Source organism: Nostoc sp. UIC 10607, assembly GCF_047228265.1.
Lineage (GTDB): Bacteria > Cyanobacteriota > Cyanobacteriia > Cyanobacteriales > Nostocaceae > Nostoc > Nostoc foliaceum_A.
In genome coordinates, this window is the sequence record NZ_JBIQNW010000009.1 from 42,723 (window position 1) to 158,065 (window position 115,343).

Below are 115,343 nucleotides of genomic sequence, written 5' to 3' on the forward strand. Positions count from 1 at the left end.
TTCCAAGACAATCGAACGACGACACTATTCTGCGTCCTCCATCTGCATACAATCAAGGTTCAAATCACGAAACTATTCCAAGACAATCGAACGACGACACTATTCTGCGTCCTCCATCTGCATACAATCAAGGTTCAAATCACGAAACTGTTCCGAGACAATCGAACGACGACACTATTGTGCGTCCTCCATCTGCATACAATCAAGGTTCAAATCACGAAACTGTTCCGAGACCATTTCAACCAGTTGAGCAAAGCCAATCTGAGGAAACCGTTCCTCCCCTTCAGGCTGGATACAACCAAGGTTCAAATCATGAAACCGTTCCGAGACCATTTAACCCAGTTGAGCAAAGTCAACCAAGTCCTGTGAATAATCCAAATGCCAGCAAACCGGACGTGACATTATATCAACCACGACCTGCGTCTAATCAAGGCGGGCAACAAGCGCCACCAGATAAGACCTTGTTTCAACCAAGACCTGGAGCTAATCAGGGTGGGCAACAAGTGCCACCAGATAAAACATTGTTTCAACCGCGACCTGGAGCTAATCAGAGTGGGCAACAAGTGCCACCAGATAAGACCTTGTTTCAACCAAGACCTGGGTCTAATCAGAGTGGGCAACAAGTGCCACCAGATAAGACCTTGTATCAACCGCGACCTGCATCCAATCAAGGCAGACCACAAGTGCCGCCAGATGTGACGTTGTATCAACCGCGACCTGCATCCAATCAAGGCAGACCACAAGTAGCAACAGATGACACTATTTACCAACCAAAGCTAAATGGGCAGCTAGCTACGAGAATTTCTCCCAATTTCTTGCGAATCCTGGGAGTGGTCTTTGCAATTGGGCTGACTTTAGCATTAGTAACGTATATATATACTCAATTTCAATCTCGTAAAGAGCCAAATAACCAACAAAGTTTACCTAATAGCAGCATTCAAAACTAATCAGCTAATGAGCGTTAGGCAAGAGCGTAGATTATGTACATAATCTACGCCCCTAAGCCGATTCATGTGTTGCAAACGACATTCATTAACTATATTCATCCCAAACTACAGGAAAGGAATAATTTGAAACCGCCGATAAATCATGATTTTCACTGCGGGTTTCTTCATCAAGAACTTTCACAACTTTGTTATAAATGTCTTGTGCTTGTTGCGGGGAATCACCGATGCTGGTTAATCCCAACTTGCCAAACTGCGAAAGGCAACCCATAAGATGAAACACTGTACCCGTTTCAGTACCACTGTCAAAGTGCAGTCTGTGGTGAGCGATGATATCCATCAAATCATTAGGTAATAATCCCTGATAGCGCTCTTTTTGCAGATTATCAGTGGCAATGTAATATTTTGGACGACCTTGCTGACTATAAAATAAACCCGTGGAAAGGTCATAACGCCCGTTCGTTAATAATTTCAAGGTCATGAATGGATGAGTTGTACCGCCTTTACGCAGGTTAATTTCGATCGCCTGAATATCCCACTCTCCATTACCCTTATCAACGGTGATAAAATCTACGCCAAATCGCTCTAAAGTGCCTTTCTCTGCTAGCTTTCTGCCGACTTGTAACCCCAATTGCTGTAATTGTAACCGATAGCTTTCATCAGCCGGAAAGCGACAACCAAGATAAATCTGACCGTCTGGGCCTCCGAGAATTTGGTCGTGGGTTGAAAGGATTTCCACTTCGCCAGTGGGAGTGATTCGTCCTTGGACGCTGGGCGATCGCTTAATTTCCCCTTCCACAAATGCTTCGGTAATTGCCCCCAATTCAGGGATTCTTCCCGAAAAATTATCCCAAGTCTCTTGTTTTGCTTGAAAGCGCATTGTTGAGAAGCGATCGCTAATTGCTGCGACTCTTTGGGCATGAGTCCCTTTACCGGGTGCTAGATTCTCAATTGGTCTAAGATCAAGCAATGCATTTCCCTCTCCAGAAATGCCTTCGTTGAGTTTTACTACAACCCGTTTTAATGTCGGTTGTCGTTCCCACAAATCACTGGTAGCTTCTGCTAAATCTGTATGGTTCCAAATTTTTTCGCTGCCATCTGGATGCGGTACTCCGCTTTCGGCGAAGATTTGCCGACTGCCACTTTTTGTCCCCCAAATCTGTAAATCTGGTGCGGCAGCATACAGCGGTACACCCAATTTTACAGACAATTCGCCTTCCCAGTGCGAAGAGTTGTAGCAAATCATAAATGATTTATCTAGCCTCAAAGCTTGATGAATCCGTTTTAGCAGGCGGGGGCGTTCTAAAATCTTTTGGCTGAGAGGCTTAAGCGAGGAATCGTAAGTAGAAAGTAGCAGCAAGCGATTGCGAGCATGAGAAAAGGGAATTCCTGGCAACAGTTGCAGATAATAATCAATGATACTAGGGTGCAGAGGTACTGATGTTACATAAACCAGTCGAGTCCGGGGATTCTGCAACCGAATCAAGGAAAATAGTAATCTTTCTTCATAATGTTCGCAGCCTTCGATCTTTTGGAGTTCGCGCTGATCGAGACTCAGGGAGGGAATAATTAAAATATCCGCTTCATTATTGTCAAATGACTCGCTCGTTTTCCAGCGATCGCTCAGGGTTAATTGTAAGTGGTGAAACTTTTCAACCTGCTCTAACTCAGAAATATTTAGTATTGCCATAACCCCTACCCTCTAATAATCTCAATGTAGCGCACCATGTAGGCTTTTGGGCTATTATGCGGACTAGTCGTCAGATACTTGTGCAAGAAATTTAGTCTACAAAAAGTCAACTATGCAGATATCAGCCTAAATAAATATTAACATTAACGAAAATCGATGGTGTAAAAGTAAGTATTTTTGCAACTACGAAGTTAGAAAGTAGAAATCTTGATTTTTATTTAGCGAAAATGGCTCAATTGTTGAGGCACAATCAATGATTGTAGACTAATTCAGTAACTCTCATTTATTGGATTTATTTTACGTCTTAAGGTTGAGCAAATGTCAGCTTGTTTTACCTCTATGGAGCGATAAAGTAAAGCAACATAATAGTTAACTTAAAAGCAGATGAGAAGGAGAAATCCTTCATCGCATGAGAGTTGTATACTTGTTTTTCGTGGTCAGGTGAATAGCGTGTGTCAGGTGTGAGGATAAATAATGTAAGCCGCGTACAATTGCCAGCAAGAAGTACGTTTGGTAAGCATCCGGGGTATAAACGCCTAAAATTGCAAATGGCTAGTGAGAGCCAAAGCAAAAAATAAACCTTGGGTTGAATTTTCGATCCAAGGTTTATTTTTCAAATGGGGACTAGAGACTGAAGAAGGCTTTTACCAACATCCAATTACATTCAATATTACCGAAACAAAAACTATGGCTAAATCAAAAGAGCAAAAAGAGCAAAAAGAGCAAAAAGAGCAAAAATTACAACCGCCACAGCAACAACAACCACCTGGTGTTGAATCAGAAATGACGCCAAAACCCAAAGCAGATGATGAGCAGTATCGGGGTAGTGGCAAATTACAAGATAAAGTAGCATTGATTACGGGTGCAGATAGTGGTATTGGTCGTGCTGTAGCGATCGCATTTGCTAAAGAAGGTGCAGATGTGGCGATTCTTTACCTCAATGAACACGACGATGCCAAAGAAACAAAACATTTGGTAGAAAAACAAGGGCGTCGTGCAGTAACCATTGCAGGCGATATCGGCGATGAAACCTTTTGTCAGCAAGCTATCCAACAGACAGTTGGGGAGTTTGGCAAACTCGATATTCTCATCAACAACGCCGCCGAACAACATCCTAAAGAAAGTATCGAAGAAATCACCAAAGAACAACTAGAGCGAACTTTCCGCACTAATATATTCTCAATGTTTTTCATGACTAAGGCTGCACTCAAGCATTTACAAGCAGGCAGTTCTATTATCAATACCACATCAGTAACAGCTTATAAAGGTAGCCCACAACTACTAGATTATTCTTCTACGAAAGGTGCGATCGTTGCTTTTACTCGTTCCTTATCACAAAATTTGGTGCCTAAAGGAATTCGTGTTAATGCTGTTGCACCAGGGCCAATTTGGACACCTTTAATTCCATCAACTTTTCCTGAAGAGAAAGTTGAAACTTTTGGTAAACAAGTACCAATGCAACGAGCCGGACAACCAGAAGAAGTTGCTCCTAGCTACGTATTTTTAGCCTCTGATGATGCTTCTTATGTCTCTGGACAAGTATTACATGTCAATGGCGGAGAAGTTGTTAATGGATAAGTAAAAAAGTTGGTCATTAGTTATTAGTCATTGGCCATAGGTTATTTATTTTGGACAAAGGACTAATAACTAATGACAAAGAAATAATTACTTATAACTCTACCCTAATGGTCTTCCATTGGAGGGATGAGTCAATATTGAAATATTGATAATCTATCTAGCAGCAAACATTTAAGAAATAATAAGTACGTCTATGGCATCTCCTACACCACTGCATGGCACGGAACTAGTAGATTGTGCTAGAGCAAATGCCAAGCAAGGAATTGAAACTGCTGCTTATCAATGTGGCTATGGTCAAGACCTCAACAAATTTGCACGAGAACTCAGACAAGCTTGTGAAGAAATGAATTTACAAGTGAAGGAACTCAGCGGATTGATTACTGACCAGGACATGATACTGGAATTGGGTACTGGCGAAATTGTTGCTCCAGATACGGCATCAGAATTGTAAAATTAGTCATTTGTCATTTGTACTTTGTTCTTCACTAATGACCAATGACTAATGACTAATGACTCTTTCATAACTTTAAAATTACCCGTGCCAAATTGAAGTAAATCAAAACGCCTACTACATCAACTGCTGTGGTAATGAATGGTGCTGACATTAATGCCGGATCTAAACGGAGGTAGCGAAATAGAAACGGCAGTGCCGAACCGGAGATAGAAGCTAAAAGAGAAATAGCTACCAAACTAGTGCCTACAGCGATCGCTACTTCTAATCGTCCTTGCAGAAAATAAGCCCAGACAGTAGCGATCGTGCCTAACATTCCTCCTAATAATGCTCCTGCGATCGCTTCCCGGCCAATTACCTGCAATGCGCCAAGCGATCGGATTTCGTCAGTATTCATCCCGCGAATCACCACTGTGGAAGATTGAGCACCCACGTTACCACCAGTACCAGTCAGCAAAGGGATAAACGCTGTCAGTGTTACCACTTTTGCTAAAAGGTCTTCTTGCGACTTAATAATTGTTCCTGTGATCGTATTGGTTACAAGTAAAACCAACAACCATACAACCCGCTTCCGAGCAATTTCCAGTAAATTCATCTGAAAATAGTTGTCGCCTCCCGACTGCACACCACCACCTAAGGCATAGATATCTTCGGTGGTTTCTTGTTGCAGAATATCAATCACATCATCGACGGTGATAATACCTACTAGACGCTGTTCTCGATCTACGACAGGCACAGCCAAAAAGTCATATCTTTGGATTAATCTCGCAACTTCTTCCTGGTCTGTATCAGTGTGGACAAACACCACATCACGGGTCATAATTTCGCCAATGATTTGCTCAGGCTGAGAAGTTACCAACTCCCGTAACGATACAATCCCTGTTAAGCGCCTTGCTGCATCCATGACATAAAGATAATAAATCATCTCACTGGCATTAGCTAAATTGCGAATTCGCTCTAGGGCTTGAGATACTGTAAAGTTTTCTTTCAGCGAGATTAGCTCTAGCGTCATGATTCGCCCAGCAGTATCAGCTTCATAACCCAATAGTTGGGCTGTAGCCTGGCGTTCTGCTGGACTCAGTTGTTCTAGCAGGCGATTAACGACTTTTGCCGGTAATTCATCAAATAACCTAGCTCGGTCATCCGACGACATTTGATCGACAATATCGCGGACTTCCTGACTTTTAAGTTCCTCGATTAACCGTTCTTGAACACTGTAGTCGAGATATTCATAAACCTCAATAGCCTCATCTTTAGAAAGCAGGCGAAAAGCCAAAGCGTGCATCGCTTCCGGTAAGCCCTCAATCGCCTCGGCAATATCCGCAGGCTGCACAGGTACGAGAATAGCTTTTGCTCCCTGCAAGTCTCCCGCTTCTAGGAGCATTTGCAGCTGAGTCCGCACTAAATCTCGCAATTCCCTGCGTGAGACATTCTGGATGGTAGAGTTTAAATTGTTTGTCTCAGTCAAAGTCCACTTTCCTCAGCCAGTTTGAACAAGGTTGCTGCCCTTAGTCTAGGGGAAAGTGGGAACTGCAACGTCAAACTTGTAATTTTTCCGACTTTGAGTAAATTGAAAAGTTTTGTAAATTAACAAAATAGGGTTTCGGAAGCTAATAATTCTAGCAGATTGTATTCGCTAGCTTAAATTTCTGACTGATAAGGCTTTTGCAAAACTTTTCGCTCCACTGACTTTAGATTAATACTGTATCTCTGCTGGTTTTTGTAACAAAAATATGAATTTCCATCCAATATCAAGTATAGATAAATAGTTCTTGTTCAAATCTTTAAATGTTGAAATTTTCTTTACAGAATTTTTATATAAATAATAACTATGCGGTTAAAAAACATGAGATCATCCGGTAGATTGGGAATTTTTATTTAAAAATAATTAAAACTTTGATATTCCTTTAAAAAGGTATAGATCAATGTGAATATTTAAACAAAGTTCCACAACAAAGATAGACATAACACGGTGATCTATTGTCAAATATATAATTGATTCATCCAAAAACAATCCCTAAACTTAAAAATGTAAATTCTTACTTTTAATTACCTAAGTATATATCTACCCCGCTTGGGTATTGCTTCGCCTCAACTTCATGCACCTGCACATTAGTGAGATTAGAAGCTCTGAAAAAAGAGAATTTATGAATTTTGATGCATGTAAATTCAGTTTGGCAAATTTACATGCATCAAAAACTCAGAAATTGGTCGGAAGGAAACTAAAGATTCATAAGGGGTAATACACTCTTTGAGTAATCTCTAATATTTATTGGCATACACGTTTTTATATATACCTGCTTTTAGGGAAAATATAGCAAGGTATATTACTTCATCCTATTTTTATGTTGAGCCAAATAGATAGCAGAGTGGGAAAAATCAGCAAAGGAGCATACATAAAATAAAATAATTATATCAGCAATTCACTGAAAGAGAATCAGCATTAATAAATATATCAATAGGCAAAGGATTAGCCTATAAATATATTTAAGCTAAAATAATTCCGAATTTTTTGTTGAAAATATTCAATATAAAACTAATCCGAAAGCATTGATTATGGAATTAGTTTTAGCACTATTGTGAGGCATATATCTCAATGAATGATTTACAGAAGCAAGGTCTTAACCAACAGCTGTCAACATCTCCAAGTCCAATAGATAGTAATAAATCATCTCTACAAACGATTGATCCGGCACAATCTAATATTTCGGCTCGGGCTAGCGCCAGTATGCTATCTCAGGGAGATGGACTCAAAGCAGAGTACTACGACAACATCGACTTCACCAACCTGAAGCTAACTCGCACAGATTCGACGGTGAACTTTAACTGGGGCGGTGGTACTCCAGATCCGTCCATCGGTGCAGATACCTTCTCAGCGCGTTGGACAGGTCAGGTAGAAGCCAAGTACAGCGAGACTTACAATTTCTACACCACTGCTGATGATGGGGTGCGACTGTGGGTGAATGGTCAGCAAATCATCAATAAGTTTGTCAATCAATCCGCCACAGAATACAGCGGCGCGATCGCACTGGTTGCAGGTCAGAAGTACGAGATTAAACTCGAATACTACGAAGATCAGTACGCCGCTGTCTCCCAACTGGCTTGGTCAAGCTCCTCTCAGACCAAAGAAATTATTCCCCAGTCGCAACTGTATAGTAATGTCAACACACCTACACCTACACTTGGTAATGGCAACGGACTCAAAGGAGAGTACTACGACAACATTGACTTCACCAACCTAAAGCAAACTCGCACAGATTCGACGGTGAACTTTAACTGGGGCGGTGGTTCTCCAGATCCGTCCATCGGTGCAGATACCTTCTCAGTGCGTTGGACAGGTCAGGTGCAAGCCAAGTACAGCGAGACTTACAATTTCTACACCACTGCTGATGATGGTGTGCGATTGTGGGTGAATGGTCAACAAATCATCAATAAGTTTGTCAATCAATCCGCCACAGAATACAGCGGCGCGATCGCACTGGTTGCAGGTCAGAAGTACGAGATTAAACTCGAATACTACGAAGATCAGTACGCCGCTGTCTCCCAACTGGCTTGGTCAAGCTCCTCTCAGACCAAAGAAATTATTCCCCAGTCGCAACTGTATAGTAATGTCAACACACCTACACCTACACCTACACTTGGTAATGGCACCGGACTCAAAGGAGAGTACTACGACAACATTGACTTCACCAACCTAAAGCAAACTCGCACAGATTCGACGGTGAACTTTAACTGGGGCGGTGGTTCTCCAGATCCGTCCATCGGTGCAGATACCTTCTCAGTGCGTTGGACAGGTCAGGTGCAAGCCAAGTACAGCGAGACTTACAATTTCTACACCACTAGTGATGATGGTGTGCGACTGTGGGTGAATGGTCAACAAATCATCAATAAGTTTGTCAATCAATCCGCCACAGAATACAGCGGCGCGATCGCACTGGTTGCAGGTCAGAAGTACGAGATTAAACTCGAATACTACGAAAATCAGTACGCTGCTGTCTCCCAACTGGCTTGGTCAAGCTCCTCTCAGACCAAAGAAATTATTCCTCAGTCCCAACTGTATTCACCAGTTCTTCAGCCCACCATTACATTAGGATCATCTTCCACGACTGTGAACGAAGGCGACGGGACTGTAACCTTGACTGTGCTGCGAAGTGGTGATCTAAGCGGTACATCTTCAATTAAGTATGCCACTCAAAGTGGTACTGCAAAAGTAGGGGATGACTACGGCAATGGAGGCGAGGAAGTCGAGGGGACACTCACCTTTGCACCAGGAGAAACTAGCAAACAGGTAGCAATTCGGATCGTTAACGATAACATCATAGAAACAGATAAAGCCTTTAGTTTCCTCATTGATCAGCCAGAGGGAGCAACACTAGGAACCCAAAGAACTTTGGGAATTACGATTCAAGACAATGATGGTCAAAGTCTGAGTTTTACTCAGCCACAAGTTAATGAAAATGTCGGTAATGCCACGATAAAAGTTACACGGGCTAACGGTTCGGGGGCTGCAAGTGTCAACTATACAACCGTTGATGGAACAGCTAAAGCTGGCTCTGACTACCAGGCTATATCTGGAACCTTGACCTTTGCAATAGGAGAAACCAGCAAGAACATTTTGATTGCCATCAAGGATGACACCATTCAGGAAGCAGATGAAGCATTTACTTTGAAGTTTAGTAATGCTGTTGGGATGGTATTGCCTAGTAATCCGGCGGCAACTATAACTATCTTCGGTAATGACTCCAGTTTTAATAAAAACACTTTGGTTTCGGGGTTAGATCAACCCACAGAGTTTGACTGGTCAGCTGACAATAAGCTCATGTTCATTGCCCAAAAAGATGGGATAGTAAAGGTGTTTAACACCGTCACCAACACCTTAGAAGCAAAACCATTTATCGATATTTCTTCAGAGGTAAATAATATAAGCGATCGCGGTTTGTTAGGCATGGCCGTACATCCAGATTTTGGCAAGAGTGCGAACGGCAACAACTACGTTTATCTGTTATTTACCTACGATCCAGTAGAAACCAATGTCAACAATCCCAAGAACAATCCTAATAGCAACTTAGACAATCCCGATAGCGGAGGTAACCGTGCAGCAAGGTTAGTTCGGGTGAAAGCTGACCCAAATACTGGTTACAAAACTGCGATCGCTGGCAGTCAAGTGATATTATTAGGCAAAAATAGCACTTGGGACAACATCAGTCGCCCAGACACTGACAGCACATCAGTTAATCTTACTGACGAAACAAAGAACGCTGGGCCATCAGGTATTAAAAACAAAACAACTGGGCAGCTATTTGCCAATGTCCAGGATTATCTCAACGCTATCAAAAACAACAACATTACCAACGTCCAGGATTTTATCGCCACCGACAGTTCAACTCACTCTGTTGGTAGCGTGCGCTTTGGTAACGATGGGACTCTGTTTGTAAGCCTTGGTGATGCTACTTCCTATAACCGAGCCGACCCCCGAGCAGTTCGCGTCCAGGATATTGATAATCTGTCCGGCAAGATCCTGAACATTGATGCCATTACTGGTCAAGGTTTATCAACTAATCCTTACTACAACGGTGATCCCAATAGTAATCGTTCTAAAGTCTATAACTCAGGTGTGCGTAATGCCTTCCGCATCGCCATAAATCAAGAAAGCAATATTCCCTTTATCGGCGATGTGGGCTGGTACTCTTGGGAAGAGGTGAATACTGGTGGACCAGGCAAAAACTTTGGCTGGCCATACTTTGAGGGTGGATATGATTCAAATGGCAATCTCGTCAACCTCAAACAATTTGTTTATTCTCAACTAGATTCAGCGGCAGAATTCTACAATACTGCTGGCAAAACCGCTACACCACCAATTTACGCCTATGATCATTCAAACGGCGCGACTTCGATCATTGTCGGTGATTTTTACACGGGCGGTGGCTTTAACAATGCTTTGTTTATCGGTAATCCCACTAAAGGAACTATCACTGCTTTAACCTTGGACAATCAGGGGAAAGTTGCCTCAACTACACAGTTTGCTTCTACTGGAGGGGCACCTGTGGATATTAGGGCTGGAGATGATGGCAAGCTTTACTACGTAGACTTGGCATTAGGTAAGATTGATAGCTGGGAACCTGTTTAAAGTTCAAAATTAAATAGGAGTCCCATAGGATCATTTTCCTCAAGATAACTTTGTCAAAAATCCCAACAATTTTTTGGTATTTGATGTCAAAAGTGTACGACGATAAGCATCAGCAGCTTTTTTAATCGCTTCGGCTTGAGTGGGATAAGGATGAATCACACTGCTTAACTTACTCAAGCCGATCTTATTCACCATTGCCGTAGTTATAACTGATATCATTTCACCCGCATGACTAGCGACAATAGTTGCACCGATAATTTCATCAGACCCCTTTTTATGATGGATTTTGACAAATCCTGATTCTTCACCATCTGCGATCGCTCGGTCTACACTACTAAAAGGTATGTTGATTGTCGTCACCTGAATACCCAATTTCTGCGCCTCGTGTTCATACAACCCAACATGGGCAATTTCTGGGTCAGTGTAAGTTACCCACGGCATTACCAGACTACTGAGTTTGGAGCGTCCTAAGCCAAAGGGAGAAAACAGCGTATTCTTAATCACAATCCGCGCCGCAGCATCAGCAGCATGGGTAAACTTCCAGTTCATACAGATATCGCCAGCCGCATAAATTTTGGGATTGGTCGTCTGGAGATAATCATTTACCTTCACACCTTGGCGCTTGTCGTATTCCACCCCCACTGATTCTAAATTCAAACCTTCCACATTTGGCGATCGCCCCGCACCAACTAAAATTTCATCTACTGTCACCGAATCTCGATGACCATTGGAGGAAAAGTAAAGCCGTTTTCCCTCTGTGACAGTTACAACTTCTTCCAACTTGGAATTCAGCACCACGCGAATTCCTTCGTTAATCAAAACCTTTTGCAGAATTTTGGCAGCCTCAGCATCTTCTTTATTCAAAAGATGAGAACCGCTATGGAAAAGTACCACCTCAGAACCCAAGCGCCGGAAAGCTTGCGCCAATTCGCAACCAATGGGGCCGCCACCAATCACCGCTAAACGTTCCGGTCGTTGAATCAGCGAAAAAACCGTCTCATTAGTTAGATAACCCGCCTTTTCAATTCCCGGAATCGACAATTGTGCGGCTCTCGCGCCAGTCGCAATCACAGCTTTTTTAAATCGGAGGGTTTTGTCGCCAACTTCTACGGTATTTTTACTCGCAAATCGACCGCTACCCAAAAAGACATCGACACCCAAGTTTTTAAACCGCTCCGCCGAGTCGTTATGGCTAATATCAGCCCTTATTCGTCGCATCCTTGCCATAACTTTGGGAAAATCAACATCAATATTATGTTTGGGAATATTAACTCCCAAGTTTTGAGCATCCCAAATTTCGCCAACAACGCGAGCAGACCGAATAATAGTTTTAGATGGTACGCAACCAAAATTTAAGCAATCTCCACCCATGAGATGCTTTTCAATTAACGCCACTTTTAAACCCAAATCCAGACCCGCCGCCCCCGCAGCCACCACTAAACCCGCCGTACCAGCCCCAATTACTACCAAATCGTAGACATCTGCCGGTTCAGGATTAACCCAATTTGGCGGATGAACGTAAGACACCAACTTTTGGTTATACTCATCTGTTGGGCGAACCGTAACTCTCTCTAAATCTGAATTGGTCATTGGCTAAACCCCTCTTAAGAATTGAAAATACTAAAGTCAGCTGCCTTTTAAGGAAATTCAAAATTCAAAATTCAAAATTCCAGTAAACTTAGGCGGCTCAGTCTTTTATTTTTTATGCTTGTTTAACAACGAATACAGCCTTTAAATTGTTTTGTCCGTTTGGTAATTGACAGATACGATTGAAGCTTTCCTGTATAAACATTTCAACAATCGATAATTTACAGCAATTTGCAGTTCAATAGACGGCAGTAAGGGCGTACAATTCTTACGCCCTTACAATTCATTTTCTAAAGCTTTGCGGGCAATCCGGGTGACATAAACTGTCACGGCGACTGTAGCAATCAAACCCAAAATCCTAATTGCCCATTGCAAAGTTGGGTTGGTAGGTTGAGCTTCAGTACCAATCATGGCAAGATTACCTGCAAGGGAACCAATATAAACGTACATAATGGTTCCAGGAACCATGCCTACAGAGCCGATAAAGTAATCTTTAAGTGAGACTCCTGTGATGCCAAAGGCATAATTTAATAAATTGAAAGGAAATATCGGGGACAATCGCGTTAACAGGACAATTTTTAATCCTTCTCTACTAACCGCTTGGTCAATGGCGGCAAATTTTTTGTTATCTGCGATTTTTCGAGCAACCCAGCCCCTTGCTAAATAACGTCCCACAAGAAAAGCAGCAGTAGCGCCAAGGGTTGCACCGATAAACACGTAGAGAGAACCCCAAACTGCACCAAAAATCACACCCGCTCCCAAGGTGAGAATAGAACCTGGGAAAAAAGCGACGGTAGCGATAATGTAAAGAGCAATAAAAGCTATGGCTCCTAATGCACCCAGGCTATCAATCCATTGCAACGAGTCCCGTAAAATAGCTTGGGGATTAAAAGAATTTGGATTTGCAGATTCTTGTGCCAAAGCCGGGTCTGTGTTTAATGCGAAAGCGATCGCCAATAGCAGTAATATTAATCCACTTAAGCTAGAAAACTTCTGCAAGTTTTTGGCATCAATATTTTTAAATATCTGAATGATTGTTAGTTTTGTCATGGGTTGTTATTTCTTCTAATGCCACACTTTGAGCTAAAGCTTTTTGAGCAACTTTTGTGATATATACAGTCACGGCAACGGTAGCAATCAACCCAACTACTCGCATTATCCATTGCCAGACTTGAGTTTCTGGAGTAATTGGTTGATGAGCCGTGTCAATCATGGCAAGATTACCAGCTAACGAACCAATATAAACGTACATCAAAGTACCGGGAATGATCCCAAAGGAACCTAATATATAGTCTTTGAGGGAAACCTGTGTTACTCCAAAAGCATAATTCAATAAATTGAAAGGAAAAACGGGACAGAGACGAGTCAACAAAACAATTTTCCATCCCTCTTTGGCAACTGCCAAATCAATCGCTTTAAATTTAGGATGCTTGTCCATTTGTCGGGAAACCCAATCCCGCGAAAGGTAGCGTCCAATGATAAAAGCCAAGGTTGCTCCGATTATTGCAGCAATTAGCACATATATTGACCCCCAAAATACTCCAAACAAACAACCGCCTTTGAGCGTTAGGAGGGAACCGGGTATAAATAGTAATGTTGCCAAGTTGTAAATGACTATATAGGCGATAGGCCCTAAAACGCCAAGACTCTCAACCCAAATGACTGAGGTTTGTAAAAGTCCCTGAAAGTTGAATTGTTTAGCGACGATTATGAGAGTAGCAATTAGGCAACTTAAGAGTAGTAGTTTGAGTTTGGGATTTAATACAGGCTTCCTCATTTTTATAAGTTTTACATTTAGAACCTGAAACTTCGTGTTCAGAACTTGAAATTTCGTGTTCAGAACTTGAAATTTCGTGTTCAGAACCTGAAGCTTCGTGTTCAGAACCTGAAGCTTCGTGTTCAGAACTTGAAAGTTCGTGTTCAGAACTTGAAATTTCGTGTTCAGAACCTGAAAGTTTGTGTTCAGAACCTGAAAGTTCGTGTTCAGAACTTGAAAGTTCGTGTTCAGAACCTGAAACTTCGTGTTTAGAACCTGAAGCTTCGTGTTATGACCCTTAACACTTCAAATCCAATGCCCTTAAGATATACTACTGACATGAGAAACAGTTTAAATTCTCTTAAATTTTTCTCGGCGATACCAGCGACGAATTCGCTCAGGGGAAACGCCGATTAAATAAGCAGTAATTACTATTTGATTAAGCAGCGTAGTTTTGAGCACTCCCTTTTGTAACCATCTACGAGCTGAAGTAATAACTGGTGTGGGGATAATTACAATCTGTCCTATGCGTTTTAACCGACGCATAAGTTCAAAGTCTTCCATGATAGGCAATTCAGGAAAACCGCCAATTTCCTGAAATATTGCTTTTGTTAAAAAAATTGCTTGGTCGCCATAGGGCATTTGAAAAAAATGCGATCGCACATTTATTCCCCACTCCACCCATCGTAAACTTAAAAGTGATGCATCAATCCGCAATTTAAACGCACCAGCCACAGTCCCAGGCTGTTGTAACGCTGTGCGAACCATGTCATCAAACTCAATTGGTAAACAGGTATCTGCATGGAGAAAGAGCAGAATCTCCCCGGTAGCAGCTACAGCACCCGTATTCATTTGAGCAGCACGACCTGGAGACGATGAGATAACTTTGACACCTAAAGACTCAGCTATTTCTATAGTGTCATCTTTGGAGCCACCATCTACGATGATTACTTCTATATTTGTATTGGGTTGAGTAGTTGCAATTGCTTCTTTGATATTCCCTGCTTCATTAAGAGTCGGAATAATAATAGAAATTCTAGCTGCGTCAATATTCTGACTCATAATTGCTTACAATTTAGCTAAAGTTGATGTCATCCTCAAGATAATCCCCATGACAGCTATCACCGTCAACTTGAACCCCATCATTCAACTTACCGACAACCAATTTTATCAACTCTGTCGGGAAAATCCTGAAGTCAAATTTGAACGGAATGCAGAGGGAAAACTACTAATAATGCCACCCACAGGCGGAGAAACAGGAAATCGCAACTCAGAAATTTCGGCAGATTTTGTGATTTGGAATCGCCAAACTAAACTAGGAATTTGCTTTGATTCTTCTACCTGCTTTAAACTTCCCAATGGTGCAAACCGTTCTCCTGATGTAGCTTGGATAAGAAAAGAGAGATGGAATGCACTCACACCTGAAGAACAAGAAAAATTCCCGCCCATTGCTCCAGATTTTGTTTTAGAGTTAATTTCACCAAGTGATAGTTTGCGAGAAACGCAAGCCAAAATGCAGGAATATATCGATAACGGAGTTAAATTAGGCTGGTTAATTAATCCGAAAATGCGTCAGGTAGAAATCTATCGTATTGGTAAACCAATAGAAACACTAGCATCTCCCCAAGAATTATCGGGAGAAGATGTTTTACCAGGATTTATTTTAAATTTACAAATAATCTGGGGATAAATATTTGCGATCGCACTCGCACCTGCGAAATGTGGGTTACAGCGTTGTTCGTAGCATTGACATCGTAATGCTTATGGAAACCACCAGTGACTTCTATTGTTGTAAAACTGAAACCGTCCAAAGCCGAGAAATTGTCCATGGGATTTCCCACCCACCGGGAACGCTGTCACACCCAGTAAGTAGACACCAGAAAAGCTGGGATTTTTCACAGGGCGGAGGGCAATTGTAACTGTCTGTCCCGGAGTTAAAGGCGGTTCAAAGTTCACAGTAACTGTGCGCGTCTCGCGTTCCCTGGTGACTGGGCCTAGTGTTAGCCGAGATTCTTTGCGCTCGCTCGTTCCGACAAAGGCGCGGGTATCATCAAGATCATAGCGGATGTTTTCTGCTCCTTCTTTTTGTGCGATCGTTACTTTCTGGAGGGATTCTCCAGCATTCTCCGGCACGTTAATCGTGAAATAGTAAGTTGCGCCCCAAACATTCACATCTTTATAAGTAGTCGTCGCCTCAACAAGTTTCGGCGGTTGGACAAAGTAGACAGTGCCATCTCTAAGCTGCACCGCTTGAGTCACCGGAACGGTTACTCCCCCAATACCAATTGCTAACGAGAGTGTTATTCCAAACAAAGTTGCAACACGCATGATTCAGATATAAAAAACGCACTCATTTCAATTTTAGTTCTTTAGGAATGAGTGACTTGGGAATAATAGAAGCTTGTTTTTCCCAATCAGAAGATTTCGTGTACCACCAAGCCCAAGCAATTAAAACTGCTTGAAAGGGAAGTCTGAATACGTGTAGCCAAGGTGAATTTGGTATATGTTCAATCTTAATAAGATTAACCGCCATATTAATATTGGCAGGGTAAACAGCAATAAAAAGAGCAAGAAGTCCCCAAGCCGCAGCTTGACTTACAGGCGGGACTAATAAGCCGATACCACCCAAAATTTCATAAAAGCCACTCAGATAAACTAATCCTAAAGGGTAAGGTAGTTGCGGCGGCACAATTTTGGCATATTCTTCTGGAACAAGGAAGTGTGTCACTCCAACCACAATGATGCATATAGCAAGAATTACTCGTAATACTTCCTTATACTTATTCATGATTTTGACTCATTATATACTTGTGTCTATTACTTAAGTTTGACTCACAGATGTTAACCTGACTTGAGTCAATAGGAGGAAAAATTGACAAAATTTTCTAAAATCCCACTTAATTAAGATATTTATCTAATTGCCGATCACATCTTACAAGTAAGTGACTGATTCTTTAATCCAATTATTCATAAAAATATGAGCGATGCCTTTAACCGACTTGCACCCTTCATTCAAGAATATATTTATCATCACCAGTGGACTGAATTACGGCCAGTTCAAATTGCTGCTTGTCAAGTTATATTTGACACCGATGCTCATTTGCTCGTTACTGCTGCAACTGCTGCGGGTAAAACAGAAGCAGCCTTTCTCCCAGTTTTGACTCTGTTACATGCCAACCCTGCTGCAACTATAGGGGCATTATATATTAGTCCAATCAAAGCTTTAATTAACGATCAATTTGAGCGCCTCAACGACTTACTTAAAGAAGCAGATATTCCCGTTTGGCACTGGCACGGGGATGTTCCTCAAAGTCGCAAAAACAAGCTTTTAAATAATCCTCAAGGCATTCTCCAAATTACACCAGAATCTCTAGAAAGTTTGTTAATTAACAAAAATAACGACCTCATTCGCTTATTTGGTGACTTAAGATTTGTCATCATTGATGAAATTCACGCCTTTATGGGTTCAGAACGCGGTTGTCAAATTATTTGCCAATTACAACGTTTAGCAACCTTGACGCAAAAGCAACCGCGCCGTATTGGTTTGTCGGCAACTCTTGGTGATTACTCACTAGCTGAAGAATGGTTGTGTTCAGGAACACATAAGCCAGTCATTACACCGAAAACTGACGGGATAAAACGCCAAATTAAACTGGCTGTAGAACATTTTTATATTACTGATGAAGTAGATGAATCAGAAGCAACAGATTATGAAAAATATATTTTCAACCTCAGCAAATCTCGTAAATGCCTAATATTTGCTAATAATCGGACGCGTACCGAATCTGTAATCGCATCTTTGCGACAAATTGCCACAGAACAAGGGCTACCAGATATATATCATGTGCATCATGGGAGTATATCTGCTAGCTTGCGACAAGCTGCTGAAAACGTGATGCGCGAACCCAACAATCCAGCAGTTACCGCCGCCACTCTCACTTTAGAATTAGGCATAGATATTGGTCATTTAGAGCGAGTTATTCAGTTAGAATCACCCTTATCTGTAGCTAGCTTTTTACAACGCTTAGGACGTAGTGGCAGAAGAGGTGAAGCTGCCGATATGCGCTTTATCTGTGCCGAAGATAAACCATTATCAGAAGCTTCTCTACCAGAGCAAATACCCTGGCAACTTTTGCAGTCTATCGCTATTATTCAACTTTATTTAGAGGAGCAATGGATTGAACCAATCAGACCGATTAAATATCCTTTGAGTTTGCTTTATCACCAAACAATGAGTATTTTAACAGCAATGGGGGAAATTTCACCTAATGCACTAGCTAAACAAGTTTTTAGCCTGCCGCCTTTTACTGCTATTTCCAAAGAGGATTTCCAATTATTACTACGCTATTTAATTGATATTGGTCATATTCAGCATACTGAACAAGGTAAGTTAATCTTGGGTTTAGTAGGAGAAAAGATTGTAAGAAAATTCCAATTTTATGCTGTCTTTGCTGAACAGCAAGAATATATTGTTAAGCAAGGTGCAACGCAAATTGGCAGTATTGTCACGCCGCCTGCTGTTGGGAATCAATTTGCTTTAGCTGGGAGAACTTGGGAAGTCGTAGAAATTGACTTTAAAAAGAAGGCTATTTTTGTTAAACAAGCCGAGGGGAAAGCTAGTATTTATTGGCGTGGTGGTAGTGGTACTATTCACACCAAAGTTTTGCAACGAATGCAACAGGTTCTATTTGATAATGTCGAGTATAGTTATTTGCAAAAAAATGCTTTGCAACGTTTACGTCAAGTCCGCCAAATGGTGCAGCAAGTTGGATTAGATAAACAAAATATCTTGCTATTGGAAAAAGGTAAATGCTGTATCTTTCCGTGGATGGGTACGGTTGCTTACCGCACCCTAGAAAGATTACTCAACTCCTACTGTCGAGAATCGTTAGAAATTACAAGTATTGGCGGAGTAAATCCCTATTATTTAACAATTAAATTAGGCAAGGATAAATTTAAATATCTTTATCATGAAATTGCTTCATTGTGTGAGCAAAGAATTACCTCAGAAGATTTACTTAGTACTTCAGAAGCACCAGAAATTCAAAAGTATGATCAATTTATTCCTCATCCACTTTTACGAAAAGCTTTTGCTAGCGATTATTTAGATATGAGAGAACTCAAACAGCAAGTGGCTTCATGGAGAGAATAAACAACAGTAAAATCCTTTAATTCCCTGAAAATTGCTAAAATTCCTAAAAATTATTAGTAGGTAATCCAGTAACATCAGTTTCGAGAGCAAACAAATCACCAGCGTAGAAACTTTTTTCGATCTCTGCTTGGCTCAGTCCAACTGAAGCAGTGGTAATGTAAAGTGTTTGCAAATCCTCGCCTCCAAAAGTACAACTGGTTGGCAATTGTACAGGTAGCTTTACCCGTAATATCTCTTCACCTTTGGGGGTGAAACGAATCACACACCATCCATCCCACATAGCTGACCAAATATGTCCTTCACTATCTATTGCCAACCCATCTGGGTAGAAGGGTTCATTAGTTAAATCAACAAAGATCCGACGATTAGTAATGTTTCCTGTTAGTGAATTAAAGTCGTAAGCGTATATTTTTTGCTGAGGAGAATCTGTTAAGTAAAATGTCTTTTGATCGGGACTCCAGCCCAGACCATTAGAGATAGTCAATTCCGTTTCCATCACATGCAATGAACCGTCTTGATCATAGCGATAGAGGCTAGCTTGGGGTTTTGCCAAAGTACACATTGAGCCGAACCAAAAACGACCTTGAGGGTCACATTTACCATCATTGAGACGGTTATCCGGTAGATTTTCTTCAATTTCCAAAATGGTATTAACTTCACCTGTCTGGGTGTTGAAAAATGCCAGGTGATGGCGCAGTGCGATAATTAATCTATCTACACCTGCTGTTGCGATCGCACCTACGACATCTCCGACATCAAAAAAGCAGTTTTTCCCTGTGGCAGGATGAAACTGATGCACCCGATGGTTAAAAATATCGACCCAGTACAGTAGGTTTTGGCTATAGTCCCACATGGGGCCTTCACCTAAGCGGGCACGGGCTTCTAGAACATTATGGAGTGGATATTGCAACTTGTTCATTTTATTAACCAACAACACCATTTACAGAAAGTAATTTCAGTGAAATTGACGCAATGCGTTCAAAAACGTTTGCTTACTTATAGACAACAGGCAAAAATATTATTTATATTCAAGTAAAAACTAAAGACGTGATGAATTGCGTCTTTCCCAGGTAAAAGAAAAACTAATCCTTTTGACTAATGCTCAGATTCCCAACTTTTTAAAGGATGTCTGAGAAGTATCAAATATTTCTTGATCACCCGTAACCCCTTAATAAGTGGGGAATAACAGTCTTAAAGTCCCCCTTAAAAAGGAGGAGTTAGGGGGATCTCTAAGGGTTAGGCCTATACAAAAGAACTTTTCAGACATCCTCTTAGATAAGTCGGAAATCTTCTTCTTAAACAGCTTGTAAAATCTCCTCATCTACAGAGAAATCAACATCAGCTTTGTCTTTCGCATTAGCCAAATAATCATTTTCCAGAGAGTCTTGTAACCCAGAAATTAAATCATATTCAGGTTGCCAGTTTAATTCTGTTTGCGCTTTGTTCACCGAAGCAAAGAAATGCTGCACCCGCATCGGAAAAGCTTTGCGCTTGCCAAAATCAAACTTTTTCGGGTCGTAATGGACGATTTTAACAGCATCGGGTGATTTCCCAGCCGCGATCGCACTAGCACGGGCTAAACCATCAAAAGTGACAAAGCGATCGCCAGAGATATTATAAATCTGTCCTATGGCTTGTTCATTACCCAAAACCTGAGTCATTGCCTGTGCTAAGTCTTTTACATGACCTAGCTGCGTGATATGCAAGCCATTTCCGGGGATTGGAATGGGGCGATCGCGCACAATTCTGTCAAAAAACCAGCCTTCCAACTCATTATAATTACGAGGCCCGTAAATATAAGTAGGACGAATAGAGGTAAAAGGCAATCCCAATTGAGTCAAGTAAGCTTCTGTTTCATGTTTACCCTTATGGCGACTTTTAGGATCTACTGGATCACCTTCTACATGGGGCAATTGGTCAGATTTGAGATATACTCCCGCAGAACTCATATACACAAAATGTTGCACTCGACCTTGAAAAATTTCTGCTAGTGGTTGAGTATCAGTAAGTTCCCGCCCGTTATTGTCAAAAATGACATCAAAGTTTTCTTGTGATAACTTTGCTTTTAATTGAGTAGCATCAGTGCGATCGCCTATAATTTGTCCTACTCCCTGTAAAGAAGGTGCTGGTCTATTTCCACGATTGAACAGCACCACCTCATGTCCTTGTTCCACTAGTAGTTGAGTCAAATAGACACCAATGAACCGAGTACCACCCATAATTAAAATTCGCATAAATTCACCATTTCTATATCAGTTGTCGTCAAAGGATTGGGAACTGGAGACTGGCGACTAGGGAAGAGGCTAAGAGGCAGGAGAATAATCAAAATGCCTAATGCCCAATGTCCCATGCCCAATCCCCAAGCCGCAATGCCCAATCTGAGATTATCAGGTTGCAGCATCCATCTGGAACCTCTGAGGGAAAGATTGCGTCTTATGTGCTAATCTGGGGCGCTTCCCGTTAATTAATCACAAGGGGAAACTTTTCAGTTAACGTCATCAAGTTGGCTTTTGTATTTTCCATTTATTCAAGTTAGCTGTGCCCTTGAAATATGCTCTGGTTCATGAGTGGCTGACACCCAAAGCCACCGGTGGTTCAGAACTCGTTGTACGAGAAATTTTGAATCACATTGATGCTGATTTGTATGCTCTCATCGATTTTGAATCCAGCAATCCTGAAAGTTATTTATATAAGCGTCAGATTGGTAAGACGTTTCTTCAGGACTTTCCCTATGCCCGCAACGGTATACAAAAATACTTGCCTTTGTGGCCTTTGGCAATTGAACAACTTGATTTACGGCATTATGACGTAATTCTGTCTTCATCTCACGCTGTTGCTAAAGGAATCCTTACCACTCCCGAACAGATGCATATTTGCTATTGCCACAGTCCTATGCGCTATGCCTGGGACTTGACCTTTGATTATCTGCGTCACAGCAAAATGGGTCGTGGTTTCGCTGGATGGGTGACACGATATTTATTACATCGTTTGCGCCAGTGGGATGTATTGAGTGCCAATCGCGTTGATTACTTCATTGCCAACTCGCAACACACGGCTCGGCGGATTTGGCGTTGCTATCGGCGAGAAGCAACAGTCATTTACCCACCAGTGAATATTGCAGAATTTCCGTTTCTGTCTGAGAAAGAGGACTTTTACCTGACAGTTTCCCGGTTAGTGAGCTACAAGCAAGTATCGTTGATTGTCAACGCTTTTAATCAACTAAAACGACCATTAGTAGTCATTGGTACAGGAGATGAAATGAACAAGATTCGCGAGATGGCAAACTCCAATATCCAAATATTGGGATGGCAACCCGATAATGTGGTAAAAAAATATATGTCTAGGGCTAAGGCGTTTGTGTATGCAGCTTGTGAAGATTTTGGTATTGCCCTAGTGGAAGCACAGGCCTGTGGCACGCCAGTGATTGCCTACGGTGCAGGGGGTGCTTTAGAAACAGTGCGAGATATTCGCTCTGATGCGGATACAGGGACAGGTATATTCTTCAAGACGCAAACAGAGGCGGCTTTGGTGGAGGCAGTAGAAAAGTTTGAAGTGTATGAGGGTTCGTTCAGTTCCGAGTATATGCGATCGCACGCCGCGCAGTTTTCACCGGAAATTTTTGCAGATCGTTATCTAGATTTTGTAAACAAGTGTAACGAGAAAAGACCGTTTTTGGAATGATGGTCTTGGTTAATGTCTGATTTTTTTTAGGCTTTTGGCAATTTCCCCCCAGAAGCACATCATTTTGGCTTTAATATTGGGACTATGTGTGGTGTGGATTATTAAGGAGTATGATGACTGCCCAGAGCTCACTCCTCTCCGGCAAGCGAGGCGTACGGCAAGACACTAGAGCGTCTACGCGTACTTTCTTAAAACGCGGTCAAAAAACAAAGACGCCAAAAGTTAAACCCAAAGGTTTATCTTTTCAGGGTTTAAACGGAGAGTTTGCCAAACGACTGTTCGACATAGTATTTTCGCTGTCGGTGTTAATTTTGTTCTTCCCCGTCTACTTAATTTTGACCTTGCTGATTGCTTTCAGCTCAGAAGGGCCAATTTTTTATATCCAGGAACGGGTAGGGAAAAATTACAAAGCGTTTAATTGTATTAAATTCCGAACAATGGTAAGCAATGCGGATGAAATCCTCATGCAAATGATGGAAACATCGCCCGAGTTGCGACAAGAATTTGAAAGCAGTTTTAAGCTGAAACAAGACCCCCGGATTACCAAAATTGGTCGATTTTTGCGAATTACTAGCTTAGACGAATTTCCCCAGTTCTGGAACGTCTTAAAAGGGGACATGAGTGTAGTCGGCCCCCGACCTTTAGTAGCGGAAGAACTGCCAAAATACGGTTGTCACATTGATGAGATTTTAACAATCCGTCCAGGAATTACTGGTTTGTGGCAGGTGTCTGGGCGTAATGATATTCCCTACCCTCGGCGAGTCCAAATAGACCTGCATTATGCTCGATTTAGGAATTTCTGGCTTGATTTATGGATCATCTTGAAAACTGTTGATGTGGTCATTCTGCCCAAAAATAACGGGGCATACTGAGTCACTACTTAGGGTAGATTCTGTGGGGCAATTAATGCCCCTAAATACCAATTCTTGCCGTAAGACTGAACCACTGTTCATCTTTGTTTATATAGTTGTTATATATATTCCTTTCTAGCTAGCTCAGGCTTTTCTAAGTGTGAATACACACTTTGCTTTGCTCTGATTCGGATTTTTGCCCAAAAAAGTCTAATTTAAAATATTTATTTTATTCAGTCTTCACAAAACTAGAGATATATAAAGTTTTGACCAAACAATAACGTACACAAAAATAATCTTGATCTATCTAGTACAAGAAATATACATAATTAAACAATCTTGATCTATCTAAGGTTGATCTTACGTGTTAAATTACTTTTTATTAAGTATATCTATTTACCGAAAAAGTATCCTAACAATAATAACTCGTAGGTTTCCCATTATGCAATTCAGCAATTAGCTGCTAGGTTGTATCAGATTGGCTGTAACTTTTTAATCAAGGACAATAAGGGATAATTGAGCATGACGCAACAGAAGCGAGCGTTGATTACTGGTATTACTGGTCAAGATGGTTCATATCTAAGTGAGTTTTTGTTGGAACAAGGTTATGAGGTTCATGGCATCATTCGCCGGACTTCTACCTTTAACACAGATCGCATCGATCACATTTATGAAGACCCGCACAAAGAGGGAGTACGGTTGTTTCTTCACTATGGTGACTTGACAGACGGTACAACGTTGCGGCGCATTTTAGAAGAAGTCAAACCAGTAGAGATTTACAACCTGGGTGCTCAATCTCATGTCAGAGTCAGCTTTGATTCACCAGAATACACGGTGGATGCTGTAGGAATGGGGACGTTGCGTCTGTTGGAAGCAATTCGGGACTATCAACACCGTACCGGAATTCAGGTGCGATTTTACCAGGCGGGTTCTTCAGAAATGTACGGTCTAGTACAAGCAATACCGCAAACTGAGACAACGCCCTTTTATCCCCGCAGTCCCTATGCCTGTGCGAAAGTTTACGCCCACTGGCAAACTGTAAATTATCGTGAGTCTTATGATTTGTTTGCTTGTAATGGCATACTTTTTAACCACGAGTCACCACGGCGGGGTGAAACCTTTGTAACCCGCAAAATTACTAGAGCAGTGGCTGGTATCGTTGCTGGTAAGCAGAAAAAGATTTACATGGGTAATCTAGACGCCAAGCGAGATTGGGGTTATGCGAAGGATTACGTTAAAGCAATGTGGTTGATGTTGCAGAAAGACCAGCCAGATGATTATGTAATTGCTACAGGTGAAACCCACTCAGTGAAGGAGTTTTTAGAACTGGCATTTAGTTATGTGAATCTCAATTGGCAAAATTATGTAGAGTTTGATGAGCGTTACCTCCGCCCATCTGAGGTAGAGTTGTTAATTGGCGATTCTACCAAAGCACGGCAGAAGTTGGGCTGGACACCATCAGTAACTTTTGAAGAACTAGTTTCTCTAATGGTAGAAGCAGACTTACAAGCATTGGGTCACACTTCACCCAATGGAAAAGGTTCGCAATTTCCACATGATATTGCGACTATTCGTCAAGAACTGGGCGCTTTGCACTTCTGATTCGCACCACAGAGGATAATAAATATGACCGCCTTAGAACTAAAAAATAAACGCATTCTCGTCACTGGTGGGTCGGGGTTTCTAGGTCGTCAGGTGATAGATCAACTGTGTAAAGCAGGGGCTGATCGTGAGAAGATTACAATCACGCGATCGCGCGATTGTGATTTGCGTATCTGGGAAAATAGCCAACGTGCAGTTGACCAGCAAGACATAATTATCCACCTAGCAGCTCATGTCGGTGGCATCGGTCTGAACCTTGAAAAACCCGCTGAGTTGTTCTACGATAACTTGATCATGGGAACTCAGCTAATTCACGCTGCCTATCAAGCTGGAGTAGAAAAATTCGTTTGTGTTGGCACAATCTGCGCCTATCCTAAATTCACCCCAGTGCCATTCAAAGAAGATGATCTTTGGAATGGCTACCCAGAAGAAACCAACGCCCCCTACGGAATTGCTAAAAAAGCGCTTTTAGTCCAATTGCAATCTTACCGCCAGCAGTACGGTTTTAATGGGGTTTATTTACTGCCAGTTAATTTATATGGCCCAGAAGATAACTTTGACACAGGAAGTTCCCACGTTATTCCAGCGTTAATTCGTAAAGTTCACGAAGCCCAAATTAAAGCAGAAAAGCAACTCCCAGTTTGGGGTGATGGCAGTCCCACTCGCGAGTTTCTGTATTCAGAAGATGCAGCGCGAGGGATTGTTATGGGAACTCAGTTTTATAACGAATCGGAACCAGTTAACTTGGGAACGGGTTATGAAATCTCCATCCTTGATTTAGTAACTCTAATCTGCAAATTGATGGAGTTTAAGGGTGAAATTGTTTGGCAAACTGACAAGCCTAATGGTCAACCCCGCCGTTGTTTAGATACTGAACGGGCAAAGCTTGCCTTTAATTTCACGGCTCAAGTGAGCTTTGAAGAAGGGTTAAAGAATACCATTGAGTGGTATCGTCAACACGCTGCATAACTATGTACTAGTGAATTAGGGTGGTATAAGCTGGGCGATGCCCAGCTTATTTGTTTGATGCTATAAATTTTTATGGACAAAGTTAATCATCAACTAAATAAAGCAGAACTACGCCGCACTCTACTCAAAACACGTCAATCAATGTCTGTTCGAGAGTGGAGAGAAAAAAGCGATCGCATTTGCTCTCATTTACAAAACTCTATTTTATTTACCCAAGCAAAAACAATACTTGCTTATTTCAGTTTTCGTCAAGAACCTGACCTCAGTCCACTATTTACAAACACCAAATACCGATGGGGATTTCCTCGCTGCGTTGATAAATCCCTATGTTGGCATATTTGGGCACCTAACGATTCTGTTCAAAGCGGTGCTTATGGCATTACTGAACCACACCCCGATGCTCCAATCTTAGATCCGGCTGAAGTAGATTTGATTCTCGTCCCCAGTGTCGCTTGCGACTATCAAGGATATCGCCTAGGTTATGGTGGCGGGTATTATGATCGCTTGCTCAGTTTGCCGCAATGGAAGACAAAGCCGACTATCGGAGTTGTCTTTGAGTTTGCCTATTTGTCCCAAATACCTATTGAACTTTGGGATAAACCATTACAAACAGTTTCTACAGAAACCGGATTGACTCAAAAAGGCTGAGGATTCAGGATGATGAAGACACATCATCAAATGTTTTATGACTAACCCAACGTCATCTACCACTGAGCAGGAAGCAATAATTGACGAGATTATAGCAACTAGTCTCCAAGCTCAACAAAAAACCGGCCCAGACCTCCGCCAAATTCATAGCAAAAGTCATGGACTCCTTTGGGGAGAGTTTATTATTGAACCCAATCTTCCTGAAGAACTGAGAGTAGGTTTGTTCAAAACTTCCCAAACTTATCCTGCGTGGATTCGTTTCTCTAGTGGTGGTTCACCTCAAAAGCGTGGGAAATTCCACTCCGATGGCCAGCCTGATGTTCGTGGTATCGCCATCAAGGTGATGAATGTGGACGGGCAAAAAGTGCTGGATGATGAGGAAAAAACTCAAGATTTTATACTCAACAATTATCCTACTTTCTTAACCAAAGACGTTCGTGATTACGCTGATCTTTCCAGAGCAGGTAGTGGAGAACTTACTCCAGAGCGGATGCAGGAACTTGCTTACGCCTTTGCTATCTTGCAAAAAATTGGCAGCCAGAAGGTAGGAAATCCACTTTTGATTCAATATTGGAGCATGGCTCCGTTTAAGTTTGGCGTTAGCGAAGCGGTAGCGACGTTAGGAGCTTCTCGCATTGTAAAATTGTCCGTCAAATCTCAACAACCTGAACAACCACCCGAAACACTTCCAGAATCAGAAAATTACCTCCGAGAAGCGATGGTCAAATATTTGACTGAAGAAGGTCGAGAAGCATCTTTTGACTTTTTCATTCAGTTTTATGTAGACGATCAAAAAACACCAATTGAAGACCACGTTCATGAATGGCAAGAAGCAGATTCACCGTTTATTAAAGTTGCGACTGTCCGCATTCCCAGTCAAAAATTTGACTTTGAAGAACGGAAACGCTTGGATGAGGGTATATTGTTTTCCCCTTGGCATACACTGCTAGAGCATGAGCCTGTTGGAAGTGTGAATCTTTCTCGCAAGAGGCTTTACAGCGAACTTGCAAAGTATCGACGAGAACAAATTGCCCAACGATCGCGTGAACCAAAACCTTATGTAGAGGTTGAAGATTAACCACTATAATTTGGTTTAAAACTGGAGGATGATAGGCTGCCAACTTGATTAGATACGATTTTCTAGTGTTGCTGATTTGATGTGTGAAATTTATTAGTTATGCAGCCAAAACTTTGTAGAGATGTAAAATTTTACGTCTCTACATCTATATATCAGAGTGCGTTACACTTCGTACCTAACCCCTCGCCGCTTGTGGTGAGAGATAATTTAATTTTAAGAAAAGATAATTTCCCTTATTAATCAAATGCTGAACTGGAAAAAATCACGATCGCAAATTCTGCTAATGTATATGCTTTTGGGAGCGATCGCACTGGTGATGCTCTTTCCTTTACTGTGGCTAATTAGTACAGCCTTAAAATCGCCCACGGAAAATATTTTTCAGTCACCGCCACAATTATTGCCTAGTCAACCAACGCTAAATAACTTCTTTAGTGTGTGGAACTCTCTACCTTTTGGGCAATACCTGTATAACAGTACTTTGGTGTCAGTGCTGACTGTGGGCTTAAATCTGCTGTTTTGCGCTTTAGCTGCCTATCCGTTGGCAAGATTGTCATTTGTAGGGCGAGACTGGATTTTTGTGGCGATCGTCTCTACGATTATGATTCCCTTCCAAATCGTGATGATTCCCCTCTATATTTTGACAGTCCAGTTGGGTTTGAGAAATACTTATTTAGGAATGATTTTTCCGAGTTTGGCTTCTGCCTTTGGCATTTTTCTGTTGCGCCAAGCTTTCATGAGTGTCCCCAAAGAGATAGAAGAAGCCGCCAGAATGGATGGAAGTTCGGAGTTAGGTTTGTGGTGGCATGTGATGTTACCAGCAGTTCGCCCAGCATTGGTAACTTTAGCTATTTTTGTATTCATTGGTGCCTGGAGTGACTTTTTGTGGCCTTTAATTATCATCCAAGACGAAAATTTATACACTCTTCCTTTGGGAGTCGCAAAGCTGGCAGGGACATTTTCCCTTGACTGGCGGTTAGTAGCTGCTGGTTCAGTGATTGTGATCGCCCCAGTATTATTACTATTTTTATTTTTACAACGTTATATCGTACCTACGGAAACTGGTAGCGGTGTCAAAGGTTAAACGATATTAAAAATAGACACCCATGCCTCTTTAGCTACAACGAGAACATAAAAATCTCTCTCCCCATACCCAATGCCTCAATTCAATAAGCACCAGTTTTTTTAAATACAACCCAGATAGTTTTAATAATCAGACTCAGGTCATAAGTTACAGACCACTTACGTTGATATTCCATATCCATCTTGACAATGGTTTCAAAGTCTGTAATGCTGGAGCGTCCATTAGCCTGCCATTCTCCGGTAATGCCTGGTTTAACTCGCAATCTATCCCAATGATGTGGATCGTAATGGCTGACTTCATCAGGAGTGGGTGGACGAGTACCAACTAAACTCATGTCCCCTACCAGAACATTCCAAAATTGGGGAAATTCGTCCAAGCTAGTGCGCCGCAAAAATTTACCTACAGGAGTAATGCGAGGATCGTCAACAGATTTAAAGATATGACCTTTAGCTTGGTTTTCAACCAAATGCTTGAGTTTATCAGCATCGACGATCATGGAACGGAATTTCCATATGCGGAAAGTTTTTCCGTTCAAACCACAGCGAATTTGGGAATAAAATATTGGATTTGGCTCATGAACAAAGGTAGCAATTGCTACAGGAATTGCTACCATGAATGTAATTATCAGCCCTACAATGGCTCCAACAATGTCAATTAATCGTTTTCTCACGCTTAAAGTTGACGGGTGGAAAGGCTGTTGTGAGCAATTAACTGAATAAAGATAAAGATGATTCACAAGGACTAACTTATCTACAACATGGCTTTTTGCATCAGTAGTGTAGACCTGACTATAATTTTTAGGCAATTTTTACTGCTTTTGTCACTACTACTGAGTGTTAATATACACAAATTTTCAAAAATAGAAAAACCGAAAACCCAAAGTTTACAGAATCTTTTAATTAAAATGATAGTTCGTAAATTTACATTATTTTCTCCCATCAGATAAAAATATATTGTAAGGGGTACACATCCAAAAAATTACTGTCCTGAAGTACTAGTAGTACTTTGCAAAATTCAAAATGCTTATGACGTAATACCAATTCTTTGTGAAACTGCACAAAATCAAGCTTGGTGAAACAAAGGGCTTAAGCCCTTTGTTCTGGAGCAACCTTAGATGTAATCGGTATAAGCATTTTGAATTTTGAATAGTATCCTTATTTTTAGTATGATGCACCAATCTCAATGATGAACCTCTAAGGCGAAATTCACCGTATATGGTTCCTCTAGTGATTGCTGATTACTAGCTTTGATCGCATCTAGATAGCGACGCAAAGACAACAGTTGTTGGGAATTAGGACGATAAGTAAGACTCCCTTGTTTTTCAAAAAGTGGTGCAGCGGCGATCGCCTGATAGTCAGAATTTTCTTGCGAACTCTGGGTGAGCCAGGTTGAGTCTGTAGCTGAAGGTATCAAACCGGAAGGCAGTTCACCTTCCAAAAAAGCTAGGAGGCGTTGCTGACAAGTGCGAGTATTGATCCCACGACCCTCAAATAGCTGGATAACTTCACCAAAAGATAAGGATCGGTCTGGTAGCAGCCGCAGCAATTCTGTAAATAAGAAATAATCAGTGTATTGTTGCCTGGGTATATCTAATATTTGGGGATGTAGAGGCAGCATCGCCAAACCATAAGCAACCCGACTACAATTGGGAGCACCGTTTTCGCCGAGATATAAATCTTGAATAATCTTAGCGCTGGGGAGTTTTTGCCGTAGCCAGCGGTTCACCGTCCCAACACAAGCCACCCCACCAGTCAGGATAGCTTGATTAATGGATTCTGTGGGGATGCCACGAGCTACCAACAACTTGTTGAGTTCTCGGTTCAGGCGGCGCACAAACGGGATAAATACCTGACTTTCTAAATCTCGTCGTTGCAAAATCCACTGCTGATCGGCCAACTCCAGGGTAAAAGAGTCTTGGTGTTGCAAAATCAGTTTTAGGGCTAGTGCGGCATCTAATACCGCCTGTCCCAGCAGAGAACTTTCTAGACGCTGCTGGAGGCGAATCCGAGCGGTGATATCTGGTTCTCCGACTCTGGGTAGTTCTAATTCTTCCAACCCTAAACTCTGCCAACGCATTTGGTCTAAACCGGGAATTGACGGTTGCCATTGCCAAGGATTACTGGTGATAGTTTTGCGTTGGCGTAGCCCGCCGCAGGCATCGCTTGGTGTTTCTGGGCGTGTTTGCCGAGATTTAGGTGGCAATAGCAACTGACAGATAATATCTTGTTCAATTCCTTTGCCAGCATAGGCAAAACTGTGGAGCATGAAATCATTGTATGTCAATTGCAGCAATGTTTCTGGGACATCTACCAGCAACATTTCTGTGGCAGTTGTCCCAATGTTAATCACAAGGGTGTTGCCAACAATGGAATGTTCACTGGTTTTTGCAGGATGAGAACCCTGACGTTCGCTTAATTTTACTTGCTCACCGTTAGCAGCATCGAGTTCTGGGAGTAAACTAGCGATCGCTTCTTCTACAAAAAAGACTTGCTGCGGATGTTGGATGAGTTTGCTGGTGAGTAAAGCTTCCCGCACGTTGAAGCGATATTGTTCCGACCAGCTAGATGGACAGGTGCAAATGACACCAGCAATATTATTGATAATCTTGGGGAAATCTTGTTCGCTGATCCCCATAGCAGCAGCCATTAAACTAGGGGTAGTACAAGTTTTTTCGGATTTGAGGGTTAACAGTAGCTTAGAGAGCGATCGCACAACCCAAATCAAAGGGCCTGCCGAAAATTCATTTAATTGCAAAACAGGTTCCCATTTTTGCCGTTCGCTCTTGTAGGGAATGGCTACTTGTAAATAGGGCTTCAACTGCGCCGAGTAGAGATTGTTTATTGTCGAATCTGCTGTTGATCTCGGTGTTGCAGGGGTTGTAGCTGAATGCTCAGGTACTTTATCTTGGGCAACAGCCGCAGGTGCAGTCTGTTCATGTGCTTCGATACTTTCGTTTTCACCGTGGGGAACAGAAGCTGTAGGCAGATAAACCTCTGTTGGTAAACGAAATGATTGCTGGAAGGAAGTTGTTCCCGGAGGATTTTCTGCTGACCAATAGATAGGATGTACAACAAAAGTCGAGCGATTTAATAATGCGGCAGAAATTCCTGTTGTACCTAAATCAATTCCTAAATACCAGACTGATTCTAGAACATTGAGCGAAGCTTCTGGATTGTTGATGGAATTGGAAATTGAAGGTAAAGAACCTTCTTGAACAGGAATTGTGACTTCCTTTTTTTGTTCAGCTTCTACCTGGGGAATTGTCAAACTGGAGAAAGCAGCAGTTGAGGTATTTTCTGTTATTTGGAGATTTTCTGTTTGCGGCTCAGGGGGAATTGTGGGGATTATATCTTGATTTTTAGTAACCAGCACCTGAGAAATATCCAAGTTAGTAGCTGGCTGCAACTCAGAATTTAGCTGCCGATCAAAATTAGCCAAATCCCGATCTAATTGCTGCAACTGTTCTTCATCTAAAGAAATATCAGGTACGGCTGGAGCCTGATTTGACTCAACAGAAAGCAAGTTTTCCTGGGGGGAAGCAGCAATGTAGTTATCTAAAAACGGTTCTGGCTGATCAGCAATTAATACTTCCGGTGTGGTGATACCTTCTGGTGCATCTGCTACGCGTAGCTTGCTTCCCTGTAGGGGTACGGTAGGTTTTGCCAACGCAATTTCTGCTACTTCTGCTACTTCTGCTACTTCTGGAGTAACTGGTGCTGTAGTTGTGGCATCCTCCACAGAGGTTAATACTTCCAGCAGTTCCTGATCATTACCTGCATTAGGCAATAGGTCAGTTAGGGTATTAATTGTATCAACACTAGCTGGCTGAGTGTCGACTTGTGCGGGAAAACTGTCTGTTTGTGGCAGAGAGTTGCTAAGAAGCGACCCTGTATCAGTATCCTCTTCAAAAAATAGTTCTTCCTGTGGTTCTGATGATGAATCTGTAGTTTCTACTAAAGTATCTTGGGATGAAAGACCTATATCTGCCCCTCCAACCGCAGAATCCACGGTTTTAGGGACAGATGGACTCTCGGCGATTATGGAAGCAGATAAGTCATTTGTGGCAACATCGAGGCTTGGATTATTCACATCACCAGTACCAAACAAACTGGCGTAAAGTTGGTCTACTTCATCGCCAATTAACGCAGAAATATCTTGCGATAATTCGGTCTGGGTTTCAGAAGATTCTGACGAGTCTAAGCCAAGCTGCAACAGCACTGCATCTAGATCCTCTGTGAGGGTAGTCTCCTGTTGCTCAGAATTAATTGTGAGTGAAGATGAAGTTTCTGGCTGTATAGGCTCGAAAGGTTGGGGCGCAACTCCAGCAGTTATCTCGGCTCGGTCAGTCAATGATTGTGGTGTCTCAGATTCTACCTCCAACAAAGATGATTGAGAACTAGGGGATTCTGGCTGCAAATGCTGGGTCAAATTATTGAGAAAGCTGGCCATCAACTGTTCGCCTTGCATTCCCTTGCTATGCATTCTTGCCAGTGCTTGCGACAGGGATTCGTAATAAGTATTAATGTTTCGCTGTAGTGCCTCAAAGACTACATTTACTGTCCCATCTAGTGATAATAAACGTTGATCCAACTCCTTGGCCAGATGTGTTAACCTCTCTACACGATCTGGTGATTCTAACAAAGGTTGAGTTGCAGAGGTTGTTGGTTCTGAGTTTGCGTGATTAATTCCTTCTGAAGAACTGGCAGAATTTTCCCAAGTTTGTGCTGCAAGTGGCGTTAAAGTTGGCACAAGGCGACTCATGAGTACCTGTAAAAACTCGGAAATCATTTGATCCTGGTTTGTCAACTGCTGCGCTAAGGAGTAGTTTTGCAATCGCCTTTGCTCTAGCTGCCGAATTTCCTGTATAAGAGTCGCTCGTTCTTGCAAAAGCAATTCTAATTCCGATCGCAATGGCTGGATCAAGCTCGAAAATTCACTTTTTAATTGTCCTGCCCCAACAGTGCTCTGTTCCTGATAGGGTTCGAGCTGCGGTAATGGATACTGGTTATTACCTTGATCAATAAATTTTGTTAATAAAGGCGTTCGCGGTTCTTCAGAAGGCTGATTTGGGATGCCTTTCTGTAATGCTTCTTTTTCTTGTAGCCTGACCAAGAAGTTGCGAATTCGTTCTAAAACTTCTTTAGGCTCTTGCGCCTGACCAGACAGAAATCTAGACACGCGTTTGCCACCGCTGGCAAGTAAGTTGTCAATGTCTGCAATCAGCTTTTGAATTTCGTCTGCACTGGAAGTCACTTTTATCACCTTACCTAAAATCGTATGTCAACTAATGTGACAATTACTTTACAATCACCGTACCCCTATGAGGATCTTACATAGGAGAAGTTTTGAGTGGCAAAAGCCGCTGCTTGGACTTGTGACTGTCATTATGTTATGGATTACTGGGAGTCGTGGCAATCTTCAGTCAGTGTTTGTGTGAGAAGCTTAGTTTTGCAGCTAATTTAATTGCCTATTTTTGAAAATCGCTAAAATACCTGAGCAATAATTTACTCCCTTTAGTATCATTGATGTTGTTCGCCTATATTCTGAACTAATCAAGTTTGCAGTGCAGCTAGCCCCTAAGCAATACAACCGCCGGCTATAAACTACTTTTTGCAAAACTTTTATCCCGTTTAAACTTATAGGTAAAAATTGTCTAGAAAAACGTTATTGTCGCTTTCTTATGTAGCATAGTTAAGTTTTCTCTTTGAAAGGGAGCTGTGCCTTGATGGCTTAGGCTGAAACTGGCGCTCTTGTTTGTTGTGTGTATATAGCAGCTTGAATAAAAATGTTGTAATGGAAGACCGATATAGCTTGCAAGCACAGGCTAATCCTTGGATGATCACCTCGGCTCCCTTTTTTCAAGGGTTGCCAGAAACTGCTGTGGAATCAGCCCTGATCCATCTTGTTACCCGCACTCATCCAGCCAATCAGGTGATTTTGCTAGAAAATGACTGGGGCGGTTCTGTGTATTTTATTCTGGACGGATGGGTAAAAATTCGCACCTACAATCTGGAAGGAAAAGAGGTAACGCTGAATATTCTTGGCAAAGGGGAATTGTTTGGTGAAATGGCGGCCCTAGATGAAGTACCTCGATCCACAGATGTGATTACCTTGGCCCCGACGGTAATTGGTAGTATGCCTGCTCAAGATTTTGTCAAGTTACTTCAGATAGAACCCTTGGCAGGAGTTCGATTGGCGCAACTCATGGCACGACGTTTGCGGCAAGTAAATCGCCGATTGCGGTTGCGGGAATCTGATAGCCAGTCACGGGTAGCAGATACGTTGTTATTTTTGGCAGAAGGACAGGGAAAAAAAGGGCAAACCGGAACCGAAATCCCCAATTTACCCCATCGGGAATTGAGTAGTTTGAGCGGACTGGCCCGAGAAACAGTGACACGAGTGTTGACAAGGCTAGAAAAAAAAGGCTTGATTAAACGGGATCAAGACACTATTTGTATTCCTGATTTGTCAGCCTTAGAAAGAATGATCGTTTAAGAACTTGTCAGATATGAGTATTTTAGATTCTCTGCCAGATGAGCCGGAGGAAGATCCATCCCCTGAATCTCCAACTCCCCACAATCATTGGTTAGACAAAGAACAGCAGTTAATGCCTCCTCAACTCAAGGCTGAGGCACCCTTGAGGATGGTGGAAACGGCGTTTTTAGCCAGTACCGCTAGCTTAATTTGGTTTATTAATTTTTACTTTCCCTTGGGGCCTGTTTTGCGGATATTTTTTCCGGTGCCCATCGCTCTAGTTTATCTGCGTTGGGGCAAACGCGCGGCATGGATGGCAGCACTCACCTCCGGGTTACTGCTAACGGTACTGATGGGGCCAGCCCGCAGTTTGCTGTTTGTCATGCCCTACGGGTTTATGGGCGTGCTTTTAGGAGCAACGTGGTATCGTCGTCGTGTTCCCTGGATTGTTTCTATCACCTTGGGTACGATGTTGGGTACTTTGGGAGTATTTTTTCGGCTGTGGTTGCTGTCTGTTTTGTCAGGTGAAGACTTGTGGATTTATGTAATTACCCAGGTGACTGAGTTCATAGAGTGGGTATTTTTGAAGCTGAGTTTGTTAGCGAGTCCCAGTGTATTTTTGATTCAAGTGGGAGCGATCGCTCTAATTGTACTAAACAACTTTATCTATCTTTTTATCGTACATCTGGCATCATGGTTGCTTTTTGACCGCCTGGGTAACCCCATTCCCCGGCCACCACGCTGGGTACAAGTCCTCATGGATTATGAAGGATAGTCAGGAGTTGTGAGTTAATAGTTATGAATTAAACTCCTAACTCCTAATTCCTAACTTTTAACTTTCCAAATGATTAGTATTTATACCCAAAAAGAACAGAGTGAAGAATGGCTTCGACAGTATCGTGGCTGTCTACCCGTATTTGCATGTGTTTTAGGATTTACTGAAACTGGTTTAATTCCAGGGATTTCAGCAGCCGGTCGTACTCCAGAGGATCGGAAATATACTGCTTGTGCCGATGCCGAGTTTTTGTATTACGGGCCAGAACATAAAGCTCAATATCCCTTACCACCATTAGCAGCCGGGGCTTCACCTGTGCTGATTTCTCGCGCTGTTTTTGAGTCACTAAAGATACCAGTTCATTTGTTTAATGCTGGTTTACCCCAGCCTCCTGCTGTTCCAGTAATTGATTTGGATGGCGCTCCTGCTCAGTGCTTAAGTGGTGGTGCTGCTATGGAAATTACAACGGTACACCATTTGTTTAAACAAGGGCTACTTTGGGGAGAACGCCTTGCTGCCAATATCCAACATAAGTATGTGATTCTTGGTGAGTGCGTCGTTGGAGGCACTACAACTGCCCTGGCAATCTTAACTGGTTTGGGTATAGATGCTGCCGGAAAAGTTAACAGTAGCCACCCTATATGTAACCATGCACAAAAGTGGGCACTAGTGGAAGCGGGGCTGGAGAAGATGAGGGGGTCAAGTAGAGACACTGAGAAAACTCTTCCCGCGTCTCTACTTGACCCCCTACAACTCGTCGCATCTGTGGGTGATCCCATGCAAGTGGTGGTAGCTGGCATGGCGATCGCTGCTAGTCGTAGTTGTGGTGTAATGCTTGCTGGTGGAACACAAATGCTGGCGGTTTATGCTCTGATAAGTGCGATCGCTCAAGCTTATGCTTTATCATGGCAACCAGAAGCAGTCGTTGTAGGCACAACTCGCTGGGTGGCAGAAGACCCTACTGGCGCTACAGTTGACCTAGCTCTCAGCTTAGGAAAAGGCAACTTAACTCAGAGTGGAGGAACCCCTGCCTTATTAGCAACTGATCTGAGCTTTGCTGATTCTCGTTATCCCCAACTGAGAGCTTATGAACAGGGCTTTGTGAAAGAAGGTATGGGTGCTGGAGCCGCTTGCATAGCCGCTCATCTTAGCCAAGATTGGCAGCAAAACCAACTTTTGGCAGCCATTGAAGCCCAACTTGAACGGCTAAGTACAGCATTTAATTAAGGAAGTAGCCAATTAAATTTGGTAGGACTCTACGTCCCTCTGCGCTTTATTAAAAACTTCCACCCAGGATTGTCATCAAGTGCTAGCAAGAAATTTATCAATTTGATAGCTGGATTAATTGCTTATACTTAATATATTCTTACAAAGCCATCACTCGACATTGAACCTAAAGGCTTACCTTCGCTACCTCCAGCCATTTTTTTATTCGTTTAACTCAGGTTAAATTTAATGAATTCTCTCTCTGAGTAATTGTTCTTCTAAGGCAGCAATGCGATTGTATGCTGCCGTTAGTTGCGCTGTCAGTCGTTGTATTTGAATTTCTGGTGTTATGTTATCTCCACTTTGACGATGCATGTCTAGATACATGCCATCTGTCAATACATCCTTGTGCTCCATTTCTGGATTGAAATTGTTACGTCCTTTGAACTGGTAGCCTCCAGCCGCACCATTTTCCTGATAATTATGCTTTGCTTGTGTATTCGCTAAAGAACACTCTGAGAAAGCTTGAGCAACTTTACCATCAAGCTGCTCAATCACTTGGCAGAGCGCATCCAGTTTTTCGCTTAAATTCAGGATTTGCTTCTGTAATGGCTCCATTTAATACCCTCATCCGTACATTCTCTTTATGTTATTCAATTGACTCTCAATGTTAACTATACTTAGGGATTATTTAAGTATTGATAATTTTTGGTGCAAAAGTGAAATTTAAATCATTACTTCTAAATATAAGTAAAGTTTGACCATAAGTACTAATGAGGAAAATTATGGAGAAAAAACTAACTTGAGGCAATTAATTGCCGAAAAAATCATTAATTTGACTCAAATAGTCAAAATTAGCGATATTACCAAGAAAAAATACTAATAACTCCCCAACTACACTTTTTCAGTTAGTCAGCCTCTGGTGAATATCTGCTTAATATTAGGTATAGTCAAAAATCTCAAATCCAAAATCAATGGATCGACGGTCTTTTTTGCTAGGTACAAGTACATTGGCACTTTCACAAGTGCTTTTTGGTTGTGGTGGAAACAACCAGACGCAACTAAAAGTAAAGTTATTAAAAGGTTCTATACCTGGCCAGATAGTTAATCAATTCCACAAAGGTTTGCAGCAACAGGTGCAATTAAAGTTTGCTCCAGTTGAGCAGATACAGGATTTATTTCAGCAATTACAGAATTGGCAGCAGAAACCAAAAAGCACTGATGAGCAGGGATGGAGTCGCTTTATACCTTTTATGCAAGGTCAACAAACGGCTGATGCAGACCTAGTGACATTGGGAGATTACTGGTTAAAAGCAGCTATTGAGCAAAAATTGATTCAACCACTCCAAGAGGTACAGGGAAACCAATTAAAGCAGTGGTCTGCTTTAGATGAAAGGTGGAAGAAATTAGTAACGCGCAACGACCAAGGTAACTTGGATACTCAAGGGAAGGTCTGGGGTGCACCTTACAGGTGGGGTAGCACGGTGATTGTTTATAACCGTGACAAGTTGCGAAAATTAGGATGGATGCCCAAAGATTGGAGTGATTTGTGGCGGGATGAAGTGCAGCAGCGCATTTCCCTACTTAATCAACCACGAGAAGTTATTGGTCTGGTCTTAAAGAAGCTAGGAAAATCTTACAATACAGAGAATCTTGACCAAGTACCAGACTTGGAAAAGGAATTACAGACATTAAACCGACAGGTTAAGTTATACAGTTCCAATAACTACTTGGAACCTCTAATTATGGGAGATACTTGGCTAGCGGTTGGTTGGTCAAGCGATGTACTGCCAGTTTTGGCAGCTTATCCGCAACTTGGCGCAGTTATTCCCCAATCAGGAACAGCAATCTGGGCAGACTTGTGGGTACGTCCCGCAGGTATTCCTAGGGTTACTTTATCAGATCAATGGATTGATTTTTGTTGGCAACCAAGCACAGCTAAACAAATTTCTGTGCTGACCAAAAGTAATTCACCAATTTCTACAAATATTGCCGCTTCCGATATCCCAAAACCATTATTGAGCTTATTACAGAGCGATGGCGAAGTTTTTGATAAAAGTGAATTTTTGCTTCCTTTACCTCCATCAGCAATAAAACAATACGAGTCTTTATTCGCCAAAATTAAAGTTTAATTGGGCATTGGGTAGAGGAGAGGAATTTTCCCCTTGCTCCCAATTCCCCATCCTCTAACTCCTGACTAGAGTAAACGTTGTAACCCTATCTTGTTTTTGATATTTGTTTGGATACTGCATAAAGCTGGACTTGTACTAAAGTTGCAAGTGTAGGTTGCTAAGGGTTCTTTTTGATAGTTAAATACCCGGACGTTGTAACCAAAGTTCCGTGCAGTGCTACCCAAGCGATTCACGAAGTCGTAGCGCTCTACATACTCTAGTAGGCTCCAAATTTGCTGATTCACGATCAAGTCTACTCGTGCAGGTTCTTGTTCAGAAGCTGGATATGCTATCCAATTATCTAATAGCTTTCTCTCAGAGTTTTGTTGTGCCCACCATAAACTGGGAACGGTTAATCGTTCTGGGTTTATGGTATTAGCTGTGATTACATAATCTTTTGGCTTAGTCAATAAGTCTAGTTCTAAAGGCGCATCAGAAGGCGACGGTATTGAGGGGGTTTGCGCTAACGAGGGCGGCGCTAGTAAAGTCGCGAGGCTAATGGTTAGGAGTAATGAAAATGATGTCTGGCGTTGGCGCAGCCCGCCGCAGGCATCGCACAATTTAGGTATATGCATAGCTGATACTAATTCGTAATTAAGGCATAAGTAAAATTCGCGCAATTTTAAAGTTTTATGGCAACTATACGAATTCTTCGATAGTCTGCCGTCCAAGTTCCTTGTTGATAAAGCGTCGGCTTGAGATATTCCTCCACGACGCGAATTAGTTGTATTTGTTGCTCACCAGAAAGTCCTGCTAAAAAGGCACTGGCGAACATCTGAATCCAGTTTGCCATACCTGCTTCTCCCTCTGCTAAGGGAGTTGGACGAGCAAAAAGGATGGCATGAATGACATCAAAGCCTTGCTGTTCTAGTAAGGTGGCGTACTCGCCAATACTAGGGAAATACCAAGGATTTAGGGCTTTTGCAGGAATATTAATTGCTTCTAAGGCGCTTTCCAAAGCTGTGGCGATCGCTTGCACATTTCCCTTACCACCAAATTCTGCTACAAAACGGCCTCCAGGTTTTAGGGATTGATGTATGCAAGTGATCACACTATCTGCTTCTTTCACCCAATGTAGTACAGCGTTGGAAAATACAGCATCCAATAATTCATCTACTTGAAAGTTTCTGGCATCAGCTACATCAAAGCGGATATGGGGATAGTTTTGCCTAGCCTTTTCTATCATCGCGGGTGCATGATCAACTCCCCTTACTTCAGCACCAGCTTGGGCAATTTTTTCTGTAAGTTGTCCAGTACCACAGCCAAGATCCAAAATCGATTCTCCTGGTTTAGGGTTGAGGAAGTTTAGTAAGTCCTCACCATACTGCCAAACAAAAGCGTGTTTATCTTGGTAAAGGGCAGTATTCCAATCATTATTGGGTAAAGAGATATTAGTCATAATTAATAATGGTGGTTCTTAATTGAATGCATAATATTTTTTTATTGTGTAAGTGACTCTTTAGCTCATACTACTTCGGCGTGAGCGCTACTTCTCTACAAGAGCCTGCGCCCTAAGCGTAGCTATGCCGCAGGCTTTACGACAACGCTCAGTACAAGTCAGTCGAACGCTGCGTACCCCACAATATACGTATTCAGATCATGGCAGAAGAGAGTTTGTTTTTTCGTATCATTTTGTAACTCTAATACCTATTGAAAATATTTTTTCTAGAAAGCGATCGCTTATTTGAACATAAATTTGGCTTATTATAATAAGAGTAATTGCTTGATTAGATAAATCTTTTGTTTCGGCGATATATTTCTAGCTCTTGCTAATGGTAATTAATAGTTTTTTATTTTTCATCTAATTGCGTATACTGTTCTACAATATGTTGGTTTGACTCGTGTCAAACCAAGCAAATTTGCTTGTTTACCAACAATTATGCTTGAAAACTATTGCCTCATCGTCTTTAAACATTAACAGCAAAAAAGTTTATGAACACCGAGCAAGACAATGGAAATCCGATTAAAAAAGCTATAGAATCCCCGCTGGCAAAGTTAAAAGCTAAGAAAAAGTCCGCGAAAAAATTCAAAAAACACACAACTGAAGGTGAAGGAAGTTCTAAACTATCCAGTCGGCTCTACGAAAAAAAAATAGCCAAGCTGCAATTAGAATTGGTGAAAATGCAGTATTGGGTGAAGTTTACAGGTGCCCGCATCGTAATTCTTTTTGAAGGACGGGACGCCGCAGGTAAGGGGGGTACAATTAAACGGATTGCGGAGCCATTGAATCCGCGTGGCAGCCGGATCGTCGCTTTAGGCACGCCCAGCGATCGCGAAAAGACCCAATGGTATTTCCAACGCTATGTGGCTCATCTGCCAGCTGCGGGTGAAATTGTTTTGTTTGACCGCAGCTGGTATAACCGGGCTGGGGTAGAACATGTGATGGGTTTTTGCACAGAAGAACAGTACAAGAATTTTATCCAAGATTGTCCAGAATTTGAACGGATGTTGGTGCGTGAGGGCATCATTCTACTGAAGTATTGGTTTTCTGTCAGCGATGATGAGCAAGAACGGCGCTTTCAATCCCGAACCACTGATCCAGCAAGGCGGTGGAAACTGAGTCCGATGGATCTCGAATCGCGCGATCGCTGGGTGGAATACTCTAAAGCCAAGGATGTCATGTTTGCCCACACGAATATTCCTGAAGCACCCTGGTTCACCGTCGAAGCAGACGACAAAAAACGTGCTCGCCTGAATTGTATTTACCACATCCTCAGCAAAATTCCCTACGTGGATATGACCCCCCAACCTCTAGAACTGTCCCCCAGGAAGCCTGCTGATAGCTATGTCAGACCACCCCTGAATGAACAGTTCTTTGTACCACAGATTTATTAGGTGGTTGCTTTTTGGTGTCGATTCATCCCCTTAAGTGGGTTCGGGGCGCAAGTAGCATATTGAGAATTCTTCGGAATGCAGCTTTGAAACTCAGAAGACAGACCAATTTGTAAAAAATACCGCCCCAAAATCAACACAGGAGACTCATCAAAGCCAATAACTTCTGAGCGATGCGGCTACCCGAAGGGGGAACGCTATGGGGGTAAGTTTCTGCGAGATGGAAACCCCCAAAGAATCCTTGATAACGTACCTGTAATTTATAGCCAATACTTTCAACTGCTGTAATTAGTGGTGAAAATCAGGAAACAGTAACCAAGTACGAGAAACTAACAGATGTTGAGAGATTTCAGCAGTAATCTAAAATATCAATTTGATAGCCTGCTATATTCCTAATGTATTTTTTACCACCGAGTTGCAGTTAATTATGCTCAGGGAGATTGACAAAAATATTTGGGTTGCTGAACAACCATTGAGATATTTTGGACTTAGCGTAGGCACAAGAATGACAGTTATTAGCCTTGCAAATAGTGAACTGGTCGTTATCTCTCCAATCCAGGTTGATGAGGCAACCATCGATCAACTTAATAAAATTGGAAATGTGAGGCATATTGTGGCCCCTAATCTTTATCACTATCTGTTCGCCTCCAAATTCAAGCATTTTTACCCAAAAGCGACGTTTTGGGCTGCACCTGGACTAAATTCAAAAAAGCCTGAACTTCCAATTGATAAAATCATCAAAGCAGATGAAAATAATTTTTTGGATGAAATTCAATATTTGTTATTTGATGGTTTTAGAACCTTCGGTTTAAGTGGGCCTGATTTGCTGAATGAATGTGTTTTCTTTCATCCAGAAAGTCGGACTTTAGTCTTAACAGATACTGCTTATCATTTTGATGAAAGCTTTCCACTAATAACACAATTAGCGGCTAGGGTAATTGGGACATATAAAACCCTTAGTCCGTCTTGGCTAGAGCGATTATCTACACAAGAAAAAGAAAAGGTAAGGCAATCAGTTAAAAATATACTCGCTTGGGACTTCGAGCGAGTTATTGTGGCTCATGGTAGCATCATTGAAAACAATGGTAAGCAAAGATTTAGGGAAGGATATGAATGGTTTTTAGGACTCTCCTTAAACGTCGCATAACTTATCAGAACATTGCTAATCACTCTATCCATTTCACCCAATCGGGTGCTGATACTATCACAGACTAGTGATGAGGAGTGATGAGGGGCTATTTTTATAACCAAGATACAAAATATTTTCAAGTCGCAGCCCCCCGTGATCGCAAAATGAATTATGACCGCAGTGCAGACACTCCCAATGGGCCACGAGTTACGCCCAATTGATTTTGCAGCTTCAACTCGCGCCAGAGTTGGGAACCTGTAATTTCACCTTGCACTAGTTGACGATAGCGATGTATTATTTTAGTCACTTGGTCTGGTGTCTCATTCACGAACTCGATGCGAAAGTGACGTAATCCCAGTTCTATAAGGCGCTGTACGTACTCGGCTCCAGTTTGAGCAGTGCCATTAAATACAGTGTTGCGGCAACCTACATCTGCTTTAAGAACGTGTTCGCTGCCTACACGGTCTTTTAATTTCACTTCCTGCTTTTCACAAGGTCGTCCACAGTTGGTATGGTCTGTACCCGTCGATAGAAAGGCACAAAATACACAATGCTCCATGTGGAACATCGGTATATGTTGATGGATTGTCACCTCAAACCACTGGGGTGGACAACTGGTGAGCAGGTCTTGCAGTTGGGTAATATTCAGGTCATAGGATGCCGTCAGCCTTTCTAAACCAAAGCGTTGCTGAAAGTAGTCTGCTGTTAAGGCATTAGCAACGTTGAGTGAGAAATCTCCGATACAACGGTCTTGAGCAAAAAATTGCAGTTGATCATAGTTCCGCACCAAATAGCCATCTGCTTCACAAGCACGTACTTGCTGCAAAATCCAGTTTTCTCCAGGTTTGGTAATTCGGGGTGGTGCAACCCAAATTGTGGGCAGTGGGGATTGTTGCCCTTGTTGGCGTACTAGCTGCACGGCTTCTCGGTAGGCGCGGGGGTCTTCAAATTCACAGTACAGTGTTTCAATACCAGCTTTGAGGGCGGCGTGGAGTTGCTTGAGGTTTCGTACCAAGACGATGAGTGCAGGAGATGTAGCTTTAGCTTCCCGCAGGGTAGGTGATGAGGGTAATGAAGAGGGGAGTAAGTCTTGGAAAGAGACATCAGAACATAATTGCCAGCGTTTGGTTTGACTTCGCAATTCTTCCAACTGCGTCACAATTTCCCGCCGCATCCGGTTTAACTCACTTACGGGCAGCATAATAGCACCGCTGAGATGGTTGGTTAGCGTTCCCAAACAGAAAGGTGTGTTACCGAGACGACCGAATTGTTCTTGTAAACGGTCTGTATCTAGGGGTTTGGTATGCGCTTCAACTAGTGAAATTGCAGACTCCACTTGTACAATATTACCGAGTTGATCACGAGCGATCGCAATCAATGGCTGACCAACTTCTCCATAAACCTCTAAGTCAATCGGACGTTGAAATTGGGGATTTTCGCCAGCAAAACTTTGACGCAGTTGCTTATCGAGTTCTGGATCACTGGTTTTCCAAATGCGATCGCCTATATGCACCCGGCGCAGGTTCAAGTCATTTCGACCAAAGGACAGCATGGTTTCATTACCTTTGGATACCACAGCATAAACCCGGCCGCCTTCTTCCTTCGCCTCTGGATGACCGCAGTCAAACACAATTCCATCCCCTGGTTTTACAGGCGCTTCTAGTTTGACTGTTACCTGTTCGTTGTGAATGCGGCTGACTTCACCTAAATAAACCCCACGTTTTTTACCAAACCGGGCGTGAACTAGTTCCTGATTATTAATCCCACCAAACCAACCCGTGTAGAGTCCGCGAGAAAATGCCATCTCTAAGTTGTAGTGTTCTTGATCTGTTTGACCTCTCCCCCAGCCTCTCTCCGTTTCGGAGAGGGGAGCTTTTATTCCCCCTTCCCTACAAGGGAAGGGGGTTAGGGGGTTAGGTCTTTCCAATTCCTGCATCACCCGATCCAAAGCTTGGCGATAAACACGGGTGACATTGGCAACATACTCTGGAGCTTTCAAACGACCTTCAATCTTGAGACAAGTTACTCCTGATTTCACCAAATCTGGCAAAACATCTAATCCTGCTAGGTCTTGAGGACTGAGTAAATATTTGCGTTCTTTTAAATTTACAACTTCCCCGTCAGCGATTAAATCGTAGGGCATCCGACAAGCTTGGGCACATTCACCTCGATTGGCAGAACGTCCGCCTAAAGCCTCACTAGTCAAACACTGACCGGAATACGCCACACACAAAGCACCGTGAACAAAAACTTCCAAAGGCAGCGAAGTTTCCTGTAGGGCGATCTGCTGCTGAATTTTATTGATTTCCTGAAGAGAACATTCACGCGCCAGCACCACTAATTGACAGCCGAGGGACTTGGCAAATTCCACCCCAGCCGCGCTGGTGATGGTCATTTGGGTGGAAGCATGAATAGGAAAATCAGGGGAAAGGTGACGGATGAGACGGCATATACCAATATCTTGGACAATCACCGCATCCACACCTGCTGCAATAATTGTGCGGAGATATTGCTGTGCTTCTGCTAGTTCTTTGGGAAATATTAGTGTGTTGACAGTGACATAACCTTTTACGCCGCGCTGATGCAGAAATGTCATCAATTGAGGTAAGTCCGCCTCAGTAAAATTTTCTGCCCGCATTCTGGCGTTGAAGCGATCCAAACCGAAATAAATCGCATCTGCCCCATTTTCCACAGCAGCTTTAGCACATTCCCAGTTACCTGCTGGTGCGAGTAGTTCGGGACGTTGAAGGGAGAGTTGGGAAGGGGAGCGATCGCTTTTCATCAGATTTGGGGTTAAGTAGCACCATAGTGATTTTATCTAAGTTGGTGGGGAAATGAGGGGAAGGGTGCGATCGCTAGCTCCTCCGTAGCAATTTAATTTTTCTTTAGAGAGGGCAAAACAGGATGTGATGCTCAAAATAAATATTGTGTATACATTGCCCACTAAGAATAACTACGCTGAAGGCGGAAATTAACTATGTTGAAAGAATCTAAAAGTTTAGTGCTATGCGATCGTGACAGAGATTTATTTATGTCAGTAATGCAAAATTCCCCAGAACTGGAAGGAAAACTCAAATCTGCTATTTACAAATATAGACAGAAATATGACAAGGGATTGAAGGCTGGTAAAACCTAGACATATAAGTTAGGCGATCGCTCCTTTGTATAGAACGAGTGATACACCAAGAATCTTGCTGGGAATACTGAGATTAAGTCTATTTTGCAACAACTATGATTAATCCATTTACTCAGCGACCAGAACCACATTTGTTTAAGGGAGGAAATGCCTCCGATTACGAGGTATTCACTGGTGAAGCAGGTACTTGGTGTACCCGTCATAGTGTGAGTGGAGAGACAATTCAATCCGTTAAACCAGCTATTGATATGTTTAACATTGCTAATCTTGGAGTCAATATTCTTAACCTGGGTGTAGGCATTTACAATTCTGTTCAACTTCACAAGGTCAAAAAGAAATTAGATCGCAATCAAGAGCAGCTTCAATCATGCGTTGAGAAGTTAGACATAAATCATGAACAAGTTCAAGCCTTATCAGATAAATTAGAGAGAAATCATAAGCAGATTCAGACTTGTTTCAACAGTATTCAAAATGCTCTAACTGTTCAACACCGCACTCTTGAGTTATTAGTTTGTAATCAATGTAACTTAGCACAGCAAATGAATATTCTCCGTGAGGAGATGCGTACAGGTTTTCAAAATGTTGTAGAAGAAGTTAAAGATTTAGAAGCTCGTAGGTGTAGAGAAGAATTTCAGGCTCGAACTTTTCTACTACTAAAAACCTATGAACGATTTATCTATATATTACCTGAATTACTAGAAGCCGATCAACTTATTCAAAGAGCCGAGGATTTAGAAGCTTGGCTGCGAACTCAACTGAATCGTATTGAGATAGGCAAACCGGAAAGATTACCACTAATGGTAGCTCTTGCCTTTAGTGTCAGAGCAAAAGCTGATGCCTTTGAAGCTAAAGGAGGAGATTACACAAATTTTGCTAATAAAGATATTGGTCTACTAATAAATCAACTTCGTGATGAGGCTAGTGCATTCTGTGAGGGACGCAGTTTATATACTCTTGGAGTAGAAATGCCCGAAATACTCTACCAGTATACCTTTTTGAATCGAAGTCTTTGCAAAGGATATGAATTTCAGAAAAAAGTTAAGCAAGTTGATTCTGAATTTATTTTTTCAAAGGAGGAGTTGAATTGGGATGATGGAATGGAGGAATTAAGAGAATTATTTCAACCTAATATTGAACATACTGAATTTTTGGGTGGAAACCAAGATATTAAGCTAAATACTATGGCAGACTACGATTGGTACATAGGTTTTGCAAATCAAGATAGATTAACTTTCAACGTTCATTCTCATCCCTCGATAAAACTTTCTCATATTCTGCAAAGGATAGGTCATCCAGAACCTCAGACTGGGGGGATTGGAAAAACTAAACTCAACACTCTTATGGTTTTTGCTCTGCCTGAAACAATAGATAAGATTTCTCAGCTTATAAAAAAGGAGTTTGAGTTAGAAAGTTTACCTAAACTTCGTGGGTTAAAAAATTTAGATATACAAAAATAATGAACGATCGCTACAGTATGGTAATTCAATGGTCAGATGAAGACAATTGCTACTTAGTACACTTACCGGAATTCCCTTGGCAGCAATTTCACACTCATGGTAAGAGTTATGAAGAAGCTGCTAAACACGGGCAAGAGGTAATTGAATCTCTGATTGAATGGTATGAAGAGCAAGGAAAACCTTTGCCAGAGCCAATTACTTTTCCTCAAAAATCGTTAAAAGTGGCTTAAATCTTTTTAAGATACAGGGCATCGCACCTTACCCCAATTCCTCAACATCAGCACTTTCGCCTTCCGACTCAACAGGCTCAAACTTCACCTTGTTGTACAAATCTTGTAAAGAAATCTCAAATGGTACTGTTACAAGTGCGATCGCTTCATCTTCTTCATCATATTCACGAAGCGTCCATTGCTTTTTCCCAATTTTAGAAAATTGATCTACATGAATCCGAGTTTGGTCAATTAATAGATATTCTTGGAAAGTGGAAATCGTTCGGTAAGCCTGAAATTTATCTTCGCGATCATAGTTTTTAGTAGATTTAGACAAAACCTCAACAATAACTTGGGGATTTGTAATAATATCTGTACGGTTGTTGAAAAATTCTGGTTCACCCGCTATTACTGTCACATCTGGATACGTGTAGATACGCTTTTGGTGTATCCACAGACGCATATCGCTATTAAACACTTCGTATTCTTGTTGTCTGAACGCGAAGTTTAACACAGCATAGAAATTACCAGCGATACGATTATGATTTATTGTTCCACCCGCCATAGGAATTATTTGCCCGTCAATGTATTCACTTTTGTATTCAGCAGCTTCTTCTAGCTCTAAATATTCCTCTGGAGTATAGTATCGCTGTTTTGTTATTTGCATAATTTATCAGGTAGCAATGTTTAACGATACGGAGTGTCTAGTGACCCATGTTTACTGAACAGTTTAACGTGGTTAGATAGAGATGTTATGTGCTTTCTACACAGTGAGCGTAGGCGCAGCCCACCGTAGGCATCGCTATCTAAATCCACACAATAGCTCACATCCTATTGATAACCGGCTGCTTGTAACAGAAACAACTTGGCATAACTTCCTCTTAGCTGTAACAACTCTTCGTGAGTTCCCTGTTCTATAACTTCGCCGTTTTCTATAACTACGATTTTGTCAGCCATTCTTACCGTTGAGAAACGATGGGAAATCAAAAGTACCATCTGATTTTGAGTAATAGCGCGAAAATGATTGAAAATCTCAAACTCAGCTTGGGCATCTATTGCTGATGTTGGTTCATCTAACACCAAGATATCTGCTTGCGATCGCATAAAAGCACGAGACAAAGCAATTTTCTGCCACTGTCCCCCAGAAAGTTCCTGTCCTCCCTTAAACCAACGACCAAGTTGAGTCTGAAAGCTTTGGGGTAATTGGTCGATAAAAGATTGGGACATGCCTTTTTCAGCAGCAGTTTGCCAACGAGTTTTATTTTCGAGATGTTCTACATCGCCCACGCCAATATTCTCACCCACAGTGAACTGATAGCGGACAAAGTTCTGAAAAATCACCCCAATGCGACGACGCAGCACATCCACATCCCATTCCTGCAAATCCAAGCCATCTAAGAAAATTCGCCCAGAGTCTGGCGTGTATAGTCGGGTAAGTAGTTTGATTAAGGTAGTTTTACCGGAACCGTTTTCACCCACAATTGCCAGTTTCTCTCTGGGTTTTAAATGCAGCGAAATGTTTGTCAACGCTGGTTTAGAACTTCCTGGATAAGTAAATGATACGTTCTCAAAACGGATACCATCTTGAGGATTTAAACCAATGGTTGCATTACCCCAAGACTTTGGTACTTCTTCTTCCAGGAAATCATAGAGATTTGATAGATATAGGTTGTCTTCATAGATTCCTCCAATAGAAGTGAGGGCATTGGAGAAAGTAGACTGTCCTTGGCGAAACACAGTGAGATACATAGTCATATCTCCCAAGGAAATCCTACCTAGCACTGTTTCTAGCACAATCCAAGCATAAGCTAGGTAAAAAGCACCTGTACTCACTAAACTCAAGAGATATCCCCACAATCCTCGCCGGAGAGTTAAATCACGGTCTTCGCCATAGAGTTGATTAAACAGGCTGCGGTAACGTCCTAGCAACATCTCTCCCAGCTGGTAGAGTTTGACTTCTGTGACAAAATCTTCTCTTGCTATGAGATTTTCTAAGTAATGCTGTTGGCGGGTTTCTGCCGCACGCCAACTAAACAAACGAAAGGCTTCCCCAGCAAATTTCGTTTCTGCAATAAATACAGGCATGGCTGCCAAAACCAGTACCACCACCGCCCAAACTGAGAAATTTACTAGCAAAATCCCGTAGGTAATCAGGGAAAGGGCATTTTGTACCAACCCAAAGGTGCGGCTTACTAAGGAAAGGGGACGAACCGATGCTTCTCGTCGGGCATTGGTCAATTTGTCATAAAATTCTGAGTCTTCAAACTGCCTCAAATCCAGTGTTAGCGCCTTTTCTAAGATGAGTACATTTACTCGTTGACCCATTAGCGCCCGTAATAAAGACTGACAAATGAGGATTCCCCTTTGACTGCCTGCTAGTAAAATTACAGCGATCGCTTCCAACCCTACATAAAATAGGGAGGGATAGATATTGACAAAATCATTGCTGTCTGAATTAACTTGAGATGCAAATACCACTGCATCAACAATTAACTTGCTTATGTAAGATATCGCCGCCGGTAAAAGACCAGCCACTAAAGTTAAACTCGCCAAAAAAATAGTAAGCGATCGACTAGTAGTCCATACTAAGCTGACAGCCCGTCCACTGTAGCGGAAAACCGTCAGTGATTGACGTAGGATATTTCTTTTTTTTTAATTTTCATCTTTACTTTCCGCGAGATACCCCAGGTTCAGCGGATCTTCCTAACTTTATTTAATCTTTATAAATTTTACCAAGAAAGAACTCAGAATTCGGAAGCCAGAATAACGAGTGTGTGACTGGATGGTGACTTCTATGCTTCAGAATACTGAATACTGACTTCTGTTTACATTTTTATCCCCACAATCTCCTACCTGCTTTCCCACTTAATTGTTGGTGAGTATCTTCCAATAAGGCTGGAATATCTAAATTTTCTGGGCACCGAGGCAAACAGTCACCGCATTCTGTACAGCGGTTGCCTTTCATTCCAGGGAACCAATGACCAGCATTTTCAAACATTCCGTAACGATATTGCCCGTAGTCTTTCATGTCGTATGCCACTGTGAGATTTCGTAACCGCAATATCTCTGGAATATTGATATTTTCTGGACAGGGCAAACAAGCATAACACTGGCTACAATTATCAGTTTCCAAAGCAAGTTTTTGGTGATTTTCTAAACGCCAGAAAGCAGAAATTTCTGCTGATGTTAACTCTCCATCATGGTCAGCAACTTGCAAAGGTTCCCTTAATTCTTCTGGGTTTGCTGGCCCTATACTCAAAGTAGTAATACGGTGATCAGCAAGTAAAAATCGATAATTCAATTCTAGGGGTGAATACGGCTGACACAGGTCTTTTAAGATTTGGGGTGGCGTGTACAGGCGTCCTCCCTTGTCAGCAGGGGAAATAATGAAAATGCCCATATCCTTTTCGGCAGCTAGTTGAATCGCTGCTGCGTGCCGTTGAAAAAAATAGTAATAATGCAGATTGACAAATTCAAATAAATCTGTATTGATTGCTGCCTGAATTACCTCTAGTGGCCCGTGGGTAGAAAAACCAACGTGTCGCACTCGACCATCAGCAACAGCTTCTTCCACAGCTTGCATACAGCCATTTTTGGCTTGTACCCACTCCAAATGTTGCCAAGTGTTCAAGCCATGAACGCCTAAGCAATCTAAATAATCTAGCTGTAATCGTTCTAGGGATTCGTCGATACACCGACGCATGGTGTCAGCATCTGCTGTGGCTGAGATTTTAGTAGTGACATAAAGGCTCGTCCGGGGTACTGACAACCCAGCTTTTAGCGCCCTACCAAGATACTCCTCACTTTTGCCGTAACCTCTGGCGGTTTCTAGATGATTAATTCCTAGCGCTAAGGCTTGTTCGATCGTCTGGTGAGCATTTTCAAAATCAGCCAAGTAGCGCATTGTTCCCAAAGAAAAAACCGAGAGGCGCAGATTCGTTTTCCCAAAGCGTCGGTATTGCATTTTTAACAAAGAGTTAGGAGTTAGGAGTTATAAGTTAGGAGTTGAAGGAAGTAAATCATAGCTCTTAACTCCTAACTTTTTTGCTTACAAGTTAGGAGTTGAAGCAAAATCACTCATAACTAATAACTCCTAACTCATAACTTTCCTAGCTGTCGCCATTACCAAAGCGCTTAATCAAATCTTCAGGACGGAGATTGGAAATAAATTCACGGAAAGCTTGCTGTTCGGCTTCATCGGCATCACGGTCAACAGGGATAGAAGCATCGGCAATTACTTCTTCCATTACCCAAATGGGGGTATTTGTACGGAGGGCAATGGCGATCGCATCGCTAGGACGCGCATCAATTTCCTTTTTGACTTCGCCTTGCTGGACAATTAAAGCTGCATAAAAAGTATCCTTTTGCAGGGAATGAATAATTACCTTTTCTAGAGTCATGTTCCAAGCCTCTAGAATATTCACAATCAGGTCGTGAGTTAAGGGTCTGGGAGGCTTCTGATTCTCCAGCGCACCCATAATTGCCCTAGCCTGTTCCTGACCAATGTAAATTGGCAAAGCCCGCCGATCTGAAGAATCTTTCAAAAGCACGATCGGGCTGCGAGTTATGGCATCTAATGCTATGCCAGCGACTTTCATTTCAATCATTGGCTAGGCCTCTACAATGCTTTGAGAACCTTGGATGCTGTGTAACAAATAGTACCCCTTTTGGGGTGGTTTGGCGACAGTAATAAACATAAGCATTCGTTCTCTATAATTGCTTCTATTAAACTCCGAACTTGTGGTGAAAACCAGAGTAAGTCAAATTGGTCTTCTTAGACAATAACCTTCTTACCCAAGTATGCCTTGTGAAGGATGCTAATGTGTTAATATCCCTATAATAAAAAAAGTCAGAAAATATACTTGAATGTTCGAAATTTCTGTGACAATTACCAATTGATTTCAGCCAAAATTAGGCAATAAATAGAGTTAGTTTGACAAAAAAGCCGTGTTTACAGGATTAATTCAGGCATTAGGAACGATGGAACCCTTAGGGGGCGATTCTTGGCAAATTACTTGCAAAAGCCAGTCCGGTGAAGTAATTATGCAAGATTTAGCTTATGGTGACAGTGTTGCTGTAGATGGTGTTTGCCTGACAGTGGAAAAAGTTTTAAAAGATGGGTTTATTGCCACCGCTTCACCGGAAACTCTACGCCGCACAACGTTGGGAGGTGAGCAAACGCAACAGAGATATGTCAATTTAGAAGCGTCGCTAAGGGTGGGCAGCAAAGTTGGCGGTCATTTTGTGATGGGTCATGTAGATGGCATCGGTCGATTGCAAGTGGCAGAACAAACGGCTAGTTCTTGGGAAATGACCTTTATTGCTTCCGTTGCGATCGCACGCTACATTGTCCCCAAAGGAAGCATAGCTGTCAATGGCATCAGCCTCACAGTAGCCGCTTATGAGCCAGAACTCTCGCAATTCAAAGTGGCGGTAATTCCCCTCACATACGCCGAGACAAATCTTCGCTATTTGGTTCCTGGAAGTTTGGTAAATCTAGAAGGGGATATTCTCGGCAAATACGTCGAAAAATTCCTTTACTCTGGTAATCCACACACCAGAACCACTGATGAAACTAGTATGGATGGCATTACACCCGCATTCTTAGCAGAACACGGGTATTTGTAACTAAAAGAGTTTGGAGTTTGGAGTTTGGAGTTTTAAATTCATAACTCCTCACTCCTCACTCCTAACTTTCTTCTAGCTGCCTGGTTTCTGGCTTACCTGAGTAGTTTGTAAGCCTAGTACTAACTGACTGAGGCCGCTTTGTAAATGCACGCCTGGGTCAGTAGCAACCCACCCATTTGGTGACAGATGACGGACTTCAAAGTGCAGGTGAGGGCCTGTGGAGTTTCCGGTGCTGCCAACTCGCCCAATCACAGTTCCAGGTTCTACCCACTGACCGGGTTGAACAAATATTTCTGACATGTGACCGTAAAGAGTTTGTTGAGCCGATTTGTGATTCAGGGTAACGGTTAAACCATAACCGCCTAACCAGTTAGCAGTTTCCACTTGACCAGCAGCTGCTGCCAAAACTGGCGTACCTGTAGGCGCACCTATGTCTGTACCAGCATGGAAGCGTTGATTACCTGTGATTGGATGAACTCGCCAACCAAATACAGAAGTGATAGAAGCGGGTATAGACAGGGGATATATCATTCCCGTACCACTATATGCAACTCTCCCTGTGTAGGGGATTTGCGGCAATACTGATGCTAGTGAGAAGTCGTAAGCTACGTTGCTGGGGCGGGGTGCAATATTGCCATCTGCCATTGGTGGAGGTAAAGTTCCGCCACTCGGTGCGATGGGAGTTGCACTAACTCTTGTGGGGCTGAACTCGCCGGGACTGGGGATAAACCGATTAGGGCGAAATGCGCTCTTGGTGACACCACTAGAACCACTTTGAGCAGCACGCCATCTGCTGGTATTGCCAGTAGTTGCAACTTCCCGCACGGGTGGAACTACTGGTAATTGGGCGTTTTGACTTCTTTTGAGCCAATTAGGTGCTGGTTTACCATTAGAATCAGCTACACTCCTTTGGGGTACTTTGGCGCAAACGCCGCCTAATACGCTTTGCCCTGAAGGCAAAATGGCTCGACAACCACTGGAACGTTCTGTGAGAATTACGGAATTTGGTGCTTGATAAGTACCTGTGGCACCACTGTCATAACTATTAGGATCAATATAGGCGTTATTATAATCCTTGGTTTTCCCCGCCGTTGCCCTGACAGTACTGTTCGAGTTATTTGATGGTTGAGCAACTTCTGGGAGTTTTTCAGGTAAAGAGCGGGCAGGGGTATTGGGTTTTTCCTGTCTCACCCGTGCAGGTGCAACCTGGGAGGCTTCTACCTTGGGTTTTTCCTGTCTCACCCGTACAGGTGTAATCTGGGAAGCTTCTACCTTGGGTTTTGACTGTCTGATAATCACAACAGATTCAGCAGCTTCGATTTTGGGTGTAGACTGCCTAACTGGCTCTTTTGATTGAGCAACCTCTGGCTTGCGTAATCTTTGTTTGAGTCTGGCTCGCCGTTGGGAAAATTCCGGTTGCGCTGGCGCGGCTTGGGGCGCAACAGCCTGTTTTTTAACTGGATTTGTAAATGCTGTTGGTTGGGAACTTTCAACAGTGGGAACGATGTTGTCTATTTGTGTTTCCGTTTGGGCAAACACAAAGCCGCCGCTAAGGAGGCTGACGCTACTCAGCCAACAGAGGCTCTGAGCTGGTAGCGTGGAGGCAAAACGTTTTTTTGTCAGACCTTGTTGCCATAAGTAATGCAAACGATGAGGGGCAGAATTTTTGCGCTGCGTCATTTGTTCTCTCAGTTGTGTGTAATTAGCCTAAAGAGATGATGCTAGTGGTTTGTCTTGCCCAAAGAGCGAAATTTTGAACAAACCTCAAATTTAAACGGAAGATTTATGGTACCCCAAACTGATTGTACCGGGTTCAATATAAATTTCCGGTGTAATTAGTTCCTTTGTATCATCTGTTCCTAAATCAACTCGTAAATTTCCTTGAGGAGTTACCCCAACTACTGTACCTGAAAGATTATTGACGTAGACCCGATCGCCCATGTTTATAAGCAAATCTAGATAGCGAGACAAGAGTATGGTTATTCCTTCTTGGCAAAGGCACTCCATACCGGATTCTATTCCCAGTAAGACTGTAGAGGTTAGCATTTCCAGACAAGAAATTGGTCTGAAATCTTGGGAAGCTTGCCACGATTCCAGATTGATTCCCGTTTCTGGTACTGAATTTGTCCAGTTAATACCAACACCAATTACTGCTTGAGTGATTTGTCCTTTGTTGACTTTGGTTTCTGTCAAAATGCCGCCTAGTTTGCGACTATTTAAAATTAAATCATTGGGCCATTTTATCCCAACATTCACGCCACGTTCGCGCAATTTAGATGCAATTCCCCAAGCAGTAGCAAAAGTTAGTTGGTAACTGTCAGTAGCCTCTATTTTGTGGTCAAAAGAAATCGCCACGGAAACATATAATCCCCCAACCGGAGAAATCCACTCGCGTCCCCATTGTCCCCGCCCAGCAGATTGCCTAGTTGCAATTACTACTGTTCCTGAAATAGCCCCTTGGTTGAGTAAGTTCCAGAGGGTTTGGTTTGTTGAGGAGACGCTTTCAAAAAAGTGAAGGAAAAATGGTAAATATGTATAGTTACGCCCTGCTTTCAAGGCTGCTTCCAAGTTTTGCAGATTAAATCCCACAGCAGTTAACCCAAATTCCGTTGTTCAAGTTAGCATTGATTGGCTGATGAGTGATTTCTGTTTAGGTTTGGTTGAAGATGCACACTTGGCACTGGCGCAATTGGGAAGGACTGCCTTATCTAACTTGTAGTATTCTGGAACATTGGCATCACGGCTTCTTTACCCAGCAGTTTTGGCCGCGATCGCCACAAGTTATCACAGAAGTATTGCAACCAGAGGCATCAGTCTATCGCTTAAAGCAGGTTCATGGCAATACTGTTCTCACCCCCCAAGAAGTTGAAAGCTTCTTAAGCTCTGTTGGGGAGGATTTAGCTTCGGCAGATGGTTTAATGAGTGAGCAGCCTCTACAGGCAGTTTGGGTAGCTAGTGCAGATTGTACACCCGTGTTGATTGGGGATGTGAAAACTGGACGAGTGGCAGCATTACACGCAGGCTGGCGGGGGACTGCCAAGAAGATTGTTCCCTTAACGATCGCTCGATTACAATCTCAAGGCAGCAAACTCGATGATTTGAGAATTGCGATGGGCCCAGCGATCGCTGGGGAGGTTTATCAAGTCTCTATCGAAGTGGCTGCCGAAATTGGGGCTAGTATTATACCACATGAGGACGAAGAAAAAATTGTAACTGCATTACATGAGCTACCAAATTCACCTTTACTAGAAGACCCCAATCCTGGCAAGGTAAGGTTGGATGTCCGGCGAGTGAATACCTTACAACTGGAAAATATGGGGATTAGTGCGGAACAAATTGCGATCGCACCTTATTGTACTTTCCAAACTCCAGAGCATTTCTTTTCTTACCGTCGGGAGAAAGAGAAAAAAGTTCAATGGTCAGGAATTGTTAGCGGAAAAAGGTAAAACTAGTTTTCAGCTTTAGAGGATGTTTTAAAAGTATTATTGCTAACACTAAAATCTCCCAAATCTAACCTACCTCTCCCTAACTTTTTCCTAAAAGGAAAAGGTTAGGTTTCTGAGGTTTTGGCCTGAATTATTTACAAAAAAGCTTGGCTCAATAACTCACGGTGTATTAATGCCCTATCTACTAAAGATTTTATTTGCTCTGGTGATAAAGGATCACCATTGGCATAATGCTCCATCCAAGTCAGACTAATCAAATTGGGGTCATCTGGTAAACTCGCCAAATCCCACCCTGGCATTTCCAAGTCTTCCATGAGACGATTTACTTTGGGGTCATAACTGAGAGCAAAGCAGCGACAACCTTCAGCCGCAGCCATAATCAAGCTGTGCAGCCGCATCCCAATCGCCATTTCCACGCCGCGAAACACACCTTTTAAAAGTTGCGGATCTTCTAGACATAAAATCTTGCTGACATCTTTCAGGTGTGGTTGAATAGCTTCGGCAATACTTAAATCTTCACTTTTTTGAAATGGCAATAATAAAATAAAAGTCTGCGTAGCTTTTTGAAAATCCACCAAAGCACGAGTCAAGTTTGCCAGACGTGTTTCTGTAAGTTGGGGATGCGATCGCAACGTTACCGCAACTCTCGGCGCAGGTAAATCCCAAAGTCCTGGAACAGGTTTAGACTCCAACGCCCAAACCGGGTCTGGAGCTATGATACAAGGAATTTGCCAATCAGATAATAAAGCAGCACTGGCGCGATCGCGGACACTAACTTTAGTACAATTACCAAAGGTTTGCCGTGCCAACCAACGAGTTTGCGGACGCACTAACGGGCCAATACCCTGCGCCCAAGCAAAAGTTTTCAAACCCATTTTCTGCGCCAATGCCATCAGTCCCCCATAATAAAATGGGCTGATAGTACTGGTAACATCTTGAATGAGACTGCCGCCACCCCAAATCAAGGCATCACTTGAGCGCAAAGCTTGCAGTACAGGTAAGGGAGCCATGCGATCGTAGGTTTCTACATTGTAGCGATCGCGTGTTTCCTCTGGATTACCAGAAAGCACCACAGGCGTTACGTGAGATGGTAACATTTGCAAAAGCGTTGCCAACAAAGCTTCGTCACCACCATTACCTTTACCGTAATACCCAGACAATAACGCCCGCATCTTGACCATTTTAGATTTTGGATTTTAGATTATCAGCTTTTTTAAATAAATATCTGTTGCTATTACTGTATGCACGCCCTATCGATTCCCACCTGGATTATTCATATTTCTAGCGTTATTGAGTGGATTGTCGCCATTTGGTTAATTTGGACTTACGGCGAACTCACTGGTAATCGCAATTGGTGGGGATTATCCCTTGCCATGTTACCAGCTTTAGTTAGCGCCATGTGTGCTTGTACCTGGCATTATTTCGACAACGCCGAATCTCTGGAATGGCTGGTAACGCTTCAAGCTACCATGACCTTAGTTGGTAATTTTACGCTTTGGGCAGCGGCGTTTTTGATTTGGCGTTCTACCAAGTCTACTAACACTATTGAACCAAAACCTATCAAATCAGAGCAATGATTTCTAAAGAAACCCTGTTTGCACTTTCACTGTTTCCCTATTTGGGTTTCTTGTGGTTTATCAGCCGAAGTCCACAAATGCCGCGTTTAGCACTGTATGGATTTTACGGCACTCTTGTCTTTGTTGCCATCACCATCCCGGCAGGAATTTACGCCCAATTGCATTATGGCGAGTCTTTGGCCAATGTAGATTGGTTGCACGGTGGTGCAGAAGTATTTTTGACCCTTTCTAATATCTTGCTTGTGATGGGTTTTGGACAAGGGATAAGGCAATTAAAAATCAAAAATCAAAAATAGGAACCCCAGCTATAGCTAGCGTTTTAATTGCAATGAGGAAAAAGTAAATGGATGTAATTCCAGCAATTGATTTACTCGAAGGTCGCTGTGTGCGACTGTATCAAGGAGATTACGATCGCTCGCAAGTTTTTAGCGAAAATCCTGCTGATGTTGCCAAACAGTGGGTAGATGAAGGTGCTACTAGATTGCATATAGTTGATTTAGATGGTGCCAAAGCAGGTAAAGTAGTAAACTTGGGAGCAATTGAAGCGATCGCTCATGCAGTGTCAGTTCCGATTGAAATTGGTGGAGGATTGCGCGATCGCACCAGTGTGCAACAAGTATTCAATCTAGGCATACAGTGGGCAATTCTCGGCACCATCGCCGTAGAACAACCCCAGCTAGTAAAAGAACTGTGTGAAGAATTTCCCGAACAAATTATTATCGGTATTGATGCCCGTAATGGCCGCGTAGCAACTCGCGGTTGGTTAGAAACCTCAGAAGTTTTAGCAACCCAACTAGCTGTACAAATGCAAGAATTGGGTGCAGCCGCCATCATTTACACAGATATCCACCGGGACGGTACACTTATCGGCCCCAATTTAGAAGCTTTGCGAGAACTTGCAGCAGTAATTTCTATCCCAATAATTGCTTCTGGCGGGGTAAGTTCTGTCACCGATTTGTTGAGTTTGTTGGCATTAGAACCTCAAGGCGTGACTGGCGTGATTGTCGGACGTGCCTTGTATACTGGGGATATTTTACTCAAAGAAGCATTACGAGCGATCGGGCCAGGGCGGATTCAGGATATTCCACCGAATCTAGATTTTTCTACCTTTGCTTGATCTTTTCTGTCTTTGGTGGAACACTTCACACACTGTACTCGGAGTAATGAGTACAGTAGTGGCTCTCTTAAGCAGTCCGGCTATTTGTTTTAGCTAAAGAGTGAACGGTACGGAGGATGAAATGGTTGTAACACTGCAACTGCGCCAGATCGACCTTCAACCAGGGCAGTGCTTGACATTGCACGAGATCAGTTGGGCAGAGTTTGAAGCAATTCTAGAGGAAGTTGGAGAACATCGCGCTGCACGAGTTGCTTACTATCAAGGGCTGTTAGAGATTCGGATGCCTTCACCAGAACATGAAGTTGACAAAGAATTAATCGGCGACATGGTTAAAATTTTACTTGATGAGTTAGGACTTGGCTATCGCAAATGGCAGCAGGTGTAGAACCGGATACCTGTTTTTATATCCAAAATGCTCGCCAAATGATCGGCAAGCGACGGTTAGATTTGTCACTTGATCCACCACCAGATTTAGCAATTGAAATCGATGTTACCTCAAAGACCCAGCTTAGTGCTTACGTGGCGTTGGGTGTACCTGAACTTTGGTGTTACGGAGGCGGTAAGTTGCAAGTATTTGTCTTAAATCAAGCAGAATACATTGAGATGCAAACTAGCCCAACATTTGGGAATTTGCCTGTGATTGAAGGAATATTGCAGTTTTTGCAATTCAGCCTCACAGAAGGATCTAGTACAGCGCGACGAGCATTTAGGCAGTGGGTGCGTGAGGCATTAGCGCAGTTATTGATAAATGTAGATTGGGTAGCCTATTTTGCCCAGCCACCAAGCGATCGCTGACTCATATATTAAGATTTATAATTATCCGGTTTTATCCAGTTAAAAGTTAAGGTTTTTCCCAATGTAACATTATTTACTAACTTTTTCTAGTTAAACTTAAATTTTCTATGATATATTTCTGTAATCAACCATACCCGTGATGTAGATAATAGTGTAGTAGATTTTAAAATTTAGTATTATGTCTAGTCAAGAACAAAATTCCAATCAAGCATTTAAACAAACACAGGCTAGCGCAACAAAGAAGAAGAAACTACAACCTCCCCCAGACATCAAAAAACCAAAAAAAACCGAATAAAAATCGTTATACTTCCTTGTAGAGACTTAATTTAAGTCTCTACAATTCTCATTAATAAAGAAATCAACTTATTTATTTTTTACTTGAGTCTTTGCTTGTTCTAAAGCTATTTCTTTTATTGCTTGGTATGAATTCACATTTGAAGTACCTTCAATAGCTTTAACTGCCAAATCCTGAACTTGTTTCAGAGCAGATTCAAGTTGTTTAGAAAGATTTTGAATCCGCATCTCTTGATTAGTAATAGTTTGTTCTAAAGATTGTAGTCTTTGTTCATAGAAACGCTTTTGACCTTCTACTTCTTTAGAATATAAATCTGATTTTATTTTAGCTTGGTAGTGGGCAATGCCTTTGCCTTCTTCTGTAGCTTTTTTAATGGCTGCTTCTTTATCTTTTGGAAAAGCTTCTACCTTGGCTTTTAATTCTTCAAATTGTTTCTCTCTCTCAGAAATTGCTTTCTCTCTCTCAGCCCACTGCTTTTCTGTTTCTTGTAGTAATTCTTCCAGTTGCTTATATAGCGCTTTCTGCTCTTGTTCGTATTCGTCACTTTGCAGTTGCCGCTGGAGTTCTAAATTATACTTATACTCTGCCGCATCGCGTTGCCGAGTTTTATTCAAGTTTTCATTCCGTTCTTTTATCACCCGTTGCTGTTCCTCTTGTTCTTTACACCAAGTATTCCTTTGCTCTAGTATTTCTTGGAATAACACTTCAGAACGCTGGCTATATTCTTCGTGATAAGCTTTAGTATTATCTTCATAAGCTTGGATAAGAGTATCCAAGATATCATCAGAAATTTCTAAATTGTGCAACTGTGTTAATTGTTGGATTTCTTCTTCTAAAGTTCGCCTGATTTCTTCTAATTTAGAGGCTTTTGTGGTTAGCTGTTCCGATAATTCATTTGCAGCGCTGCCAAAACCTAATTGAGTTTTCACTAAGCTTTCAATTGTATTGTTCATTTTTTGTTGGACACTAGAAAGCTGATTCATAGGTGTTTTTTGTTCTAATTTAGGCTGTTCTTTAGTTCCAGACTGGTTTTCTTGGGCAACTTGTTCGAGTTGCGATTTCAGCGCTGCTTTTTCTTTAGCCAACTCCTCATACGCCTGAAGAATTTCTACTTTAGTATTCTTATCAGTCGGTTTTTTTACCACCACAACAAACCTCCTCTTCAGGAATTAAAAATGATTAAGATGCTACAGACTCACAACTATTTAGGATTAGAACTACCGAAAGCTCTCATAGCTAAGTCTTGTGCTTGTTTTAATGCAGTTTGCAATTGAGCAGATATACCTTCTATTTGCTCAGACTGTTTCTTAATTGTTTCTTCTAGAGATTGAATTTTTAGTTCATAGCTCTGTTTATTAGATTCCCATTCTTTCTCAAATAAATCAGCCTCGATTTTAGCTTTTTGGCTTGTTTCTTTAATTGCTTCTTCCCTTGCTTTCTTAACGGCTTCTTCCAGTTCGTTAGGAAATTTAGTTACCTTTTGTTCATAATCTGCAAAGAGTGGTTGACGTTCAGCGAATATCTTTTCTCGTTCTGCCCAATCTTTCTGTTTCTTTTGAGAATTTTCTTGAATTTCCCTTTGTTGTTGGCGTTTTATCGCTTCGTAGCTGTCTGTATTGAGTTTACGAGTAGTTTCTAACTTATACTGAGATTCTTCTTGTTCTTGCTGGCGATCTTTAGCTAATAAATCGTTATATGCTTGGAGTTTCTCTTCATACTCTGCTTGCTCTTTTTGCCATTCTCTCCGCCTGATTGTGATTTCTCTCTCTAGTGTTTCCCTTTTGCTGATAGTGTCTTGTTCTAGGGTTTTTAATTTTTCTTGGTGTTCTTGACTTAAAATGTCTAGAGTATCCGCTACAACTCTGATTTGTTGAAGCTCTTGTAAGCGTTGAGTTTCAATTTCTATAGCTCGGTTCAATTCATCTAACTTGGAATTTTCCTGAGCTAGTTTTTCAGATAATCCATTGAGAATACTACCAAACTCCAGTTGTAAATCAGCTAAACCTTTGACAATACTATCAACCGTATATGCAGAAGCTGCTTGCAGAATTTCTTGACTTTTTGCCTTTTCTGCTTCCTCTTGTTTGGTTGCTATTTTAGATTCCAGCTTTTTTCTTTGGATAATAATTTGTTGAAATGCTTGCATTAGTTGTTGTTTGCTGTCCTTGACTCCAACTGTAGTCATCTTCCAACTCCCTTCAATAGGCAAATGATTTATTGGGTAGCAAGCCATACCAAGGACTACCCTATGCAGACATCAGAGTAGCCTCTAAATCAACATTTTTAACGCAGTGGAAATACGGAAATCATCACCATAGGACACTTAGGTAGTACGAATTTTCCACATATATGTCCTTATGGTTTTCAGTTATAGTTTTCCCTTTGGTTTTTAGTACTTTTGTACTAAGGTGAATATACCCAACTTAATCTGCTTTTGTCAAGACAACCCTTCATGTAATTGCGTGATTTATGATTTAGGAGGGTGCTGTGGCATATGTTACTTTTTGTAAAGAAAATCTAAAAGAATTAACCCTAGTAGAAGCGCGGTTGCAGTAAGGCGAGATAATAGATTCAATCATCCTAATTGATACAAGCACAGTCCCAGACTTTTGTGATATCAATGTATACCAGTGAATCGACCAAATATTCTGCTAGAACGGACATTGGGCAAACCAGCCGTATTCTAGTAGTAGAAGATGAAGAATTAATCCAGGAAATGCTAGCTGTAGCCCTGGAAGAAGAAGGTTATGGGGTGACAACTGCACCCGATGGGCGGTCTGCTATAGAGTATCTCAAAAGTTTTGAAACCAACTCAGGGGAACTTCCCTTTGATCTGCTCATTCTTGATTTGATGCTGCCTCAAATCAATGGGCTAGATATTTGCCGTTTGCTGCGTCATCAAGGAAACCCAGTACCTATTTTAATGCTCAGTGCTAAGGGTAGTGAAACTGACCGCGTTTTGGGGTTAGAGGTGGGAGCAGATGACTACCTGACCAAACCCTTTAGTATGCGTGAGTTAGTGGCTCGTTGTCGCGCTTTACTCCGCCGCCAACGCTTAAGTAATTTGCCACAACTACCTGTATTAAAATTCAAGGATGTCACCTTGAATCCTCAAGAATGTCGCGTGCTGGTTCGTGGTCAAGAGGTGAGTCTTTCTCCTAAAGAGTTCCGCTTGCTGGAACTCTTTATGAGTTACGCCCGCCGGGTATGGTCGCGGGAACAATTGCTAGATCAGGTTTGGGGGCCAGATTTCGTCGGTGATAGTAAAACCGTAGACGTTCACATTCGATGGTTGCGCGAAAAATTAGAGCAAGACCCCAGTCATCCTGAATATATTGTGACTGTACGAGGTTTTGGCTATAGGTTTGGATAATTAGTTTAGATAGTTGTTAGTTTTTAGTAGTCACAAAGAAACTAACAACTCAAATGCTTTTATTGGGATTTTGTCTGGGTTTAGCGGTAGGCATTGGGTTTTGGGTTTGGCAACAGGTTCAACTTAACCGCTACCTGGGGCGCTTACTCCGACCGTTAACCTCGCATTCTTACAAGATGGGACTGCTGTTGATACCTGGTTTGCGGCAGGAAATAGCGATGGTGAAACAGCAACGGCAAGATTTGCAGCAGTCGTTGCAAACTTACCAAGACCTACTAGATTTTGCACCAGTGGCATATTTGCAGGTGGATGAGGAAAATCAACTGCTGTGGTGCAATCGGCAGGCACAGGAAATTTTGTATCTGCAAAGTTGGCAACCAGAACAGGTGCGCTTGTTGCTAGAGTTGGTCAGGTCTTACGAACTTGACCATTTAATTGAGCAAACTCGTGATCGGCAAAAACCACAGACGGGAGAATGGGTATTTCATCCATCTTGTGATGATGCGGCAGAGATGCCAACACTAAAATCTCTGGCCTTGCGGGCATCTAGCTTGCCTTTGCCCAATGGACAAGTGGGAGTCTTTTTAGAAAATCGTCAACCCCTATTAGATATAAATCAAGTACGCGATCGCTCTTTTTCTGATCTAGCACACGAACTCAGAACGCCCTTGACTTCGATTCGCTTGGTTGCGGAAACTTTACAAACCCGCTTGGAACCACCTTTAAATCGCTGGGTTAATCGCCTAATGCAAGAAGTTGATCGGCTGATTAACTTAGTGCAAAGCTGGCTAGACCTCACCCAAATGGAAGCAAACCCAACCATGCAATTGCAAACCAAAGTTGTAGAATTGCGATCGCTCATTGCATCTGTTTGGGAAACACTAGAACCCTTGGCACAGCGCCAACATCTATCTTTTTCTTATTCTGGCCCAGAAAATCTTTGGATTAAGGCAGATCAAGCTCGTATTTATCAGGTTTTTCTCAACTTGCTAGACAATAGCATTAAGTACAGTCCTCCTTGTACAAGTATTCATGTTGAAGCGAAAATCTTATCAACAAAGGATAATGATGCTGCTTCCCCAATTCTGGAAATAAATCTTATTGATTCTGGAGTCGGGTTTTCTGAGGCAGATTTACCCCACGTTTTTGAGCGATTTTATCGGGGAGATAAGGCGCGAACCCATTCCCCACAAGATAGTAACTCCATAGGGGCGATCGTTGGCAATGGTTTAGGTTTAGCGATCGTTGAGCAAATTCTTCTTGCCCACGGTGGTTCAATCAAAGCTATGAACCATCCAGAAACTGGTGGTGCGTGGATGCAACTCCAATTTTGTGAAGTTATGGCAAACTCCTTAAGCCAAGACTATAGTTAATAATATCTTCACGTTTGAGATCACAAGTGTGAAAGCTGCCCATTACAGTCCCAATCCTCAAAGACCCCAACTTGCACGCGCCATTAGGCGCTTAGAACGGGATGTATTACGCATGGGTGCTTTGGTAGAACAATCATTTCGCCTCAGCCACCAAGCCTTATTCGCTCGTAACTTAACAGCAGCTGAGGAACTTCCCCGCTTAGATAAAAAGATCGATCGCTTTTATAGACAAATCGAATCAGACTGTACGGCGATTATGACGCTGCAAGCGCCTACGGCTCAAGATTTGCGCTGCTTGAGTGCCTTTATGCAACTGGTGCGCGACTTAGAGCGCATTGGCGATTATGCTGAGGATTTAGCTGAGATTGCGATTAAAATTTTTCCTTACGCGCCTCATACGTCTTTGCCAGATATTGAAGCTATGTCCCTTCATGCGCAAGCAATGCTAGCAACTAGCTTGAAGGCTTTGGGAGATTTCGATGAAGCCGGTGGACGCCGTTTAAAGCATTTAGATGATACTGTAGACGATGCCTACGATCGCGTTTATGAGACTTTAGCCCAACAACGTGATGTGCCAGGCGTAGTCGAGCCAATTGTGTTACTAGCACTGGCAATTCGTTGCCTGGAACGCATGGCAGATCACGCCACTAATATCGGTCAAAGGGTAGCATACATTGTTACCGGTCAACGCTCTTAATTGACGGTTTAAATTCAGTCTACAAGCTAAAGCCATTACCTCTACAAACACAAACAAAAGCTGAGGACTCAAGTCACTTAGTACTACTTTGCATAAAACTTTAGGGTGTCTTAGGCGCATATTTCGATATAATTTGTCATGAAAAATATGACATGAGTGTCTAACGCACCATGTTACATAGTGGTGAGTTAGGCTAAAGCCGTAATACATTATTTGTGCCTACTTGCTGACTCTTGTAGCATTCTCACGTGAATGAGGTACATGGGTAGGGACACGCTAATGCCGTACCCTGACTAATATCTGTGCTTATCCGTGGTTAATTATTTTTTCCTGTCCCTTGTTAATGCGGGAACCACTACAAGAAAATACTAAATAATTAAAAATAAGTTAACTAAATATTTTACTAAAAGCTTACCTGTTCTTAAACTTACACAATTAAAGTAACAGAGAAACAACTGGAAAATTCTGGACTATCTTTATGATAGAGAACTCCAATCATAATATTGTTTACATGAGAAAATTTTGAGTTAGTTTCTAGCCCTAGTTGAGCAAAATACACTTCAGATATATAGGTAAATTTTATACAACTTATTAGAGTTTCTTAATCATTTTAAATAGCGAGATTCCCTGATAATTATGTAGTTACAGTTAATGATGTATTCCACAACTCCTACTTCAAACTCTTTTGCCGTGTCAAATAGCTCTGCTTTGGGTGGGCAATTACCCCAGCAGATATTTACCCGTAGGGAAGTAATCCCACTTCAAAATGATGTACTTTGGCGGATTGAGCACGGTGCAGTTCGTACCTTAACATGGAGTGAAAATGGAACATTCATCACTCTCGGTTATTGGGGATTGGGCGATCTGATTGGTCATCCTTTGTCTAGAGTCAAGCCTTACCAGATTGAATGTCTCACAGGCGTGGAAGTAAGCATTGTTCCACCTCATTTGTGGCATCAAGATATTAATGCTTTGTTGTCTCATATTCAACAGGCAGAGGATCTACTAAGTATTGTGCATCGAAAACCAATTTCGCTACGCTTATGGCAATTTTTAGTGTGGTTAAGTAAAAAATTTGGACGTGATGTAGATAAGGGCAAGCTAATTGATTTAAATATTACCCATCAAGATATTGCTGAAGTGTTAAATACCACGCGAGTAACAGTTACCCGAATCCTACAACAGTTTGAGGAAGAAGGAACAGTTTTTCGTCACAAACGCCGGATTATTTTGCGGTTACCAAATAAATTAATTAAAAACTATGCTTCAGCAGGATGTTAACTAACTTGCTTGTAATAATCACAGGATATAAGGTATAATCATCGCTGTGATTGTGTGTGAAATCCGCAAAAGTAAAGTGTTTTAAGCATTTTACTATGACTGGATTATGTAGGTGTGAGTGAGAGTAAAAACATGACAAAACGATTCTGGAATCTTTTTAAGGTTAGTCCGGTTGTTGTAGCTGCTGCATTTTTTGTTGCTAATAGCGCCTTAGCTGCTGAAGTCAACGAAGAAGTAACAAATGTTGCCCAGTTATCTGAAGCTCAGGACTCTAACAACATGAGTCAGGTAACATCAGTTTCACAATTTTCGGATGTGCAGCCCACAGATTGGGCATTCCAAGCTTTACAATCTCTAGTTGAGCGCTACGGCTGTATTGCAGGTTATCCCAACAGTACTTATCGTGGTAACCGTGCTTTGACCCGTTATGAATTTGCCGCAGGTTTGAATGCTTGTTTAGATCGGGTTAATGAACTGATTGCTACAGCCACTGCCGATTTGGTCAGCAAGCAAGACCTAGCTACTTTACAGCGATTACAAGAAGAATTTTCTGCTGAACTAGCAACTCTGCGCGGTCGTGTTGATGCCGTAGAAGCCCGCACTGCTGAGTTAGAAGCTAATCAGTTCTCTACTACCACCAAGCTGGTAGGGGAAGCGATTTTCAACGTGTCTGATGCTTTTGGTGGAAATGATGATGATGATCCTACCAATCTTCCCAACCTAGAGAGCAACACAGTTTTCTCCAACCGCGTTCGTTTGAACTTGTACAGCAGCTTCACTGGTACAGACCGATTGCAAATCCGGTTGAATGCTGGAAATATCGTTTCCAATTCTACTGTAACTGGCACCAATATGACCCGCTTGGGTTTTGATGGAAATAGCGGCAACAGCGTTGAAATCGATAAAGTTAACTACGCTTTCGACTTTGGTAATGCAGCACGTGTAAAAGTTGATGTTACTGGTGCTGAAGTATACGAGAATATCAACAATTTCAACCCTGACTTTGCTAGTTCTGGTAGCGGCGCTATTTCTCGCTATGGACGTTTCAGCCCAATTTACCGACCTGGTTCTGGTGGTGCTGGCTTGACTGTTACCCTCAATCCTAAAGGTGCTATCAGCTTGTCTGCTGCTTATCTATCCAACGATGCTAACAGTCCTACTACCAGTGGTCTCGATCCTGATCTGAATAACGGACTATTCAATGGTGATAGTACTATTTTAGGTCAATTAGCTTTCCAGCCTAGTCAAGCCTTGAACGTTGGTCTGACCTATGCTCGCAGTTACCAAGAAGATCCCAACGTCTTCGGAAGTACAGGTAGTTCCCTAGCCAATGATCCATTTGGAGGTGGTCGTACTGATTCCAATCATTACGGTGTACAGGCTAACTTTAGACCTAGCTCTAAGTTAACTATTGGCGGTTGGGCAGGCTTCAGTAATGTGGAAGCTAGAACTGGTGCTGCTGCCGGACAGAGTGCAGATGTGTTTTACTGGGCTGCTACTCTTGGTCTAAAAGACTTTGGCAGAGAAGGCAGCTTGCTTGGCTTGATCTTTGGACAATCACCGAGAGTAACTAGCAGTGAATTCGCTCCCGGTGGTGTAGAGCAAGAGGATCTAGACACCTCTTATCATGCAGAAGCTCTTTATCGCCTAAAGGTCAGCGATAATATTGCCATTACCCCTGGTTTATTGGTGATTTTCAATCCTGAACACAACGATGCAAACGATACCGTCTATGTCGGTACTCTGCGTACTACTTTCTCCTTCTAAAATTGGTGATGGGAAATAACGCTCAGAATTAGATAAACAAAAGCCCACCTTGAGGTGGGCTTTTGTTTAGATTTTTCAATCTATCGAAACCGACGTAATATCTTTTGGGGGGCGATCGCTACTCCAAGCCCACCACACAGAACCACAGTGACAGTAGTAAAACTCTTGCCATTTGCGACGACGGTTTTCTGTAAGTACAGGCGATCGCCGATTTAGCCAAACTTTCTCAGCTTCTCGGCTACTTGAGTGGCAGTTAGGACAGCAAAATTCATAGGCATGTGTTGCCTTATTCGTCCATTCAGGCGGAAGGGTAGCAAAAGCGTCCATGTGATTATAAGTGTAGTAGCAATGGTTATCCAAAACTTTGAGGTTTTGAATTTAGCGGCAAACGGATACTATAAAATCCCGCCACACTATCAAACTGCTTAAATCAATATTCTTATGGCTTGATTTGAATCTATTCACAAATCGCCATTTACTAATAAAACAACCATTTAGAAAGACTGCCAGAGCATGTCACAAATCAAAGGTTAACACGAATGATAACTAAAATAATTACTATGCACATTATGGCTAATAATTAAATTTATGGAGCCAAATGCTGAAATTCGTCGTTTGTTAGATGTGATGCCTGCTTCTGGTCGGATGACGACAAAAATCGTTAGTAAGCCAGAGCAGGCAAAAGTGATTGACGCGTCCTTTCCCCAACCCTGGAATCAGGCGCGACCGATATATATTAATTTTGATTTGTGGCGTCGCTTGCCAAAACCGCAACGAGATTTGCTGCTGTTGCAGATGGTTAGCTGGTTAACGGGCGTGAAGTGGTTTAAACCCGACATTTATCAAGGTGTGGTGCTGGCGGGGCTGTTAGGCGGATTATTAGAAGCAGCACAGTCAGATGTGGTAGGTGTAGCCGTAGCCGGGGGATTAAGTGCGATCGCTGCTTTTCGGATCTGGCGCACTAATAAATCTCAAGAGTCAGAGCTAAATGCCGATGCAGCAGCAATTCGCGTAGCACAACGGCGTGGTTATTCAGAAGCTGAAGCAGCGCAGCACCTGTTATCTGCAATTGAAGCGGTAGCCAAAATTGAAGGGCGTTCCAGTTTAAATTTTACCGAGTTGATTCGTTGCCAAAACTTACGAGCGATCGCAGGTTTATCACCGGTGGGTATGCCAGAAAGTTATAAGTAGGAATGAGGAATACTTCATTAGTCAGAATAGTTAAAGAATCAGGAGAAAATTTGATAAATGAATAAGTTTTCCCTCAGATTGTGATAGCATCTGTGGCAATATTTTTGATCAAAGAAATTTAATTTTTCAATAACAATGTTAAACAAACAAATCATCAAATATACTTCGATATTCCCTTTTAATTCTCCTTGGTTTATTATTATTCTTTTTTCTGTTCTTGGGTTAATAGGTATTCTCAACCATTCGATGTGGCGAGATGAATTAAATCCCTGGCTTATTGTCAGAGATAGTGAATCTTTGGGGGATTTAATTGCAAATATTCGTTATGAAGGTCATCCTCTTTTATGGTATTTTTCTCTGGGTATTTTGAGAAGAATAGTCGATAATCCTATTATTATGCAAATTTTTCATTTGGCAATTACTGTTGTTTCGGTTACTCTTTTTTGCCTATATAGTCCTTTTAACTATCAACAAAAGTTTCTGTTTTCGTTTGGTTTCTTTCCTTTTTACGAATATCTTTTAATTTCTCGAAACTATGCCTTTAGTATGTTGTTTGTTTTTGCCTTTTGTACTATTTTTTCATCTAGAAAAATAACTTATGCTTATTTGGCAATTTTATTAGGTTTACTAGCAAATAGTAGTGCCTATGGTTTATTGGTATCGTTTTCTTTATCATTGACTTTGCTAGCTGAATTTTGTTTTGATAGTGAACATCGGCAGCAGTATTTTAGTCAAAGCCAAAAATACGACATATTTTTAAGTATTGTAGTTATCATTTTTTCTTTTATTTTATCTATTTGCATTATTACTCCTCCAACAGATAGTTATCTTCATGGTGGGTTAAATAATGGTTGGCTAATACAATTAGATGTTCATCATTTGTTGAGAAGTATAGGTAGAGTATTCGGTAGTTATTTATTAATTATTCCTGCACACACAAGATGGCTGGATTTAATCGTTTGTGCGATAATTGCTCTATTTATTGTAATTTTAACCTTAATTAAATTATCTGAAAAGCCAGTTGCTTTCTTTTTCTATATTATAGGTAATTGTGTCATATTTACATTTACATACTTGAGATTTATAGGTATGCCCCGTCATTATGGACATTTTTATTTAGTTCTAATAGCGGCTTTATGGTTGGGAAGTTATTATCAAAAGTCAATAGTTTTACTCAATAAGTTTTCTGTTCATCCAAATTCAATTACATTTGTTCAAAAATGGCATTATATCGCTTTAATGCTAATTCTTTATGCCCAATTTGGTGGAGGTATTTATAGTTTTTCAAGAGATTTAGTTGTACCATTTTCTGCCAGTCGGGAAACAGTCCAATATATTCAAAAAGCTGGTTTAGATAATGAGTTTATTGTTGCCAGTCGAGATGCAAATATGGCTCCTTTATCGGGTTACCTCAATCGAAAGTTTTACTATCCTGAGCTTCAAAAAATGGGAAGCTTTACTCTATTTAAAAAAGGTCGTCAAGATGTCGAACAAACTGAGATTTTAAGCCAAATTAATTCTCTATTCAAAAATCAAGATGAGCAAAAGAAAATTTTGCTTATTTTAAATAAAAAGCTGAATGCCAACCGAAATGATTTGAAAATTGTTCCGATTAAAGATTTTCAGAGAGGTTGGGTGGATAGTGAACGATATTATCTTTATTGGATAGATGAAGCATAAGGATAATGGGCCACATAATTTTGCAGTTTTCAGGCAGATTGCAGTTAATCTTCGAGGTAAAGAGAAGTACAAAATTTCATTTAGAAATATGGGATAGGCTTTTTTGTACTGGAAAAATCAGTATTTACACTTGAATAAATATATTACTATGAATACTTAATTTATCCAGTGGCAATCGATAGCACAAGATATTTCCTTAAAGCTACAACAAGGAACTAATCCTGCTTTATTAGGCATTTATAGCGCTGTTTTGCCGTTAGAAACTAAAGGCTTGATAATTATACAAGCAAGATGTATCGCCAAAACACACCATAAATAAGGCTTTTACGTCCTTTGACCTAGCTTGCCACCATTGATAACTAGCTGCAATGCGTGAGGCTAATCTACACTGGAATAAGAGAATGTGTGTTTAAATAACTTAGATGTTCGAGACTAAAGAGTTTAGTCATACCTTCTCGGTGTTGGGTTATGAAGTGCTTACCTCGTGTGGTAAAACTTAACTTAAATTCTGTCAGTTACTAACGGAGTTGATAGGAATGGGTAACTTTATTATTTTTGCCTTGATAGTAGTTTACGGAGGCGGCGTTTGGAAGTTTTGGAATGGGTTTGGACGGACTAATTTTAATCCAACTTTGACCAATCGCATTGGTTTATCTTTGCTATGGCCAGCTTTGTTTATTACAAATCAATCCTATCGTCGAAACTTTAGAAAGGCGTTGAAGGGCTAGAGTTTACTATTAAGTTTAAAGTCATCTGAACCTGAAGGTGACATATATTCCAATATAAATCTAACCCACCAACCCCCTTTCTCTAGTAGGGAAAGGGGGTTGTGTTTACTCATCCTAGAAGGAGAGGAATTAGGGGAGGGATAAGTTCGTAGTGTTTACAAATGCAATCGATTAGCGGTTGGAAAGTATTTCAGCTGATAAATTGCGAATTATTTGCCATTGGTCAGCAGATGGATTGCTGCACCTACCGCTGCGCCATCAACAGCATTTCCAAGGGTATCTTTGCTATCGCCAGTAATTACGCCAGTTACTGCGCTAGCGCCTGCACCGACTCCGACATCTTGAACAACGTTCCGGTTACGGCGATTGCGAGTGTTTCTCAGACCATTTGCACCATTGACAGCTGCACCAGTGACACCACCTTTAACAGCATTGTTTAATACACTACCATTTCCCCTAACTGCTCCGGTTACTACATTGGTAACAGCCCCAATACCTGCATCTCTTAATACTTGGTCATCAGCAGCAGCTGGTTTAGCGGGAATTATAGTTACGCCAGCTAAACTTGCAGCCATGAGGCTGGGTAGAAGTGTGCGCTTTAGGATATTATTCATTGTGTTACCTTCTCAAAACATCAAACAATTGGATAAAGCCTAAGTTACTGGAGTCAGAAGAAATCATATTTTTTTATTCGGACAACAGCAACTATTTATTGTTTGAGGACATGTATATGATCGCATTTATAAAGACATAACTGCATCTACTGAAAGCATGAACATAGATTAAGTCCTGAGAAGGCCTTGCTGATTTATTAGGCGATGCTGGATATTACACATTGACAAAATAATCCAAAAGTGAGTCGTTCTAAATTTTAGTATGAAAGTTTTATTTTTTCGTTACTAGTAAGCGATTTCCGATGATAATTTTATTTTTTCGTTACTAGTAAGCGATTTCCGATGATAAATTGTGTACCGTTGACCGTATCTATCTAAAGATAGTTGACAAGATTCTGAAATGAGTGACTTATAATCTGCACTTTTTAGAGTTGGCTGAAATGTGGGTGCTAGGGTGCGATCGGATTTGTATCTGTCGAGTTGAAAATTGTGCTTAAAATAATACACTCAGCTTTTATTTAAATTAAGAAAGTGATTTTACAAAAATAAACTATACTTCATGCATTGCCTACGTTGAAAAAATCATATCAATATGGCATTTTATTTAGGAAACTTATGCAATTTACTGATGATTATCTCTCACATAATACTAAAGAATTGGCGGAATTTTCTCTCAGTAGATGTTGAATTAGGTGACAGAGTTTTTGTAGTCGGGCCTAATGCCTGTGGTAAATCTAACTTTCTTGATGTATTCCGCTTTTTGCGAGATATTGCCAAACCAGGAGGCGGTTTACAGACAGCTGTCAGAGATCGTGGAGGCGTATCCAAGATTCGCTGTCTTTCAGCACGGCAAAATCCAAAGATTGAGATTGAGGTACATCTTTCAGACTACTCTAGTCATGAACCTATATGGAAATATGCTATTGGAATCACACAACAGACTAGAGGTTACCGTCAACCTATTTTGGCTTACGAGCGTGTATGGAAGGAAAATGTTAAGTTAATCGACCGTCCAGATAAAAATGATGAAAAAGACGAGTTAAGACGAACACAGACGCACCTAGAGCAAATCAGTGCCAATGCAGATTTCAGAGAAATTACTAAATTTTTTGAATCTGTTCTATATTTACACCTTGTACCTCAGTTACTCCGTTATCCAGATGCCTTTTCTGGACCAGGCGTTTCCGAAGATCCTTTTGGGCGAAGTTTTCTTGAGCGAATTACCAAGACTCCTGAAAAGACTCGTAAATCGCGTTTAACAAAGATTGAAAATGCTTTACGTACAGCTGTTCCCCAACTGAAACGTCTAACTGATACAAAAGATGAGATGGGTGTTCCACATTTGGAGGCAGTATATGAGCATTGGCGTCCTAAAGCAGGTAAACAAAGAGAGGATCAATTTTCAGATGGGACATTACGCTTGATAGGTTTACTTTGGTCATTATTAGAAACCGACTCACTACTACTTCTTGAAGAACCAGAGTTATCATTGAACGCAGCTATAGTTAAGAAATTGCCCTCATTGATGTATAGAATTCAACGTCAGAAGAAAAGACAAATAATTCTCACTACACATAGCGCTGATTTGCTGGAAGATGAGGGAATTGGGCTTGAAGAGATCCTGCTTTTAACACCAAGTCCAGAAGGAACTAATGTAATTCAGGCATCTTCGCTTGATAATGTGCGCGATCTGCTAGACGGAGGCTTCAACGTAGCTGAAGCTGTCTTGCCATTAACTAAACCATCTGAAATTAATAAATTGGAGCTTCAGTTATAGTGGACTTTATCCCTATTAACCTAGCTGTTGAAGATTCGCTAAGTGAGGCAGTGTTACAGGCAATTTTACTCCAATCTAAACTTCCTTATCAAGTAGGCACATGTTATTGTAAGGGCGGCTTTGGCTACCTTAAAAATAAAATTAAGGGCTTCAATAATGCTGCCAAAGGAACGCCTTACATAGTTTTAACAGACCTTGACACAATGGAGTGTCCATTGAAAGTAATTCAAGAATGGCTACCATCCCCAAAACACCCTAATCTTTTATTCCGTATCGCTGTTAGGGAAGTGGAAGCATGGCTTTTAGCTGATAGTGAAGCTTTTGCCAATTTTCTGGGAGTGCAGCAAACATCAATTCCTCAAGACGTTGATAAAATTAGTGATCCTAAACAAACACTGATTAATATTGCTAGAAAAGCCAAAAAACGTGAATTGCGTGAAGCTATTGTCCCACAACCTAATAGTACTGCAAAGGTAGGCCGAGACTATAACGGACAGTTGATTTACTTTGTTGAAAAGTTCTGGCGAGTGGACGTAGCTAAAAACTATTCTCCAAGTCTGGAACGGGCTGTAAATGCTATAACTGCATTTGAGCCTACATGGTAGAATTATGTGAAAAAAGTCAGTGCAATTACTTCCATAATTACTCATCAATAACGAGCATTTCTCAGGGCGATCGCTTTCTCCTCATAATTTCTAACTCAAGGTTCTATTCTTGCCCAGTTCTCCAAGCTCAGTCCTTCGACTCGCAGCAAGTCAGAATCATTAGAAACCAGAATTAATCCGCGTGCGATCGCTGTAGCCGCAATCAATATATCTTGCTCTTGGATAGTAAACCCCCTGCGTTGTAAGTCACATATATTTCACACGCTAGTTCAATAATCTCTAAATCATCGATTAATAAAATTTTATATATTTGACAAAATTTATTAAAATCAGCTAACTGTCTAGTTACATTGATAGCTAAAAGGCCTCGTTTGACTTCATAGTAAGTATGTAACTAATAAACACATCTTGTTTCAGACGACGGACTTACCGAAACTTATGGTCTACAATTACATTTCTCTTCAAAATATAACTAACAATATTTGAATCTAGTAAATAACTCACCTTATTGATCTTCCTTCTACTGCTGCATCAAAAATAGCTATTTGCTCCGGTGTTAAATCATTTAACGTACCTGAAACTGCCTCTAAAATTAAAATACTATCAATTCTGTCTGTCAAATCATCATCTTTAATTTCCCTCATTTCTTCTGGTGAAAATTGCCCAAATAGTTCAACTAACATGTGGATCATTTCCCGTGGTTTTAACTTTACTTGATATAAACTATTACCTTTAAATAAATTTTCCACAATTGGCGAGATCCGATTGATAAGTTCCTGATGATAGCTAGAAACTTCTTGCATAACTTCCTACCAATATTTAACTAATTACCTCAATTATAAACAATCCTCTTCAGCGCCCCTGTGTGTAAAAAAAAGGCGGGCAAGATGCCCACCTCACAAAATTTTGAGAATATTCTGTTGCTATTAACCCAACAATTGTTTAGCCTTAGCTAACACATTATCAACGCTAAAACCAAATTTCTCTAGACAAATATTGCCTGGAGCCGAAGCACCAAAGCGATCGATACTAACGCAATCGCCTTCAGTACCCACGTATTTGTGCCAACCGAAACTGCTACCAGCTTCTACAGACAAACGCTTGGTAACAGCTTTTGGCAGAACGGACTCTTTATAAGCCGCATCCTGTGCTTCAAAAAGTTCCCATGAAGGTAGCGAGACAACACGGACTTTCTTGCCTTCAGCCGTGAGTTTTTCGGCTGCGGTGACAGCGAGGCTCAATTCTGAACCAGTAGCAATCAAGATAATTTCAGGTGTACCTTGGCTATCCACAACGGTGTATCCACCTTTCGCTACGCCCTCAATTGATGTACCTGCCAAGTTGGGGACGTTTTGACGGGTGAACGCCAACAAAGACGGAGCGTTTTGCTTCGCTTTTTCAATCGCTACTTTATAAGCACCAGAGGTTTCGTTACCGTCTGCGGGACGGAACACGGTTAAATTAGGAATGGCTCGCAAGGAAGCCAGAGTTTCAATGGGTTGGTGTGTCGGGCCATCTTCACCTTGTCCAATGGAGTCGTGAGTCATCACCCAAATCACGCCAGCTTGGGAAAGCGCGGACAAGCGGATGGCAGCACGCATATAATCTGTGAAGATCAAGAAGGTAGCACCGTAGGGAATTAATCCCGAAGTGTGCAGCGCTATACCATTACAGATTGCGCCCATAGCATGTTCCCGCACACCAAAGTGGATGTTGGGGTTTTCGTAGTGCCCTTTTTGGAAGTCGCCCTTGCCCTTGATTTCAGTCAAGTTGGAGTGGGTTAAGTCAGCCGAGCCACCAATTAATTCAGGTAAAACTGCCGCTATTTTGTTGAGGCAAGTTTCTGAGTGTTTGCGGGTGGGCAGTCCTTTGTCTTCGGGGGTGTAGGTGGGTAGTACCTTATCCCAACCGTCGGGTAGTTTGCCGCTAATGTAGCGTTCAAATTCAGCTGCTTCTTGGGGATACTTAGCTTTGTAGTCGGCAAATGTTTTGTTCCAGTCGCCTTCGTAGCCTGCACCGCGTTCCACTGCTTTGCGTGCATGGTTGAGAGCGTCTTGTGGAACTTCAAAAGGCTCGTATTCCCAACCCAAATTTTTCCGAGTCAATGCTATTTCGTCTCCACCCAAAGCCGCGCCGTGAACGCCAGCAGTGTTTGCTTTATTGGGAGAACCATAACCGATGATGGTTGTCACCTTAATCATTGATGGTTTATCGGTGACAGATTTAGCTTCTTCAATTGCTTTGGCGATCGCTTCTAAATCGGTATTCCCGTTCTCAACGTGCAAAACGTGCCAACCGTAAGCTTCAAAGCGCTTGGAAACATCTTCGGTGAATGCCACATCTGTGGAACCGTCGATGGAGATGTGGTTGTCGTCGTACAGAGCGATGAGTTTGCCTAATCCCAAGTGTCCTGCAAAAGAACAAGCTTCACCGGAAATCCCTTCCATGTTGCAACCGTCACCTAAAATTACGTAGGTGTAATGGTCAACAATCTTGGTATCGGGTTTGTTATATTTTGCGGCAAGGTGCGCTTCGGCGATCGCCAAACCGACTCCATTGGCAATTCCTTGACCCAAGGGGCCAGTTGTGACTTCCACACCTGGGGTCATGAAGTTTTCGGGGTGTCCAGGGGTTTTGGATTCCCATTGACGGAATTGCTTGATATCTTCGATAGTGACGCTATCGTAGCCTGCCAGGTAGAGTAGGGCGTACTGCAACATCGAGCCATGACCGGCAGATAAGACAAAGCGATCGCGATTAAACCATTTGGGATTTTTGGGATTAAACTTCAAAAAGCGATCCCAAAGGACAAAAGCCATCGGAGCCGCGCCCATTGGCAGTCCTGGGTGTCCCGATTTTGCCTTTTCTACGGCATCAACAGCCAAGAAGCGGATCGAGTTAATACAAAGTTCTTCGAGGGATTGGGTTGCAACAGCCATAATCTCTTGTTTTTAACGACGGGTTAGCACTCTTCGTAGCTTCTTTTGCTGGGGTTATTTTAGATTCCCCCACAGTATCCTCATCATCCCATTCCCGCTTGTCGATGGACAAGCGGGATCTCCTGAGTTTCTGGTGATAAATCAAGCTGATAATTGGGTCATGCTGAACGCTTACTTTATATCGGAATGATATTTCTGATACTTTTAGCACAGTCATCTCAGGAGAGCCGACCAGCAATAAAATGGGAAATTTTTAGACGTATTTCTTAAAGGCCAGTGTGACATTGTGACCGCCAAACCCAAAAGAATTGGATATTGCCACCTCGACTTTTTGAGCGCGGCTAAAGTTAGGCACGTAATCTAAGTCACACTCTTGATCGGGATTTTCCAGATTGATTGTCGGTGGAATTTGGTCATTAGCGATCGCCAGTACTGTTGCGACTGCTTCAATACCTCCAGAACCGCCCAACAAATGACCTGTCATCGATTTGGTGGAGCTAATTGCCACCTTATAGGCATGTTCTCCCAAGGCTTTTTTGATTGCTGAGGTTTCAGTTGAATCATTAGCTGGGGTACTAGTGCCGTGGGCATTAATATAGCTAATCTGTTCGGGAGTTATGCCGGCATCTTTGAGGGCTAGTTCTATCGCTCTAGCAGCTCCGAGTCCACCGGGGACGGGGGAAGTGATATGGTAAGCGTCACAGGTCATACCATAGCCGATCATTTCGGCATAAATGTGAGCGCCGCGACTGAGGGCGTGTTGGAGTTCTTCGAGAATTAAAATTCCTGAACCTTCACCCAAGACAAATCCATCGCGATCGCGGTCAAAGGGACGGCAAGCATGAGCTGGGTCGTCATTGCGAAAAGAGAGGGCTTTGCAGGCGGCAAACCCAGCCATCGATAATGGTGTTACAGCTGCCTCTGTTCCGCCACAAATCATCGCCTGGGCATATCCCCCTTGAATTAAGCGAAAAGCATCGCCTACAGCGTTGGAGCCAGCGGCGCAGGCAGTTACAGGGCAGGAATTTGGCCCTTTAGCACCCGTGTGAATTGCCGTTAATCCTGCTGCCATATTGGCAATCATCATCGGTATCATGAATGGACTACAGCGATCGGGTCCACGGTTGAGGTAGATAGTTTGCTGGTCTTCTAATACCTTAATGCCGCCAACGCCAGAACCGATCATGACACCTACCTGTTCTGCATTCAGGTCATTAATAACTAATTCCGCGTTAGATATAGCCTGTTTTGCTGCCGCAACCCCAAATTGGGCAAATCGATCCATGCGCTTGGCCTCTTTGCGCTCCAAGTAATCGTGTGGATCGAAGTTTTTTACCTCACCAGCAATGCGGCAATCATGGCGAGACGCATCAAAAAATGTGATGTAGTCAATGCCATTACGTCCACTCAATAATCCATCCCAATATTCTGTTGCTGTGTTACCTATAGGTGTAATCGCGCCAACACCAGTTACAACAACGCGTTTACGTGTATGATCTGTCATGATTCAGTTAAAGGTGGCGAAAAAGCAGCAGGCATTAAATATTGCTGAGTTTCGAGTCCTGAGTTCTGAGTTTTGGAAGCACCCAAAGATCGAGAAAACTCCGAACTTTTGCCTCCTAAAACTCTAACTCCTAAACTTTTAACTGTTCAGCACTCAGTGAAAAGTCAAAGCAGCGGTTTTTGCCGTAGATGCCCAAAGGGGGCATGGCATTGCCATCTAAACTTTGGTGACTCAAAACTTTTTTTAAGCTGATGCGGTAACTTTGTTATTGATGTAATCTACTGCGTCTTGAACCGATACAATCTGCTCGGCAGCTTCGTCGGGAATTTCGATATCAAATTCTTCTTCCAAAGCCATCACCAGTTCAACGGTATCCAAGGAATCTGCTCCTAAATCTTCCATAAATTTGGATTGTGGAGTGATTTTGGTATCGTCTTCAACGCTCAGTTGTTCGGTGACGATTTTCTTGACCTTATCAAAAAGTTCCGTTTGGCTCATAAATAATAAAAGTCCTTAACCAGTTGCTAGGTTCTGCTCTTTATGGGAGACATTGTTTTGAGCATATACATCTTATCGTCAAGCGCGATCACCCGTATACTACCAAGGGGTTTTCTGTTAGAAAACCCCTGCCGTTCCTCAAAAGAATGGAGTAAATCTTCTTAGAATTGGGTAGGAGAGCGGGCTACGCCATCGTCGATACCGTGTAAATGCTTCGGTTGTCTAATTATTGCTAAATTTTTTTACAATGTCTCGATCAGTATTTAAAGCCTTGCTAGCAATAAGAATATGTAGATGCTGCGGCTTTGAACCTAGACGGTTAAAGGGTCGCTGAACGTCAAACATCAGAACTTTGGTGCTAACAAGGAATGATAAAACAGTTATTGTTTAGAGCGATCGCTCTAACCCAAACATACCTCTATGCTATCTCAGACACTTAAATACGCTTACTTCCCTGGTTGTGTTGCCCAAGGGGCCTGTCGGGAACTTTACCAGTCAACTCAAGCGCTTACTCAAGCACTGGGTATCGAACTGGTTGAACTTAAAAAAGCTGCTTGCTGCGGTTCTGGCACATTTAAAGAAGATTCTCAACTGCTGGAAGATACAGTCAACGCCAGAAATATTGCCCTAGCAGAAGAATTAAATCTGCCCTTACTTACCCATTGCAGCACTTGTCAAGGTGTTATCGGTCATGTCAATGAACACCTGAAAGAATGCCAAACAACTGACCCTGCTTACATTGAACAGGTTAATGGCTTGCTGGATAAAGAAGGCTGTTCGCCTTATCGCGGCAGTACCGACGTTAAACATCTTCTCTACGCCTTGGTAACAGATTACGGTTTAGAGGAAATTACCAAACGTGTCACCCGGAAGTTAACTGGATTAAAATGCGCGGCTTTTTATGGCTGTTATCTTCTCCGTGCCCAAAAATATATGCCCTATGATGACCCCTTCCAACCGGAAGCGATGGAAAATATGTTTCGGGCGGTGGGTGCAACACCAATTTATTACCGAGGTCGGACGCAATGTTGTGGTTGGCCCCTTGCTAGTTATGCCACTACCCAATCTTTCAAAATGGCGGGGATGCATATTCAGGATGCCTTAACATCTGGTGCTGACTGTATAGTTACACCTTGTCCTTTGTGCCACTTAAATTTAGATTCGCGTCAGCCAGACGTAGAAAAGGTTATTGAACAGAAGCTAGGTTTACCAGTGTTGCATTTACCCCAGTTGATTGCTTTGGCACTTGGGGTTAGTCCAAAAGAACTGGGTTTAGAACGCCACGTTGTTTCTACCAAGCCAGTGTTGGAGAAATTAGGCTTTTAGTTTGTAGAGTACAAGGTAGGTGCACAACAATGTACAGTGTTGTCAACTTAAGCTCAAGCGCTTGTCCCATATACGCTTTACCCCTCCCCTTGGTAAGGCTACGGTGTACACACAAGTGATCGAATCACTACCAGTCCTCAAATTACCCCACCCTAACCCTCCCCGTATGTATTGGGGAGGGAACTAGATTTTCCAATCTCCCACCTTTCCAAGGGGGATAATTCTACTTGTGTGTACACCGTAGTTGTAAAGGGGAGGGGCGGTTTTGGCTTTAGACAAAACCGGGGTGGGGTGACGCGGTGAGTAATGGTGGTAAGGGAATGAACTCAATATCACGTCTTGACAAGCGTTTCACGTTAAGTTGACACCGATGAACAATGTACAGCCCAAAGCCTTTGTCACAGTAACAAGTAAAAGTTTTGACTGCTGTAATTACTGAAGCACTCCGTCAAGCCCAACTAGCTTTAGTGAACTACTCAGACTTGCCTCCGGCTGAAGTCTGAGCTTCTGTAATCACGGGGGAGTGCCTAAACTTGATTTTCCTGCTCACAAGTATGCAGAATGAAACGGGTAATATACCTGCCCCACAAAGATAAATAAGAGTTTTAGAGAGTTTTTGCGTAAGTCCTCTTTTAGTTTAATCATTGCTATTTTTGGATTTACGTTGCAATTGTTTTAGCGATTGATACATATCTGGCAGGCGACTATAAACAGCACATACCTTGAGATATAGCTTGTAAGGAATTGCTGGAGTTCCTGAGACAATTTCTCCTGGTGCAACATCGCTGTGAATTCCAGTTTGAGCAGATGCGATCGCCCCATCTCCGATTTTCACTTGATTGGCTATTCCTGTTTGTCCAGCTAAAATAACGCGATTTCCCAGTTTCACGCCTCCCGCCATGCCAGCCTGACCTGCGATCGCACAGCCAGAACCGATTTGGCTACCATGACCTATTTGCACTAAGTTATCAATTACTGTATTACGACCTACCCGTGTTTCTCCGACAGATGGGCGGTCAATAGCAGTGTTACAGCCAACTTCCACGCCATCTTCTAAGACGGTATAGCCAGATTGTTCCATTTTTAACCAACCGGTACGGGTAGGAACATAGCCAAAGCCTTCTGAACCGATGACAGCACCACTGTGAATCACACAATCTGCACCGATGTGGGTGCGTTCGTGAATGGTACAGTTGGCATGTAAGGTGGTGCGATCGCCTATTTTGGCATCTGGATAAATCACCACATTGGGATGAATAATTGCGCCATCGCCAATTTCCACCCCTTGCTGAATCACAGCATGGGGGCCAATGTAAACATCATTACCAACTTTTGCCGTAGAGTGAATCACAGCGGTGGGATGAATTTCTGGGATGGGGCGATATGGTTGGTAAAATAGTGCGATCGCTTTGGCAAACAACAGTCGCGGATCTGAGGTTGCTATCCAGACAATACCCCTCTCTTGTGCAACCACCTGTAATTTTTCATCTTGGGGCAAAATTAAAGCACTAGCATTGGTCTTACCAACAAAAGACCCAAATTTTGGCCCTTCTACGTAGCTGAGAGTCCCGATGGTAGCTTCATCAATGGCTGCTACACCTGTAATTTCTGGGTCATGTTCTGGATTACTAGTCAGGCTATGATTGGTGACCGCATCACCAAATTGGCGGACGATTTCGCTGAATTTCATTGTTGGGTGGGTTCAAAATTGATCTACAATGGCAAGACAATTTTCCCTCTTTATGCTCCATTAAGGTTCAGTTAGCGTCAAAAACCATATTTGGGTTGAAGAACAAAACCGTATTGCTTTATGCTCGACTACAGTAATTTTATAGAAGTGTCAAAGTAATTCGTAATAACACTTGCGGAATCATTACGAATTAAGAATTACGAATTACGAATTACAAATTACTTCCCATTGCTAAACCTGCCAAATACCCAGTTGTCCAAGCACTTTGAAAGTTAAACCCACCGGTGACACCATCAATATCTAAGATTTCTCCGGCAAAATAAAGACCAGGAACTAACCTACTTTCCATCGTCTTGAAGTTAACTTCTTTGAGGTTGACACCGCCACAGGTAACAAATTCTTCTTTAAAGGCTCCTTTACCATTGATTAAGTATTGTCCCTGAGTAAGTTCTTGCACTAGTTGATTTAACGTTTTACTCGATATTTCTGCCCAACGATTTTCTGTGGTGATGCCTGCACGGGCAATGATATATTGCCAGAGACGATGGGGTAGATCAATACCACGATGCAATGCGATCGCTTTCTTTCCCCATTCATCTTTAACTGCTAAAATCTGTTGTCGCACTTGTTCTTGTGGCAATTGGGGCAACCAATTAATCAATAATGTGGCTTGATAGCGGCTTTCATGCAGAACTCTCGCACCCCAAGCTGAAAGCTTCAAAACAGCCGGACCACTTAAACCCCAGTGAGTAATTAGTAATGGCCCAGTTTGTTGTAATTGAGATTTTCCGCCCCCAGATAACCGCAATTGAGCAGGGTTAACGCTAACTCCAGCTAAATCCCTCAGCTTTTGATCGACAATGTTGAAGGTAAATAACGAGGGTACTGGCGGTTCAATTTTATGACCTAAATCTCGGACAATTTTATAACCTACAGGGCTGCTGCCGGTCGCAAGAAGTAGGCGATCGCATTTAATTGGTTCTCCCGACTTCAGAAGAATATCAAAACCCCCATCTGCTGCGGTTCTCACGGAAGTTACATGTGTACCGATACGGAGTTTTACTCCAGATGTCGCCACCGCTTTAATCAGACATTCCACAATGGTTTCTGAAGTATTGGTGACAGGAAACATCCGACCATCGGCTTCCGTTTTTAGATAGACTCCACCAGCAGCAAACCAGCTTACTGTATCTTGAGGCCCAAACCTAGTCAAAGCACCCCGCAAAGCTTTTGCGCCTCTGGGGTAATTTTGCACTAACTCCTCCGGATCAAAGCAAGCGTGGGTAACGTTGCAGCGTCCGCCACCAGAAATTAGCACTTTCGCTAGGGGTTGGCGACTGGCTTCGAGTAAAGTAACTTCGGCATCAGGATTGGCTTTAGCACAAGCGATCGCGCCAAAAAATCCTGCTGCCCCACCCCCAATAACTACAATTCGTAACGGTAGCAAGTTCTAAAATTTCTCAATAGCACGTACTTTACTAGGCTAGCCGTTATCTTCACTATTCAACTAGTTCAAATTGATCTTTTGTGGCACCGCAAACCGGACATGCCCAATCATCTGGTATATCTTCAAAGGCTGTTCCCGGCGCTATATCGCTATCTGGATCGCCTAATTCTGGGTCATATTCATAACCGCAAACGGTACATATATACTTTGCCATGTTCTTTTTCCTAATATATTTATCAAAGACTAATGACCAATGACTACTTCATAAATAAGATTACAAACGCCACCAAGTCCTTTGGGCATAACTGATAATCCCGATCGCGATCGCCCCTAGTAGCAGTAGCCAAATAATTCCACCTGGAATAAAAGTGAGAATACCAAAGCCTCTTAGTACCCAGACGGCGACGCTAACGCCGAGAAGGATACCAAAAATCTGGATTAATCTACGATTTAAAGAAGATTGACTCACCTACTTTTCCTCTCAACTCAACAGACATTACACTATGATATTGACAATAAAATATGAATTTACGATGAAGTTGCAGTTTCAACAGAAATAACACGTAAAAATAGGGATATCTTAGCTAGCGAAAGTCCATTAAGGCGGACATTAACCTTTGGAAAGCCTCGTTGTGTCTACCTTTGTGTAGCCACAACATCTAGTCCAGACAAGTTACTTTATTAGCTTTTAGGAGCGATCGCAACTTGATATAAAATCGTGTTTGTGCCATTCTAGCTGTTAATAACTAAGTTTTTCATCTATAAATACCCCTACTATCAAGCCTACTTAAGTATTGATTGTGATTATAAATACGTTTTTTCCAGTAAAGTGACTAAAATAATTACCAAAAAATCACTGTTTCCGGAAAAGAGAGGCATTACACTGGAACTAAAATTTAGTGGGTTGGATCTAAATCAAGTTTTATGGCTTGTAGTTTCAACTCTATTTAGGTGGATGAGTTGAGGAGTAACTAAAATCATTATGTCTGCGTCTCATATCTCAGACTCAATTATTGCAGGTTCAGATATGGCTTGGAGTCAAGACAAGCAAATGTTGCTGGTACAAGGTGAAATTTTGGTAGAAACGCGATCGCACAAAACCTGGGGTGGCGCTGTGACAGCGTGGATGTATTTGCCGATGGTGCGATCGCAAGTTTGGCAGCAATTAACTGATTATCCCCGCTGGGTACAGTATTTTCCAGATATCACTAAAAGCGAAATATCACACAAAGGTGAAGTCAAACGCCTGTATCAAGCAGCCCAAAAAGCCTTTTTCTTTTTCACAGCTCAAGTTGAAATTTACCTCAGCGTTGTAGAAGTGCTGGGGCAACAAATCCAATTTCGCATGGAAAAAGGGACTTTTGAGGATTTTAACGCTAATTTAGAACTAAAAGATTGCGGTAACGGCACAATGCTTGCTTATACTGTGCAAGCTACACCTCTGATTCCAATTCCATCAATTTTCATTCAACAAGCAATGAACTTAGAGTTGCCTGCAAATATGCGTAAAATGCGACAAGTACTTTGTAAGGGACAAAATAATTCGTAATTCGTAATTCGTAATTCGTAATGACGCTCGCGGACTCGCTACCGTTACGCTAACGTAATTCGTAATTCGTGAGGCAGTTCCTTGTTGGGGAACCATGAAAAAGGAACTGCCTATTTTTCCACATTGGTGGAGTAGGTTCATATGTCCAATAATAAAAAAGAAATATTTCGCAAAAAAACGCAAAGACGCAAAGTTAAACTTTGCGTCTTTGTGTAAGATAATCCTGAATTAGCTGGTAAATACCTCAGCAGGTAAGCGACTAAAAGAAAGACGCTCATTTTGCACATCTACAAAGATGGTGTTGCCATCGGTGAATTCACCGCGCAAGATGGCTTTGGCAATTTGAGTTTCTAATTCTCTCTGAATCGCCCGCTTCAGTGGACGTGCCCCATATACTGGGTCATACCCTACTTCTGCTAAAAAGTCAAGTGCAGCATCTGAGAGCTTGAGGGATATTTTGCGATCGCTCAATCTTTGCCGCAATCTTTCCACTTGCAATAGCACAATTTGCCGCAATTCCTTCTTATCTAAACCGTGGAAGATGATGATTTCGTCAATCCGGTTCAGGAATTCTGGACGGAAACTATTTCGCATCGCTTCCATTACCCGACGGCGCATTTCGTCGTAGTGGGCGTTATCTCCGGCGACATCAAGAATGTACTGCGAACCGATGTTGCTGGTCATGATGATAATAGCGTTCTTGAAGTCCACTTTATGACCTTGGGCATCAGTGACACGACCATCATCAAGAATTTGCAAAAAGATATTGAAGACATCGGGGTGTGCTTTCTCGATTTCGTCGAAGAGAATCACTGAGTAAGGACGGCGACGAATGGCTTCTGTAAGTTGTCCGCCTTCTTCGTAACCCACGTATCCTGGAGGCGCACCGATTAAGCGGGAGACGGCGTGTTTCTCCATGTATTCCGACATATCGATTCGCACTAGCGCATCTTCGCTATCGAACATATACGCCGCCAGCGCTTTCGCTAACTCAGTTTTACCCACACCTGTAGGCCCAAGGAAAATAAAGCTAGCGATGGGACGATTAGGATCAGCCAATCCAGCCCGCGATCGCTGAATTGCATCCGCTACAGCTGTGACTGCTTCTTCTTGTCCAATCACACGGTGGTGTAGTTCATCTTCTAAATGCAGCAGCTTCTCTTTCTCTGATTCCACCAACTTGCTGATAGGAATCCCTGTCCATTTAGAAATAATTTCGGCAATATCAGCTTCTGTGACTTCTTCCCGTAATAGTGATTTACCACTTCGTTGAGCACTTGCCAATTCAGCTTCTACTGCTTCCAATTGACGGTGCAAACTCGTTAAATTGCCGTATTTCAACTCCGCAGCCCGGTTCAGGTCGTAATCCCGTTCTGCTTGCTGAATCTCTAAGTTGACCCTTTCAATCTCTTTTTTCACAGACTGAATTTTGTCAATGATATCTTTTTCAGACTGCCATTGAGTATTCAGGGTTCTTTGTTCTTCTTTGAAATCGGCAATTTCTTTTTCCAATCTTTCTAGGCGTTCACGAGAAGCTGCATCGCTTTCTTTTTGCAGCGATAGCTTCTCCATTTCCAATTGCAGAATTTTGCGATCAATTTCGTCGAGTTCTTCAGGTTTGGAGGTTATCTCCATTTTTAATCTCGCGGCGGCTTCATCTACCAAGTCAATGGCTTTATCAGGGAGGAAGCGATCGCTAATATAACGACTCGACAATACTGCGGCTGCAACTAAAGCACTATCAGAAATCTTCACCCCGTGGTGGTTTTCATAACGTTCTCTCAACCCGCGCAAAATCGAAATACTATCTTCTACACTGGGCTGATCGACATAAACTTGTTGGAAACGTCTTTCTAGTGCTGCATCTTTTTCGATATGTTTGCGGTATTCATCCAAAGTTGTCGCCCCAATACAGCGCAATTCGCCCCGCGCCAACATTGGTTTTAATAAGTTACCAGCATCCATTGCGCCTTGAGTTGCACCAGCGCCGACAACGGTGTGAATTTCATCAATAAATAAAACAATATTGCCGCCAGATTCAGTAACTTCTTTTAATACTGCTTTCAGGCGTTCTTCAAATTCACCCCGAAATTTTGCCCCCGCAATCAAAGCACCCATATCTAAAGAGATTAACTTGCGGTCTTTGAGGGATTGGGGTACGTCACCTGCGATAATGCGCTGTGCTAGTCCTTCAGCGATCGCAGTTTTACCAACACCCGGTTCACCAATTAGCACAGGGTTATTCTTGGTGCGGCGAGAGAGAATTTGCACAGTGCGACGAATCTCATCATCTCGCCCAATCACTGGATCGAGTTGACCTTTACGTGCGGCTTCTGTAAGGTCACGCCCGTATTTTTCCAGTGCTTCGTATTTGCCTTCTGGATTTTGATCGGTCACTTTTTGGCTCCCCCGAACTTGTTTAATAATATCTTTTAGCTTGCCTTCGTTTAAACCGAATTCTTGGAATAAAGCTTTGCCAAAGCGGTCATCTTTAGCGTAAGCCAGCAATAAGTGTTCAATTGAAATATATTCGTCTTGAAACTCTTTACGATATCCGTCTGCCCGATCTAGAAGTGTATCCAAGCTGCGTCCTAAGTAGACAGAACTGCTAGTACCAGATACTTTCGGCTGACGTTGAAAAAATTGTTCAGTGCGATCGCGCAGTTTTTGGAGGTTAACACCCGCCTTAGTGAGAATCCCAGTTGCTAGACCATCTTGTTCTAGCAGCGCCTTCATCAGGTGTTCACTTTCAATTTGCTGTTGTTGATATTGTTTAACAATATCTGGGGTATGGGCGATCGCTTCCCAGGCTTTTTCTGTAAATTGGTTAGGATTAGTAGGTTGCATAGGCTTTTTCAGGAACGTAGAGGTGCAGTAGCTTGTCGCAGGCTACCACCAGAACACCAAGTAAAGAAAATTTCTGCTTTCAATAGATATATAGATATTGTATGAAGACAGGAGCGATCGCCTAGATCGGTGTTCACATCTTGTGAAAGTGGTATTTTCCCCTAGTCCGCATCTTTCTATCCACGCATCCTCTGATCTTCCTGCCCCCACACAGAGTTACCATGATCCCAGGTCGCCTAGTGGATGCTGAAAATGATTGACCCCTACGACTTTGAAGATGATAACTTTGACTTTGAGGATGAAGATTTTTTTAAAATAAAACCCATCAGCCAAATGACTGAAGGGGAAAAACTACAGCGCTTTAAGCGGTTCTTCGACAGCAGCAGCCGTGCTATGTTGCAAGACTGTCTATTTCGTATCGTCAATTATGAAGATGGTACGGGCACGTTAGAAATTCTTTGCCCTAATGAAGTCGTAAGACAACGCCTTTCCAAAAAAAAGCGCAAAATTACCAACAACATCAACACCTGCTGGAGCCATATCAGATGGTTTTCGCTATGTGTCCAGCAAGATAATGAGTTGCATTGCCAAAAGTTTACCCGTAACGGCGATTTGGTTACATCCTAGTTGGGGATTGGGGATTGGGACTGGGGATAAAGAAAGTGTTTTCCCAATGACAAATAACAAATGACTAATAACAAATGGCTAAAAAACAAAAATTTCCTTACCTAGTTGGTTCTAAGTGGACAGCACAGCGAAAAGTTGATGGCTGGCGGCACTTTCAAGTTGTTAACCGGAAAAATCAGGCTAAGTGGGTTTACGCCGAAATGGTTTCTGCTTGTGATCCTAAAGTCCGTTTTTGGATAAATGCCAAATTATTACAAGATAGCTCCCAGTGGCAAGCTGGCTGGCAAACATTACAGGAAATCCAGGAAATTGAAACTGAAGTGTCCTGATTTGCCTGGTTATTAGTTGGCTGCCGCCAGTGAAGGAGGCGGCAGCCGAAAGATTTTAATCATATTAGACAATATCTGGTAATTTAATATTTTTTTACAAAATCAGACTAACTTACTCTCAAGCAGCAATTAAACGGTCTTAGCTATCAACTAAAAACTGGCAACTTATCTGCGATACGTTCGGTGAGCTACGCTAACGCAAATTCCATTAGTATTTCCAGCATAAGGCTGCGTATAACTCTCTTTACCCTTAAACCTGCGCCCCAATGCCTTGAAAATACGTTGTCCGAACATCAGCTAATTCTATGAAAAGCATTAAGAAAAGCATATTTCAGCTTTTTGTATTTTGTAACTCTTTTTATAAAAATAAGTAATAAAAACTTTTTATTCGCTATTTTTAGAGCTATTAAGGTCTTTAAGGTTCATAAAAAGCTAAATAGATATAATTGAGATTTAATTCATCGGATAAGACAGTTTTACAAATTAAGAGCCACTTTCTTTTCTATGTAATTTGCCCAATAATGAAATTCACAGACCTCACGCATCGCCATCTCAGGACAGGTGAAGGCAAATGTTTGAGCCACAAGTTTGACAAGAAGCTATAAGAGGCAAATAAAAGTGAAACTAGCAGTCTACGGAAAAGGTGGTATCGGTAAATCCACAACTAGCTGTAACATATCAGTCGCCCTAGCTAAACGTGGCAAGAAAGTGCTGCAAATTGGTTGCGACCCCAAACATGACAGTACCTTTACCCTGACTGGGTTTTTGATTCCGACAATTATCGACACCCTCCAAGAGAAGGATTATCACTACGAAGATGTCTGGCCGGAGGATGTGATTTATAAAGGCTACGGCGGTGTGGATTGCGTAGAAGCTGGTGGCCCACCTGCGGGTGCTGGATGTGGCGGTTACGTGGTCGGCGAAACCGTAAAATTACTTAAAGAACTCAACGCCTTTGATGAGTACGATGTAATTCTTTTTGACGTTCTGGGTGACGTAGTTTGTGGTGGTTTTGCAGCACCACTCAACTATGCAGATTACTGCTTGATTGTTACAGACAACGGCTTTGATGCTTTGTTTGCGGCTAATCGGATCGCTGCTTCAGTCCGCGAAAAAGCCCGAACTCACCCACTGCGTCTAGCTGGGTTAATTGGCAACCGCACCTCCAAGCGCGACTTGATTGAAAAATATATAGAAGCTGTGCCAATGCCAGTTTTGGAAGTTTTACCTTTAATTGAAGATATCCGTGTTTCCCGTGTGAAAGGGAAAACTTTGTTTGAGATGGCAGAGCAAGATCCTTCCCTAGACTACGTTTGCGACTACTATCTCAACATCGCCGACCAAATTCTAGCGCGTCCTGAAGGTGTTGTACCGAATGACACACCAGATCGGGAGTTGTTCTCTTTGTTATCCGATTTTTATCTAAATCCGGGTAAACCCCAGGTTCCTAATTCAGAAGAGGAACTAGACTTGATGATTGTATAAATCACCAAGTTCTCAGGATGGGGGACAATAACATGGCATTCTTTCATAGCTTTACAGATTCAATAAAGCAAAAGTGGTTGCAATTTTTCCAGAACAATCGGGACTGGATTACCCTGCACATGCAAGTGGAATCAGTGTACACCCCTGATGGTGGGAAGCGACCACCTTCTTACCTCATCCTGGGAGTTCTTAACGCCCTAGAACCAAAGCTAGCGCAGTTAATGTTGCCCTTTGCCAAACTTAATCCTGATGCCGATACCCTGATTGAGGTGCTGGATTTGCATTTTGACCCAGATTTAGCTCTCGGTAATCGCTTCGTCGCCAACCCAGATGTAGAGAGATACGTAGAAGAAGCAGCAGCTGTTATTGACGAAAAGCCTGAAGATGAAACATTGACACATTCTCATACAAATGGCTTTGCGGCAGTGGCGGTAGTTCAAGAGTTCACAATGGTGGATTCTGATGATGAAAGCCTGGGGATCAGCGAGTTGGAGGAAACCGAAAATGGCTTTGGAGATATTTCCTTATCCAACGGACACAACTCAAAAGATGAATCTCTCCAAATCTCTAGTTTAGAAGCAGATGAGTTTGGGGAAATTGCCTTCGATTCAACAGCTGCAATGGAAGTAAAGCTGGATGAAGACGAGGAGCTTGAAGATAGTGTACTAGATGAGAATGCGTTTAAAGACGTGTTATCAGATGTCTGGGGTGATGAAACAGCTTTGCAAAAGGCTGAAGAAAGTAACGATTTTTTGGGGGAAGAACTGCCAGCAGGCGTTTTTGATGAATCAGAAATTGCCCGTCTCTTCCCCAACGCTTAATTATTGCCGTTCCTCACAATTTTAAGTTTTAGATTTGGGGTTTTGGATTAGGAATATAGGGAAATTGTCGTCAGGCATAGGATATTTTTGTTGTCCCAGTCACCAATCCAAAATCGTCAATCTAAAATCTGAAATTGGTTGACCTGCCATTAAATATCAAGGGGAGAAAAAACCAAAATGACTGTCGCTCAACAACCAGAAGCTTTAAGCTTTGAATGTGAAACTGGAAATTACCATACCTTTTGCCCAATTAGCTGCGTGGCGTGGTTATACCAAAAAATTGAAGATAGCTTCTTTTTGGTGATTGGGACAAAAACTTGTGGCTACTTCCTGCAAAACGCGATGGGGGTGATGATTTTTGCTGAACCCCGCTATGCAATGGCAGAGTTGGAAGAGGGCGATATTTCAGCACAACTCAATGATTATGAAGAGTTAAAGCGGTTGTGCTTGCAGATTAAACGCGATCGCAATCCTAGTGTAATTGTCTGGATTGGCACTTGCACCACCGAAATTATCAAAACAGATTTGGAAGGTTTGGCACCAAAGCTAGAATCCGAAATCGGGATTCCCATCGTTGTAGCACGTGCAAATGGTCTAGATTACGCCTTCACCCAAGGGGAAGACACCGTATTAGCAGCAATGGCTAACCGTTGTCCTGATAAGGCTCCGGTGGCGGAAACAGAGAAAAGTGAACGTAATGCGATCGCTAAATTGCTCAACTTTGGTAAAAAGAAAGAAGATGTCGCCCAAGATGAGTCTGAGTATGTAGATCATCCACCCTTGGTTCTCTTTGGTTCCCTTCCCGACCCCGTGGTTACTCAGTTAACCTTGGAACTGAAGAAACAAGGCATCAAAGTTTCCGGCTGGCTACCCGCGAAGCGCTTCACAGAATTGCCAGTATTGGAAGAAGGGTATTATGTCGCTGGTGTCAACCCCTTCCTTAGCCGCACAGCTACCACTTTAATGCGCCGCCGCAAGTGTAAACTCATTGGCGCACCCTTCCCCATTGGCCCCGATGGTACTCGCGCTTGGATTGAGAAAATCTGCTCGGTGTTCGGTATTACTCCCAAGGGATTAGATGAACGGGAAGCACAAATTTGGGCTGGCTTGGAAGATTACGTGAAACTGATTCGCGGTAAGTCTGTATTCTTCATGGGTGATAACTTGCTGGAAGTTTCCCAAGCAAGATTCTTAATCCGTTGTGGGATGACTGTTCACGAAATCGGCATTCCCTACATGGATAAGCGCTATCAAGCTGCTGAGTTGGCACTGTTGGAGAAAACTTGCCAGGAAATGAATTCACCCCTGCCAAGGATTGTAGAGAAGCCGGATAATTACAATCAACTTCAGCGGATTTATGAGTTGAAACCAGATTTGGTAATTACTGGTATGGCTCACGCTAACCCATTGGAAGCGCGCGGTATTAATACAAAGTGGTCTGTAGAGTTCACTTTTGCTCAAATTCACGGCTTTACGAATGCGCGTGACATGTTAGAGTTGGTGACTCGTCCGCTACGTCGGAATAATAATTTGAAAGATTTGGGTTGGGATAAGTTGGTGAGAGAAGAAGCGAAGATTTAAGATTTGGGTTTGGATTGAGCAACAGCATAATACTATGTTGGGGGCGAACTTTCGAGTTCGTCCTTTTTTTACTAACCGCAGAGGCGCAGAGAACACAGAGGAAGAGGAGAAATGGGGATAATCAAAAATGCTAAAGTTTTTATATTACTCTTAGTTTTTTACTTATTAACTTAATGGAAATTGCAAAATTGTCTCCTCAAGGGCAAGTAATTATTCCCCAATCTTTGCGGGAAGCTCATTAATGGGAAGTAAGTCAAGAATTTATTATTATTGATATGGGTAATGGAATTTTTTTAAAGCCTAAGAAAGCTTTTGTAGTAACTAAATTAGATGATGTAGCAGGTTGCTTAAAATATCAAGGTAAACCCAAAGCTCTATCTCAAATAAACACCTGTAGAGATCCAGACGAAAACAACTTTTTAGAACTTGCTAAAGATGCCAATGCAGAATTTTTAATCACAGGAGATCAATACCTTTTATCACTCAAGACCCTAGCCGAATATCAAAACCAGATTATTACTCCCAGAGACTTTATTGACCTTGATTAATTTATCTTTAATCCTGTACTTAGTTCAAATGGAAGGCTGTAACTCTAAAGGTTTGGATAGAATTATATACATTAATTCTGCGTTATCTGGTTTAATTTCTGTAGACGGAGTTAGTTTAAGCCAGTCATGAAAGCTGATTCCTAATTGGGAAATTGCTTGTATTTCTGTTTGATATGCTTCAAAACGGCGATTGGTTTCAATCATAGATTCCATTACTTCAAATACTTGGGGAAGACGTTTGTAAGCTTCTTTTTCAAATCTCCCTGTGAATGGTGTAGGATTTCCTCCGAATATGCCCCATTGAATTTCGCTACGATCTATAATTGCCGATGGAAGTGAGGATAGCCATTCATCATGACTTTGAGTTAGTTTAAACATATTCTCGCGTTGCATCTCGAAAACTTTATTTTCATTAAAATTCGGGTCAATCCATTGGTAAATTTGGGTTAGTTTATGCAAATCAATCTGACCTTTAAACTGAGGATGTAAATATGCTGCTGGATTAGAAGTAAGCATGAGTTCAATATATTTTTGAAGCAGCAACCTGATAAATTTTCCTCCTTCTTGAAAACGACGAAGCGCTGTTTCATGTTCTTCTAGCTCTAAATGACAACGTGCTTCTGCAATATAGGCTAGAGATAATGTCAGTATATATTTGTCAATAATTGGGCTTTTCTGCGAAAGTTCATTAACTGTGTAATCTTTGTAAATATGTTCTGCTTCTAAGAAGCGATTGATAGCTTGTAAAGCGCTGCTTCTACGGTTTTCAACTCTAGTCATCGTAAAGGCATTAAGTGCTAATTCGATTCCAGCATGGAAGTTAGCATAGAAACTGAGGTCAATTTTGCGATTAATTTTATTTAACAATTCTGCTGCTTGTTTTAATTGGTTTTCTATCTCATTGATACGCTGCGATATAACAGCAAAACCCATCACAGATACCCCAAGATTAAGTACACTAGCAGCAGTAGTTACTTGCAAAAAACCTTTAGTTACTTGTAAACTTTGCCCAATTACCCCTAAATCTTGTTCAATGCCACCTAGTCGTCGATTAACATCAGCAAATCCTTTAGTTGAAATTGCTGTGTTTGCTCCTGAAACAATCAAATTGAGTACACCAGTAACAGGATTGGTAGCGAAAGACATAGCTTGAGGAGCAAGTGAGCGATTGTCCCGTAACCAAGTAACAATTTTCTTACTAGCTACTTCTCTAATTACACCTCCAACCCGTTCAAAAGTTCCATCTTTCAGCCCTTTAGCAATCCAATCAGCAAGCATAAAGGTTACTGTCACTGGTAAAGTCATAATCTTCTCCAAGTTGATAAATACTCAGTAGGGCTATATGTGGCAAAAAGTCGCTTGGATTCTCCGCAGCAAATAACCGCACTTCACTCAGTATTCCCAATTTGAGTTCTATTCTGTCTAATAGTGATCGCTCTTTTTTAACCAGAAGATGCAGAGCGATCGCAGATACAATCATAAGTAAAAGGTAAGCAGGCAGAAAATGGCTGAAATTGACCGCGCTATCACTGAACTAGCTATCGAGTCATTACCAGATGATCAGGTTTTAGCTATGTGCGATATGCAGATGGAAACTCAGCAGCAAGAGGTTTTCAGTGAGTTGCAAGCGCGTCACCGAGAGGGACAGCTAAATGATGCAGAAGTTCGTCAACTAGATGAACTCATGCAGGTCTACCGACGTGGCTTAGTAAGTAAAGCAAGAGCCTTAAAAGTAGCTGTTGAACGCGGCTTTAAACCCATCATTAACTAACAGCAAAGTCTGTATATTTACGCACTGAGGGCAACTGAAAACCTAAAACAATATCTTCTTTTGGGACACCTAATTCAACCAATTCATTAGCAATGCCTACCTCTGTCCCATCTTGCTGAATCCAGATTTTCTCGTTAATAATATCTAGATGGAGAACAGGCCCATATATGCGATTTTGATCGCGCCAACCTACATAAACTAATTGATAATGATCGTGTTCTGTATCAAAAATTGTCTGTGCTTGAATGCGATTATCCCAAACAGTACTAGCGTGTTGTTGAAGTAAATTTTTAATATATTGTCGATATTTGTCTAGCTTTGCCATTGTGCGATCTCTTCCTGTTCAATATTATAAATTAGTAAACATAGTTGATTAGTTTGAATGACAGATTGAATAAATGGAAGTATAAAAAATTCATTATAAACAGTACTAGGAACTGCTAAATATAAAGTGCGATTAGCTTCTTGTTTTTGTAAAGCAATTCGGTAAATGATAAATTGCCCTAATGCAGCATAAAGTTCTGTGATTTTTGAAGGACTCAAAAAACTTTTAATTTCAACAGCTATTTTTTGTCCTTCTTTTTCGGCTGCAATAACTTTTTCTGCTCCTAAATCAATATATAGCTCAAGGGTTCCCGCCTGGAGAGCATAAGGATCGTGAGTGATTAACCACCCTTCTTTCTCAAGTGCTATTTTGACAACTGCATGAAAAGCATCTTTAGCAGACACAGGTTTAATTCCAATTTATGGCGGTTCTTGATTTAAGAATTTCCATTTCAATAATACATTGACAACCTAGCGAAACTTTTTTAACGAAATAATATAGATTTGCAAAAATTAACCTAACTCGTGTTCGCATAGCGTTTTTGCCAAGAGACGGTTGTCATTTATCAACAGATACTCCTGATAACTTGCAGAAATTCCCTTAGTACAGGTGTCATATCCTCTTGTTGCCACACTACAGCCGTTTCTACTAATGGTGTTTTTTCTTCTAAAGCGCGATACACCACACCAACCCTCTGAAGATTTTGCAATGAAGACGGTGCGATCGCAATCCCCATTCCCGCTGAAACCAATCCGATAATTGTCTGCATCTGAATCGCTTCTTGAGTCACTTTCGGGCTGAAATTTCCTTGCTGGCAAAGACTTACGATTTGGTCGTAAAGTCCGGGGCCCAAATGGCGAGGGAACATGATAAAGTTTTCGTTTACTAGCGATCGCACTGAAATCTTTTCTTGTTCAGCTAAGGGATGAGTTTCTAACATAGCCACAATTAAAGCTTCTTCCTGAATGCACTCTTGATTGAGTGTGTTGTCTTCTAACGGTGGATGGGCAAAACCTACATGGATGCGGCGTTCTTTTAGGGCTTGTTCTTGCTGAGTTGTGGTTAATTCCTGCAATATCAACTCTACTTCTGGAAACTGTTCTCGAAACCGTCGCAAAATCATAGGAAGTAAATCATAAGTTACCAAACTGGTAAACCCAATTCGCAGTTGTCCCTTTTCACCTCTTCCCGTGCGTTGGGTTAGCTCAATTGCTTTTTGGAGTTGAGCCAAAAGTTGATAAGCTTCTTGCAAAAACACTTGTCCAGCTTCTGTTAGCTGTACCTGTCGCTTGGTTTTGCGATGAAATAGTTCTACTCCCAATTGCGCCTCTAGTTGCTGAATTTGCTGGCTTAAGGGCGGTTGAGCAATGTGCAATCGCTCGGCGGCTCTACTGAAGTGCAGTTCCTCAGCGACAGCGATAAAGTAGCGCAGATGTCGCAGTTCCATTTTTTTTGATATTTTATAAGTTTCAATTCTCTATAAATATATATTGGACATCTCAATATTACCTACCTATGATACTCATACAGATATCGTGGGGAGTCAGAGCTATGCCAGAGAAGTATACCCTTATCAATGTTATTAGCCGCTGAGTGAAGCTACAGAATATTTGGCTTTGCGAATTGAGGCTTCTGCAAAGGTGGATGGAGCTGTAGACAAAGGTTGGACTGATGAGCGATGCCTGCGGCGGGCTACGCCTACGCTTACAGCAATGAGCCATGCTTTGCGAGAATGGAGCCAGCACCCAGATGGATTTTTTGCTTCAGCTTGGTGTGAAGATATAGGATACAAAATTTAGATGAATCTCAAAGATTTTTTAGAGAATTTGCGATAAAAACTTGCGTGTTCTTTCTTCTTTAGGATTACTAAAAAATATTTCTGGGGTGGCTGACTCGACGAGTAAACCGCTATCCATTAAAATAACTCGGTCGGCGACTTCACGAGCAAATCCAACTTCGTGGGTTACAACTACCATTGTCATCCCATCACGGGCTAGACCTCGCATTACATCTAAAACTTCGCGTACCATTTCTGGATCTAAGGCTGAGGTGGGTTCGTCAAACAGCATAATTTTGGGTTGCATGGCTAAAGCACGAGCGATCGCTACTCGTTGCTGTTGTCCACCAGATAGCTGTCCTGGATATTTTTGCGCCTGTTCTAAAATTCCCACTCTTTCTAGTAGTTGCATCGCCAATTCTTCGGCTTTTGCCTTTGGCGATCGCCGTACCCAAATTGGTGCCAAAGTAATATTTTGCAGCACTGTGAGATGAGGAAATAAATTAAATTGCTGAAATACCATTCCCACTTCCCGGCGAATCGTCTCAATATTTTTTAAATCATGGCTGAGAGTAATGCCATCGATTTCAATTCTTCCCTTTTGGTATTCTTCTAAAGCGTTAAATGTGCGGATAAAGGTAGATTTTCCTGAACCAGATGGCCCCATCAACACTACTACTTCTCCACGATTGACTGTCAAGCTCACACCTTGAAGAACGTGGAACTTTCCATACCACTTGTGAACATCTTCAGCAACAATTATTTGTTTTATTTCTGACATAATATTTAAATCCCAACTCCTAACTCATAACTCCTAACTCATAACTCATAACTCATAACTAATTACTCAACTGTCTCTCTAACCGCCGAGAAGCCAATGACATGGAGTAACAAAATACCCAGTAAATAAATCCAATAAACAGATAAACTTCTGCATAGCGACCGATAAATTGTGGTTGTGCCAATATAGAACGCGCAATACCTGTGAGTTCCACTAATCCGACCAAAGATAAGAGGGAAGTATCTTTAAATAAGCCGATAAACTGACCAACGATCGCAGGAATAACGTTACGTAATGCTTGAGGTAGAACAATTAATATCACTACCAAGGGTGTATTTAATCCTAGTACTTTCGCAGCTTCAATTTGTCCGCGAGGAATTGATTGAAGTCCACCGCGCACGTTTTCTGCCATGTACGCGGCACTAAATAGTACTAGTCCAGCAATTGCTCGTAATACCCGATCTAGACGCACATCTGCTGATAGAAACAAGGGAAGCATTACCTGAGCTAGAAACAAAATTCCAATCAGTGGTAATCCTCTAATAATTTCAATGTACAGGATAGAAAACCAACGTACTACAGGCAAATTGCTTGTGCGCCCTAAAGCAAGTAAAACTCCAATCGGAAAAGAAAGCACAATACTGACTGCTGCCATTAGTAGGGTAAGTAGCAAACCGTTCCACAAATTTGTAGATACAGGCTGCAATCCAAACCCACCGCCAATTAACCATAAAATTATCGGGAAAGACAATAACCATAATAGGGAAAGCCAAGGAGTTAATACCTTAGTAAACTTTCCTCCGATCCAAAAACCTACAAATATTAAAAATGCAATTAACAATAACCAAAGGCGGGATGTAAAGTCTAGTGGTAAAATAACTAACAAAACGCCGATGATAAAAGCAAACAAAGAAATTCCACGCTTTGTTAACTGTTGTTTACCAAAGAATACACCCCCTGTTATAGCGCCTAAAGTCGAAGCGATCGCCAGTACAATCCAAGTTCGCCAATATAGCGTTTGAGGAAATCTACCAACTAAAAATAAACGTAAATTAACCTGAATTACCGCCCATTGTGCTTGAGTGGTTGCCCAAGTTAGAATTCCTCGCACTACCCAAAACAGCAATACCAAACAGACAACAGTTAACAAGCTGTTGTACCAATTATTAAACAAATTTTTACGCAGCCAAGTTAATTGAGGATTTGTCATTGGTCATTGGTTATTGGTTATTGGGCATGGCTTAAAGTTCAAGTTCAAAGGCTCAACCTTCAAAGTTTACTGATTCCTCATCTCTCTTTAATTTGCACGCTACAATTGAACCAATTCATAACTATAGAGATGGTCAAACTCAGGGTGAGATAGGTGAGCATAATTAGTAATATCACTTCTACGGCTTTCCCAGTTTGGTTGAAGGTGGTAGATGCGACAAAATAAATATCGGGGTAGCCGATGGCGATCGCTAAACTCGTATTTTTCGTCAAATTAAGATATTGACTCGTTAACGGTGGAATGATTACCCGCAAAGCTTGGGGAAAAATCACCAGCCGCATTGTTAACCCTGGTTTTAATCCTAGTGATCGCGCTGCTTCCCATTGTCCCCTAGCTACTGATTGAATCCCACCTCGGACAATCTCAGCGATAAACGCACCCGTGTAAAAAGTTAATCCCAACAGCAAAGCTGAAAACTCTGGTGATAGGGTAAACCAAGGAAGTTCTAAGCCATTTTGGCTAACACCAATAAAACCCCAAAGGGATATCTTATTTTCTGTTTTGGGAAAAGTCAGAAAAACAGCAAAGTACCAAAACAGTAATTGCAGCAGTAAGGGCGTATTGCGGAAAATCTCCACGTAAACCATCGTGATATTCCGCACCAGCCAGTTGTCAGAAAGTCGGGCAATCCCAGCACCTATCCCTACAATTGTTGTAAGCAAAATTCCTGCAACCGCCACCCGCAAGGAGTTAATTAACCCCACCCACAAGGCATGACTATAGCTGTCAGTGGGTTTGTAAGTAATCAGTGTTTCGCCAATATCAAAAGATGCTTGTTGCTTGAGGAAATCAAATCCAAACTGAATACCCAACTGTTGTAAATTGCGGTTGAGATTGCCCCAGAGTATTACTACCACTAATACTGCTACAAATACGGCAAGAAATTGCAAGGCAATACGCCAAAAGCGGACATCACGCCATATAAGCGGTTTTGAATTAGTCATTAGTCATTAGTCATTGAGTCATTAGTCATTTGGCATGAGTTATTCACCTCATCTCCCTAATCTCTTCTATCGAAATGGCGGAGAATAAAGCAGTCCGCCTTTGCTCCAGAGTTGATTTTGACCGCGAGCTAGATTGAGTTTTGTCTTGGGGCCGAGGTTGCGATCGTAAATTTCGGCGTAGTTACCAACGTGCTTAATTATTCTGGCTGCGAAGTCGTTTGTTAAGCCGAGTCCTTCACCAAGGTTGCCTTCGGTTCCTAAAAAGCGTTTAATATCTGGGTCATTACTAGCAGCAAACTGACCCACATTCTGGGAAGTAATGCCCAACTCTTCGGCTTTTACCAGGGAATAAACTACCCATTTAACAGCATCACCAAACTTAGCATCCCCTTTGGCAACTGCTGGTGCAAGGGGTTCTGAAGAAATCACTTCTTCAAGAATCACATTATCTTCTGGTTTGGGTAGAATTGCGCCTCGAGATACTAATGCTGAACGGTCAGCGGTAATGCCATCGCAACGACCTTCGGCATAAGTAGCAAAAGTAACGTTAACGTCTTCAAAGACAACAGGTTTGTAAGTAATGCCCCTTTTTCGCATTTGGTCTGCTAGGTTCTGTTCGGTAGTAGTTCCAGTTTGAACGCAGATTGCTTTATCCTTCAGGTCTGCCAAGGACTTAATATTGCTATTTTTGCGTACCATTATGGCTTGACCGTCATAAAAGACCACAGGTGCAAATTCTAGACCTACAGAGGTATCGCGGCTAAGTGTCCAAGTTGTGTTACGGCTGAGAACGTCTACTTCGCCAGTTTGCAAGGCTGTAAACCGCTCTTTAGAATTGAGATTGCGGAATTCTACTGCATCTGGATTGTCAAACAAAGCCGCCGCGATCGCGCGACAGACATCTACATCGATGCCGCTGTATTTACCATCAGTTCCCACAAAGCTAAATCCTGGCACTTCACCGCTGACACCGCAAGTTAGCTGACCACGGCTTTTAATACTATCCCAGCGATTTCGAGTTGCTGGTGCAGCTGGATTACTACCTGGAGTACCGGGTGTACTGGCTGTTTGACTTGAATCTCCACCACAAGCAGCGATCGCAAATACTAGGGGTGCGATCGCTAGAATTAAAGCTGATTTACGCATAAATTTCATAATTAATAGACCAGAAAAAATGTATTGCTCACTACAATCGTTCAGTGAAAACAACTTATCGCTTGTAATATAAAACTTTACCAGTCTCTGTGCTATATTGTTTAGCTTTTAAAAGTGGTAGTTGAAGTTTTTACTTATCTTTTCAAAAGTTTCAAATGCTTGCAGATATTATCTCAATTAGGCTTCAGCTTTCGAGTTTTATTTAAAATCATGCCACCCTTTTTGGTTTAGCAATACATTTATTAAACCTAGAAGATAATATTAAAACTGAAGTGAGTTAGTGTTATATCCTTCACTGCCTAAAATTTTGAAAAAAGTGATTGTCGCTTCTGTAAAAATGAGCAAGAGTCTTTCAGAAAATATCATTCACAGCGCAGAATGCTCATCTATTTTTACTATCTTCAATACCCAATCCCCAATGCCCCATGCCCTAATTGCATACTTCTATATGAGCAGAAGTAGCCATACAAACCTAAACAACTACCCCTAGCAGGTTAAACTAGGTCTGGTAACAGCTGCTCCACGTTCCTTATGAGGCTTTTATGGGAGCTAACCTCAAACAGATTGCCAACTATTTAGACAACCTTGGTTGGGACTATCGTTTTGATGATGAAGAAGACAGAATTATAACAGGAGTGGAGGCTGATAATCTAGAAGATTTCCTAATAGTTGTCCAGTTGGATGAAGAGGGAAAATTTTTCCGAGTATTTGCCCCTCAAGTTTTGGCAGGAATCCAAGACCATCCTCACAAGGGAGCTATCCTACAAACAATGCTTGCCATTTCTTGGGAAACCAAAATGTTGCAATGGGAGTATGACCCATCCGATGGCGAAATCCGTGCCATTATTGAGTTTCCTCTAGAAGATTCGATTCTCACAGAAAGACAATTTCACCGTTGTCTAAGTGGGTTAATTCAGATTGTGGATGGCATAGCGATACCTCGTCTGAAAGAAGTGATGGCAACAGGTTTTGATCCGGGGAATATAGAACTTGGGGAAAGACTGTTACTCAGTATCCAAGAAGAAGCCCCAGGATTGTTAGATTTGCTGGAAAAGGCAATGGAAGCGCGAAAAAAGCGAGGAAGTTTTCCCAGCGAGTGAGACGGATCATCACTTAAATCGCTATACTCCAAAGTGATACCCTCACTATATACTGAAATTTTCTGGGGCTGGATATTATGACATCCTATGCAACCTCCTCTGCCAAAGCGGAAATGAGTGAACTCCGGCGGTTGAAAGGCTTACTACCGCCAGAATTACAGAGCTGGGTCACGGTTGAAGGCACAACTGAGGTCAATCCACCCCTGGTTCGTTGCGAAGAAATTGGTAAAGACCAGGTAGAAATTCAAATTGACTTGGTGAAATGGGATGCCCTCGCAATGGATCAGCGCAATCTGCTGTTCTGGCATGAAGTTGCTCGCGTTCAAAATGACACAATTCCTAAAGATGGTTGGGAAATGGCAGCACTAGCCATTGGTTTAGGTGGTGCTGTAGGCGAATTGTGGGTACAAGATGGATTGCTTCTGGTGTTAGCTTTGTCGCTATGTGGTGTGTCAGGCTGGCGACTGTACCAAAAGAATAATGGGGAAAAGCAACTAAGAGAATTGCTCAATGCTGATGAGAAAGCGATCGCTTTAGCAACTCGTTTTGGTTATACCCTCCCCAATGCCTACAAGAGTCTAGGTAGCGCCTTGAAAACCCTGATTGACAATACTCCTAGTAAGCGCCAACGGTCGAGATATGAAGCAAGACTCTCTGCCCTCAAACGCAGTGCCAATAAGGCAAAAGCTAAATCTAAAACTCAAGATGAGGGCGGTTTGTAATTAGTTAGGAGTTAGGAGTTATGAGTCAAATCGAAACTTCAAACTCCTCGTTCCTCACTCCTCACTCTGCCTCCGACTGGGAATGCGTACTCAGAGGGCTACTGCCTCCCTAACTAGCGGCAGCAGCCCAATGACAATTTCATAAAATCTTACTTTTTTCTTGACTACATCTTTATCAAACTCAAATTTTACAGAAATTTTTAGAGTTGGTTCAGCATTTTATGCGTCTGAGGGATCACACGCACGTGCTTGACAAACCCCTTCATCAAAGCTTGCCACGTCAAAACTTGATCGCTTGAAGGCGCAAGCATAGGTATTGGGGAGAATTGTTCAGATACTGGCAAAGGCGTAACAGGTTGTAAAAATACTGAGATATCTGGACTAACCTCTGCCACAAGCAAAGCTGAACGTTCCAACTCGGCTGGATCTGTGTTTTGAGACACAATTATCTTGACAAAAACATTTAAATATGAGTCATGACATAATTGGAGAAATTTAGCATGTTCTTGCCAATGACTTTCGCCGCTGACACTGGGCAATTTGAAATCCATACCCACAGAGTCTAAATAGGGGAGAATCATCGCCAATTGTTCTGGGCGATGTCCGCCAGTTTCTAAGTATATAGGTAGACCAGTTATGGCTCGCACTTGGGGTAGAAACTGCGTTAAGAATGGGGCATGAAGAAGTGGTTCGCCTCCAGTTAAGCTAATGCTATCGTGTAGACAAGGTAGATTTTGCTGTTTCACCCATTCGAGTAGTATGGGTAGAGAAACAGGGTTAGAGTGGATTTCAAAGTCGCGCAATCCAGGCGATCGCTCTATTCGACAAGTAGCAGGTGCATTCCAAGTGTGGGCGCTGTCACAAAAATTACAGCGTAAATCACACAGAGCAAAACGAATAAAAATCTGACGTGTCCCTACATTCAGTCCTTCCCCTTGAATGGCAGAAAAGACCTCAATCAGGCGTGCGGTAGGTGTAACCGTATTTTTAGCAATCATTTGATCAGAGCAACGCGATCGCGCTGCGTCGGCACAACAGCAAGGATGTTTTTTGGCTTCTTGTTCTATTGTGAATCGTCGCTAGCGATCTCCAATTTCAGCCCCGGTAAATAGCAATTAGTCCTTATTACTACTGATTCCGATATTAGGTTAAGTAATTTTGTAGGACAAAATAATGTTTGGCAGATTACATTATACATGGCAACGAAAGTGCAGAGCTTCATGACTAGCCAACCGACAGAGGTCGATTTTCCAGTTAATTCCCTAAACGACACGGCTATAGTGCAGGTGCCTACGCGGTTGAGCGTGCTGGAGGCTTTAAGCTTTAAGCAAACCTGCCAAAGCTTAATCCAACCCAATTCACATCCTAAGCAAATCATCATTGACTTTCACCAAACTACTTTTATGGATAGTAGTGGTTTAGGTGCCCTGGTAAGTAATTTTAAATACGCTCAGTCCAAAGGGATTACATTAACACTGCGGAATGTAACACCTCAAGTAATGGCAGTCCTAAAACTCACGGGATTAGATGAGGTTTTTCCCTTAGAGCTTGTGGACGATGGGTCGCTAATAAAACAAGAAGACTTGGTAGATAGCCGGAAGACAACTTCCCGTAAAGTAGAGCAGTTACCTACTACTCACCCTTCTGTGGCATCTTGGATGAAACGGTTATTAGACATTATAGGATCAGTGGTCGGTTTATTAATTACAGGAGTTTTATTTATTCCTATTGCGATCGCTATTCAAATTAATGATCCTGGGCCTATTTTATTTAGTCAAACCCGCTGTGGTTGGATGGGTAAGCATTTTGAGATTTGGAAATTCCGCTCCATGTGTGTGGATGCGGAAGCGAAGAAATCCCAAGTCAAAAACCAAGTACAAGGTGCTTTTTTCAAGAATGATAATGACCCCAGAATTACCAAAGTAGGGCGCTTTTTACGGCGAACTAGTCTTGATGAACTGCCGCAATTTTGGAATGTCCTCAAAGGAGAGATGAGTTTAGTAGGCACTCGACCACCTACACCCGATGAAGTGGAACGCTACGAAGTACCGGAGTGGCAACGTTTAGATGTTAAACCCGGTATGACTGGCGAATGGCAAGTAAACGGACGTTCTACAGTCCGTAGTTTTGAAGATGTAATTCGTCTGGATTTGCAGTATCAAAAAAATTGGAGTTTGGTGTACGATTTAAAGCTAATTTTCAAAACTATAGCTATTCTGTTTAATAGAAACAGTGGTGCTGTTTAGCTAACTACCCTTATTCACAATTTTTTGCTAATTCCCAATCACAATAATTGTTAGATACACCCAAGCCTATATTTAGGCTTGGGTAAATTTTAGTGGTATGAATTGTAAGAAGATGTCTTTGACATAAACAATTTTAAAATAGCTGGTTTCAAAACCTAAAGCTAGAAACCTGAATCATCAAAAAAGGAGAAAATATAAGGGCGATCGCGCATTTTTTAATAGAAATAGAATTATAGCGGTTCCCATTCAAATGCAGTACAAGATTATATTGCAAGGTGTAAGGGCACGGCAGTGCCGTGCCCTTACGGGTGTACCTCACGTAAACGAGAACCGCTATATGTTAGAAAACTACTAATAAATGCTGAAATATTAGACAACATCTGTGATTTAGTAATGAATAGCAGCTTTCAATGATTTAGATGCTTTTTAAGCAATAGGTCATTTACAGTTAGCGATTTTTACGACTTTTATTAGTTTTTTATATTTTTTTAGCTTTTGCTGTTCCTGTAAAGCTTTCGTTCTTCTTTCTTCAAAACTAAAAGACGCGTACTTGCTTGACACTGAATAATATACATACTTTTCACGATTAATAGTTCCCGAAGAATTGCTTGTAGAGAAATATTTCCAAGAATTAGAGTGTCCAATTCCATGAGGAAGTCCAGCGCCAGTTGTTGCTTTCGTGATTTGCATAAGCTAAAAATTATCAATTTCTACTTATTTATATTAATAATTAACTATACTATACCATTCTCATCAACTGGATATTTAGTAATGTCTATTTGCATAAATTGGTAATTTATACAATCACAGGTTTATACAAAGGCGCAAAGAAAAACTCTGCGCCTCTGGGTGAACTTAACCCATGAACTTCTCAACACCAACGACTTCAACCTGCTGCACCTCTGGCAACAAACGCTTCATACCTTGCTTAACAAATCCCTGCAAAAAACCAATCTGCTGATTTTGCTGAAATACTTTTTGCAATGTTTGCCGCAAATTCTCCAAATTCAAACTAGTCCCAGAATCTATTGCTATTTCCTGCTGTTGGAAATACTCAACTAGACTTAACCCTGCTACCCTGGTCAGATAAGCTGCACTTACTCCCTGCACTACGCCGCCAGCAACAAAGGTAACGGCATTACTTTTTAGAACAGTACTAATCGCCTTGGTAGAAAGTTCAATTAAACCTAGTTTCAGCATCAAACTTCCCATTGTTCCAGCTACGGTTTGTGCCTGTTCCAAGGAAAATTTCTGCTGATAGATATTACCCAAATCCATTACCATTTGAGCATTAATTGCCGCAGTCGCCAGAATATCAAGGGCTGGGACTGGGTTAGCAAAGGCAGTAGCAGCAGCTATCCATTGATATTGTTCAATAATTGGGGTGGCGCGATCGCGTCTGGTTGCATTTAGCCAGTTTTTCGCCTCAGCTTTCAACAGCCCGGCTTTCCTCATGGTAGTTACCCAAACCAGCCGTTGTCCCTGCTGTGCGAAAACTTCACCCAACTGCTGCGTCAACTGCTGGATATCTGCTTCTGGTTGTTCCATCCACTCTTGTATAGAACCATCAGCCTCATGCTTTCGGACTTTGATCGGAATGGGAGAGGCCGCAGTTGCAACTACATTTCCCTGCATCCGCTGTTTCAATGACAGCAAGACGCTGGCGCTTTCATCGGCTAAATACTGATCTTGTTTGTTGAAAACCAGAATTGTAGGCTGATTTGCTGCTTTTAGTTGCTGTAAGGTTTGAAATTCTGAGTCTGTCAAATCACCGTTTGTCAAGAACAGAACAAAATCAGATTTTGCTACTTCTGCCAAAATAGCTGCATCTGAATTTTCACTCGCTTCTCTAAACAAAGGTGCTGTTTCTTCTAAAGACACCAACCTTGGTGTCTCTACATTTTGGTTTAGCACCTGAATTAAAGTGCTTTTACCCACGGATTTACCGCCAGTTACAGCAACTTTAATTTTTTGCCTGTCTAATTCAAACAATAATTGGGCAACTTCTTCTCTAAGTGGCTGTAATGCCGGATGATTTTCTGCTTCTTGTGCCAGTTGGTTAATTACAGTTTCAGCTTTAGCGATCGCACTTTCCACAGTCGGCCGATCTATTACCATACCATCTAGCTGCTCTAAACTGTCTTTCGGGCGATTTTTTTGGAATAACCACAAACCACCGCCTACAGCTAAGGCACTCAATAAACCAAACTCACTCACCTGCACTATAGAATCGTGCCAACTTTGTAACATCCACAGAGAAAAGGACAGTCCCAATCCTCCCACTAAAATTGGTCGCTGCAACTTCACAACCATGATTATCCGCGCCTTTTAGATGGCTATTTCTTCCAGAATAGATCAAAATAAAACAAAAACCCCGCAATCTTCACTGATTGTAGGGTTTTTGTTTTATTTGGTGGCGGGAAGTGGATTTGAACCACTGACCTTCGGGTTATGAGCCCGACGAGCTACCAGGCTGCTCTATCCCGCGTTGCTCTTGACTTTTATAGTATAACCTATAGTCAAGAGTTTGGCAACTACAAAAATGATAATTCTCCAATTACTTCTAAACGCTTGTATTTTCCCAAGGTGACAAACTTTTCTGAGAGGCTTTCTGCGGCGCTGGGACTAATCCAACCCATTTGTTGGAGTAAGTGAATCGCAACGGCATGTTTTGCCCGTTTTGCCCCGTCCATGACTTTAATTGCCAATCCCATGCCCTCACCGAGTCTACCAATGCACTGCACTCCTTCGGCACCAGCTTTGCTGACTAGTTCTCCTGGAGTTAAGCGCATCAGTTCCGTATCAAATTCTCCATCTCCTGCTACCATCGCGGGGTGATGAGTCATAGCACGGACAATGCGCTCCATATCCAAGTTGGTACTAGAGGCTAACAATGCATACAAAGATGCCATATGACCGAGTTGCATCAGATAAGTTGGTGCACCACAGTCATCATGAGCGCTGATAAACTCTTCCGCAGGCATTCGCAGCAACTCTGCTACTTTGCCCAAAATCAATTGCTGTATTGGGTGCTTGCGATCCAAGTAGTTATTCAAAGGCCAATGGCGTTGCTGACAAACAGCTAACATTCCTGCATGTTTTCCAGAGCAATTGTATTCCAGAGGACTCCGCTTACCTTCAGGAATTGGACACTGAAGTATAGTCGGGTCAAGATCAGCCCGCCAAAGGATGTTAAATACCTGTCGGACTTGATCTATTCTTCCTTTATGGGAACTTGTGATAATTGCTAAGTCGCGATCGCTGAGTTGATAGCGTTCCAGTGTACCTGTGGTGGTGACTGCGAGTGCCTGAAATGGTTTAAGCGCTGAACGGATAAATGCAGCAGTTTCAGAATTTCCGGCAACGGTTAGAACCCGTCCTCGTTCATCGCAGACAACAGCTTGGACTATATGCCTGGATTCAATAATACCTTCCCGCAGCAACCGGACTTCCAGTGCTGTGGCTTGAGTTCGTTTTCCCATTGTCATGGGTTTATATTTATCACCTTTTTTAATTAATTAGTCATTGGTCATTAGTCATTATCTAAGGACTAATGACTAATGACCAATGACTTTTTAAAACAAATGCCAAACTATAGTACCAATAACGTACATTCCCGCCAAGCCAGCAAAGGTAAATTGTAACCGCCGCAAAATAGGTTTAATTTCGTATGAAACAATCAAGCGATCGCGGTTAAGGATTTCCTGTGGCTTTGTCCAAGTTTGACCGTCATACCAGCCAGACTCTTCATAAAAGACTGTAGGGCTGCAAAGGCGATCACACACGTAGAACCAGCCTAAGTACAACCTTACCAGTGCTAGCACTACCCCAACACTCGCTGCTGCTGCACCACAGAGAATAAAATGTGCAATATACTTGTGAGGGGGAAAACTTGCCGCAGCTACAGGCCCTGCTACCAGCCAAGATAAACCCCAAATCCAAACAATTTTCGTGATATACTCGCGCCAATCTAAAGTGCTATCACGAAACAGCCAGGAAGTTTTTAACTCTTCGTACTCATTAAGCGGTTGTTGGTCTGTAGGAACTGGGCAATTAGAAACCGAAGACCTAATCATGTTGGCTTACCCTCACCCTCATCAGATTCTGGAAGGGAAATACGCTCTGCATGAATCCAGAACGCTTCTAAATTATAAAACTCCCGTTCCTTGGGCATCATGATGTGAACGATCACATCACCGTAGTCTTGTAGTACCCAACTCCCCTCAACTTTTCCTTCTGTCCTTATGGGACGCCGTTGCAACTCAGTTTCGACTTTTCCTTCAATTGCTTGAGCGATCGCTCTTACTTGTACCTTAGAATAGCCAGTCATCATCACAAAGTAATCAGCTAGGTAAGATACCTCTGCTACTTTGAGCAATATAATCTCACCTGCTTTGCGGTCTGATCCAGCAACTGCTATCGTTGCAGCTAATTTTCCGCTCTCCTCTTCGGTATGGGCGTGGCTCTTTACCACACTCTTCGTCAGTGGAACAGATTGTAATGGGAAATTTCCTTGGAAATAATCAGTCATTAAACCTCAGGTGCTTTCTTTCTTTTGAAACAATTGTTTACATTTACTTACAAATCACAAACAATTGATCTGAAAATGTGTCAATAGGTTTTTTTGAATACTAACAAAAAAACAGGTGTCTATGGGGCTAGTTTGATAATTAGCTAGTGCAAGGAGGCATGAGGCAGAAGGAAACAAAATATGTCAATTAAGGTTTTTAACCTTTTTCAACTGGATAGTTATTTCCGCCATGCCGTACTAATAATTTGCAGGTAAGTCTACATCTATGCTTTTGGCTGTCTGCTACTAAAAACTACAATACAACACAGCAGATTCATGCCTGGTCTACCAAAAGTGTGATTGGCACAAGTCTAGTACTTGGTATGACGAGATACTAAAGCACTCATTTAGTATGGATAAAAATTGCTATTCCCACAGATTGAATGAAGTGATGGGGAGGGATTTTTGAGTCAAGTTGCCCCAAGGGTATTGGTCTATTACTAGCATCTTTAAAGTATAATTAACTACCCTCAAATATTTGACGCTTTAAAAATTGAGGGTAGAATTACTACTTTATTAAGTATAGTCGTACTGAAGGATTAAGGTAAAGGTATGTAATCTAACTCTACTGCTGTAGATTAAACTTCTTGTTTTGTAACTCTTGTGGACTGAATTACTCCGCGATCTGCTGTCAATGAGTAACACAATGACTCATATTGATTTAAAGCTTGCTCAAAAGCATAGTGTTCAACGGCATATTGGCGACTTTTATAACCCAGAGTTTTTACTTTTTCGGGGTTTTGGTATAAATCTAAAATTGCCATTGCTAAAGCTTGGGGATCTTCTGGAGGAACGATAACTCCGCCACCACTTTGCCTGATAGCTCTTGCTGCTGTCCCATTGTCAGGGACAGAGGCAACTAACGCCCCTCCACTAGCAAGCAGCACTTGGATTTTTGATGGCATATTGAAGGATACAACATTTTTCTTTTGCACCACCAAGCCAACATCGGCGGCTGCTAACATTTGTGGCAAATATTTGCGGGGTTGAAACGGAAGTAGCAAAACATTATCTGCGCCGCAGTCTAGACATTCCTGTTGCAATCGCTCTAAACCTTTTGCCTCTCCAACGATGACAAAAACAATATCTGGGATATGGCGCAACACAGAAGCAGCTTTGACAACGCTTTCTAAGCCTTGGGTTAAGGCAATGTTGCCAGAATAAAGTACTACAAATTTGCCATTCAAATTATGTGCTGTGCGGAAAGGGTTATTTTCTTTAGGCAAAGGGCGGATAAAATTTACATCAACCCAGTTAGGAATTTGCACAATTTTGTCAGCTTCTACGCCCTTAGATCGCAAATTGTCCACAAACCCATCGGCAATGACGCTAATTTTACTGGCAGTATGGTATGCAAATTTTTCCAATAATTTAAACAACTGGATGAGCAATTTATTTTTCAGTAGACCGACGTGGACGGCTGCTTCTGGTAATATATCTTGTAGATTTAAAATCACAGGACAAGCACGTAACCATCCTAAAAGAGCAACTGGTACACAGCTTGGCAAAGATGGCGATGTTGAGAGAATCACATCTGGACGCCAACCGATAAGAGCGGGCACAAAACTAGTGACCACAAAACTAGCATCTAGTAACACCCGATCTAATAGGTTAGGTTGTGGACGAATCCAAACGTAACTGCGTTGGATTTGAACGCCGTTTTTGTATTCGTTGAGATACCACTTACCCCGATATTCTTGGTAAATTTGACGCTCAGGGTAGTTAGGCATAGCGGTGACTACGCGCACTTGATGCCCACGCTTCACTAGTCCCTCTGCTAATTCAGTCATCAGTGGGGCAATACCAATTGGCTCTGGATAGTAGTTGTAGGAATAAATTAAAATCCGCATAAAAAGTTAGTCCGAAGTACCCCGGTTTTTTATTTAATGACAATACTTTGTCTTAAACATTGTTTAGAGCTTGGAAACTCCTATATTTAATTGTGGCTTCAGACTCTTCTTCTGTCAGGGAATTTCCTTAAAGATTGAGTAAACTTTAATATCAGGTACTTAGAGCAACGATGAATTTTTTTTACTATTTAAGCAATATACAAATTGTTCATTTTTGATTGGTACGTAAGTATAAACCCTAACTACACTAGGTTTTACCAGCCCCTGAGACCAAATTGGGATAGTTTGTATGAATTGAATTGTTCTTAGAAAGAAGGACACAACCGATTTTACTAACACCTGATATTAATAAGGTTGTTTTATAATACTAGTCATTCAATGAGCGATCGCCCTTGTATTTTCTCATTTTTTGCTGGCTCAGGTTTTCTCGATTTAGGTTTTGAAACCAGCGGTTTTAAGATTGTTTATGTAAATGAGATTTTTTCCTCGTTCATGGCTGCATACCGCTATTCACGGCAGGTTCTCAATCTACCGTTGCCAGAATACGGATATCATGAAGGAGAAGCAGGAGACATAACCCAACTTCTCGAAGGTTTACAAACACAACATCTCCAGAAGTTAGTACAAGACTGCCGCAAATCTAATAATATTGTCGGCTTCATTGGCGGGCCTCCCTGTCCTGATTTTTCTATTGGCGGGAAAAATAGAGGATGTTTAGGAGATAATGGCAAACTTTCCGCTTCTTACGTTGAATTAATTTGCCGCAATCTTCCAGATTTCTTTTTATTTGAGAACGTTAAGGGGTTGTGGAGAACGACAAAGCACCGTTTATTTTTTGAATCGCTTAAGCAACAATTACTGGAATCAGGCTATATATTAACAGAGCGGTTAATTAATGCTATCGAATATGGTGTACCCCAGGATAGAGAAAGAATTATTCTCATTGGTTTCCGAAATAATTTTATCAAGGATATAGGAATAAAATTCGGTAGTGAAAAGTCAATACCTGAGAGACATTTTCCTTGGGATAATCATATTTTATATCCTCGAAAAAATGTTTTTGCTTATCCTTGGCGTAAGTGCGAACCATTTGAAGAAAATTCCATTATGCCT

104 protein-coding genes, 1 tRNA gene and 3 pseudogenes (1 of these 108 only partly in view) are annotated in these 115,343 nt (G+C 41.9%); 52 read left to right on the plus strand and 56 right to left on the minus strand.

The annotated features are described in order from the left end of the window. Positions 1-947: pseudogene (locus ACEYW6_RS10900) on the plus strand (serine/threonine protein kinase); the annotation flags it as partial. An 85-nt stretch (positions 948-1,032) separates the two neighbouring features. Here the strand turns inward: ACEYW6_RS10900 and ACEYW6_RS10905 are convergent. Continuing rightward, positions 1,033-2,634: a peptide ligase PGM1-related protein gene (locus tag ACEYW6_RS10905; protein WP_412979728.1), complete on the minus strand. Its 1,602-nt coding sequence runs from the start codon at positions 2,632-2,634 to the stop codon at positions 1,033-1,035. 687 nt (positions 2,635-3,321) lie between these two features. Between ACEYW6_RS10905 and ACEYW6_RS10910 the strand changes: the two genes are divergently transcribed. Both ACEYW6_RS10910 and ACEYW6_RS10915 read left to right on the plus strand, forming a co-directional pair. After that, entirely contained in the window at positions 3,322-4,212 is an 891-nt protein-coding gene (locus ACEYW6_RS10910; RefSeq protein WP_412979729.1) for an SDR family oxidoreductase, read from the plus strand. 193 nt (positions 4,213-4,405) lie between these two features. Next, positions 4,406-4,663 (plus strand): hypothetical protein, encoded by a 258-nt coding sequence (locus ACEYW6_RS10915; protein WP_190889560.1) that lies wholly within the window; start codon positions 4,406-4,408, stop codon positions 4,661-4,663. 67 nt (positions 4,664-4,730) lie between these two features. On the opposite strand, the gene mgtE is transcribed toward ACEYW6_RS10915, so the two are convergent. Next, positions 4,731-6,131, minus strand: coding sequence for a magnesium transporter (mgtE, locus tag ACEYW6_RS10920; protein ID WP_190889558.1), 1,401 nt, complete (start codon positions 6,129-6,131; stop codon positions 4,731-4,733). A 1,128-nt stretch (positions 6,132-7,259) separates the two neighbouring features. Between mgtE and ACEYW6_RS10925 the strand changes: the two genes are divergently transcribed. After that, positions 7,260-10,790 (plus strand): PA14 domain-containing protein, encoded by a 3,531-nt coding sequence (locus ACEYW6_RS10925; RefSeq protein ID WP_412979730.1) that lies wholly within the window; start codon positions 7,260-7,262, stop codon positions 10,788-10,790. Positions 10,791-10,829: 39 nt separating this feature from the next. Here ACEYW6_RS10925 and ACEYW6_RS10930 read toward each other — a convergent pair whose 3' ends face one another. The 4 genes from ACEYW6_RS10930 to ACEYW6_RS10945 form a co-directional block, all read right to left on the minus strand. Next, positions 10,830-12,380: a mercuric reductase gene (locus ACEYW6_RS10930; RefSeq protein WP_412979731.1), complete on the minus strand. Its 1,551-nt coding sequence runs from the start codon at positions 12,378-12,380 to the stop codon at positions 10,830-10,832. Positions 12,381-12,653: 273 nt separating this feature from the next. Beyond that, positions 12,654-13,427, minus strand: a complete 774-nt coding sequence (locus ACEYW6_RS10935) for a TVP38/TMEM64 family protein (protein ID WP_412979732.1) — start codon at positions 13,425-13,427, stop codon at positions 12,654-12,656. Next, entirely contained in the window at positions 13,396-14,154 is a 759-nt protein-coding gene (locus tag ACEYW6_RS10940) for a TVP38/TMEM64 family protein (protein WP_412979733.1), read from the minus strand. The genes ACEYW6_RS10935 and ACEYW6_RS10940 overlap by 32 nt, the downstream gene beginning before the upstream one ends. Positions 14,155-14,484: 330 nt before the next feature. Further along, the gene (locus ACEYW6_RS10945) at positions 14,485-15,195 is read right to left on the minus strand and encodes a TIGR04283 family arsenosugar biosynthesis glycosyltransferase (protein WP_412979734.1); all 711 of its coding nucleotides are present in this window, start codon (positions 15,193-15,195) and stop codon (positions 14,485-14,487) included. Between the two features lie 49 nt (positions 15,196-15,244). Here ACEYW6_RS10945 and ACEYW6_RS10950 point away from each other — a divergent pair, with 49 nt between their 5' ends. Further along, positions 15,245-15,823 (plus strand): Uma2 family endonuclease, encoded by a 579-nt coding sequence (locus ACEYW6_RS10950; RefSeq protein WP_412979735.1) that lies wholly within the window; start codon positions 15,245-15,247, stop codon positions 15,821-15,823. A gap of 71 nt (positions 15,824-15,894) precedes the next feature. On the opposite strand, the gene ACEYW6_RS10955 is transcribed toward ACEYW6_RS10950, so the two are convergent. Further along, the gene (locus ACEYW6_RS10955) at positions 15,895-16,461 is read right to left on the minus strand and encodes a DUF2808 domain-containing protein (RefSeq protein ID WP_412979736.1); all 567 of its coding nucleotides are present in this window, start codon (positions 16,459-16,461) and stop codon (positions 15,895-15,897) included. A gap of 22 nt (positions 16,462-16,483) precedes the next feature. Next, positions 16,484-16,921, minus strand: a complete 438-nt coding sequence (locus ACEYW6_RS10960; RefSeq protein ID WP_412979737.1) for a DoxX family protein — start codon at positions 16,919-16,921, stop codon at positions 16,484-16,486. Positions 16,922-17,110: 189 nt separating this feature from the next. On the opposite strand from ACEYW6_RS10960, the gene ACEYW6_RS10965 reads away from it, so the two are divergent. Continuing rightward, on the plus strand, positions 17,111-19,285 hold the full coding sequence (locus ACEYW6_RS10965) for a DEAD/DEAH box helicase (protein WP_412979738.1): 2,175 nt from the start codon (positions 17,111-17,113) through the stop codon (positions 19,283-19,285). A 43-nt stretch (positions 19,286-19,328) separates the two neighbouring features. Here ACEYW6_RS10965 and ACEYW6_RS10970 read toward each other — a convergent pair whose 3' ends face one another. The 3 genes from ACEYW6_RS10970 to ACEYW6_RS10980 all read right to left on the minus strand — a co-directional run bounded on the left by ACEYW6_RS10970 (position 19,329) and on the right by ACEYW6_RS10980 (position 21,686). Further along, positions 19,329-20,204 carry an SMP-30/gluconolactonase/LRE family protein gene (locus ACEYW6_RS10970; RefSeq protein ID WP_412979739.1) on the minus strand — a complete coding sequence of 292 codons (876 nt, stop codon included), beginning with the start codon at positions 20,202-20,204 and terminating at the stop codon, positions 19,329-19,331. Positions 20,205-20,580: 376 nt separating this feature from the next. Further along, complete coding sequence (locus ACEYW6_RS10975) at positions 20,581-21,519, minus strand: NAD-dependent epimerase/dehydratase family protein (protein ID WP_412979740.1); 939 nt, start codon at positions 21,517-21,519, stop codon at positions 20,581-20,583. Beyond that, on the minus strand, positions 21,507-21,686 hold the full coding sequence (locus tag ACEYW6_RS10980; protein ID WP_196513403.1) for a hypothetical protein: 180 nt from the start codon (positions 21,684-21,686) through the stop codon (positions 21,507-21,509). Before ACEYW6_RS10980 ends, ACEYW6_RS10975 begins: the two co-directional genes overlap by 13 nt. A gap of 137 nt (positions 21,687-21,823) precedes the next feature. Between ACEYW6_RS10980 and ACEYW6_RS10985 the strand changes: the two genes are divergently transcribed. The 7 genes from ACEYW6_RS10985 to ACEYW6_RS11015 all read left to right on the plus strand — a co-directional run bounded on the left by ACEYW6_RS10985 (position 21,824) and on the right by ACEYW6_RS11015 (position 29,195). Continuing rightward, entirely contained in the window at positions 21,824-22,966 is a 1,143-nt protein-coding gene (locus ACEYW6_RS10985; RefSeq protein ID WP_412979741.1) for a glycosyltransferase, read from the plus strand. 113 nt (positions 22,967-23,079) lie between these two features. Further along, positions 23,080-23,838, plus strand: a complete 759-nt coding sequence (locus ACEYW6_RS10990) for a sugar transferase (protein ID WP_190890087.1) — start codon at positions 23,080-23,082, stop codon at positions 23,836-23,838. A gap of 501 nt (positions 23,839-24,339) precedes the next feature. Beyond that, positions 24,340-25,419, plus strand: a complete 1,080-nt coding sequence (gene gmd / locus ACEYW6_RS10995; protein WP_412979742.1) for a GDP-mannose 4,6-dehydratase — start codon at positions 24,340-24,342, stop codon at positions 25,417-25,419. Between the two features lie 24 nt (positions 25,420-25,443). Continuing rightward, positions 25,444-26,388 (plus strand): GDP-L-fucose synthase family protein, encoded by a 945-nt coding sequence (locus ACEYW6_RS11000; RefSeq protein WP_412979743.1) that lies wholly within the window; start codon positions 25,444-25,446, stop codon positions 26,386-26,388. Positions 26,389-26,460: 72 nt separating this feature from the next. Beyond that, entirely contained in the window at positions 26,461-27,036 is a 576-nt protein-coding gene (locus tag ACEYW6_RS11005; RefSeq protein ID WP_412979744.1) for a 5-formyltetrahydrofolate cyclo-ligase, read from the plus strand. A gap of 37 nt (positions 27,037-27,073) precedes the next feature. After that, positions 27,074-28,114 carry a catalase family protein gene (locus ACEYW6_RS11010; RefSeq protein WP_412979745.1) on the plus strand — a complete coding sequence of 347 codons (1,041 nt, stop codon included), beginning with the start codon at positions 27,074-27,076 and terminating at the stop codon, positions 28,112-28,114. A gap of 244 nt (positions 28,115-28,358) precedes the next feature. After that, complete coding sequence (locus tag ACEYW6_RS11015; RefSeq protein ID WP_412979746.1) at positions 28,359-29,195, plus strand: carbohydrate ABC transporter permease; 837 nt, start codon at positions 28,359-28,361, stop codon at positions 29,193-29,195. An 82-nt stretch (positions 29,196-29,277) separates the two neighbouring features. On the opposite strand, the gene ACEYW6_RS11020 is transcribed toward ACEYW6_RS11015, so the two are convergent. Both ACEYW6_RS11020 and ACEYW6_RS11025 read right to left on the minus strand, forming a co-directional pair. Then, positions 29,278-29,931: a sugar transferase gene (locus ACEYW6_RS11020; RefSeq protein ID WP_190890085.1), complete on the minus strand. Its 654-nt coding sequence runs from the start codon at positions 29,929-29,931 to the stop codon at positions 29,278-29,280. Positions 29,932-30,374: 443 nt separating this feature from the next. After that, entirely contained in the window at positions 30,375-34,448 is a 4,074-nt protein-coding gene (locus ACEYW6_RS11025) for a hypothetical protein (RefSeq protein WP_412979747.1), read from the minus strand. A gap of 540 nt (positions 34,449-34,988) precedes the next feature. Between ACEYW6_RS11025 and ACEYW6_RS11030 the strand changes: the two genes are divergently transcribed. From ACEYW6_RS11030 to cobT, 3 genes are all read left to right on the plus strand, one after another. Then, positions 34,989-35,690 (plus strand): Crp/Fnr family transcriptional regulator, encoded by a 702-nt coding sequence (locus ACEYW6_RS11030; protein ID WP_190890082.1) that lies wholly within the window; start codon positions 34,989-34,991, stop codon positions 35,688-35,690. Positions 35,691-35,703: 13 nt separating this feature from the next. Then, complete coding sequence (locus tag ACEYW6_RS11035) at positions 35,704-36,444, plus strand: DUF2232 domain-containing protein (protein ID WP_190889530.1); 741 nt, start codon at positions 35,704-35,706, stop codon at positions 36,442-36,444. A gap of 69 nt (positions 36,445-36,513) precedes the next feature. Further along, entirely contained in the window at positions 36,514-37,671 is a 1,158-nt protein-coding gene (gene cobT / locus ACEYW6_RS11040; protein WP_412979748.1) for a nicotinate mononucleotide-dependent phosphoribosyltransferase CobT, read from the plus strand. 225 nt (positions 37,672-37,896) lie between these two features. On the opposite strand, the gene ACEYW6_RS11045 is transcribed toward cobT, so the two are convergent. Beyond that, positions 37,897-38,268 (minus strand): hypothetical protein, encoded by a 372-nt coding sequence (locus tag ACEYW6_RS11045; RefSeq protein WP_412979749.1) that lies wholly within the window; start codon positions 38,266-38,268, stop codon positions 37,897-37,899. 356 nt (positions 38,269-38,624) lie between these two features. Here ACEYW6_RS11045 and ACEYW6_RS11050 point away from each other — a divergent pair, with 356 nt between their 5' ends. Beyond that, entirely contained in the window at positions 38,625-39,782 is a 1,158-nt protein-coding gene (locus ACEYW6_RS11050) for an extracellular solute-binding protein (protein ID WP_412979750.1), read from the plus strand. 65 nt (positions 39,783-39,847) lie between these two features. Here the strand turns inward: ACEYW6_RS11050 and ACEYW6_RS11055 are convergent, their stop codons facing one another. Together ACEYW6_RS11055 and ACEYW6_RS11060 are read right to left on the minus strand one after the other, a co-directional pair. Next, a complete protein-coding gene (locus ACEYW6_RS11055) occupies positions 39,848-40,396 on the minus strand; it encodes a hypothetical protein (protein WP_412979751.1) in 549 nt (182 codons plus the stop codon). Between the two features lie 47 nt (positions 40,397-40,443). After that, entirely contained in the window at positions 40,444-41,220 is a 777-nt protein-coding gene (locus ACEYW6_RS11060) for a class I SAM-dependent methyltransferase (RefSeq protein WP_412979752.1), read from the minus strand. 533 nt (positions 41,221-41,753) lie between these two features. Between ACEYW6_RS11060 and ppk2 the strand changes: the two genes are divergently transcribed. Together ppk2 and ACEYW6_RS11070 are read left to right on the plus strand one after the other, a co-directional pair. Then, a complete protein-coding gene (ppk2, locus tag ACEYW6_RS11065) occupies positions 41,754-42,656 on the plus strand; it encodes a polyphosphate kinase 2 (RefSeq protein ID WP_412979753.1) in 903 nt (300 codons plus the stop codon). A 424-nt stretch (positions 42,657-43,080) separates the two neighbouring features. Beyond that, positions 43,081-43,800, plus strand: coding sequence for a DUF4336 domain-containing protein (locus ACEYW6_RS11070; protein WP_412979754.1), 720 nt, complete (start codon positions 43,081-43,083; stop codon positions 43,798-43,800). A 151-nt stretch (positions 43,801-43,951) separates the two neighbouring features. Here ACEYW6_RS11070 and ACEYW6_RS11075 read toward each other — a convergent pair whose 3' ends face one another. Beyond that, positions 43,952-46,564: a DUF3656 domain-containing U32 family peptidase gene (locus tag ACEYW6_RS11075; RefSeq protein ID WP_412979755.1), complete on the minus strand. Its 2,613-nt coding sequence runs from the start codon at positions 46,562-46,564 to the stop codon at positions 43,952-43,954. A gap of 195 nt (positions 46,565-46,759) precedes the next feature. Here ACEYW6_RS11075 and ACEYW6_RS11080 point away from each other — a divergent pair, with 195 nt between their 5' ends. The 3 genes from ACEYW6_RS11080 (at position 46,760) to ACEYW6_RS11090 (ending at position 48,605) form a co-directional block, all read left to right on the plus strand. Then, a complete protein-coding gene (locus tag ACEYW6_RS11080; RefSeq protein ID WP_412979756.1) occupies positions 46,760-46,918 on the plus strand; it encodes a hypothetical protein in 159 nt (52 codons plus the stop codon). Positions 46,919-47,166: 248 nt separating this feature from the next. Next, positions 47,167-48,375: a hypothetical protein gene (locus ACEYW6_RS11085; RefSeq protein ID WP_412979757.1), complete on the plus strand. Its 1,209-nt coding sequence runs from the start codon at positions 47,167-47,169 to the stop codon at positions 48,373-48,375. Continuing rightward, on the plus strand, positions 48,375-48,605 hold the full coding sequence (locus ACEYW6_RS11090; protein WP_292774876.1) for a type II toxin-antitoxin system HicB family antitoxin: 231 nt from the start codon (positions 48,375-48,377) through the stop codon (positions 48,603-48,605). Before ACEYW6_RS11085 ends, ACEYW6_RS11090 begins: the two co-directional genes overlap by 1 nt. 28 nt (positions 48,606-48,633) lie before the next feature. Here the strand turns inward: ACEYW6_RS11090 and ACEYW6_RS11095 are convergent, their stop codons facing one another. The 4 genes from ACEYW6_RS11095 to ACEYW6_RS11110 all read right to left on the minus strand — a co-directional run bounded on the left by ACEYW6_RS11095 (position 48,634) and on the right by ACEYW6_RS11110 (position 53,191). Then, the gene (locus ACEYW6_RS11095; RefSeq protein ID WP_412979758.1) at positions 48,634-49,251 is read right to left on the minus strand and encodes a Uma2 family endonuclease; all 618 of its coding nucleotides are present in this window, start codon (positions 49,249-49,251) and stop codon (positions 48,634-48,636) included. Positions 49,252-49,415: 164 nt separating this feature from the next. Next, positions 49,416-51,224, minus strand: coding sequence for an ABC transporter ATP-binding protein (locus ACEYW6_RS11100; protein WP_412979828.1), 1,809 nt, complete (start codon positions 51,222-51,224; stop codon positions 49,416-49,418). Between the two features lie 193 nt (positions 51,225-51,417). Further along, positions 51,418-52,548, minus strand: a complete 1,131-nt coding sequence (locus ACEYW6_RS11105; RefSeq protein ID WP_412979759.1) for an aldo/keto reductase — start codon at positions 52,546-52,548, stop codon at positions 51,418-51,420. A gap of 145 nt (positions 52,549-52,693) precedes the next feature. After that, positions 52,694-53,191, minus strand: coding sequence for a bifunctional nuclease family protein (locus tag ACEYW6_RS11110; protein ID WP_069072850.1), 498 nt, complete (start codon positions 53,189-53,191; stop codon positions 52,694-52,696). A gap of 340 nt (positions 53,192-53,531) precedes the next feature. On the opposite strand from ACEYW6_RS11110, the gene ACEYW6_RS11115 reads away from it, so the two are divergent. After that, positions 53,532-54,212 carry a riboflavin synthase gene (locus ACEYW6_RS11115; protein ID WP_412979760.1) on the plus strand — a complete coding sequence of 227 codons (681 nt, stop codon included), beginning with the start codon at positions 53,532-53,534 and terminating at the stop codon, positions 54,210-54,212. Positions 54,213-54,284: 72 nt separating this feature from the next. Here ACEYW6_RS11115 and ACEYW6_RS11120 read toward each other — a convergent pair whose 3' ends face one another. After that, a complete protein-coding gene (locus ACEYW6_RS11120; protein ID WP_412979761.1) occupies positions 54,285-55,892 on the minus strand; it encodes a M23 family metallopeptidase in 1,608 nt (535 codons plus the stop codon). A 90-nt stretch (positions 55,893-55,982) separates the two neighbouring features. After that, positions 55,983-56,801: a biotin--[acetyl-CoA-carboxylase] ligase gene (locus ACEYW6_RS11125; protein WP_412979762.1), complete on the minus strand. Its 819-nt coding sequence runs from the start codon at positions 56,799-56,801 to the stop codon at positions 55,983-55,985. 77 nt (positions 56,802-56,878) lie between these two features. On the opposite strand from ACEYW6_RS11125, the gene pgeF reads away from it, so the two are divergent. Beyond that, complete coding sequence (gene pgeF / locus ACEYW6_RS11130; RefSeq protein ID WP_196508936.1) at positions 56,879-57,658, plus strand: peptidoglycan editing factor PgeF; 780 nt, start codon at positions 56,879-56,881, stop codon at positions 57,656-57,658. A 134-nt stretch (positions 57,659-57,792) separates the two neighbouring features. Here the strand turns inward: pgeF and csaB are convergent, their stop codons facing one another. Further along, positions 57,793-58,839: a polysaccharide pyruvyl transferase CsaB gene (csaB, locus tag ACEYW6_RS11135; RefSeq protein ID WP_412979763.1), complete on the minus strand. Its 1,047-nt coding sequence runs from the start codon at positions 58,837-58,839 to the stop codon at positions 57,793-57,795. A 60-nt stretch (positions 58,840-58,899) separates the two neighbouring features. On the opposite strand from csaB, the gene ACEYW6_RS11140 reads away from it, so the two are divergent. From ACEYW6_RS11140 to ACEYW6_RS11155, 4 genes and pseudogenes are all read left to right on the plus strand, one after another. Next, complete coding sequence (locus tag ACEYW6_RS11140; protein WP_190891418.1) at positions 58,900-59,235, plus strand: DUF2499 domain-containing protein; 336 nt, start codon at positions 58,900-58,902, stop codon at positions 59,233-59,235. Continuing rightward, the gene (locus tag ACEYW6_RS11145; protein WP_190891416.1) at positions 59,232-59,531 is read left to right on the plus strand and encodes a DUF3593 domain-containing protein; all 300 of its coding nucleotides are present in this window, start codon (positions 59,232-59,234) and stop codon (positions 59,529-59,531) included. Before ACEYW6_RS11140 ends, ACEYW6_RS11145 begins: the two co-directional genes overlap by 4 nt. A gap of 47 nt (positions 59,532-59,578) precedes the next feature. After that, complete coding sequence (hisA, locus tag ACEYW6_RS11150) at positions 59,579-60,352, plus strand: 1-(5-phosphoribosyl)-5-[(5-phosphoribosylamino)methylideneamino]imidazole-4-carboxamide isomerase (protein WP_190891414.1); 774 nt, start codon at positions 59,579-59,581, stop codon at positions 60,350-60,352. Positions 60,353-60,473: 121 nt separating this feature from the next. Next, positions 60,474-61,147: pseudogene (locus tag ACEYW6_RS11155) on the plus strand (Uma2 family endonuclease). 363 nt (positions 61,148-61,510) lie between these two features. Here the strand turns inward: ACEYW6_RS11155 and ACEYW6_RS11160 are convergent. Next, a complete protein-coding gene (locus ACEYW6_RS11160; RefSeq protein ID WP_412979764.1) occupies positions 61,511-62,590 on the minus strand; it encodes a hypothetical protein in 1,080 nt (359 codons plus the stop codon). Between the two features lie 53 nt (positions 62,591-62,643). Next, positions 62,644-63,627, minus strand: coding sequence for a hypothetical protein (locus tag ACEYW6_RS11165; RefSeq protein ID WP_412979765.1), 984 nt, complete (start codon positions 63,625-63,627; stop codon positions 62,644-62,646). A gap of 435 nt (positions 63,628-64,062) precedes the next feature. Here ACEYW6_RS11165 and ACEYW6_RS11170 point away from each other — a divergent pair, with 435 nt between their 5' ends. The 5 genes from ACEYW6_RS11170 to ACEYW6_RS11190 all read left to right on the plus strand — a co-directional run bounded on the left by ACEYW6_RS11170 (position 64,063) and on the right by ACEYW6_RS11190 (position 69,933). After that, entirely contained in the window at positions 64,063-64,815 is a 753-nt protein-coding gene (locus tag ACEYW6_RS11170) for a winged helix-turn-helix domain-containing protein (RefSeq protein WP_190891405.1), read from the plus strand. 53 nt (positions 64,816-64,868) lie between these two features. Then, positions 64,869-66,188, plus strand: coding sequence for a sensor histidine kinase (locus ACEYW6_RS11175; RefSeq protein ID WP_412979766.1), 1,320 nt, complete (start codon positions 64,869-64,871; stop codon positions 66,186-66,188). 28 nt (positions 66,189-66,216) lie between these two features. Further along, positions 66,217-66,885: a phosphate signaling complex protein PhoU gene (gene phoU, locus ACEYW6_RS11180; RefSeq protein WP_190891401.1), complete on the plus strand. Its 669-nt coding sequence runs from the start codon at positions 66,217-66,219 to the stop codon at positions 66,883-66,885. Positions 66,886-67,536: 651 nt separating this feature from the next. Next, complete coding sequence (locus ACEYW6_RS11185) at positions 67,537-68,166, plus strand: Crp/Fnr family transcriptional regulator (RefSeq protein WP_190891399.1); 630 nt, start codon at positions 67,537-67,539, stop codon at positions 68,164-68,166. Between the two features lie 132 nt (positions 68,167-68,298). Further along, entirely contained in the window at positions 68,299-69,933 is a 1,635-nt protein-coding gene (locus tag ACEYW6_RS11190; protein WP_196508949.1) for an iron uptake porin, read from the plus strand. Positions 69,934-70,008: 75 nt separating this feature from the next. Here ACEYW6_RS11190 and ACEYW6_RS11195 read toward each other — a convergent pair whose 3' ends face one another. Next, positions 70,009-70,260, minus strand: a complete 252-nt coding sequence (locus ACEYW6_RS11195) for a hypothetical protein (RefSeq protein ID WP_412979767.1) — start codon at positions 70,258-70,260, stop codon at positions 70,009-70,011. Between the two features lie 261 nt (positions 70,261-70,521). Here ACEYW6_RS11195 and ACEYW6_RS11200 point away from each other — a divergent pair, with 261 nt between their 5' ends. From ACEYW6_RS11200 to ACEYW6_RS11210, 3 genes are all read left to right on the plus strand, one after another. Continuing rightward, the gene (locus ACEYW6_RS11200) at positions 70,522-71,124 is read left to right on the plus strand and encodes a DUF3318 domain-containing protein (protein WP_412979768.1); all 603 of its coding nucleotides are present in this window, start codon (positions 70,522-70,524) and stop codon (positions 71,122-71,124) included. A 135-nt stretch (positions 71,125-71,259) separates the two neighbouring features. Then, positions 71,260-72,804, plus strand: a complete 1,545-nt coding sequence (locus ACEYW6_RS11205; protein WP_412979769.1) for a hypothetical protein — start codon at positions 71,260-71,262, stop codon at positions 72,802-72,804. Between the two features lie 536 nt (positions 72,805-73,340). Next, positions 73,341-73,532 (plus strand): hypothetical protein, encoded by a 192-nt coding sequence (locus ACEYW6_RS11210; protein ID WP_118167650.1) that lies wholly within the window; start codon positions 73,341-73,343, stop codon positions 73,530-73,532. A gap of 209 nt (positions 73,533-73,741) precedes the next feature. Here ACEYW6_RS11210 and ACEYW6_RS11215 read toward each other — a convergent pair whose 3' ends face one another. Beyond that, a complete protein-coding gene (locus ACEYW6_RS11215; protein WP_412979770.1) occupies positions 73,742-74,146 on the minus strand; it encodes a hypothetical protein in 405 nt (134 codons plus the stop codon). 628 nt (positions 74,147-74,774) lie between these two features. Here ACEYW6_RS11215 and ACEYW6_RS11220 point away from each other — a divergent pair. Beyond that, a complete protein-coding gene (locus ACEYW6_RS11220; protein WP_412979771.1) occupies positions 74,775-75,923 on the plus strand; it encodes an AAA family ATPase in 1,149 nt (382 codons plus the stop codon). Next, positions 75,923-76,528 (plus strand): DUF4276 family protein, encoded by a 606-nt coding sequence (locus tag ACEYW6_RS11225; RefSeq protein WP_412979772.1) that lies wholly within the window; start codon positions 75,923-75,925, stop codon positions 76,526-76,528. Before ACEYW6_RS11220 ends, ACEYW6_RS11225 begins: the two co-directional genes overlap by 1 nt. 95 nt (positions 76,529-76,623) lie before the next feature. Here the strand turns inward: ACEYW6_RS11225 and ACEYW6_RS11230 are convergent. From ACEYW6_RS11230 to acpP, 5 genes and pseudogenes are all read right to left on the minus strand, one after another. Then, positions 76,624-77,032: pseudogene (locus ACEYW6_RS11230) on the minus strand (PIN domain-containing protein). After that, the gene (locus tag ACEYW6_RS11235; protein WP_412979773.1) at positions 77,029-77,331 is read right to left on the minus strand and encodes a hypothetical protein; all 303 of its coding nucleotides are present in this window, start codon (positions 77,329-77,331) and stop codon (positions 77,029-77,031) included. The pseudogene ACEYW6_RS11230 and the gene ACEYW6_RS11235 overlap by 4 nt, the downstream one beginning before the upstream one ends. Positions 77,332-77,454: 123 nt before the next feature. Then, positions 77,455-79,467 (minus strand): transketolase, encoded by a 2,013-nt coding sequence (gene tkt / locus ACEYW6_RS11240; RefSeq protein WP_412979774.1) that lies wholly within the window; start codon positions 79,465-79,467, stop codon positions 77,455-77,457. A gap of 253 nt (positions 79,468-79,720) precedes the next feature. Then, positions 79,721-80,971 carry a beta-ketoacyl-ACP synthase II gene (fabF, locus tag ACEYW6_RS11245; RefSeq protein ID WP_412979775.1) on the minus strand — a complete coding sequence of 417 codons (1,251 nt, stop codon included), beginning with the start codon at positions 80,969-80,971 and terminating at the stop codon, positions 79,721-79,723. Between the two features lie 243 nt (positions 80,972-81,214). Then, entirely contained in the window at positions 81,215-81,469 is a 255-nt protein-coding gene (gene acpP / locus ACEYW6_RS11250; protein WP_190891379.1) for an acyl carrier protein, read from the minus strand. Positions 81,470-81,889: 420 nt separating this feature from the next. Between acpP and ACEYW6_RS11255 the strand changes: the two genes are divergently transcribed. Then, on the plus strand, positions 81,890-82,795 hold the full coding sequence (locus tag ACEYW6_RS11255; RefSeq protein WP_412979776.1) for a CoB--CoM heterodisulfide reductase iron-sulfur subunit B family protein: 906 nt from the start codon (positions 81,890-81,892) through the stop codon (positions 82,793-82,795). Positions 82,796-83,432: 637 nt separating this feature from the next. On the opposite strand, the gene lpxD is transcribed toward ACEYW6_RS11255, so the two are convergent. From lpxD to ACEYW6_RS11275, 4 genes are all read right to left on the minus strand, one after another. Further along, entirely contained in the window at positions 83,433-84,485 is a 1,053-nt protein-coding gene (gene lpxD / locus ACEYW6_RS11260; RefSeq protein WP_412979777.1) for a UDP-3-O-(3-hydroxymyristoyl)glucosamine N-acyltransferase, read from the minus strand. 211 nt (positions 84,486-84,696) lie between these two features. Continuing rightward, positions 84,697-85,932 carry an NAD(P)/FAD-dependent oxidoreductase gene (locus ACEYW6_RS11265; protein ID WP_412979778.1) on the minus strand — a complete coding sequence of 412 codons (1,236 nt, stop codon included), beginning with the start codon at positions 85,930-85,932 and terminating at the stop codon, positions 84,697-84,699. A 52-nt stretch (positions 85,933-85,984) separates the two neighbouring features. Next, a complete protein-coding gene (rd, locus tag ACEYW6_RS11270; RefSeq protein WP_190891358.1) occupies positions 85,985-86,146 on the minus strand; it encodes a rubredoxin in 162 nt (53 codons plus the stop codon). Between the two features lie 60 nt (positions 86,147-86,206). Beyond that, positions 86,207-86,401, minus strand: a complete 195-nt coding sequence (locus tag ACEYW6_RS11275; protein ID WP_190891356.1) for a hypothetical protein — start codon at positions 86,399-86,401, stop codon at positions 86,207-86,209. A 513-nt stretch (positions 86,402-86,914) separates the two neighbouring features. On the opposite strand from ACEYW6_RS11275, the gene ACEYW6_RS11280 reads away from it, so the two are divergent. Then, positions 86,915-87,481, plus strand: a complete 567-nt coding sequence (locus tag ACEYW6_RS11280; protein ID WP_412979779.1) for an SRPBCC family protein — start codon at positions 86,915-86,917, stop codon at positions 87,479-87,481. A gap of 228 nt (positions 87,482-87,709) precedes the next feature. Here ACEYW6_RS11280 and clpB read toward each other — a convergent pair whose 3' ends face one another. Both clpB and ACEYW6_RS11290 read right to left on the minus strand, forming a co-directional pair. Then, positions 87,710-90,328, minus strand: coding sequence for an ATP-dependent chaperone ClpB (gene clpB / locus ACEYW6_RS11285; protein ID WP_190891351.1), 2,619 nt, complete (start codon positions 90,326-90,328; stop codon positions 87,710-87,712). Between the two features lie 8 nt (positions 90,329-90,336). Continuing rightward, the gene (locus tag ACEYW6_RS11290; RefSeq protein ID WP_412979780.1) at positions 90,337-90,465 is read right to left on the minus strand and encodes a hypothetical protein; all 129 of its coding nucleotides are present in this window, start codon (positions 90,463-90,465) and stop codon (positions 90,337-90,339) included. Positions 90,466-90,571: 106 nt separating this feature from the next. Here ACEYW6_RS11290 and ACEYW6_RS11295 point away from each other — a divergent pair, with 106 nt between their 5' ends. The 6 genes from ACEYW6_RS11295 (at position 90,572) to ACEYW6_RS11320 (ending at position 95,719) form a co-directional block, all read left to right on the plus strand. Then, complete coding sequence (locus ACEYW6_RS11295; protein ID WP_230966030.1) at positions 90,572-90,955, plus strand: hypothetical protein; 384 nt, start codon at positions 90,572-90,574, stop codon at positions 90,953-90,955. Positions 90,956-91,029: 74 nt separating this feature from the next. Further along, entirely contained in the window at positions 91,030-91,284 is a 255-nt protein-coding gene (locus ACEYW6_RS11300) for a TIGR02450 family Trp-rich protein (RefSeq protein WP_190891347.1), read from the plus strand. A 618-nt stretch (positions 91,285-91,902) separates the two neighbouring features. Then, on the plus strand, positions 91,903-92,769 hold the full coding sequence (bchL, locus tag ACEYW6_RS11305) for a ferredoxin:protochlorophyllide reductase (ATP-dependent) iron-sulfur ATP-binding protein (protein ID WP_012410753.1): 867 nt from the start codon (positions 91,903-91,905) through the stop codon (positions 92,767-92,769). 32 nt (positions 92,770-92,801) lie between these two features. Next, complete coding sequence (locus ACEYW6_RS11310) at positions 92,802-93,590, plus strand: DUF5331 domain-containing protein (RefSeq protein WP_412979781.1); 789 nt, start codon at positions 92,802-92,804, stop codon at positions 93,588-93,590. Positions 93,591-93,767: 177 nt separating this feature from the next. Next, positions 93,768-95,171 (plus strand): ferredoxin:protochlorophyllide reductase (ATP-dependent) subunit N, encoded by a 1,404-nt coding sequence (locus ACEYW6_RS11315; protein ID WP_100901325.1) that lies wholly within the window; start codon positions 93,768-93,770, stop codon positions 95,169-95,171. A 275-nt stretch (positions 95,172-95,446) separates the two neighbouring features. Continuing rightward, positions 95,447-95,719 carry a putative toxin-antitoxin system toxin component, PIN family gene (locus tag ACEYW6_RS11320; RefSeq protein ID WP_412979782.1) on the plus strand — a complete coding sequence of 91 codons (273 nt, stop codon included), beginning with the start codon at positions 95,447-95,449 and terminating at the stop codon, positions 95,717-95,719. A 24-nt stretch (positions 95,720-95,743) separates the two neighbouring features. Here ACEYW6_RS11320 and ACEYW6_RS11325 read toward each other — a convergent pair whose 3' ends face one another. Both ACEYW6_RS11325 and ACEYW6_RS11330 read right to left on the minus strand, forming a co-directional pair. Further along, on the minus strand, positions 95,744-97,024 hold the full coding sequence (locus ACEYW6_RS11325; protein WP_412979783.1) for a hypothetical protein: 1,281 nt from the start codon (positions 97,022-97,024) through the stop codon (positions 95,744-95,746). After that, positions 96,987-97,199 (minus strand): hypothetical protein, encoded by a 213-nt coding sequence (locus tag ACEYW6_RS11330; protein ID WP_412979784.1) that lies wholly within the window; start codon positions 97,197-97,199, stop codon positions 96,987-96,989. The genes ACEYW6_RS11325 and ACEYW6_RS11330 overlap by 38 nt, the downstream gene beginning before the upstream one ends. A gap of 24 nt (positions 97,200-97,223) precedes the next feature. Here ACEYW6_RS11330 and ACEYW6_RS11335 point away from each other — a divergent pair, with 24 nt between their 5' ends. After that, positions 97,224-97,490: a hypothetical protein gene (locus tag ACEYW6_RS11335; RefSeq protein WP_412979785.1), complete on the plus strand. Its 267-nt coding sequence runs from the start codon at positions 97,224-97,226 to the stop codon at positions 97,488-97,490. Here ACEYW6_RS11335 and ACEYW6_RS11340 read toward each other — a convergent pair. From ACEYW6_RS11340 to ACEYW6_RS11350, 3 genes are all read right to left on the minus strand, one after another. Then, positions 97,483-97,815 carry a XisI protein gene (locus ACEYW6_RS11340; protein ID WP_412979786.1) on the minus strand — a complete coding sequence of 111 codons (333 nt, stop codon included), beginning with the start codon at positions 97,813-97,815 and terminating at the stop codon, positions 97,483-97,485. The genes ACEYW6_RS11335 and ACEYW6_RS11340 overlap by 8 nt on opposite strands. Continuing rightward, positions 97,803-98,219 carry an element excision factor XisH family protein gene (locus tag ACEYW6_RS11345; protein ID WP_412979787.1) on the minus strand — a complete coding sequence of 139 codons (417 nt, stop codon included), beginning with the start codon at positions 98,217-98,219 and terminating at the stop codon, positions 97,803-97,805. The genes ACEYW6_RS11340 and ACEYW6_RS11345 overlap by 13 nt, the downstream gene beginning before the upstream one ends. A gap of 161 nt (positions 98,220-98,380) precedes the next feature. Further along, the gene (locus ACEYW6_RS11350) at positions 98,381-99,262 is read right to left on the minus strand and encodes a LysR family transcriptional regulator (protein WP_412979788.1); all 882 of its coding nucleotides are present in this window, start codon (positions 99,260-99,262) and stop codon (positions 98,381-98,383) included. A 163-nt stretch (positions 99,263-99,425) separates the two neighbouring features. Here ACEYW6_RS11350 and ACEYW6_RS11355 point away from each other — a divergent pair, with 163 nt between their 5' ends. Further along, a complete protein-coding gene (locus ACEYW6_RS11355; RefSeq protein ID WP_412979789.1) occupies positions 99,426-99,614 on the plus strand; it encodes a hypothetical protein in 189 nt (62 codons plus the stop codon). Between the two features lie 18 nt (positions 99,615-99,632). Here the strand turns inward: ACEYW6_RS11355 and ACEYW6_RS11360 are convergent, their stop codons facing one another. The 4 genes from ACEYW6_RS11360 to ACEYW6_RS11375 all read right to left on the minus strand — a co-directional run bounded on the left by ACEYW6_RS11360 (position 99,633) and on the right by ACEYW6_RS11375 (position 103,733). Further along, on the minus strand, positions 99,633-100,373 hold the full coding sequence (locus ACEYW6_RS11360) for an amino acid ABC transporter ATP-binding protein (RefSeq protein ID WP_190891328.1): 741 nt from the start codon (positions 100,371-100,373) through the stop codon (positions 99,633-99,635). Between the two features lie 58 nt (positions 100,374-100,431). Then, positions 100,432-101,583, minus strand: coding sequence for an amino acid ABC transporter permease (locus tag ACEYW6_RS11365; RefSeq protein WP_412979790.1), 1,152 nt, complete (start codon positions 101,581-101,583; stop codon positions 100,432-100,434). Positions 101,584-101,660: 77 nt separating this feature from the next. Continuing rightward, a complete protein-coding gene (locus ACEYW6_RS11370; RefSeq protein WP_412979791.1) occupies positions 101,661-102,587 on the minus strand; it encodes an amino acid ABC transporter permease in 927 nt (308 codons plus the stop codon). Positions 102,588-102,653: 66 nt separating this feature from the next. Next, entirely contained in the window at positions 102,654-103,733 is a 1,080-nt protein-coding gene (locus ACEYW6_RS11375; protein ID WP_412979829.1) for a transporter substrate-binding domain-containing protein, read from the minus strand. Between the two features lie 551 nt (positions 103,734-104,284). Here ACEYW6_RS11375 and ACEYW6_RS11380 point away from each other — a divergent pair. Both ACEYW6_RS11380 and ACEYW6_RS11385 read left to right on the plus strand, forming a co-directional pair. After that, complete coding sequence (locus tag ACEYW6_RS11380; protein ID WP_190891320.1) at positions 104,285-104,842, plus strand: hypothetical protein; 558 nt, start codon at positions 104,285-104,287, stop codon at positions 104,840-104,842. A 77-nt stretch (positions 104,843-104,919) separates the two neighbouring features. Further along, a complete protein-coding gene (locus ACEYW6_RS11385) occupies positions 104,920-105,564 on the plus strand; it encodes a DUF3318 domain-containing protein (protein WP_190891318.1) in 645 nt (214 codons plus the stop codon). 200 nt (positions 105,565-105,764) lie between these two features. Here the strand turns inward: ACEYW6_RS11385 and ACEYW6_RS11390 are convergent, their stop codons facing one another. Then, positions 105,765-106,562, minus strand: coding sequence for a 7-carboxy-7-deazaguanine synthase QueE (locus ACEYW6_RS11390; protein WP_412979792.1), 798 nt, complete (start codon positions 106,560-106,562; stop codon positions 105,765-105,767). A 198-nt stretch (positions 106,563-106,760) separates the two neighbouring features. Here ACEYW6_RS11390 and ACEYW6_RS11395 point away from each other — a divergent pair, with 198 nt between their 5' ends. Next, a complete protein-coding gene (locus ACEYW6_RS11395; protein ID WP_412979793.1) occupies positions 106,761-107,810 on the plus strand; it encodes an anti-sigma factor antagonist in 1,050 nt (349 codons plus the stop codon). 438 nt (positions 107,811-108,248) lie between these two features. Here ACEYW6_RS11395 and ACEYW6_RS11400 read toward each other — a convergent pair whose 3' ends face one another. From ACEYW6_RS11400 to ACEYW6_RS11430, 7 genes are all read right to left on the minus strand, one after another. After that, entirely contained in the window at positions 108,249-108,500 is a 252-nt protein-coding gene (locus ACEYW6_RS11400) for a hypothetical protein (RefSeq protein WP_412979794.1), read from the minus strand. Between the two features lie 165 nt (positions 108,501-108,665). Next, entirely contained in the window at positions 108,666-110,123 is a 1,458-nt protein-coding gene (locus tag ACEYW6_RS11405; protein ID WP_412979795.1) for a YcjF family protein, read from the minus strand. A 98-nt stretch (positions 110,124-110,221) separates the two neighbouring features. Then, positions 110,222-110,298: transfer RNA gene (locus ACEYW6_RS11410), tRNA-Met, on the minus strand. Positions 110,299-110,344: 46 nt separating this feature from the next. Further along, positions 110,345-111,298: an asparaginase gene (locus ACEYW6_RS11415; protein WP_190891308.1), complete on the minus strand. Its 954-nt coding sequence runs from the start codon at positions 111,296-111,298 to the stop codon at positions 110,345-110,347. Positions 111,299-111,385: 87 nt separating this feature from the next. Further along, positions 111,386-111,886 carry a CGLD27 family protein gene (locus tag ACEYW6_RS11420; RefSeq protein ID WP_190891306.1) on the minus strand — a complete coding sequence of 167 codons (501 nt, stop codon included), beginning with the start codon at positions 111,884-111,886 and terminating at the stop codon, positions 111,386-111,388. Continuing rightward, a complete protein-coding gene (gene rsfS / locus ACEYW6_RS11425) occupies positions 111,883-112,341 on the minus strand; it encodes a ribosome silencing factor (RefSeq protein ID WP_412979796.1) in 459 nt (152 codons plus the stop codon). Before rsfS ends, ACEYW6_RS11420 begins: the two co-directional genes overlap by 4 nt. 617 nt (positions 112,342-112,958) lie before the next feature. Next, the gene (locus ACEYW6_RS11430; RefSeq protein WP_412979797.1) at positions 112,959-114,230 is read right to left on the minus strand and encodes a glycosyltransferase family 4 protein; all 1,272 of its coding nucleotides are present in this window, start codon (positions 114,228-114,230) and stop codon (positions 112,959-112,961) included. Between the two features lie 378 nt (positions 114,231-114,608). On the opposite strand from ACEYW6_RS11430, the gene ACEYW6_RS11435 reads away from it, so the two are divergent. After that, positions 114,609-115,343 carry the 5' portion of a DNA cytosine methyltransferase gene (locus tag ACEYW6_RS11435; protein ID WP_412979798.1) on the plus strand. Its footprint extends 444 nt past the window's final position, so the window shows 735 of its 1,179 coding nt (coding positions 1-735); it begins with the start codon at positions 114,609-114,611; the stop codon falls past the right edge of the window.

Excerpts from the sequence above, each read along its gene's own strand:
- ACEYW6_RS11205 (WP_412979769.1), top strand. The coding sequence starts at position 71,260 with ATGTTAAACAAACAAATCATCAAATATACTTCGATATTCCCTTTTAAT.
- fabF (WP_412979775.1), bottom strand. The coding sequence starts at position 80,971 with ATGACAGATCATACACGTAAACGCGTTGTTGTAACTGGTGTTGGCGCG.
- ACEYW6_RS11170 (WP_190891405.1), top strand. The coding sequence starts at position 64,063 with ATGTATACCAGTGAATCGACCAAATATTCTGCTAGAACGGACATTGGG.
- tkt (WP_412979774.1), bottom strand. The coding sequence starts at position 79,467 with ATGGCTGTTGCAACCCAATCCCTCGAAGAACTTTGTATTAACTCGATC.
- ACEYW6_RS11015 (WP_412979746.1), top strand. The coding sequence starts at position 28,359 with ATGCTGAACTGGAAAAAATCACGATCGCAAATTCTGCTAATGTATATG.
- ACEYW6_RS11190 (WP_196508949.1), top strand. The coding sequence starts at position 68,299 with ATGACAAAACGATTCTGGAATCTTTTTAAGGTTAGTCCGGTTGTTGTA.
- ACEYW6_RS10910 (WP_412979729.1), top strand. The coding sequence starts at position 3,322 with ATGGCTAAATCAAAAGAGCAAAAAGAGCAAAAAGAGCAAAAAGAGCAA.
- ACEYW6_RS10975 (WP_412979740.1), bottom strand. The coding sequence starts at position 21,519 with ATGCGAATTTTAATTATGGGTGGTACTCGGTTCATTGGTGTCTATTTG.
- ACEYW6_RS11055 (WP_412979751.1), bottom strand. The coding sequence starts at position 40,396 with ATGCATATACCTAAATTGTGCGATGCCTGCGGCGGGCTGCGCCAACGC.
- ACEYW6_RS11010 (WP_412979745.1), top strand. The coding sequence starts at position 27,074 with ATGACTAACCCAACGTCATCTACCACTGAGCAGGAAGCAATAATTGAC.
- ACEYW6_RS10965 (WP_412979738.1), top strand. The coding sequence starts at position 17,111 with ATGAGCGATGCCTTTAACCGACTTGCACCCTTCATTCAAGAATATATT.
- ACEYW6_RS10960 (WP_412979737.1), bottom strand. The coding sequence starts at position 16,921 with ATGAATAAGTATAAGGAAGTATTACGAGTAATTCTTGCTATATGCATC.
- ACEYW6_RS11280 (WP_412979779.1), top strand. The coding sequence starts at position 86,915 with ATGTCTGCGTCTCATATCTCAGACTCAATTATTGCAGGTTCAGATATG.
- ACEYW6_RS10945 (WP_412979734.1), bottom strand. The coding sequence starts at position 15,195 with ATGAGTCAGAATATTGACGCAGCTAGAATTTCTATTATTATTCCGACT.
- ACEYW6_RS11325 (WP_412979783.1), bottom strand. The coding sequence starts at position 97,024 with ATGACTTTACCAGTGACAGTAACCTTTATGCTTGCTGATTGGATTGCT.
- ACEYW6_RS11340 (WP_412979786.1), bottom strand. The coding sequence starts at position 97,815 with ATGGCAAAGCTAGACAAATATCGACAATATATTAAAAATTTACTTCAA.
- ACEYW6_RS11185 (WP_190891399.1), top strand. The coding sequence starts at position 67,537 with ATGATGTATTCCACAACTCCTACTTCAAACTCTTTTGCCGTGTCAAAT.
- ACEYW6_RS11085 (WP_412979757.1), top strand. The coding sequence starts at position 47,167 with ATGTTTAACATTGCTAATCTTGGAGTCAATATTCTTAACCTGGGTGTA.
- ACEYW6_RS11335 (WP_412979785.1), top strand. The coding sequence starts at position 97,224 with ATGGCTGAAATTGACCGCGCTATCACTGAACTAGCTATCGAGTCATTA.
- csaB (WP_412979763.1), bottom strand. The coding sequence starts at position 58,839 with ATGGTCAAGATGCGGGCGTTATTGTCTGGGTATTACGGTAAAGGTAAT.
- ACEYW6_RS11005 (WP_412979744.1), top strand. The coding sequence starts at position 26,461 with ATGGACAAAGTTAATCATCAACTAAATAAAGCAGAACTACGCCGCACT.
- ACEYW6_RS11405 (WP_412979795.1), bottom strand. The coding sequence starts at position 110,123 with ATGGTTGTGAAGTTGCAGCGACCAATTTTAGTGGGAGGATTGGGACTG.
- ACEYW6_RS11310 (WP_412979781.1), top strand. The coding sequence starts at position 92,802 with ATGGCATTCTTTCATAGCTTTACAGATTCAATAAAGCAAAAGTGGTTG.
- ACEYW6_RS11330 (WP_412979784.1), bottom strand. The coding sequence starts at position 97,199 with ATGATTGTATCTGCGATCGCTCTGCATCTTCTGGTTAAAAAAGAGCGA.
- gmd (WP_412979742.1), top strand. The coding sequence starts at position 24,340 with ATGACGCAACAGAAGCGAGCGTTGATTACTGGTATTACTGGTCAAGAT.
- ACEYW6_RS11350 (WP_412979788.1), bottom strand. The coding sequence starts at position 99,262 with ATGGAACTGCGACATCTGCGCTACTTTATCGCTGTCGCTGAGGAACTG.
- ACEYW6_RS11120 (WP_412979761.1), bottom strand. The coding sequence starts at position 55,892 with ATGACGCAGCGCAAAAATTCTGCCCCTCATCGTTTGCATTACTTATGG.
- clpB (WP_190891351.1), bottom strand. The coding sequence starts at position 90,328 with ATGCAACCTACTAATCCTAACCAATTTACAGAAAAAGCCTGGGAAGCG.
- ACEYW6_RS11360 (WP_190891328.1), bottom strand. The coding sequence starts at position 100,373 with ATGTCAGAAATAAAACAAATAATTGTTGCTGAAGATGTTCACAAGTGG.
- ACEYW6_RS10915 (WP_190889560.1), top strand. The coding sequence starts at position 4,406 with ATGGCATCTCCTACACCACTGCATGGCACGGAACTAGTAGATTGTGCT.
- ACEYW6_RS11050 (WP_412979750.1), top strand. The coding sequence starts at position 38,625 with ATGGATCGACGGTCTTTTTTGCTAGGTACAAGTACATTGGCACTTTCA.
- ACEYW6_RS10940 (WP_412979733.1), bottom strand. The coding sequence starts at position 14,154 with ATGAGGAAGCCTGTATTAAATCCCAAACTCAAACTACTACTCTTAAGT.
- ACEYW6_RS11210 (WP_118167650.1), top strand. The coding sequence starts at position 73,341 with ATGGGTAACTTTATTATTTTTGCCTTGATAGTAGTTTACGGAGGCGGC.
- ACEYW6_RS11080 (WP_412979756.1), top strand. The coding sequence starts at position 46,760 with ATGTTGAAAGAATCTAAAAGTTTAGTGCTATGCGATCGTGACAGAGAT.
- ACEYW6_RS11315 (WP_100901325.1), top strand. The coding sequence starts at position 93,768 with ATGACTGTCGCTCAACAACCAGAAGCTTTAAGCTTTGAATGTGAAACT.
- ACEYW6_RS11105 (WP_412979759.1), bottom strand. The coding sequence starts at position 52,548 with ATGCAATACCGACGCTTTGGGAAAACGAATCTGCGCCTCTCGGTTTTT.
- ACEYW6_RS11000 (WP_412979743.1), top strand. The coding sequence starts at position 25,444 with ATGACCGCCTTAGAACTAAAAAATAAACGCATTCTCGTCACTGGTGGG.
- ACEYW6_RS10970 (WP_412979739.1), bottom strand. The coding sequence starts at position 20,204 with ATGAACAAGTTGCAATATCCACTCCATAATGTTCTAGAAGCCCGTGCC.
- ACEYW6_RS11035 (WP_190889530.1), top strand. The coding sequence starts at position 35,704 with ATGAGTATTTTAGATTCTCTGCCAGATGAGCCGGAGGAAGATCCATCC.
- ACEYW6_RS10935 (WP_412979732.1), bottom strand. The coding sequence starts at position 13,427 with ATGACAAAACTAACAATCATTCAGATATTTAAAAATATTGATGCCAAA.
- ACEYW6_RS11095 (WP_412979758.1), bottom strand. The coding sequence starts at position 49,251 with ATGCAAATAACAAAACAGCGATACTATACTCCAGAGGAATATTTAGAG.
- ACEYW6_RS11365 (WP_412979790.1), bottom strand. The coding sequence starts at position 101,583 with ATGACAAATCCTCAATTAACTTGGCTGCGTAAAAATTTGTTTAATAAT.
- ACEYW6_RS10925 (WP_412979730.1), top strand. The coding sequence starts at position 7,260 with ATGAATGATTTACAGAAGCAAGGTCTTAACCAACAGCTGTCAACATCT.
- ACEYW6_RS11220 (WP_412979771.1), top strand. The coding sequence starts at position 74,775 with ATGATTATCTCTCACATAATACTAAAGAATTGGCGGAATTTTCTCTCA.
- ACEYW6_RS11215 (WP_412979770.1), bottom strand. The coding sequence starts at position 74,146 with ATGAATAATATCCTAAAGCGCACACTTCTACCCAGCCTCATGGCTGCA.
- ACEYW6_RS11140 (WP_190891418.1), top strand. The coding sequence starts at position 58,900 with ATGCACGCCCTATCGATTCCCACCTGGATTATTCATATTTCTAGCGTT.
- ACEYW6_RS11430 (WP_412979797.1), bottom strand. The coding sequence starts at position 114,230 with ATGCGGATTTTAATTTATTCCTACAACTACTATCCAGAGCCAATTGGT.
- ACEYW6_RS11060 (WP_412979752.1), bottom strand. The coding sequence starts at position 41,220 with ATGACTAATATCTCTTTACCCAATAATGATTGGAATACTGCCCTTTAC.
- ACEYW6_RS11375 (WP_412979829.1), bottom strand. The coding sequence starts at position 103,733 with ATGCGTAAATCAGCTTTAATTCTAGCGATCGCACCCCTAGTATTTGCG.
- ACEYW6_RS10905 (WP_412979728.1), bottom strand. The coding sequence starts at position 2,634 with ATGGCAATACTAAATATTTCTGAGTTAGAGCAGGTTGAAAAGTTTCAC.
- ACEYW6_RS11255 (WP_412979776.1), top strand. The coding sequence starts at position 81,890 with ATGCTATCTCAGACACTTAAATACGCTTACTTCCCTGGTTGTGTTGCC.
- ACEYW6_RS10950 (WP_412979735.1), top strand. The coding sequence starts at position 15,245 with ATGACAGCTATCACCGTCAACTTGAACCCCATCATTCAACTTACCGAC.
- ACEYW6_RS11045 (WP_412979749.1), bottom strand. The coding sequence starts at position 38,268 with ATGGAGCCATTACAGAAGCAAATCCTGAATTTAAGCGAAAAACTGGAT.
- lpxD (WP_412979777.1), bottom strand. The coding sequence starts at position 84,485 with ATGAAATTCAGCGAAATCGTCCGCCAATTTGGTGATGCGGTCACCAAT.
- ppk2 (WP_412979753.1), top strand. The coding sequence starts at position 41,754 with ATGAACACCGAGCAAGACAATGGAAATCCGATTAAAAAAGCTATAGAA.
- ACEYW6_RS11075 (WP_412979755.1), bottom strand. The coding sequence starts at position 46,564 with ATGAAAAGCGATCGCTCCCCTTCCCAACTCTCCCTTCAACGTCCCGAA.
- ACEYW6_RS11030 (WP_190890082.1), top strand. The coding sequence starts at position 34,989 with ATGGAAGACCGATATAGCTTGCAAGCACAGGCTAATCCTTGGATGATC.
- ACEYW6_RS11400 (WP_412979794.1), bottom strand. The coding sequence starts at position 108,500 with ATGCAAATCACGAAAGCAACAACTGGCGCTGGACTTCCTCATGGAATT.
- ACEYW6_RS11200 (WP_412979768.1), top strand. The coding sequence starts at position 70,522 with ATGGAGCCAAATGCTGAAATTCGTCGTTTGTTAGATGTGATGCCTGCT.
- ACEYW6_RS10990 (WP_190890087.1), top strand. The coding sequence starts at position 23,080 with ATGACTGCCCAGAGCTCACTCCTCTCCGGCAAGCGAGGCGTACGGCAA.
- ACEYW6_RS11415 (WP_190891308.1), bottom strand. The coding sequence starts at position 111,298 with ATGACAATGGGAAAACGAACTCAAGCCACAGCACTGGAAGTCCGGTTG.
- acpP (WP_190891379.1), bottom strand. The coding sequence starts at position 81,469 with ATGAGCCAAACGGAACTTTTTGATAAGGTCAAGAAAATCGTCACCGAA.
- ACEYW6_RS11395 (WP_412979793.1), top strand. The coding sequence starts at position 106,761 with ATGGCAACGAAAGTGCAGAGCTTCATGACTAGCCAACCGACAGAGGTC.
- ACEYW6_RS11175 (WP_412979766.1), top strand. The coding sequence starts at position 64,869 with ATGCTTTTATTGGGATTTTGTCTGGGTTTAGCGGTAGGCATTGGGTTT.
- ACEYW6_RS11070 (WP_412979754.1), top strand. The coding sequence starts at position 43,081 with ATGCTCAGGGAGATTGACAAAAATATTTGGGTTGCTGAACAACCATTG.
- ACEYW6_RS10930 (WP_412979731.1), bottom strand. The coding sequence starts at position 12,380 with ATGACCAATTCAGATTTAGAGAGAGTTACGGTTCGCCCAACAGATGAG.
- ACEYW6_RS11195 (WP_412979767.1), bottom strand. The coding sequence starts at position 70,260 with ATGGACGCTTTTGCTACCCTTCCGCCTGAATGGACGAATAAGGCAACA.
- ACEYW6_RS11090 (WP_292774876.1), top strand. The coding sequence starts at position 48,375 with ATGAACGATCGCTACAGTATGGTAATTCAATGGTCAGATGAAGACAAT.
- cobT (WP_412979748.1), top strand. The coding sequence starts at position 36,514 with ATGATTAGTATTTATACCCAAAAAGAACAGAGTGAAGAATGGCTTCGA.
- ACEYW6_RS11145 (WP_190891416.1), top strand. The coding sequence starts at position 59,232 with ATGATTTCTAAAGAAACCCTGTTTGCACTTTCACTGTTTCCCTATTTG.
- ACEYW6_RS11420 (WP_190891306.1), bottom strand. The coding sequence starts at position 111,886 with ATGATTAGGTCTTCGGTTTCTAATTGCCCAGTTCCTACAGACCAACAA.
- ACEYW6_RS11380 (WP_190891320.1), top strand. The coding sequence starts at position 104,285 with ATGGGAGCTAACCTCAAACAGATTGCCAACTATTTAGACAACCTTGGT.
- ACEYW6_RS11320 (WP_412979782.1), top strand. The coding sequence starts at position 95,447 with ATGGGTAATGGAATTTTTTTAAAGCCTAAGAAAGCTTTTGTAGTAACT.
- rd (WP_190891358.1), bottom strand. The coding sequence starts at position 86,146 with ATGGCAAAGTATATATGTACCGTTTGCGGTTATGAATATGACCCAGAA.
- hisA (WP_190891414.1), top strand. The coding sequence starts at position 59,579 with ATGGATGTAATTCCAGCAATTGATTTACTCGAAGGTCGCTGTGTGCGA.
- rsfS (WP_412979796.1), bottom strand. The coding sequence starts at position 112,341 with ATGACTGATTATTTCCAAGGAAATTTCCCATTACAATCTGTTCCACTG.
- ACEYW6_RS10980 (WP_196513403.1), bottom strand. The coding sequence starts at position 21,686 with ATGCTGCAACCTGATAATCTCAGATTGGGCATTGCGGCTTGGGGATTG.
- ACEYW6_RS10955 (WP_412979736.1), bottom strand. The coding sequence starts at position 16,461 with ATGCGTGTTGCAACTTTGTTTGGAATAACACTCTCGTTAGCAATTGGT.
- pgeF (WP_196508936.1), top strand. The coding sequence starts at position 56,879 with ATGCACACTTGGCACTGGCGCAATTGGGAAGGACTGCCTTATCTAACT.
- ACEYW6_RS11165 (WP_412979765.1), bottom strand. The coding sequence starts at position 63,627 with ATGACTACAGTTGGAGTCAAGGACAGCAAACAACAACTAATGCAAGCA.
- ACEYW6_RS11235 (WP_412979773.1), bottom strand. The coding sequence starts at position 77,331 with ATGCAAGAAGTTTCTAGCTATCATCAGGAACTTATCAATCGGATCTCG.
- ACEYW6_RS11385 (WP_190891318.1), top strand. The coding sequence starts at position 104,920 with ATGACATCCTATGCAACCTCCTCTGCCAAAGCGGAAATGAGTGAACTC.
- ACEYW6_RS11370 (WP_412979791.1), bottom strand. The coding sequence starts at position 102,587 with ATGACTAATTCAAAACCGCTTATATGGCGTGATGTCCGCTTTTGGCGT.
- ACEYW6_RS11110 (WP_069072850.1), bottom strand. The coding sequence starts at position 53,191 with ATGATTGAAATGAAAGTCGCTGGCATAGCATTAGATGCCATAACTCGC.
- ACEYW6_RS11295 (WP_230966030.1), top strand. The coding sequence starts at position 90,572 with ATGCTGAAAATGATTGACCCCTACGACTTTGAAGATGATAACTTTGAC.
- ACEYW6_RS11300 (WP_190891347.1), top strand. The coding sequence starts at position 91,030 with ATGGCTAAAAAACAAAAATTTCCTTACCTAGTTGGTTCTAAGTGGACA.
- ACEYW6_RS11390 (WP_412979792.1), bottom strand. The coding sequence starts at position 106,562 with ATGATTGCTAAAAATACGGTTACACCTACCGCACGCCTGATTGAGGTC.